The 113,441-nt window shown below is 69.5% G+C and carries 110 protein-coding genes, 2 tRNA genes and 1 pseudogene (2 of these 113 only partly in view); 32 read left to right on the top strand and 81 right to left on the bottom strand.

Annotated features, from left to right (window positions below):
- From rplB to AW274_RS13970, 21 genes are all read right to left on the bottom strand, one after another.
- Positions 1–649, bottom strand: the 5' portion of a protein-coding gene (rplB, locus tag AW274_RS14070) for a 50S ribosomal protein L2 (RefSeq protein WP_062431415.1). Its footprint begins 188 nt before the window's first position; only the first 649 of its 837 coding nucleotides appear in the window; it begins with the start codon at positions 647–649; the stop codon falls past the left edge of the window.
- Positions 650–834: 185 nt separating this feature from the next.
- Positions 835–1,137, bottom strand: a complete 303-nt coding sequence (gene rplW / locus AW274_RS14065; protein WP_062337777.1) for a 50S ribosomal protein L23 — start codon at positions 1,135–1,137, stop codon at positions 835–837.
- A complete protein-coding gene (gene rplD / locus AW274_RS14060) occupies positions 1,137–1,784 on the bottom strand; it encodes a 50S ribosomal protein L4 (protein WP_062431414.1) in 648 nt (215 codons plus the stop codon). Before rplD ends, rplW begins: the two co-directional genes overlap by 1 nt.
- A complete protein-coding gene (rplC, locus tag AW274_RS14055) occupies positions 1,781–2,434 on the bottom strand; it encodes a 50S ribosomal protein L3 (RefSeq protein ID WP_062337781.1) in 654 nt (217 codons plus the stop codon). The genes rplD and rplC overlap by 4 nt, the downstream gene beginning before the upstream one ends.
- A gap of 14 nt (positions 2,435–2,448) precedes the next feature.
- Complete coding sequence (gene rpsJ / locus AW274_RS14050; protein ID WP_012887830.1) at positions 2,449–2,757, bottom strand: 30S ribosomal protein S10; 309 nt, start codon at positions 2,755–2,757, stop codon at positions 2,449–2,451.
- A 164-nt stretch (positions 2,758–2,921) separates the two neighbouring features.
- Positions 2,922–4,115: an elongation factor Tu gene (gene tuf, locus AW274_RS14045; protein ID WP_062337783.1), complete on the bottom strand. Its 1,194-nt coding sequence runs from the start codon at positions 4,113–4,115 to the stop codon at positions 2,922–2,924.
- A 91-nt stretch (positions 4,116–4,206) separates the two neighbouring features.
- Positions 4,207–6,300: an elongation factor G gene (gene fusA / locus AW274_RS14040; protein WP_198169172.1), complete on the bottom strand. Its 2,094-nt coding sequence runs from the start codon at positions 6,298–6,300 to the stop codon at positions 4,207–4,209.
- A gap of 39 nt (positions 6,301–6,339) precedes the next feature.
- Positions 6,340–6,810 (bottom strand): 30S ribosomal protein S7, encoded by a 471-nt coding sequence (rpsG, locus tag AW274_RS14035; RefSeq protein WP_030451505.1) that lies wholly within the window; start codon positions 6,808–6,810, stop codon positions 6,340–6,342.
- Positions 6,810–7,184: a 30S ribosomal protein S12 gene (gene rpsL / locus AW274_RS14030; RefSeq protein WP_030451506.1), complete on the bottom strand. Its 375-nt coding sequence runs from the start codon at positions 7,182–7,184 to the stop codon at positions 6,810–6,812. Before rpsL ends, rpsG begins: the two co-directional genes overlap by 1 nt.
- A gap of 428 nt (positions 7,185–7,612) precedes the next feature.
- A complete protein-coding gene (locus AW274_RS14025; RefSeq protein ID WP_062431413.1) occupies positions 7,613–11,488 on the bottom strand; it encodes a DNA-directed RNA polymerase subunit beta' in 3,876 nt (1,291 codons plus the stop codon).
- A 15-nt stretch (positions 11,489–11,503) separates the two neighbouring features.
- On the bottom strand, positions 11,504–14,968 hold the full coding sequence (gene rpoB / locus AW274_RS14020; protein ID WP_062431412.1) for a DNA-directed RNA polymerase subunit beta: 3,465 nt from the start codon (positions 14,966–14,968) through the stop codon (positions 11,504–11,506).
- Positions 14,969–15,414: 446 nt separating this feature from the next.
- Positions 15,415–15,921 (bottom strand): Rv1363c family protein, encoded by a 507-nt coding sequence (locus AW274_RS14015; RefSeq protein ID WP_062431411.1) that lies wholly within the window; start codon positions 15,919–15,921, stop codon positions 15,415–15,417.
- Complete coding sequence (locus AW274_RS14010) at positions 15,921–16,430, bottom strand: Rv1363c family protein (RefSeq protein ID WP_062431410.1); 510 nt, start codon at positions 16,428–16,430, stop codon at positions 15,921–15,923. Before AW274_RS14010 ends, AW274_RS14015 begins: the two co-directional genes overlap by 1 nt.
- Positions 16,431–16,549: 119 nt before the next feature.
- On the bottom strand, positions 16,550–16,942 hold the full coding sequence (rplL, locus tag AW274_RS14005; RefSeq protein WP_062337791.1) for a 50S ribosomal protein L7/L12: 393 nt from the start codon (positions 16,940–16,942) through the stop codon (positions 16,550–16,552).
- An 82-nt stretch (positions 16,943–17,024) separates the two neighbouring features.
- Complete coding sequence (rplJ, locus tag AW274_RS14000) at positions 17,025–17,549, bottom strand: 50S ribosomal protein L10 (protein ID WP_062431409.1); 525 nt, start codon at positions 17,547–17,549, stop codon at positions 17,025–17,027.
- A gap of 239 nt (positions 17,550–17,788) precedes the next feature.
- Complete coding sequence (locus tag AW274_RS13995; RefSeq protein ID WP_062431408.1) at positions 17,789–18,610, bottom strand: SCO4651 family lipoprotein; 822 nt, start codon at positions 18,608–18,610, stop codon at positions 17,789–17,791.
- A gap of 142 nt (positions 18,611–18,752) precedes the next feature.
- Positions 18,753–19,466 carry a 50S ribosomal protein L1 gene (rplA, locus tag AW274_RS13990; protein WP_062431407.1) on the bottom strand — a complete coding sequence of 238 codons (714 nt, stop codon included), beginning with the start codon at positions 19,464–19,466 and terminating at the stop codon, positions 18,753–18,755.
- 110 nt (positions 19,467–19,576) lie between these two features.
- A complete protein-coding gene (gene rplK, locus AW274_RS13985) occupies positions 19,577–20,008 on the bottom strand; it encodes a 50S ribosomal protein L11 (RefSeq protein WP_030451515.1) in 432 nt (143 codons plus the stop codon).
- A gap of 180 nt (positions 20,009–20,188) precedes the next feature.
- Positions 20,189–20,962, bottom strand: coding sequence for a transcription termination/antitermination protein NusG (gene nusG, locus AW274_RS13980; RefSeq protein WP_062431406.1), 774 nt, complete (start codon positions 20,960–20,962; stop codon positions 20,189–20,191).
- A 44-nt stretch (positions 20,963–21,006) separates the two neighbouring features.
- A complete protein-coding gene (gene secE / locus AW274_RS13975; RefSeq protein ID WP_030451517.1) occupies positions 21,007–21,261 on the bottom strand; it encodes a preprotein translocase subunit SecE in 255 nt (84 codons plus the stop codon).
- Positions 21,262–21,333: 72 nt separating this feature from the next.
- Positions 21,334–21,406 (bottom strand) — tRNA-Trp (locus tag AW274_RS13970).
- A 182-nt stretch (positions 21,407–21,588) separates the two neighbouring features.
- Here AW274_RS13970 and AW274_RS13965 point away from each other — a divergent pair.
- Entirely contained in the window at positions 21,589–22,788 is a 1,200-nt protein-coding gene (locus tag AW274_RS13965) for a pyridoxal phosphate-dependent aminotransferase (RefSeq protein WP_062431405.1), read from the top strand.
- On the opposite strand, the gene AW274_RS13960 is transcribed toward AW274_RS13965, so the two are convergent.
- From AW274_RS13960 to AW274_RS13945, 4 genes are read right to left on the bottom strand one after another with little or no spacing between them, the layout of a single operon-like run.
- Positions 22,785–23,354, bottom strand: a complete 570-nt coding sequence (locus AW274_RS13960) for a hypothetical protein (protein ID WP_062431404.1) — start codon at positions 23,352–23,354, stop codon at positions 22,785–22,787. The two genes, AW274_RS13965 and AW274_RS13960, sit on opposite strands and share 4 nt — an antisense overlap.
- Positions 23,341–23,826, bottom strand: a complete 486-nt coding sequence (locus AW274_RS13955) for a SigE family RNA polymerase sigma factor (RefSeq protein WP_062431403.1) — start codon at positions 23,824–23,826, stop codon at positions 23,341–23,343. Before AW274_RS13955 ends, AW274_RS13960 begins: the two co-directional genes overlap by 14 nt.
- A 36-nt stretch (positions 23,827–23,862) precedes the next feature.
- The gene (locus AW274_RS13950; RefSeq protein WP_062431402.1) at positions 23,863–24,798 is read right to left on the bottom strand and encodes a PASTA domain-containing protein; all 936 of its coding nucleotides are present in this window, start codon (positions 24,796–24,798) and stop codon (positions 23,863–23,865) included.
- The gene (locus AW274_RS13945; RefSeq protein ID WP_062337810.1) at positions 24,795–25,289 is read right to left on the bottom strand and encodes a SigE family RNA polymerase sigma factor; all 495 of its coding nucleotides are present in this window, start codon (positions 25,287–25,289) and stop codon (positions 24,795–24,797) included. The genes AW274_RS13950 and AW274_RS13945 overlap by 4 nt, the downstream gene beginning before the upstream one ends.
- A gap of 73 nt (positions 25,290–25,362) precedes the next feature.
- On the opposite strand from AW274_RS13945, the gene AW274_RS13940 reads away from it, so the two are divergent.
- The gene (locus tag AW274_RS13940) at positions 25,363–26,376 is read left to right on the top strand and encodes an adenosine deaminase (RefSeq protein ID WP_062432011.1); all 1,014 of its coding nucleotides are present in this window, start codon (positions 25,363–25,365) and stop codon (positions 26,374–26,376) included.
- Here the strand turns inward: AW274_RS13940 and AW274_RS13935 are convergent.
- Genes AW274_RS13935 through AW274_RS13920 form a run of 4 tightly spaced genes read right to left on the bottom strand, consistent with a single transcriptional unit; the run spans position 26,365 to position 31,631 of the window.
- Positions 26,365–27,072: a hypothetical protein gene (locus AW274_RS13935; protein WP_062431401.1), complete on the bottom strand. Its 708-nt coding sequence runs from the start codon at positions 27,070–27,072 to the stop codon at positions 26,365–26,367. The two genes, AW274_RS13940 and AW274_RS13935, sit on opposite strands and share 12 nt — an antisense overlap.
- Positions 27,059–27,622, bottom strand: a complete 564-nt coding sequence (locus AW274_RS13930) for an RNA polymerase sigma factor (protein WP_062431400.1) — start codon at positions 27,620–27,622, stop codon at positions 27,059–27,061. The genes AW274_RS13935 and AW274_RS13930 overlap by 14 nt, the downstream gene beginning before the upstream one ends.
- Positions 27,609–29,639 (bottom strand): ATP-binding protein, encoded by a 2,031-nt coding sequence (locus AW274_RS13925; RefSeq protein WP_198169171.1) that lies wholly within the window; start codon positions 29,637–29,639, stop codon positions 27,609–27,611. Before AW274_RS13925 ends, AW274_RS13930 begins: the two co-directional genes overlap by 14 nt.
- A 24-nt stretch (positions 29,640–29,663) precedes the next feature.
- Entirely contained in the window at positions 29,664–31,631 is a 1,968-nt protein-coding gene (locus tag AW274_RS13920; RefSeq protein ID WP_062431398.1) for an ATP-binding protein, read from the bottom strand.
- A gap of 107 nt (positions 31,632–31,738) precedes the next feature.
- On the opposite strand from AW274_RS13920, the gene AW274_RS13915 reads away from it, so the two are divergent.
- From AW274_RS13915 to AW274_RS13905, 3 genes are all read left to right on the top strand, one after another.
- Entirely contained in the window at positions 31,739–32,467 is a 729-nt protein-coding gene (locus tag AW274_RS13915; protein WP_062431397.1) for a class I SAM-dependent methyltransferase, read from the top strand.
- A gap of 128 nt (positions 32,468–32,595) precedes the next feature.
- Entirely contained in the window at positions 32,596–33,282 is a 687-nt protein-coding gene (locus AW274_RS13910) for a response regulator transcription factor (protein ID WP_062431396.1), read from the top strand.
- A 31-nt stretch (positions 33,283–33,313) separates the two neighbouring features.
- Positions 33,314–34,696, top strand: coding sequence for a sensor histidine kinase (locus AW274_RS13905; protein ID WP_063813361.1), 1,383 nt, complete (start codon positions 33,314–33,316; stop codon positions 34,694–34,696).
- Here the strand turns inward: AW274_RS13905 and AW274_RS13900 are convergent.
- From AW274_RS13900 to AW274_RS13880, 5 genes are read right to left on the bottom strand one after another with little or no spacing between them, the layout of a single operon-like run.
- Positions 34,693–35,670, bottom strand: coding sequence for a DUF916 domain-containing protein (locus tag AW274_RS13900; RefSeq protein ID WP_062431394.1), 978 nt, complete (start codon positions 35,668–35,670; stop codon positions 34,693–34,695). The two genes, AW274_RS13905 and AW274_RS13900, sit on opposite strands and share 4 nt — an antisense overlap.
- A gap of 20 nt (positions 35,671–35,690) precedes the next feature.
- Positions 35,691–36,311, bottom strand: coding sequence for a hypothetical protein (locus tag AW274_RS13895; protein WP_062431393.1), 621 nt, complete (start codon positions 36,309–36,311; stop codon positions 35,691–35,693).
- 29 nt (positions 36,312–36,340) lie between these two features.
- Positions 36,341–39,379, bottom strand: a complete 3,039-nt coding sequence (locus AW274_RS13890; RefSeq protein WP_198169170.1) for a family 43 glycosylhydrolase — start codon at positions 39,377–39,379, stop codon at positions 36,341–36,343.
- 11 nt (positions 39,380–39,390) lie between these two features.
- Positions 39,391–44,124, bottom strand: coding sequence for a discoidin domain-containing protein (locus tag AW274_RS13885; RefSeq protein ID WP_198169169.1), 4,734 nt, complete (start codon positions 44,122–44,124; stop codon positions 39,391–39,393).
- The gene (locus AW274_RS13880; protein ID WP_157520152.1) at positions 44,125–45,918 is read right to left on the bottom strand and encodes a glycoside hydrolase family 127 protein; all 1,794 of its coding nucleotides are present in this window, start codon (positions 45,916–45,918) and stop codon (positions 44,125–44,127) included. It lies immediately after the preceding gene.
- A gap of 147 nt (positions 45,919–46,065) precedes the next feature.
- Between AW274_RS13880 and AW274_RS13875 the strand changes: the two genes are divergently transcribed.
- Both AW274_RS13875 and AW274_RS13870 read left to right on the top strand, forming a co-directional pair.
- Positions 46,066–47,115, top strand: coding sequence for a LacI family DNA-binding transcriptional regulator (locus AW274_RS13875; protein ID WP_062431392.1), 1,050 nt, complete (start codon positions 46,066–46,068; stop codon positions 47,113–47,115).
- On the top strand, positions 47,112–47,471 hold the full coding sequence (locus AW274_RS13870; protein ID WP_062431391.1) for a VOC family protein: 360 nt from the start codon (positions 47,112–47,114) through the stop codon (positions 47,469–47,471). The genes AW274_RS13875 and AW274_RS13870 overlap by 4 nt, the downstream gene beginning before the upstream one ends.
- Here AW274_RS13870 and AW274_RS13865 read toward each other — a convergent pair.
- The 7 genes from AW274_RS13865 to AW274_RS13830 all read right to left on the bottom strand — a co-directional run bounded on the left by AW274_RS13865 (position 47,468) and on the right by AW274_RS13830 (position 55,730).
- Positions 47,468–48,613, bottom strand: a complete 1,146-nt coding sequence (locus AW274_RS13865; protein WP_062432007.1) for an acetyl-CoA C-acetyltransferase — start codon at positions 48,611–48,613, stop codon at positions 47,468–47,470. The two genes, AW274_RS13870 and AW274_RS13865, sit on opposite strands and share 4 nt — an antisense overlap.
- Positions 48,614–48,683: 70 nt before the next feature.
- Positions 48,684–49,769, bottom strand: a complete 1,086-nt coding sequence (locus AW274_RS13860; RefSeq protein WP_062431390.1) for a prolipoprotein diacylglyceryl transferase — start codon at positions 49,767–49,769, stop codon at positions 48,684–48,686.
- Positions 49,770–49,791: 22 nt separating this feature from the next.
- Positions 49,792–50,601, bottom strand: a complete 810-nt coding sequence (locus tag AW274_RS13855; RefSeq protein ID WP_083974132.1) for a class F sortase — start codon at positions 50,599–50,601, stop codon at positions 49,792–49,794.
- Positions 50,602–50,608: 7 nt separating this feature from the next.
- On the bottom strand, positions 50,609–51,424 hold the full coding sequence (locus AW274_RS13850) for a hypothetical protein (protein ID WP_062431389.1): 816 nt from the start codon (positions 51,422–51,424) through the stop codon (positions 50,609–50,611).
- A 208-nt stretch (positions 51,425–51,632) separates the two neighbouring features.
- Positions 51,633–52,772 carry a hypothetical protein gene (locus AW274_RS13845; RefSeq protein ID WP_232320102.1) on the bottom strand — a complete coding sequence of 380 codons (1,140 nt, stop codon included), beginning with the start codon at positions 52,770–52,772 and terminating at the stop codon, positions 51,633–51,635.
- A gap of 22 nt (positions 52,773–52,794) precedes the next feature.
- The gene (locus tag AW274_RS42630; RefSeq protein WP_157520149.1) at positions 52,795–54,333 is read right to left on the bottom strand and encodes a class F sortase; all 1,539 of its coding nucleotides are present in this window, start codon (positions 54,331–54,333) and stop codon (positions 52,795–52,797) included.
- Entirely contained in the window at positions 54,333–55,730 is a 1,398-nt protein-coding gene (locus AW274_RS13830) for a hypothetical protein (protein ID WP_062431385.1), read from the bottom strand. Before AW274_RS13830 ends, AW274_RS42630 begins: the two co-directional genes overlap by 1 nt.
- 186 nt (positions 55,731–55,916) lie before the next feature.
- On the opposite strand from AW274_RS13830, the gene AW274_RS13825 reads away from it, so the two are divergent.
- Genes AW274_RS13825 through AW274_RS13815 form a run of 4 tightly spaced genes read left to right on the top strand, consistent with a single transcriptional unit; the run spans position 55,917 to position 59,021 of the window.
- The gene (locus AW274_RS13825; protein WP_062431384.1) at positions 55,917–57,062 is read left to right on the top strand and encodes an acyl-CoA dehydrogenase family protein; all 1,146 of its coding nucleotides are present in this window, start codon (positions 55,917–55,919) and stop codon (positions 57,060–57,062) included.
- Between the two features lie 39 nt (positions 57,063–57,101).
- A complete protein-coding gene (locus AW274_RS41255) occupies positions 57,102–57,266 on the top strand; it encodes a hypothetical protein (RefSeq protein WP_169806356.1) in 165 nt (54 codons plus the stop codon).
- Complete coding sequence (locus tag AW274_RS13820) at positions 57,263–58,177, top strand: hypothetical protein (protein WP_062431383.1); 915 nt, start codon at positions 57,263–57,265, stop codon at positions 58,175–58,177. Before AW274_RS41255 ends, AW274_RS13820 begins: the two co-directional genes overlap by 4 nt.
- Position 58,178: 1 nt before the next feature.
- Positions 58,179–59,021, top strand: coding sequence for a hypothetical protein (locus AW274_RS13815; protein WP_062431382.1), 843 nt, complete (start codon positions 58,179–58,181; stop codon positions 59,019–59,021).
- Here the strand turns inward: AW274_RS13815 and AW274_RS13810 are convergent.
- From AW274_RS13810 to pdxH, 5 genes are all read right to left on the bottom strand, one after another.
- Positions 58,996–59,730, bottom strand: coding sequence for an alpha/beta fold hydrolase (locus tag AW274_RS13810; RefSeq protein ID WP_062431381.1), 735 nt, complete (start codon positions 59,728–59,730; stop codon positions 58,996–58,998). The genes AW274_RS13815 and AW274_RS13810 overlap by 26 nt on opposite strands.
- A 38-nt stretch (positions 59,731–59,768) precedes the next feature.
- On the bottom strand, positions 59,769–62,042 hold the full coding sequence (locus AW274_RS13805; RefSeq protein WP_062431380.1) for an ATP-binding SpoIIE family protein phosphatase: 2,274 nt from the start codon (positions 62,040–62,042) through the stop codon (positions 59,769–59,771).
- A gap of 42 nt (positions 62,043–62,084) precedes the next feature.
- Entirely contained in the window at positions 62,085–62,783 is a 699-nt protein-coding gene (locus AW274_RS13800) for an iron-dependent transcriptional repressor DtxR (protein WP_030451552.1), read from the bottom strand.
- Between the two features lie 113 nt (positions 62,784–62,896).
- Complete coding sequence (locus tag AW274_RS13795) at positions 62,897–64,135, bottom strand: MFS transporter (protein WP_062431379.1); 1,239 nt, start codon at positions 64,133–64,135, stop codon at positions 62,897–62,899.
- 217 nt (positions 64,136–64,352) lie between these two features.
- Entirely contained in the window at positions 64,353–64,991 is a 639-nt protein-coding gene (pdxH, locus tag AW274_RS13790; RefSeq protein ID WP_062431378.1) for a pyridoxamine 5'-phosphate oxidase, read from the bottom strand.
- Between the two features lie 171 nt (positions 64,992–65,162).
- Between pdxH and AW274_RS13785 the strand changes: the two genes are divergently transcribed.
- Positions 65,163–66,266: a citrate synthase 2 gene (locus AW274_RS13785; protein ID WP_062431377.1), complete on the top strand. Its 1,104-nt coding sequence runs from the start codon at positions 65,163–65,165 to the stop codon at positions 66,264–66,266.
- A gap of 164 nt (positions 66,267–66,430) precedes the next feature.
- Positions 66,431–67,543 carry a phosphoserine transaminase gene (gene serC / locus AW274_RS13780; protein WP_062431376.1) on the top strand — a complete coding sequence of 371 codons (1,113 nt, stop codon included), beginning with the start codon at positions 66,431–66,433 and terminating at the stop codon, positions 67,541–67,543.
- Here the strand turns inward: serC and AW274_RS13775 are convergent.
- On the bottom strand, positions 67,540–68,127 hold the full coding sequence (locus AW274_RS13775; protein WP_062431375.1) for a TetR/AcrR family transcriptional regulator: 588 nt from the start codon (positions 68,125–68,127) through the stop codon (positions 67,540–67,542). The two genes, serC and AW274_RS13775, sit on opposite strands and share 4 nt — an antisense overlap.
- An 84-nt stretch (positions 68,128–68,211) precedes the next feature.
- Here AW274_RS13775 and AW274_RS13770 point away from each other — a divergent pair, with 84 nt between their 5' ends.
- A complete protein-coding gene (locus tag AW274_RS13770) occupies positions 68,212–69,057 on the top strand; it encodes an SDR family NAD(P)-dependent oxidoreductase (protein WP_062431374.1) in 846 nt (281 codons plus the stop codon).
- Here the strand turns inward: AW274_RS13770 and AW274_RS13765 are convergent.
- From AW274_RS13765 to AW274_RS13745, 5 genes are read right to left on the bottom strand one after another with little or no spacing between them, the layout of a single operon-like run.
- Positions 69,054–69,464 carry a BlaI/MecI/CopY family transcriptional regulator gene (locus AW274_RS13765; protein WP_062431373.1) on the bottom strand — a complete coding sequence of 137 codons (411 nt, stop codon included), beginning with the start codon at positions 69,462–69,464 and terminating at the stop codon, positions 69,054–69,056. The two genes, AW274_RS13770 and AW274_RS13765, sit on opposite strands and share 4 nt — an antisense overlap.
- 60 nt (positions 69,465–69,524) lie before the next feature.
- Complete coding sequence (locus tag AW274_RS13760) at positions 69,525–70,157, bottom strand: rhomboid family protein (RefSeq protein ID WP_083974130.1); 633 nt, start codon at positions 70,155–70,157, stop codon at positions 69,525–69,527.
- A gap of 55 nt (positions 70,158–70,212) precedes the next feature.
- Positions 70,213–70,977 carry a crotonase/enoyl-CoA hydratase family protein gene (locus AW274_RS13755; RefSeq protein ID WP_062431372.1) on the bottom strand — a complete coding sequence of 255 codons (765 nt, stop codon included), beginning with the start codon at positions 70,975–70,977 and terminating at the stop codon, positions 70,213–70,215.
- A gap of 11 nt (positions 70,978–70,988) precedes the next feature.
- On the bottom strand, positions 70,989–71,762 hold the full coding sequence (locus AW274_RS13750; protein ID WP_062431371.1) for an SDR family NAD(P)-dependent oxidoreductase: 774 nt from the start codon (positions 71,760–71,762) through the stop codon (positions 70,989–70,991).
- Between the two features lie 33 nt (positions 71,763–71,795).
- Entirely contained in the window at positions 71,796–72,140 is a 345-nt protein-coding gene (locus tag AW274_RS13745; protein WP_030451563.1) for an STAS domain-containing protein, read from the bottom strand.
- A gap of 76 nt (positions 72,141–72,216) precedes the next feature.
- Here AW274_RS13745 and AW274_RS13740 point away from each other — a divergent pair, with 76 nt between their 5' ends.
- Positions 72,217–73,215, top strand: a complete 999-nt coding sequence (locus AW274_RS13740; RefSeq protein WP_062431370.1) for a potassium channel family protein — start codon at positions 72,217–72,219, stop codon at positions 73,213–73,215.
- Here AW274_RS13740 and AW274_RS13735 read toward each other — a convergent pair.
- The 6 genes from AW274_RS13735 to sigJ all read right to left on the bottom strand — a co-directional run bounded on the left by AW274_RS13735 (position 73,193) and on the right by sigJ (position 78,145).
- On the bottom strand, positions 73,193–73,936 hold the full coding sequence (locus AW274_RS13735; protein ID WP_062431369.1) for an energy-coupling factor ABC transporter ATP-binding protein: 744 nt from the start codon (positions 73,934–73,936) through the stop codon (positions 73,193–73,195). The two genes, AW274_RS13740 and AW274_RS13735, sit on opposite strands and share 23 nt — an antisense overlap.
- Positions 73,933–74,670, bottom strand: a complete 738-nt coding sequence (gene cbiQ, locus AW274_RS13730; protein WP_062431368.1) for a cobalt ECF transporter T component CbiQ — start codon at positions 74,668–74,670, stop codon at positions 73,933–73,935. The genes AW274_RS13735 and cbiQ overlap by 4 nt, the downstream gene beginning before the upstream one ends.
- The gene (locus tag AW274_RS13725; RefSeq protein WP_062431367.1) at positions 74,667–75,665 is read right to left on the bottom strand and encodes an energy-coupling factor ABC transporter permease; all 999 of its coding nucleotides are present in this window, start codon (positions 75,663–75,665) and stop codon (positions 74,667–74,669) included. Before AW274_RS13725 ends, cbiQ begins: the two co-directional genes overlap by 4 nt.
- Before the next feature lie 61 nt (positions 75,666–75,726).
- Positions 75,727–76,815 (bottom strand): hypothetical protein, encoded by a 1,089-nt coding sequence (locus AW274_RS13720; protein WP_062431366.1) that lies wholly within the window; start codon positions 76,813–76,815, stop codon positions 75,727–75,729.
- 92 nt (positions 76,816–76,907) lie between these two features.
- Positions 76,908–77,345 (bottom strand): carboxymuconolactone decarboxylase family protein, encoded by a 438-nt coding sequence (locus tag AW274_RS13715; protein WP_062431365.1) that lies wholly within the window; start codon positions 77,343–77,345, stop codon positions 76,908–76,910.
- Positions 77,342–78,145 carry an RNA polymerase sigma factor SigJ gene (gene sigJ, locus AW274_RS13710; RefSeq protein WP_269750562.1) on the bottom strand — a complete coding sequence of 268 codons (804 nt, stop codon included), beginning with the start codon at positions 78,143–78,145 and terminating at the stop codon, positions 77,342–77,344. Before sigJ ends, AW274_RS13715 begins: the two co-directional genes overlap by 4 nt.
- Positions 78,146–78,192: 47 nt before the next feature.
- Here sigJ and AW274_RS13705 point away from each other — a divergent pair, with 47 nt between their 5' ends.
- A complete protein-coding gene (locus AW274_RS13705; protein WP_062431363.1) occupies positions 78,193–78,543 on the top strand; it encodes a nuclear transport factor 2 family protein in 351 nt (116 codons plus the stop codon).
- Here the strand turns inward: AW274_RS13705 and AW274_RS13700 are convergent.
- Positions 78,540–78,863, bottom strand: a complete 324-nt coding sequence (locus tag AW274_RS13700; RefSeq protein ID WP_062431362.1) for a hypothetical protein — start codon at positions 78,861–78,863, stop codon at positions 78,540–78,542. The two genes, AW274_RS13705 and AW274_RS13700, sit on opposite strands and share 4 nt — an antisense overlap.
- 222 nt (positions 78,864–79,085) lie before the next feature.
- Here AW274_RS13700 and AW274_RS13695 point away from each other — a divergent pair, with 222 nt between their 5' ends.
- Entirely contained in the window at positions 79,086–80,333 is a 1,248-nt protein-coding gene (locus AW274_RS13695; protein WP_439648768.1) for an FxsB family cyclophane-forming radical SAM/SPASM peptide maturase, read from the top strand.
- Complete coding sequence (locus AW274_RS13690; RefSeq protein WP_062431361.1) at positions 80,330–81,601, top strand: aKG-HExxH-type peptide beta-hydroxylase; 1,272 nt, start codon at positions 80,330–80,332, stop codon at positions 81,599–81,601. Before AW274_RS13695 ends, AW274_RS13690 begins: the two co-directional genes overlap by 4 nt.
- Here AW274_RS13690 and fxsT read toward each other — a convergent pair.
- Positions 81,590–84,118 carry an FxSxx-COOH system tetratricopeptide repeat protein gene (fxsT, locus tag AW274_RS13685; protein WP_062431360.1) on the bottom strand — a complete coding sequence of 843 codons (2,529 nt, stop codon included), beginning with the start codon at positions 84,116–84,118 and terminating at the stop codon, positions 81,590–81,592. The two genes, AW274_RS13690 and fxsT, sit on opposite strands and share 12 nt — an antisense overlap.
- A 448-nt stretch (positions 84,119–84,566) precedes the next feature.
- On the opposite strand from fxsT, the gene AW274_RS13680 reads away from it, so the two are divergent.
- Complete coding sequence (locus tag AW274_RS13680) at positions 84,567–85,457, top strand: SIR2 family NAD-dependent protein deacylase (protein ID WP_198169167.1); 891 nt, start codon at positions 84,567–84,569, stop codon at positions 85,455–85,457.
- Positions 85,454–87,427, top strand: coding sequence for a tetratricopeptide repeat protein (locus AW274_RS13675; RefSeq protein WP_062431358.1), 1,974 nt, complete (start codon positions 85,454–85,456; stop codon positions 87,425–87,427). The genes AW274_RS13680 and AW274_RS13675 overlap by 4 nt, the downstream gene beginning before the upstream one ends.
- Before the next feature lie 522 nt (positions 87,428–87,949).
- Here the strand turns inward: AW274_RS13675 and AW274_RS42965 are convergent.
- The 5 genes and pseudogenes from AW274_RS42965 to AW274_RS13655 form a co-directional block, all read right to left on the bottom strand.
- Positions 87,950–88,627, bottom strand: a pseudogene (locus AW274_RS42965) (MFS transporter); the annotation flags it as partial.
- 422 nt (positions 88,628–89,049) lie between these two features.
- Positions 89,050–89,122, bottom strand: a tRNA-Thr gene (locus tag AW274_RS13670).
- A gap of 27 nt (positions 89,123–89,149) precedes the next feature.
- A complete protein-coding gene (gene rlmB / locus AW274_RS13665) occupies positions 89,150–90,097 on the bottom strand; it encodes a 23S rRNA (guanosine(2251)-2'-O)-methyltransferase RlmB (protein ID WP_062431357.1) in 948 nt (315 codons plus the stop codon).
- 37 nt (positions 90,098–90,134) lie between these two features.
- Positions 90,135–91,529, bottom strand: coding sequence for a cysteine--tRNA ligase (gene cysS / locus AW274_RS13660; RefSeq protein WP_062431356.1), 1,395 nt, complete (start codon positions 91,527–91,529; stop codon positions 90,135–90,137).
- Positions 91,530–91,586: 57 nt separating this feature from the next.
- Entirely contained in the window at positions 91,587–91,982 is a 396-nt protein-coding gene (locus AW274_RS13655; RefSeq protein WP_062431355.1) for a PPOX class F420-dependent oxidoreductase, read from the bottom strand.
- A gap of 147 nt (positions 91,983–92,129) precedes the next feature.
- Here AW274_RS13655 and AW274_RS13650 point away from each other — a divergent pair, with 147 nt between their 5' ends.
- The gene (locus AW274_RS13650) at positions 92,130–93,002 is read left to right on the top strand and encodes a DUF2637 domain-containing protein (RefSeq protein ID WP_062431354.1); all 873 of its coding nucleotides are present in this window, start codon (positions 92,130–92,132) and stop codon (positions 93,000–93,002) included.
- A gap of 66 nt (positions 93,003–93,068) precedes the next feature.
- Here AW274_RS13650 and AW274_RS13645 read toward each other — a convergent pair whose 3' ends face one another.
- The 4 genes from AW274_RS13645 to AW274_RS13630 all read right to left on the bottom strand — a co-directional run bounded on the left by AW274_RS13645 (position 93,069) and on the right by AW274_RS13630 (position 95,030).
- Positions 93,069–93,338: a GlsB/YeaQ/YmgE family stress response membrane protein gene (locus AW274_RS13645; protein ID WP_062431353.1), complete on the bottom strand. Its 270-nt coding sequence runs from the start codon at positions 93,336–93,338 to the stop codon at positions 93,069–93,071.
- Between the two features lie 87 nt (positions 93,339–93,425).
- Positions 93,426–93,740 (bottom strand): GlsB/YeaQ/YmgE family stress response membrane protein, encoded by a 315-nt coding sequence (locus AW274_RS13640; RefSeq protein WP_062337923.1) that lies wholly within the window; start codon positions 93,738–93,740, stop codon positions 93,426–93,428.
- 331 nt (positions 93,741–94,071) lie between these two features.
- On the bottom strand, positions 94,072–94,530 hold the full coding sequence (gene ispF, locus AW274_RS13635; RefSeq protein WP_062431352.1) for a 2-C-methyl-D-erythritol 2,4-cyclodiphosphate synthase: 459 nt from the start codon (positions 94,528–94,530) through the stop codon (positions 94,072–94,074).
- A 17-nt stretch (positions 94,531–94,547) separates the two neighbouring features.
- Positions 94,548–95,030: a CarD family transcriptional regulator gene (locus AW274_RS13630; RefSeq protein WP_030451583.1), complete on the bottom strand. Its 483-nt coding sequence runs from the start codon at positions 95,028–95,030 to the stop codon at positions 94,548–94,550.
- Positions 95,031–95,284: 254 nt separating this feature from the next.
- On the opposite strand from AW274_RS13630, the gene AW274_RS13625 reads away from it, so the two are divergent.
- The gene (locus AW274_RS13625) at positions 95,285–95,881 is read left to right on the top strand and encodes a copper chaperone PCu(A)C domain-containing protein (protein ID WP_062431351.1); all 597 of its coding nucleotides are present in this window, start codon (positions 95,285–95,287) and stop codon (positions 95,879–95,881) included.
- Between the two features lie 220 nt (positions 95,882–96,101).
- Here AW274_RS13625 and AW274_RS13620 read toward each other — a convergent pair whose 3' ends face one another.
- Both AW274_RS13620 and AW274_RS13615 read right to left on the bottom strand, forming a co-directional pair.
- Positions 96,102–96,794 carry a response regulator gene (locus AW274_RS13620; protein WP_030451587.1) on the bottom strand — a complete coding sequence of 231 codons (693 nt, stop codon included), beginning with the start codon at positions 96,792–96,794 and terminating at the stop codon, positions 96,102–96,104.
- Entirely contained in the window at positions 96,791–97,936 is a 1,146-nt protein-coding gene (locus tag AW274_RS13615; RefSeq protein WP_062431350.1) for a sensor histidine kinase, read from the bottom strand. The genes AW274_RS13620 and AW274_RS13615 overlap by 4 nt, the downstream gene beginning before the upstream one ends.
- Before the next feature lie 154 nt (positions 97,937–98,090).
- On the opposite strand from AW274_RS13615, the gene phoU reads away from it, so the two are divergent.
- Complete coding sequence (gene phoU / locus AW274_RS13610) at positions 98,091–98,744, top strand: phosphate signaling complex protein PhoU (protein WP_062432003.1); 654 nt, start codon at positions 98,091–98,093, stop codon at positions 98,742–98,744.
- 54 nt (positions 98,745–98,798) lie between these two features.
- Here the strand turns inward: phoU and AW274_RS13605 are convergent, their stop codons facing one another.
- Genes AW274_RS13605 through mshA form a run of 3 tightly spaced genes read right to left on the bottom strand, consistent with a single transcriptional unit; the run spans position 98,799 to position 101,275 of the window.
- Positions 98,799–99,536, bottom strand: coding sequence for a phosphoglyceromutase (locus AW274_RS13605; protein ID WP_062431999.1), 738 nt, complete (start codon positions 99,534–99,536; stop codon positions 98,799–98,801).
- Between the two features lie 24 nt (positions 99,537–99,560).
- Positions 99,561–100,046 carry a YbjN domain-containing protein gene (locus AW274_RS13600; protein WP_062431349.1) on the bottom strand — a complete coding sequence of 162 codons (486 nt, stop codon included), beginning with the start codon at positions 100,044–100,046 and terminating at the stop codon, positions 99,561–99,563.
- Positions 100,043–101,275 carry a D-inositol-3-phosphate glycosyltransferase gene (mshA, locus tag AW274_RS13595; RefSeq protein ID WP_062432001.1) on the bottom strand — a complete coding sequence of 411 codons (1,233 nt, stop codon included), beginning with the start codon at positions 101,273–101,275 and terminating at the stop codon, positions 100,043–100,045. Before mshA ends, AW274_RS13600 begins: the two co-directional genes overlap by 4 nt.
- Positions 101,276–101,381: 106 nt before the next feature.
- Here mshA and AW274_RS13590 point away from each other — a divergent pair, with 106 nt between their 5' ends.
- The 7 genes from AW274_RS13590 to AW274_RS13560 all read left to right on the top strand — a co-directional run bounded on the left by AW274_RS13590 (position 101,382) and on the right by AW274_RS13560 (position 105,550).
- Positions 101,382–102,119: an SDR family NAD(P)-dependent oxidoreductase gene (locus AW274_RS13590; protein WP_062431348.1), complete on the top strand. Its 738-nt coding sequence runs from the start codon at positions 101,382–101,384 to the stop codon at positions 102,117–102,119.
- Entirely contained in the window at positions 102,116–102,898 is a 783-nt protein-coding gene (locus AW274_RS13585) for an O-methyltransferase (RefSeq protein ID WP_083974118.1), read from the top strand. Before AW274_RS13590 ends, AW274_RS13585 begins: the two co-directional genes overlap by 4 nt.
- Positions 102,899–102,954: 56 nt before the next feature.
- Positions 102,955–103,311, top strand: coding sequence for a BlaI/MecI/CopY family transcriptional regulator (locus AW274_RS13580; RefSeq protein ID WP_081898316.1), 357 nt, complete (start codon positions 102,955–102,957; stop codon positions 103,309–103,311).
- Positions 103,308–104,207 carry a M56 family metallopeptidase gene (locus AW274_RS13575; protein WP_062431347.1) on the top strand — a complete coding sequence of 300 codons (900 nt, stop codon included), beginning with the start codon at positions 103,308–103,310 and terminating at the stop codon, positions 104,205–104,207. The genes AW274_RS13580 and AW274_RS13575 overlap by 4 nt, the downstream gene beginning before the upstream one ends.
- Positions 104,208–104,267: 60 nt before the next feature.
- The gene (locus AW274_RS13570; protein ID WP_062337940.1) at positions 104,268–104,708 is read left to right on the top strand and encodes a helix-turn-helix domain-containing protein; all 441 of its coding nucleotides are present in this window, start codon (positions 104,268–104,270) and stop codon (positions 104,706–104,708) included.
- Positions 104,705–105,085, top strand: coding sequence for a hypothetical protein (locus tag AW274_RS13565; protein WP_062431346.1), 381 nt, complete (start codon positions 104,705–104,707; stop codon positions 105,083–105,085). The genes AW274_RS13570 and AW274_RS13565 overlap by 4 nt, the downstream gene beginning before the upstream one ends.
- Before the next feature lie 129 nt (positions 105,086–105,214).
- The gene (locus AW274_RS13560) at positions 105,215–105,550 is read left to right on the top strand and encodes a DUF2516 family protein (RefSeq protein ID WP_062345211.1); all 336 of its coding nucleotides are present in this window, start codon (positions 105,215–105,217) and stop codon (positions 105,548–105,550) included.
- 3 nt (positions 105,551–105,553) lie between these two features.
- Here the strand turns inward: AW274_RS13560 and AW274_RS13555 are convergent, their stop codons facing one another.
- Positions 105,554–106,525, bottom strand: coding sequence for a magnesium transporter CorA family protein (locus tag AW274_RS13555; RefSeq protein WP_157520146.1), 972 nt, complete (start codon positions 106,523–106,525; stop codon positions 105,554–105,556).
- A 38-nt stretch (positions 106,526–106,563) separates the two neighbouring features.
- Here AW274_RS13555 and AW274_RS13550 point away from each other — a divergent pair, with 38 nt between their 5' ends.
- Complete coding sequence (locus tag AW274_RS13550; RefSeq protein WP_083974114.1) at positions 106,564–108,138, top strand: DUF2207 domain-containing protein; 1,575 nt, start codon at positions 106,564–106,566, stop codon at positions 108,136–108,138.
- Here AW274_RS13550 and AW274_RS13545 read toward each other — a convergent pair.
- Positions 108,125–109,033: an asparaginase gene (locus AW274_RS13545; RefSeq protein ID WP_062431345.1), complete on the bottom strand. Its 909-nt coding sequence runs from the start codon at positions 109,031–109,033 to the stop codon at positions 108,125–108,127. The genes AW274_RS13550 and AW274_RS13545 overlap by 14 nt on opposite strands.
- A 33-nt stretch (positions 109,034–109,066) precedes the next feature.
- Here AW274_RS13545 and dtd point away from each other — a divergent pair, with 33 nt between their 5' ends.
- Positions 109,067–109,492: a D-aminoacyl-tRNA deacylase gene (gene dtd / locus AW274_RS13540; protein ID WP_062431344.1), complete on the top strand. Its 426-nt coding sequence runs from the start codon at positions 109,067–109,069 to the stop codon at positions 109,490–109,492.
- A 4-nt stretch (positions 109,493–109,496) separates the two neighbouring features.
- Here dtd and AW274_RS13535 read toward each other — a convergent pair whose 3' ends face one another.
- The 5 genes from AW274_RS13535 to AW274_RS13515 all read right to left on the bottom strand — a co-directional run.
- Positions 109,497–110,954, bottom strand: a complete 1,458-nt coding sequence (locus AW274_RS13535; RefSeq protein WP_062431343.1) for a M48 family metallopeptidase — start codon at positions 110,952–110,954, stop codon at positions 109,497–109,499.
- A 16-nt stretch (positions 110,955–110,970) separates the two neighbouring features.
- On the bottom strand, positions 110,971–111,999 hold the full coding sequence (gene ygfZ, locus AW274_RS13530) for a CAF17-like 4Fe-4S cluster assembly/insertion protein YgfZ (protein ID WP_062431342.1): 1,029 nt from the start codon (positions 111,997–111,999) through the stop codon (positions 110,971–110,973).
- A 20-nt stretch (positions 112,000–112,019) separates the two neighbouring features.
- Complete coding sequence (locus AW274_RS13525; protein ID WP_062431341.1) at positions 112,020–112,430, bottom strand: Fur family transcriptional regulator; 411 nt, start codon at positions 112,428–112,430, stop codon at positions 112,020–112,022.
- 283 nt (positions 112,431–112,713) lie between these two features.
- On the bottom strand, positions 112,714–113,004 hold the full coding sequence (locus AW274_RS13520) for a DUF2470 domain-containing protein (RefSeq protein ID WP_062431340.1): 291 nt from the start codon (positions 113,002–113,004) through the stop codon (positions 112,714–112,716).
- A gap of 11 nt (positions 113,005–113,015) precedes the next feature.
- On the bottom strand, positions 113,016–113,441 hold the 3' portion of the coding sequence (locus AW274_RS13515; protein ID WP_062431339.1) for a heme-binding beta-barrel domain-containing protein. Its footprint extends 57 nt past the window's final position; the window shows 426 of its 483 coding nt (coding positions 58–483); the start codon falls outside the window, past its right edge; it ends in the stop codon at positions 113,016–113,018.

Genomic DNA, 113,441 nt, shown 5'->3' with positions numbered 1-113,441 from the left:
TGCCCTTCCACCGCATACGGCCGGCCTTACCCCAGTTGATGTTGGCCTGCTCGGCGTTGCCGACCTGGCCGATCGACGCCCGGCAGCGGATGTCGACCTGGCGCATCTCACCGGACGGCATACGCAGCGTGGCGTACATGCCCTCCTTGGCGAGGAGCTGGATCTGCGCGCCGGCGCTGCGGCCGAGCTTGGCGCCACCACCCGGACGGAGCTCCACCGCGTGGATGAAGGTACCGGTCGGGATGTTGCGGAGCGGCAGGCAGTTGCCCGGCTTGATGTCGGCCCCGGGGCCGTTCTCGATCTTGTCGCCCTGCTTGATGCCGGTCGGCGCGAGGATGTAGCGCTTCTCGCCGTCGGCGTAGTGCAGCAGAGCGATGCGGGAGGTGCGGTTCGGGTCGTACTCGATGTGAGCGACCTTGGCCGGGATCCCGTCCTTGTCGTGGCGTCGGAAGTCGATGATCCGGTACGCCCGCTTGTGGCCGCCACCCTGGTGCCGAGCGGTGACCCGCCCGTGGACGTTACGGCCGCCCTTGCTGTGCAGGGGGGCAAGCAGCGACTTCTCGGGCGTGCTGCGCGTGATCTCGGAGAAGTCCGAGACGCTCGCGCCGCGGCGACCCGGGGTCGTCGGCTTGTATTTACGGATGCCCATCTTTTTCGTTCATCCCTGTCTAATTGCCGTGCCTTCGGCACGGCGGGTTTGGCCGCTTTCAGCGGGTGTCTTCCCTCGTCGCTTCGGGTCGCTTCGCTCCCCTGCGCTCCTCAGTCCAGACACCCGCGCGGCCAAACAACCACCTACACGTCTGGCCTACCGCCACGAAAGCGGTGAAGCCCTGATCAGCCGATTTGGCCGAAGATGTCGATGCGCTCGCCCTCCGCAAGGCTGACGATCGCGCGCTTGGTACCCGGGCGCTGGCCGTAGCCGAAGCGGGTGCGCTTGCGCTTGCCCTGGCGGTTGATGGTGTTGACGCCGGTGACCTTCACACCGAAGATCTGCTCGATGGCGATCTTCACCTGCGTCTTGTTCACACCCTGCTTGACCAGGAACGTGTACTTGTTGTGCTCGTCGATCAGGCCGTAGCTCTTCTCAGAGACGATCGGCTTGATGATGATGTCGCGCGGGTCGGTGATCTTGTCCATCAGGCGTCTTCCTTACCGCTCTCCAGGCGGGCCACGACCTGGTCGTAGGCCTCCTTGGTGAAGACGACGGCGTCGCTGCAGAGCACGTCGTACGTGTTCAGCTGGCCGGCGTCCAGGAGGTGGACCTCCGGGGCGTTGCGCAGGCTCAGCCAGGTCAGCTCGTCGTGCTCGGTGACGACCACGAGCACGCTGCGCGAGCCGGTGATCTTACGGAGCGCCTCGAGAGCGGCCTTGGTCTTCGGCGTCTCGCCGCTGACCAGGGAGCTCACGACGTGGACGAGGTTGCCGCCGGCCCGGTCGGACAGGGCCTGGCGCAGGGCCGCGGCCTTCATCTTCTTGGGCGTGCGCTGCACGTACGAACGCGGCTGCGGACCGTGGACGGTGCCACCGCCGGTGAACTGCGGCGCGCGGGTCGAACCCTGACGGGCCCGGCCGGTGCCCTTCTGGCGGTACGGCTTCTTGCCGCCGCCGGACACGTCGCCGCGGGTCTTGGTGGCGTGGGTGCCCTGGCGGCGAGCCGCCAGCTGGGCCACGACGACCTGGTGGATCAGCGGCACGTTGACCTTGGCGCCGAAGATGCTCTCGGGCAGGTCGACCGAGTCGCCGGTCTTGGCGCCGCTCGCGTCGAGGACGTCAATGGTGCTCACTTGGCAGCCCCCTTCTTGGCAGCGGTGCGGATGAGGACCAGGCTGCCGTTGGCGCCGGGGATCGCACCCTTGATCAGGATGAGGCCCTTCTCGGCGTCGACGGCGTGCACCTTCAGGCTCTGGATGGTGGTGCGGACGTTGCCCATCCGACCGGCCATGCGCAGACCCTTGAAGACGCGGCCCGGGGTGGCGCAGCCACCGATGGAGCCGGGCGAACGGTGCTTGCGCTGGGTACCGTGCGAGGCGCCCAGGCCCTTGAAGCCGTGACGCTTCATGACACCCGCGAAGCCCTTGCCCTTGCTCTTGCCCGTGACGTCCACGAACTGGCCGGCCTCGAAGGTGCCGGCGGTGACTTCCTGGCCGAGCGTGTACTCGGAGGCGTCGTCGGTGCGGACCTCGACGAAGTAGCGGCGCGGCGTGATGTCGTGCTTGCGCAGGTAGTCGCCCAGCGGCTTGTTCACCTTGCGCGGGTCGATCTGACCGAAGCCGAGCTGGATGGCCGAGTAGCCGTCGCGCTCGGGAGTGCGGACCCGGGTCACCACGCACGGACCGGCCTCCACGACGGTGACCGGAACGATCCGGTTGCCGTCGTCGAAGACCTGGGTCATGCCGAGCTTCTTGCCCAGGACGCCCTTGATCTGGTTAGCCATGTCAGTGCGTTCCCTCAGAGCTTGATCGAGATGTCGACGCCGGCAGGCAGGTCGAGCCGCATGAGCGAGTCGACGGTCTTGGGCGTCGGGTCGATGATGTCAATCAGCCGCTTGTGCGTACGCATCTCAAAGTGCTCGCGGCTGTCCTTGTACTTGTGCGGCGAACGGATCACGCAGTACACGTTCTTCTCGGTCGGCAGGGGCACCGGGCCCGCGACCTTGGCGCCCGTACGCGTCACCGTCTCGACGATCTTCTTGGCCGAGCTGTCGATGACCTCGTGGTCATAGGCCTTGAGCCGAATGCGGATCTTCTGTCCCGCCATAATGGCCTCGGTGTCCTTCGCTGTCGTCTGAACAAGTAACGTGCGGCAGGTTGCCGCTATGTGTCCGTGATCCGGCAGTCACTTCGGAGACCCGAAGCGGCTGCGGGATCACGGCAGGTGGAGCAATGTGATGGCCGGGTCCGCAGGGACCCGGCCATCGGGTACTACTTGATGATCTTGACCACGTTGCCGGCGCCGACCGTACGGCCACCCTCACGGATGGCGAACTTGAGGCCGTCCTCCATGGCGATGGGCTGGATCAGCTGGACGTTCATCTCGGTGTTGTCACCGGGCATGACCATCTCGGTGCCCTCGGGCAGGTTCACAACACCGGTCACGTCAGTCGTACGGAAGTAGAACTGCGGACGGTAGTTGTTGAAGAACGGCGTGTGGCGGCCGCCCTCGTCCTTGCTCAGGATGTAGACCTGGGCCTCGAACTCGGTGTGCGGGGTGGTCGTGCCCGGCTTGATGATGCACTGGCCGCGCTCGACGTCCTCGCGCTTGATGCCGCGCAGGAGCAGACCGACGTTGTCACCGGCCTGGCCCTCGTCAAGGAGCTTGCGGAACATCTCGACACCGGTGACGGTGGTCGTGGTGCTCTTCTCCTTGATGCCGATGATGTCGACGGTCTCGTTGACCTTGACGACGCCACGCTCGATACGACCGGTCACGACGGTGCCGCGGCCGGTGATCGAGAAGACGTCCTCGATCGGCATCAGGAACGGCTTGTCGATCGCGCGGGTGGGCTCCGGCACGTTCTCGTCGACGGCGGTCATGAGCTCGATGATCGAGTCGCCCCACTTCTCGTCGCCCTCGAGCGCCTTGAGCGCCGAGACGCGGACGACGGGCAGGTCGTCGCCGGGGAACTCCTGAGCCGAGAGGAGCTCGCGGACCTCGAGCTCGACGAGCTCCAGGATCTCCTCGTCGTCCACCATGTCGGCCTTGTTCAGGGCGACGACGATGTAGGGGACGCCGACCTGGCGGGCCAGGAGGACGTGCTCCTTCGTCTGCGGCATGGGGCCGTCAGTCGCGGCGACCACCAGGATGGCGCCGTCCATCTGCGCCGCACCGGTGATCATGTTCTTGACGTAGTCGGCGTGACCAGGGCAGTCGACGTGCGCGTAGTGGCGCTTCTCCGTCTGGTACTCGACGTGGGCGATCGAGATGGTGATCCCGCGAGCCTTCTCCTCGGGCGCCTTGTCGATCTTGTCGAACGGGGTCGCCTCGTTGATCTGCGGGAAACGGTCGTGAAGCACCTTGGTGATCGCCGCGGTCAAAGTCGTCTTGCCGTGGTCGATGTGCCCAATGGTGCCGATGTTCACGTGCGGCTTGTTCCGCTCGAACTTGGCCTTGGCCACTGCTCTGTCTCCTTAGAGATTTCTGACTTGACTACAATCGCCCGGTCCCGTCCGGCCGTCACTGACGTGGCGGCCGGACGCTGGCGAGGTGTTACTCGCCGCGGACCTTCGCGACGATCTCCTTGGCGATGCCCGGGGGCACTTCCGCGTAGGAGTCGAACTGCATGCTGTAGCTCGCGCGCCCCTGCGTCTTGCTACGGAGGTCCCCCACGTAGCCGAACATCTCGGAGAGCGGAACAAGGGCCTTGACGACACGGGCGCCGGCCCGCTCGTCCATGGCCTGGATCTGCCCGCGACGACCGTTGAGGTCGCCGATGACGTCACCCATGTAGTCCTCGGGGGTGGTGACCTCGACGGCCATCATCGGCTCGAGGAGAACGGGGTCGGCCCTGCGCGCGGCCTCCTTGAAGACCATCGAGCCGGCCATCTTGAAGGCCATTTCGGACGAGTCGACCTCGTGGTACGCACCGTCCTGAAGGGTGACCTTGACGCCCACCATGGGGTAACCGGCCAGCACGCCGAACTCGGCGGCCTGCTGGGCGCCCGCGTCGACCGAGGGGATGTACTCCCGCGGGATGCGGCCACCGGTGACCTTGTTCTCGAACTCGTAACCGTCGTTGCCCTCGCCCAGCGGCTCAAGGTCGATGAGGACCTTGGCGAACTGGCCGGAACCACCGGTCTGCTTCTTGTGCGTGTAGTCGATCTTCTCCACCTTGCGGCGGATCGTCTCGCGGTACGCGACCTGGGGACGACCGACGTTCGCCTCGACCTTGAACTCGCGGCGCATGCGGTCGACCAGGATTTCGAGGTGAAGCTCGCCCATGCCGTGGATGACGGTCTGGCCGGTCTCCTCGTCGCGGCGGACCTGGAAGGACGGGTCCTCCTCCGCCAGACGCTGGATCGCGGTGCCGAGCTTCTCCTGGTCGCCCTTGGTCTTGGGCTCGATCGCGACGCTGATGACCGGCGCCGGGAACGTCATCGACTCGAGGACGACCTGGTTCTGGATGTCGGACAGGGTGTCACCGGTGGTGGTGTCCTTGAGGCCCATCACGGCGACGATCTGACCGGCGACCGCGGACGGCCGCTCCTCACGCTTGTTGGCGTGCATCTGGTAGATCTTGCCGATCCGCTCCTTCTTCCCCTTCACCGAGTTGATCACGGTCGTGCCGGATTCAAGGGTGCCGGAGTAGAGGCGGATGTAGGTGAGCTTGCCCAGGTGGGGGTCGCTCATGATCTTGAAGGCCAGGGCGGAGAACGGCTCGGTCACGTCGGGACGACGCTCGATGACCTTCTCCTCGTCGTTGACCGCGTGGCCCTTGAAGGCCGGGATGTCGGTCGGCGCGGGGAGGTAGGCGACGATCGCGTCGAGCAGGGGCTGCACGCCCTTGTTCTTGAACGCGGTGCCGCACAGGACCGGGTTGATCGAGCTCGTCAGCGTGGCGCGGCGGATGGCCGCGACCAGCTGCTCCTCGGTGGGCTCGACGCCCTCGAGGAAGAGCTCCATCAGCTCGTCGTCGTTCTCGGCCACGGTCTCGACCAGCTTGTCGCGCCATTCACGGGCGATCTCGACGTGGTCGGCGGGGATGTCGACGGTGTCGTACATCTCGCCCTTGGCGGCCTCGGCGGACCAGATCAGGCCCTTCATCTTCACCAGGTCGATGACGCCCTTGAAGTCGGCCTCGACGCCCCAGGGAAGCTGGATGACCGCGGGGGTCGCGCCCAGCCGGCTGATCATCATGTCGACGCAGCGGTGGAACTCCGCGCCGACACGGTCCATCTTGTTGACGAAGCAGATGCGCGGGACGTCGTAGCGGTCGGCCTGACGCCACACCGTCTCCGACTGCGGCTCCACCCCGGCGACACCGTCGAACACCGCGACGGCACCGTCGAGGACGCGCAGCGAGCGCTCCACCTCGATGGTGAAGTCGACGTGGCCGGGCGTGTCGATGATGTTGATGGTGTGGCCGATCCACTCACAGGTCGTCGCGGCGGACGTGATCGTGATGCCGCGCTCCTGCTCCTGCTCCATCCAGTCCATCGTGGCAGCGCCCTCGTGGACTTCACCGATCTTGTAGTTGATACCGGTGTAGAACAGGATGCGTTCGGTCGTGGTGGTCTTGCCCGCGTCGATGTGGGCCATGATCCCGATGTTGCGGACCTTGGCCAGGTCAAGCGTGGTCGCCACTTCTCTCGCGTCCTCGTCGTCTCGTCGAAAATCCGCCGACTACCAGCGGTAGTGGGCGAAGGCCTTGTTGGACTCGGCCATCTTGTGGGTGTCCTCGCGCTTCTTCACGCTCGCCCCGAGGCCGTTGCTGGCGTCGAGGAGCTCGTTCATGAGGCGCTCGGTCATGGTCTTCTCGCGCCGTGCACGCGAGTACTGCACCAGCCAGCGGAGGGCCAGCGTGGTGCTGCGCGCGGCGCGGACCTCGACCGGGACCTGGTAGGTCGCGCCACCGACACGGCGGCTGCGGACCTCGAGGGTCGGCTTCACGTTGTCCAGGGCGCGCTTCAGCGTGACGACCGGGTCGTTGCCGGTCTTGTCCTTGCAGCCCTCGAGGGCGCCGTACACGATCGACTGGGCGATCGAGCGCTTGCCGTCGAGGAGAACCTTGTTGATCAGGGCGGTGACCAGCGGCGAGTTGTACACCGGGTCGGCCATGAGCTGGCGGCGGCCAGGAGAACCCTTGCGAGGCATTACTTCTTCTCCTTCTTGGCGCCGTAGCGGGAACGAGCCTGCTTGCGGTTGCGGACGCCCTGGGTGTCGAGCGAGCCGCGGATGATCTTGTAGCGAACGCCGGGGAGGTCCTTCACACGACCGCCACGCACGAGCACGATGCTGTGCTCCTGGAGGTTGTGGCCGACGCCCGGGATGTATGCGGTGACCTCGATGCCGTTGGTCAGGCGAACACGCGCGACCTTACGAAGCGCCGAGTTCGGCTTCTTCGGGGTGGTGGTGTAGACGCGGGTGCAGACGCCGCGCCGCTGGGGGCTGCCCTTGAGCGCAGGAGTCTTGGTCTTGGAGACCTTGTCCTGCCGGCCCTTTCGGACCAACTGCTGAATCGTGGGCACTACAACAACTCCGTTTCGTGCCTTCGCCGGTGAATCGTGAACATGCTTATTCGCAGGTACTGCCGGTGTCATGACCTGCTGGTTTTCCCTCTCCGCCGACCCACGCGGTCGGGCGTGTCGCGCACTGTTGGCGCAACACCCCGGACCTGGAAATCGGGAACCAGGGGCACACGGCGCGCTTCGCTGACAAGCTGCGCGCACGCGTGTTGGGCCCATGAACCCATGGGCACGAAAGAGAAGACTACCCAGCCGGTAGCGACACGTCAAAACGATCGCGATTACGGGTCGTCGGGATTCGTACCTTGAGTCCCGCGGCCCGCCTTCGAACGCAGGCCGTGATTGAGTCCGTGTCAACTATACCGCGCGATGAGGGGTGAAAATGCCGGAAGCCCGGCCGGGGCCGGGCTTCCGTGATGAACCTCAGATGACTAGCGGCCGTACTGACCGAAGTCGTACTCCTCCAGCGGGACGGCCTCGCCGCTGCCCGAACCGAAGGTGTAGTCGGCCGCGGAGCCGTCGTAGCCGCCGACCGTGTACATCGCGGCCTTGGCCTCCTCGGTCGGCTCGACCCGGATGTTGCGGTACTGGGGCATGCCCGTACCGGCCGGGATGAGCTTACCGATGATGACGTTCTCCTTGAGGCCGAGCAGGCTGTCGGACTTGGCGTGGATCGCCGCGTCGGTCAGGACCCGGGTGGTCTCCTGGAAGGACGCCGCCGACAACCACGACTCGGTCGCGAGCGAGGCCTTGGTGATGCCCATGAGGACCGGACGGCCGGAGGCCGGCTGGCCGCCCTCGGCGACGCACTCGCGGTTCATGCGCTCGAACCTCGGCCGCTCGACGAGCTCGCCGGGCAGCATCTCGGTGTCGCCCGACTCCAGCACGTTCACGCGCTTGAGCATCTGCCGGACGATGACCTCGATGTGCTTGTCGTGGATCGACACACCCTGCGAGCGGTAGACCTGCTGGACCTCTTCGACCAGGTGCAGCTGGACCTGGCGCGGGCCGAGGATGCGCAGCACCTCGTTGGGGTTGCGGGCACCGGCGATGAGCTGGTGGCCGACCTCGATGTGCTGGCCCTCGGTGACCTGCAGGCGCGACCGCATGGAGACCGGGTAGGCGATCTCCTCGGCACCGTCGTCGGGGGTGATGACAATCTTGCGGGTCTTGTCGGTCTCGTCGATGCGAACCCGGCCGGTGACCTCGGAGATCGGGGCCACACCCTTGGGGATGCGGGCCTCGAAGAGCTCCTGGACACGCGGCAGACCGTGGGTGATGTCGGCGCCCGCCACACCACCGGTGTGGAAGGTCCGCATCGTCAGCTGGGTGCCGGGCTCACCGATCGACTGGGCGGCGATGATGCCGACCGCCTCGCCGACGTCGACGAGCTTGCCGGTGGCCAGCGAGCGGCCGTAGCAGGTCGCGCAGACACCGATCTTGGCCTCGCACACCAGCGTGCTGCGGGTGCGGACCGTCTCGATGCCGGCCTCGACCAGCGCGGTGACGGTGATGTCGTTGATGTCGGTGCCGACCGCGGCGACGAGCTTGCCGTCGACCTCGACGTCCTCGGCGAGGATCCGGCCGTGCACGTTGGACTCGGCGTTCTCCGCCTTGACCAGGTTGCCCGACGCGTCGCGCTCACCGACGTGCAGCGGGACCGCGCGGTCGGTGCCGCAGTCGATCTCACGCACGATGACGTCCTGCGCGACGTCCACCAGACGACGGGTCAGGTAACCCGAGTCGGCGGTACGCAGCGCGGTGTCGGCCAGACCCTTCCGCTGACCGTGGGTGGAGATGAAGTACTCCAGCACCGACAGGCCCTCGCGGAAGGAGGACTTGATCGGACGCGGGATCGTCTCACCCTTGGTGTTGGACACCAGGCCGCGGATGCCGGCGATCTGACGGACCTGCATGAGGTTTCCTCGGGCGCCCGACTGGACCATCATCCAGATGGGGTTGGTCTTGCCGAAGGCGTCCTGCATGTCCTGGGTCACGTCGCTCGTGGCCTTGGTCCAGATCTCGATGAGCTCCTGACGGCGCTCCTCGTCGGTGATCAGACCGCGGTCGTACTCGCGCTGGACCTTGTCGGCCTGCTTCTCGTACGACTCCATGATCGTGCCCTTGTTCGGGGGCGCGATGACGTCGTCGATCGAGATGGTCACACCGGCGCGGGTGGCCCAGTAGAAGCCGGCGTCCTTGAGCGCGTCGAGCGCGTTGGCGACCTCGACCTTGGGGTAGGTCTCGGCCAGCTCGTTCACGATCGCGGACAGCTGCTTCTTGCCGACCTGGTAGTTCACGAACGGGTAGTTCGCGGGCAGCGTGTTGTTGAACAGGCAGCGGCCGAGCGTGGTCTCCAGCCGCAGCGGGTCGCCGACCTCCCAGCCCTCGGGCGCCTCCCAGCCGCGCGGCGGGGCGACGTCCTTGAGCCGGACCTGGATCTTGGCCTGCAGGTTGAGCTCGTGGCGGTCGAAGGCCATGAGGGCCTCGGAGACCGACGCGAACACCCGGCCCTCACCCTCGGCCTCGTCGGCCTGGGTGGTGAGGGAGTAGAGGCCGATGACCATGTCCTGGGTGGGCATCGTCACGGGCTTGCCGTCGGCGGGCTTCAGGATGTTGTTGGTCGACAACATCAGGATGCGCGCCTCGGCCTGGGCCTCGGCCGACAGGGGCAGGTGCACGGCCATCTGGTCGCCGTCGAAGTCGGCGTTGAACGCCGTGCAGACGAGCGGGTGGATCTGGATGGCCTTGCCCTCGACCAGCTGCGGCTCGAAGGCCTGGATGCCCAGGCGGTGCAGGGTCGGCGCGCGGTTCAGCAGCACCGGGTGCTCGGTGATGACCTCTTCGAGCACGTCCCACACGACCGGGCGGGCCCGCTCGACCATGCGCTTGGCGCTCTTGATGTTCTGCGCGTGGTTCAGGTCGACCAGGCGCTTCATCACGAACGGCTTGAACAGCTCCAGCGCCATCTGCTTGGGCAGACCGCACTGGTGCAGCTTCAGCTGCGGGCCGACGACGATGACCGAACGGCCGGAGTAGTCGACTCGCTTGCCCAGCAGGTTCTGCCGGAACCGGCCCTGCTTGCCCTTCAGCATGTCGCTGAGGGACTTCAGGGGACGGTTGCCGGGGCCCGTGACCGGGCGGCCGCGGCGGCCGTTGTCGAACAGCGCGTCGACGGCCTCCTGGAGCATGCGCTTCTCGTTGTTGACGATGATCTCGGGCGCGCCGAGGTCGAGAAGCCGCTTGAGGCGGTTGTTCCGGTTGATCACTCGCCGGTAGAGGTCGTTCAGGTCGGAGGTGGCGAAGCGGCCACCGTCGAGCTGGACCATCGGCCGCAGGTCCGGCGGGATCACCGGGATGCAGTCGAGCACCATGCCCGCGGGCGAGTTGCGGGTGTTCAGGAACGCCGCCACGACCTTGAGCCGCTTGAGGGCGCGGGCCTTCTTCTGCCCCTTGCCGCTGCGGATCGTCTCGCGGAGGTTTTCGGCCTCCTGGTCGAGGTCGAAGCTCTGCAGCCGCTCCTGGATCGCCTGCGCGCCCATGCCGCCGCGGAAGTAGCGGCCGAACCGGTCGCGCATCTCGCGGTAGAGCAGCTCGTCGCCCTCGAGGTCCTGGACCTTGAGGTTCTTGAAGCGGCTCCAGACCTCCTCGAGGCGGTCGAGCTCACGCTGGGCCCGGTCGCGGAGCTGACGCATCTCGCGGTCGGCGCCCTCACGGACCTTGCGGCGCTGGTCGCCCTTGGCGCCGGCGGCCTCGAGCTCGGCCAGGTCGGCTTCGAGCTTCTTCTGCCGGGCCTCGATGTCGGCGTCACGGCGCTGCTCGACGTGCTGACGCTCGACCGAGATCTTGGCCTCCAGGGAGGACAGGTCGCGGTCGCGCATCTCGGTGTCGACATGCGTGATCATGTACGCCGCGAAGTAGATGACCTTCTCCAGGTCCTTCGGGGCGAGGTCGAGCAGGTAGCCCAGACGCGAGGGCACACCCTTGAAGTACCAGATGTGGGTGACCGGGGCGGCCAGCTCGATGTGGCCCATCCGCTCACGACGCACCTTGGCACGGGTCACCTCGACGCCACAGCGCTCACAGATGATGCCCTTGAAGCGCACGCGCTTGTACTTGCCGCAGTAGCACTCCCAGTCCCGGGTCGGGCCGAAGATCTTCTCGCAGAAGAGTCCGTCCTTTTCGGGCTTGAGGGTCCGGTAGTTGATCGTCTCCGGCTTCTTGACCTCGCCGTGGGACCACTGGCGGATGTCGTCGGCGGTGGCCAGGCCGATCCGGAGCTCGTCGAAGAAGTTGACGTCCAGCATGTACTAAATTCCCCCTCAGACTTCTTCCACGCTGCTCGGCTCGCGCCGGGACAGATCGATACCGAGCTCCTCCGCCGCGCGGAAGACGTCCTCGTCGGTGTCACGCATCTCGATGGACATGCCGTCGCTGGAGAGCACCTCGACGTTCAGGCACAGCGACTGCATTTCCTTGATGAGGACCTTGAAGGACTCGGGAATGCCGGGCTCGGGGATGTTCTCGCCCTTGACGATGGCCTCGTAGACCTTCACACGGCCGAGGACGTCGTCCGACTTGATCGTGAGGAGCTCCTGCAGCGCGTAGGCGGCGCCGTAGGCCTCCAGGGCCCACACTTCCATCTCGCCGAAGCGCTGGCCGCCGAACTGCGCCTTACCGCCCAGCGGCTGCTGGGTGATCATCGAGTAAGGACCGGTCGAACGGGCGTGGATCTTGTCGTCGACCAGGTGCAGCAGCTTGAGGATGTAGATGTAGCCGACCGAGATCGGGTGCGGGAAGGGCTCGCCGGAACGGCCGTCGAAGAGACGCGCCTTGCCGTTCTCCTGGACCATCCGCGAACCGTCGCGGTTCTTCAGGGTGCTGTTGAGGAGACCGACGATCTCCTCCTCGTGGGCGCCGTCGAACACCGGGGTCGCGACCTTGGTCCAGGGCTTGATCTCGCCCATTTCCTTCTCGCGAAGCCGCTCGGCCCACGCCTCCTCGATGCCGGAGACGTCCCAGCCTCTGGCGGCGATCCACCCGAGGTGGGTCTCCAGCACCTGGCCGACGTTCATTCGGCCGGGCACGCCCAGCGGGTTGAGGACGATGTCGACCGGGGTGCCGTCTTCCAGGAACGGCATGTCCTCGACCGGAAGGATCTTGGAGATGACGCCCTTGTTGCCGTGGCGGCCGGCCAGCTTGTCGCCGTCGGTGATCTTACGCTTCTGGGCCACGTAGACGCGGACCAGCTCGTTGACGCCGGGGGGGAGCTCGTCGCCCTCCTCGCGGCTGAACACGCGGACGCCGATGACCTTGCCCGACTCGCCGTGGGGAACCTTCAGCGAGGTGTCGCGCACTTCGCGCGCCTTCTCACCGAAGATCGCGCGGAGCAGGCGCTCCTCGGGGGTCAGCTCGGTCTCACCCTTGGGGGTGACCTTTCCGACGAGGATGTCACCCGTGACCACTTCGGCGCCGATCCGGATGATGCCCCGCTCGTCGAGGTCGGCCAGGACCTCCTCGGAGACGTTCGGGATGTCCCGAGTGATCTCCTCCGGGCCGAGCTTGGTGTCGCGGGCGTCGACCTCGTGCTCCTCGATGTGGATCGAGGACAGGACGTCGTCCTGCACGAGGCGCTGCGACAGGATGATCGCGTCCTCGTAGTTGTGGCCCTCCCACGGCATGAACGCCACGAGCAGGTTCTTGCCGAGCGCCATCTCACCGGTGTCGGTGCAGGGGCCGTCGGCGATGACCTGACCCGACTCCACCCGGTCGCCCTCGGCGACGATGGGCTTCTGGTTGAAGCAGGTGCCCTGGTTGGACCGCTTGAACTTGGCGACCCGGTAGGTGGTCCGGGTGCCGTCGTCGTTCATCACGGTGACGTAGTCGGCCGAGACCTCCTCGACGACACCGGCCTTCTCGGCGCTGATGACGTCGCCGGCGTCGGTCGCCGCACGGTATTCCATGCCGGTGCCGACGAGCGGAGCCTCGCTCTTGAGCAGGGGCACCGACTGGCGCTGCATGTTCGAACCCATGAGCGCGCGGTTGGCGTCGTCGTGCTCAAGGAAGGGGATCATGGCGGTCGCGACCGACACCATCTGGCGCGGCGAGACGTCCATGTAGTCGACCTCGGACGGGTGCACGGCCTCGAACTCGCCGCCCTTGCGGCGGGCGAGCACGCGGTCTTCGGCGAAGCTGCCGTCGGTGTTCAGGCGCGTGTTGGCCTGGGCCACGACGTGGCGGTCTTCGACGTCGGCCGTCAGGTAGTCGACCTGCTCGCTGACCTTGCCGTCGACGACCTTGCGGTAGGGCGTCTCGACGAACCCGAAGGAGTTGATCCGGCCGAACGACGCGAGCGAGCCGATGAGGCCGATGTTCGGGCCTTCGGGCGTCTCGATCGGGCACATGCGGCCGTAGTGGGACGGGTGCACGTCACGGACCTCGAAGCCGGCCCGCTCACGCGACAGACCACCGGGACCGAGCGCCGACAGACGGCGCTTGTGGGTCAGGCCCGCGAGGGGGTTGGTCTGGTCCATGAACTGCGACAGCTGCGAGGTGCCGAAGAACTCCTTGATCGACGCCACGACCGGGCGGATGTTGATCAGGGTCTGCGGCGTGATCGCCTCGACGTCCTGGGTCGTCATGCGCTCGCGCACGACGCGCTCCATGCGGGCCAGGCCCAGGCGGACCTGGTTCTGGATCAGCTCGCCGACGGTGCGCAGGCGGCGGTTGCCGAAGTGGTCGATGTCGTCGATCTCGACGATGACCGAGCCGTTCTCGCCCATCGACTCCTCGCCGGCGTGGAGCCGGACGATGTACTCGATGGCGGCGACGACGTCGTCTTCGGTGAGGGTGCCCTGCGTGATCTCGGAGTCGCAGCCGAGCTTCTTATTGATCTTGTAACGGCCGACCTTCGCGAGGTCGTACCGCTTGGGGTTGAAGTAGAGGTTCTCCAGCAGCGCCTGCGCGGACTCCTTGGTCGGGGGCTCGCCCGGGCGCAGCTTGCGGTAGATGTCGAGCAGCGCGTCGTCCTGGCCGGAGGTGTGGTCCTTCTCCAGGGTGGCGCGCATCGACTCGTACTGGCCGAAGCGCTCCAGGATCTGGTCGGTCGTCCAGCCGAGCGCCTTGAGCAGGACCGTGACGGCCTGCTTGCGCTTGCGGTCGATGCGGACGCCGACGCTGTCGCGCTTGTCGATCTCGAACTCGAGCCAGGCGCCCCGCGAGGGGATGACCTTGGCGCCGTAGAGGTCCTTGTCGGACGTCTTGTCGACGGTGCGCTCGAAGTAGACACCGGGCGAACGGACGAGCTGGGACACCACGACACGCTCGGTGCCGTTGATGATGAAGGTGCCCTTCGAGGTCATGAGCGGGAAGTCGCCCATGAACACGGTCTGGCTCTTGATCTCACCGGTGGTGTTGTTGATGAACTCCGCCGTGACGAACATCGGGGCGGAGTAGGTCATGTCCTTGTCCTTGCACTCGTCGACCGAGTACTTGGGCGGCTCGAACCGGTGATCGCGGAACGAGAGGGACATGGTGCCGGAGAAGTCCTCGATGGGACTGATCTCCTCGAAGATCTCCTCGAGACCCGACTGGGCCGGCACATCGCGGCGGCCCGCCTGGCGGGCCGCCTCGACCCGGGCCTTCCACTTCTCGTTGCCGAGCAACCAGTCGAAGGACTCGGTCTGCAGAGCTAGTAGATCAGGAACTTCCAGAGGCTCCTGGATACGTGCGAACGACACGGTGCGGGGACCGGCGGGTACGGCGGAGGCGTTGCGCGAGGCTGCCAACAGATGTCCTTCCGAGGGCTCGCGGACTGACTACACGCACGCCAGACGACCAAGGAAAGCGAGGTTACTCAGAGAAACGGTCGTCAAAGGGCAGCGCAAAGGGGCAGTGTAGCCGATGGGCATACACCTGTCCACTCCGCTCTCGCTCTGCGCTCCACGTTGCTGGCAGCATCACCCGTCTGGGCTCAAACGTCAAGCCCGAGAGACGACATTTCGGCTAACCAATGGGCAGCACGCTGGGTTTTTCCCTTCCGTGAGACGAGCACCGGTTGCGCAGCCCTATCGACAACCCGCCGAGCCCAGTCGATACCCTGGACCCGAGTCCGCTAACGCTCTGTCACACGGAAGGCCCAACGATGACCGTTGATCGACCTTCCAACGCCCTGGACATTCCCTAGGCCACTCAAACCAAAACCCAAACGTGACTAACAATTGGGTCTCGCGGCTCAGCGGATGGGCGTGTTGCCGATCAACGTCGACAGTCCCGACACCCGCCAGCGACCGTCTGTAACCACCATGACCAGGCGCGCTCTGTTCTGTACGAGCCTCGCCGGCCCCCCTGTCTGGCTTGTCGAGGTGTTCAGGAAAACCAGCACTTTGACCCTTTCGGGGGTGGCCTCCTCGACCGCCACGGCGGCCACGGTCGCCTGCTGGACCTTCGACTGCCGGCGCACCTGCGGGATGAACGTGCCCGCCAGATTGGCGTAGTGCTCGGCCAGCGGGCCGGTGGCGTGGCCGCGGGCCCGTTCGAGATCGGCCTCGATGGTGCGGTGATCGTAGGAGAGCATGTCGGCGGCGTACGCCCGTGCGGCCTGCGCGGCCTCCCCGGCGGCGGCCGTGGTGTCCTGGGCCCGTTTCAGGTCCAGATACAGCCGGCCGAGCCCGCCCAGCGCGGCTACGGCCAGCACGGCGAGCAGGGTGGTCAGCCGCAGCGCCCGCTGCACGACGGCCATCACGGCACCAGCTCCGCGTCGGCGACCAGCCAGCGGCCGTTCTCCTTCGCCAGATCCATGCGCCAGCGGTAGAAGCGGTCTTCGGGCTCGTCCTTCTCGCGGCCGGTGAAGTCGACGACGACGTCGGCGACCACGAGCACCTGGGCGCGGTCGCCCTCGGGGTTCATCGACACCAGCCCGGCGCCCCGGAGCACCCCCGTCTGGAGCACCTTCTCCTTCATCACCGTCGCGCGGGCGGCGTCCTGCTCGCGTTCGTAGCGGTCCCGGGTCTCCCCCGTCGAGGTCGACAACACGCCGCGGAAGGCGGTGTCGAAGGTGCGGTGGTCGAGCGACATCAGGCTGACGGCGTGGGTGGAGGCGGCCGACACGGCGGCGGCCTCGTCGGCCTGGCGGGCCAGGGCGTCGGCTCTGAGCGTCCACACCCACCCGGCGGCGGCCCCGAGCACGAGGACGGCGGCCAGCAGGGCCAGGTTGAGGCGACGGGGTGCCTCACGGCGGATCCTGGCCACGGGGCGGATTCTATGTGCGCTTACCGGGACGGCGGCCCGATCGCGGCAAAGCGGTTGGAGAAACGCCGAAAGCGGCCCGCCCAGGCACCTGGAGCGGACCGCTTCGCGGGTTGTGCAGACTACTTGACGGTGACCTTGGCGCCGGCGCCCTCGAGGGCAGCCTTGGCCTTCTCCGCCTGCTCCTTGTTGACCTTGCCGTCGAAGACCGGCTTGGGAGCGCCGTCGACCAGGTCCTTGGCCTCCTTCAGGCCCAGGCTGGTGAGCGCGCGGATCTCCTTGATGACCTGGATCTTCTTGTCGCCGGCAGCCTCGAGGATGACGTCGAACTCGTCCTGCTCCTCGGCCTCTTCGGCCGGAGCGGCGCCGCCCGGGCCGGCGACGGCCACGGCCGCGACGGGCGCGGCGGCCTTGACGTCGAAGGTCTCCTCGAACAGCTTCACGAAGTCGGACAGCTCAAGGAGGGTCATCTCCTTGAAAGCGTCGAGCAGCTCGTCGGTGCTGAGCTTCGCCATGATGGTTCCTCCATAAGGATCGTGCTGAATAACGTGGAAAAGGGACCGCGGTTTGCGCTTCCCCCCGCTCGCGCGGACCTGCTTACTCTCCGGACTCCTCGCGCTTCGCGCGCAGAGCCTCGGCCAGACGAGCCATCTGCGTGGGCAGCGCGGCGAAGGTGGCGGCAGCCGTCGACTGCTTGGCCTTCAGAGCGCCGGCCAGCTTCGCGAGGAGAACCTCACGGGACTCGAGGTCAGCGAGCTTGGAGATCTCGGCGGGGGTCATCGACTTGCCGTCGACGACACCGCCCTTGATCACCAGAAGGGGGTTGGCCTTGGCGAACTCACGCAGACCCTTGGCGGCCTCCACCACGTCGCCCTTGACGAACGCGATCGCGGTCGGGCCGTAGAGCAGGTCGTCGAGGGCCGTGATCCCGGCGTTGTTCGCCGCGATCTTGGCCAGCGTGTTCTTCGCCACGGCGAACTTCGCATGCCCACCGAGAGAGACGCGCAGCTGCTTGAGCTGGGCGACGGTGAGCCCGCGGTATTCGGTCAGAACGGCGGCGCTGCTGCCATCGAACTCAGCCTTGAGTTCGTCGACCGCGCCGGCCTTCTCCGTCTTCGCCATGGGCCTCCTTCCAGATGTCGCCGCCGGAAGGGATGAAGGCCCCAAGAAAACGGACGAGCCCCGGGCGCAGGGCGCACGGGGCTCTCAGCAAGCTCCAGAAAGGCTTGGCAGAGGCTCTCAGTCACACCTGCGCGGGTCGCCCACAAACGTGGGACCTTCGGTCACCGGGTTAGGCACCCGGAGACAACCGGCGGTCTTTGGCAGGACCAAGAGTACGGTGTCAAGCCCGCAACACCAAATCAGCCACCCACGGGCATGTTCTTGGGCAGGTCGCCGACCTGGTCGGCGGGCGGCGCGGCGATGCTGAGCTGCTCGTTGAACGACTTGAACAGCAGGGTCGCGGAGAAGCTCGCACCCTGCTCGGCGCCGTTGATGCCGATCTTGCGGGGCAGGCCCTCACCGTCGATCCAGGCGTCGAACTTGACGTTCTTCAGCTGGGAGAGCTGGCCCTTGACTCGCTCCTGCGCCTCCTTCGGCAGCAGCAGCACGGCAGCCTCGACCGGGAAGCTGCCGGCGTAGTGGGTCGTGTCGACGCCGTTGACCGGCTCGGTGCCGACGGCCTTGACGTCCTTGGAGGCGGTCAGCAGGGTGACGCTGGTCTTCAGGTCGATCTGCTGGGCCTGGTCGAGGAACTGACCGGCGGCCTGGGCGTCGCCCAGCTGCTTCAGGTCGATCTTCACCCACGGCTTGTCGGTGCCGATCAGGGTCTTGAGCATGTCCATCTTCACGTAGGCGACCTCGTCGGCCAGCACCACGCGCAGCCCGCCGGGAACGGACTGACCGCCGAAGGACACCTCGTTGAGGGTCACGTCGGAGGCGAGGGTGGGCTTCTGCTGGAACAGCATGCTGCCCTGGACGGTGCCCTTCTGCCCCTTGGGGTCGGCGAAGTCGAGCACGATGTCGGCGCTGTAGGAGTCGATCGAGTCGGCCTTCTGGGCCGTCTGCTGAATGGCCTCGGCGGCGGAGAGCTTGACGTCCCCCAACGGCTGGGCAGTCGTGGTCCCGCAACCGGCCACCGCCAGGGCGGCGACAGCGCCGGCGGCCACTAAGAATCTGCGCATCTTGTCAATCCCTTCGTCGGCCCGAGCCTACGTTGGGCCGTTCTGGAGCGCGGTCCTGTCCTCAGGATTCGCACAGAAAAGACACAACCCCCGTCCGGTACCCGGACGGGGGTTGTTCAGGCCTGTTCGACCACGAAGGTGATCAGGCGTCGAGCTCGGCGGCCATCCCGCGCGTGACGTTGGGGTCGACCGGGATGCCGGGGCCCATCGACGTCGCGAAGGTGACCTTCTTGAGGTAGCGGCCCTTGGCGGCCGACGGCTTGAGACGCAGCACCTCGTCGAGGGCGGCGGCGTAGTTCTCGAGGAGCTGACGCTCGTCGAAGGACGCTTTGCCGATGATGAAGTGGAGGTTCGCGTGACGGTCGACGCGGAACTCGATCTTGCCGCCCTTGATGTCGGTGACGGCCTTGCCGACGGCCGGCGTGACGGTGCCGGTCTTCGGGTTGGGCATGAGGCCACGCGGACCGAGCACGCGGCCCAGGCGGCCGACCTTGCCCATGAGGTCGGGGGTGGCCACGACGGCGTCGAAGTCGAGGCGGCCCTTGGCGACCTCGTCGATCAGCTCGTCGGCGCCGACGATGTCGGCGCCCGCGGCGCGCGCCTCCTCGGCACGGTCACCGGTCGCGAAGACCAGGACCCGGGCGGTCTTACCGGTGCCGTGCGGGAGGTTGACGGTGCCGCGGACCATCTGGTCGGCCTTGCGCGGGTCGACACCCAGGCGCAGGGCGACCTCGACGGTGGCGTCGAACTTCGTGGACGCGGTCTTCTTCGCCAGGCGGACACCCTCGAGGGGGGCCAGCAGGGCGTCGCGGTCGACCTGAGCGGCCGCGTTCTTCCAGCTCTTGCTGCGCTTCACTGCTATCTCCAGAAAGGGAGTTCGTGGTGTGGGCCGCGCAGGCCCTCCCACTCGGTTTGATTTGCCGCGCCTTCGGCACGGCGGCTCGGTCGCTTCGATCCCTCGCGGGATTACTCGGCGATCGTGATGCCCATGGAGCGGGCGGTGCCGGCGATGATGCGCTCGGCCATCTCGATGTCGTTGGCGTTCAGGTCGGGCATCTTCTGCTCGGCGATGGCGCGCAGCTGCTCCTTGGAGAGCTGGCCGACCTTGGTCTTCAGCGGGTTGTTCGAGCCGCTCTTCAGACCGAGGGCCTTCTTGATCAGTTCGGGCGCCGGAGGCGTCTTGGTGACGAACTGGAAGGTGCGGTCTTCGAAGATGGTGATCTCGACGGGGATGATGTTGCCCCGCTGGGACTCCGTCGCAGCGTTGTACTGCTTGACGAACTCCATGATGTTGACGCCGTGGGGACCGAGGGCGGTACCGACCGGCGGGGCGGGGGTGGCCTGGCCAGCGGGAAGCTGGACCTTCACCAACGCCGCGATCTTCTTCTTGGGAGGCATGACTCTCTCCGGGTCCTGTTTCTTAACTTTGAGGCAGATTCATGACGCGAGCCACGGCCGGCCTTCGGCCGTCCGCGTCTCGCTTTGCGTTCCCCCGGCAGATCGGAGGGGGAACATGTCGGCGAGCCGCCCTTCGCGAAGGAGCGGCTCTAGCCGAACGTCTAATTGTAGGGGACCGCCTCAGATCTTCGAGACCTGGTTGAACGACAGCTCAACGGGGGTCTCGCGACCGAAGATCGACACCAGCACCTTGAGCTTCTGCGACTCGGGGCTGATCTCGCTCACCGAGGCCGGGAGCGTGGCGAACGGGCCGTCCATGACGGTGACCGACTCGCCGATCTCGAACTCGACGGTCGAGGCGGCCGACTTGGTGGCGGCCTTCTTGACCTCTTCGGTCGGCTCGGGAGCCAGCAGCTTGGCGACCTCGTCGAGGTTCAGGGGGCTGGGCTTGTTCGACAGGCCGACGAACCCGGTGACGCCCGGGGTGTTGCGGACCGCGGCCCACGACTCGTCGGTGAGCTCCATGCGGACCAGGACGTAGCCCGGCAGCACGCGCTCCTTGATCGGGGTCTTCTTGCCGCCCTTGAACTCGGTCACCGTGTGGGTCGGCACCTCGACCTGGAAGATGTAGTCCTCCATGTTGAGGCTGCCGGTGCGGCTCTCGATGTTCTGCTTCACGCGGTTCTCGTAGCCGGCGTAGGAGTGGATCACATACCACTCGCCGAGCTGACCGCGGAGCTGGCGCTTGAACTCCTCGACGGGGTCGACGTCGGGGAGGATGTCGCCGTCTTCGTCGACGTTCTCGTCGGCTTCGGAGTCGGCGACGTCGGAAGCCTCAGCCTCGGTGGCCTCGTCGGCTTCCGCAGCGTCGTCAGCGGCCTCGTCGACCTCTTCAACGGCCTCGTCGTCCCACTCGTCGCGGGAGTCGTCGGCCTGCTGCGGGGACTCGGACACGATGGCTATTCCTCTTTCCGTCGGGTTTTACTGTGCTGGGCGGGTCAGGAACCGAAGACCGCCAGCACACCCTGCGTCAAAAGGAAGTCTAGTGCGGACACGATTCCGACCATGATCAGGCAGAAAACGAGGACCACGATGGTGTAGTTGATCAGCTCTTTGCGCGTAGGCCAGATGACCTTGCGGAGCTCCGCTACTGCCTGCCGATAGAAAAGGGCAGGGGTGGTGCGCTTGGCCTTCTTCTCGCCACTCGGCTTTTCCGGCTGAGCCGCGGCCTCGCCGCGCGTGTCGATCGCCACAGTCCTCACCTGATCCGTCGTGTCCATCGCAACCGGCGGCTCATACGCCCTTAGTGCGCGGACCGCACTCCGCAGGGCACGAGGGACTCGAACCCCCAACCGCCGGTTTTGGAGACCGGTGCGCTACCAATTGCGCTAGTGCCCTAAGCCGTGCACCACACTACAGGAGAACGGAGGCTTCCGTTCCCGCCGTTGTGGGCCACTAGACGTGGAAGTGTACGCAGGATCGGTCACTTCGTCGAACCAGTACGGCCGCGCAGGTCAACGGTACCGTCCGCATCGTGGAAATGGCGGGGCGGCGGGATACCGGTCTGAAAACATGTGCGCATGAGCCGAATCTCCGCGCGTGTCGCCGCCATCTCCGAGTCAGCCACCCTCGCCGTCGACGCCCGGGCGAAGGCGATGAAGGCCGCCGGCCGGCCCGTGATCGGCTTCGGCGCCGGGGAGCCCGACTTCCCGACGCCCGGCTACATCGTCGAAGCGGCCGTGGCGGCCTGCGCGGAGGACCGGTTCCACAAGTACACGCCGCCGGGCGGGCTGCCGGAGCTGAAGCAGGCCATCGCGGCCAAGACGCTGCGCGACTCCGGGTTCGAGGTCGACGCGGGCCGGGTGCTGGTCACCAACGGCGGCAAGCACGCCGTCTACGCGGTCTTCGCGACCCTGCTCGACCCGGGTGACGAGGTGCTGGTCGTGGCGCCCTACTGGACCACCTACCCCGAGGCGATCAAGCTGGCCGGGGGCGTCCAGGTCGACGTGGTGACCGACGAGGGCAGCGGCTACCTGGCGTCGGTGGAGCAGCTGGAGGCGGCCCGGACCGAGCGGACCAAGGCGCTGCTGTTCGTCTCGCCGTCGAACCCGACCGGGGCGGTCTACTCCCCCGAGCAGGTCGAGGCGATCGGCCGCTGGGCGGTCGAGCACGACCTGTGGGTCGTGACCGACGAGATCTACGAGCATCTCGTGTACGGCTCCGCGACGTTCACCAGCATCGCGACCGCCGTCCCCGAGCTGGCCGACAAGGTCGTGGTGCTCAACGGCGTGGCCAAGACGTACGCGATGACCGGCTGGCGGGTCGGCTGGCTGATCGGGCCCTCCGACGTGGTGAAGGCGGCCACCAACCTGCAGTCCCACTCGACGTCGAACGTGTCGAACGTGGCCCAGGCGGCGGCGCTGGCGGCGGTGTCGGGCGACCTGTCGGCGGTGGCCGAGATGCGGACCGCCTTCGACCGGCGGCGGCAGACGATGGTCCGGATGCTGAACGAGATCCCGGGCGTGGTCTGCCCCGAGCCGTTCGGGGCCTTCTACGTCTACCCGTCGGTCAAGGAGCTGATCGGCAAGGAGATCCGGGGCCGCCGGGCGGCGTCGTCGGTCGAGCTGGCCGAGCTGGTGCTGGAGGAGGCCGAGGTCGCGGTGGTGCCGGGCGAGGCGTTCGGCACGCCGGGGTACTTCCGGCTCTCCTACGCCCTGGGCGACGACGACCTCGCCGAAGGGGTCACCCGCCTGGGCAAGCTCTTCGGCGAGGCCCGCTAGTAGTCGAGCCCGGCGACGACGGCCTCCAGGCTGACCTCGCCCATGGTCATGACCGTGATGGCGAGGTCGGGCGCGGGCGCCCAGTAGAAGAACTCGCCGTGCGGGCTCCTCATGCGGGTGCCCGGGTGGCCGGCGACCACCGCGTCGAGTTCGTCCTCGCCGCTGTAGACGCGCCAGGCCTCGGTGGTCGCGATGGGCCCCCGGGCGACGCTCACGTTGACGCTTCGTTCCAGACGGCTCTCTCCCGCGAGGTGGATCCACCGCGCGGTCGTGATCGTGACCTCGCCCTCGGCCTGCCGGAGGTCGGGCTGCCTGACCAGGCCGGCCGGGAGATGACCGAGCTCCACGCCGTCGATCATCCGGTCCGGCCGGGCGGCCGGCGTACCGAGCAGGTTGGGGACGAGCCACCAGCCGGCGGCGGCCAGCACCGCGGCCAGGAGCGCGGCGAGGCGGGTTCGCCACCTGCCGCGGCGGGCCCGGCGTTCGACGCGTTCGGCCAGGTCGGGGGCGATCGTCAGGGCGGCCGTCTCGGCGGTCATGGCCGCCTTGAGGTCATGTTCCAGCACTGCTCACCTCCTCCCCCAGCAGGGTGCGGAGGCGGGCCATGGCCTTGGCCGCCTGGCTCTTCACCGTGCCGGTGGAACAGCCGAGGATCTCGGCGGTCTGGGCTTCGGTCAGGTCCTCCCAGTAGCGCAGCACGATGACCGCGCGCTGGCGGGGCGGGAGGGCTCGCAGGCCGTCCATGAGCACCTGGCGCAGCACCACGTCGTCGGCGGGGGCCGGGCGGTCGGGCGGCGATCCCGTGGGGATGATCCGCAGGATCGCCCGGCGTCTGGCCCGGCTGATGACGGTGTTGACGATGATGCGCCGCACGTAGGGCTCCGGATCGCGATCGTCGATCCGGGACCAGTTGCGGCAGGCCTTCTCCAGAGCGGCCTGCAGCACGTCTTCGGCTTCGTGGACGGACCCGCAGGTGAGGTACGCCGTCCGCAGCAGGGCGGTGCCCCGGGCGGCGACGAAGTCCGCGAATCCCGTCATGTCCTCACATACGCCTGACCGGGCGGGGAGGTTGTCCTACTTCTCGACGCGGATGTGCTCGATCACCTTGGCGATCTCGGCCAGGGCCGTCTTCTCGCCGAGCGAGGCGCTGTAGTCGGGGCTGAACAGGACCTGGACCACCTGGTCGCCGGGCAGGTCGCGGCTGGCGGTCAGGGTCGAGCCGGCGCCGAAGTCGAGCTTCTCGCCGCCTTCGCCGTAGTTGGAGATCCAGGTGCCGGGGGCGACCTGCTCGCCGTCGCGGCGCAGCAGGTTCCGGTCGACGCCGACGATCACCTGGATGGAGTACATGCCCTCCTCCAGGCCCGCGGTGACGTAGGGCACGGTGGCGGACTTCGGGCCGAAGCCGCCCACGTAGGAGTCGCCGCCCCACTTCACGCCGTCGGGGAGGTAGCCGACGTGGATGCCCATCCAGGTCAGGCCGTCGCCGAGGTCGCCCAGGTTCGCGATCTCCGGCTTGCCGCCCTCGTCCTCCGGGGCGGTCGGGGAGACGGTCGGCGCGGGCTCCCACGGGACCTTGATCTGGACGAGCGCCTTCGGGTCGGCGACGGCGCCCGCGGCCGGCTCGGTCATGATCACCTTCTCGCCCGCGACCACGCCGGCCTGGTCGGCGCCCTCTCCCGGCGTCATGAGCACCGGGGTCAGGCCGGCCTGCTCCAGCAGCAGGTAGGCCTGCTTGGCGTTCATGCCGACCACGTCGGGCACGACGATGCCGGGCACCGCGATGGCGGGCGCCGAGGCGCCGGCCGCCGGTCCGGCCTGCGGGGTGGTGTTGGTCAGCACGACGGGCACGGTGACCGCGACCGCCGCGGTGACCAGGACGGCTCCGGTCGTACGGAACCGGACGAGCGAACGGCGCCGGCGGCGCCGGACGGCGCTGCCCATCGACGGTGGCGCGTAGACCTCGCCCACCTTGGCGCGCATCGCCTCTTTCAGTGCTTCCTCGACGTTCATGCGGGCACTCCTTCAACCATCGCTTCACGAATCCTGGCGAGCCCCCGCGCCGCCTGGCTCTTCACCGTGCCGACCGAACACCCCAGCAGGACGGCCGTCTCGGCCTCCGACTGGTCCTCCCAGTAGCGCAGCACCAGGACGGCCCGCATGCGGGCCGGCAGTTTGCGCAGCTCGGTCAGCATCGCTTCGCGAAGACCGAGGTCGGGACCCTCGACGGGGGTGTCGGGCGGCGCGGCGAACGTGATCTCCTGGATCACGCGCCGGCGACGCGAGCGGGTGATGGCGCTGTTGACCACCACTTTCCTGGCGTAGGCCTCCGGGTTGTCGGCCCGGATGCGGGACCAGTGGCGGTAGACCTTTTCCAGCGCGCCCTGAACCAGATCCTCGGCGTCGTGGGCGCTGGCGCCGCAGACGAGGATCGCGGTGCGGAGCAGCGCCGTGCTGCGCGCGGCCACGAACTCGTCGAAGGCCGCTTCGTCTTCATCGGTCATGGGCTCCCCTTTCGCTCGTCCACAACGCGCGAAGCGGGTGAAGGGTTGAGTGCCGTTGCGGCAGGATATGGAGATGCGGCGGCCACTCGACAGACTCCCCAAGGCACATCTCCACCTGCACTTCACCGGCTCGATGCGCCATTCAACCCTCATCGAGCTCGCGCGCGAGCAGGGGGTCCACCTGCCCGACGCGCTGGTGCAGGACTGGCCGCCGCAGCTGCACGCCACCGACGAACGCGGCTGGTTCCGGTTCCAGCGGCTCTACGACATCGCCCGGTCGGTGCTCCGGCGGCCCTCCGACGTCTACCGGCTGGTCCGCGAGGCGGCCGAGGACGAGGCCCGTGAGGGCTCGCGGTGGCTGGAGATCCAGGTCGACCCGTCGGGCTACGCCTCGAGGTTCGGCGGCCTGACCGAGACGCTGGAGCTGGCGCTCGACGCGGCCCGGCTGGCGTCGGTGGCGACCGGGGTCGGGGTCGCGGTGATCGTGGCGGCCAACCGCACCCGCCATCCGCTCGACGCCCGCACCCTCGCCCGGCTGGCGGCGCAGTACGCCGACAAGGGCGTGGTCGGGTTCGGGTTGTCCAACGACGAGCGGCGCGGCCGGGCCCGCGACTTCGACGCGGCGTTCCGGATCGCGAAGCGGGCCGGGCTGCTGGCGGTGCCCCACGGCGGCGAGCTGCTGGGCGCGGCCTCGGTCGCCGAGTGCGTCGACGACCTGGGGGCCGACCGCGTCGGTCACGGTGTACGGGCGGCGGAGAGCCCCCGGCTGATGGAGCGGCTGGCCGACCGGCAGATCACCTGCGAGGTCTGCCCGTTGTCGAACGTGGGCCTGGGGGTGGCGCGGGGTCCCGAAGACGTACCGCTCAGAAGGCTCTTCGAGGCCGGGGTGCCGATCGCGCTGGGCGCCGACGACCCGCTGCTGTTCGGCGCGCGGCTGCTGCCGCAGTACGAACTGGCCAGAGACGTCTACGGCTTCTCCGACGCCGAGCTGGCCGAGCTGGCCCGCCAGTCGATCAGGTCGTCGACGGCCCCCGAGCCGGTCCGCAAGGAGATCATCGCCGACATCGACGCGTGGCTAGCGAGCTGAGTTCGCGATCTTCTTGGCCTGCTCCAGGTCGGGCACGCCTTCGAGCCTCAGGCCGACGCGGCCGAGTTGCCAGATCAGGGTCGGGCCGGCGAGCCGGAGCGAGACCGGGGTCCCGCCCGCGCTGGGCAGGTACTCGATGCCGTGCTGCTGCGGGATCCAGACGCCCGACGTCGTGCCCAGCCAGGTCTGCTGCGGGAACGGTTCGCCGAGCTCCTTGTGCCAGACCTCGCGCAGGCTGCCGTCGTACTGGTCGAGGCGGATCCCGTCCCAGTACATGCTGACGACCTGACCTCCGTCGGCCACCGTGACCTGGTCGGGTTCGCCGAGCGCGGCCGGGACGACCAGCGGGAACGCCACCGCCTCGCGGGCCTCGGCCAGCGCGGCGCTCGTCTCGGCGGGCAGCGGGGAGGGGGACCCCGAGGGCAGCGGCGCCGAGCCGCCGACCTCGATCTCGACCCCGGCGAAGCGCAGCACCTCGGCGACCGCCGCGCGGCCCTGCGGGGTGGCGGCGATCAGCACGACCAGGAAGGCGGCCACCAGGGCGGCCAGCCGCTTCGTGGTGAAGCGGCGCTGCGGCGCGGGCTCCCGCAGGGCGGTCAGCACCCGGTCGGCCATCGCCGGGGGTGGCGGCGGCACGTGCAGGGACTCGCCCAGGGCGCGCAGTTCGGCCTCGAAGGGGTCGTCAGAGGAGTTCACGGTCCACCTCCTCCCTCAGGCGTCGCAGGCCCCGGTGGGTGCGGCTCTTCACCGACCCGATCGGGCAGTCGAGGACCTCGGCCGTCTCGGCTTCGGACAACTGCAGGAAATACCGGCAGACCACCGCTTCGCGTTCCCGATCAGGCAGGGCCCGGACCGCCGCGAGCAGCCGGGCCGACCGGTCGCCGGCCACCGCCGTGTCCTGCGGATCTTCGGGGCCGCCGCCGTCGCGCACCGCTTCGAGCCGGACCGACAGGTCGGCCCGGCGGCCGCGCGACCGGGTCGTGTTGTGGGTCTCGTTGGCCACGATGCGCAGCAACCAGGGCCGGAAGGCCGAGTCGCGCCGGAACGACCTCAGATGACGATAGGCCTTGACGAACGCCTCCTGGACCACGTCCTCGGCCTCGTCGCCCGCGCCGAGCAGGAACGCCGTGCGGTGGGCGATCGCGGTGTAGCGGGTGACCAGCGCCTCGTAGGCGGTCAGGTCACCGGCGAGCGAACGGCCGACCGCTTCGTCGTCGGTCAGAGGGGGCGGGTCATCGGCATTCATCGGCGGGATGATTCCACCGCATCGCTCCGGAATTGGGAAGACCGCCCAGGGCGTATCCGACGCCGCCGTCGAGGGACATCCGGCGGCCTTCGGCGTACGCCTCCAGGTAGGCGTGTTCGCCGAGGACGCGGCGGGTGCGCCGGTCGGTGCGGCCGCGCGACTCAACGAAGCCGGGCGGGGCGAAGCGGCTCGGCCCGAACTCGTCCCACAACCGCTCCCCCACGCCGAGCAGGCGGGCCGCGCGCACGGCGTCGCCCATCGCGACGGCGCAGGCGGCCAGGCGTTCGACGGCCATCGCGCTGCCCATCACGTCGCCCAGGCGCCAGATGGTGCGCAGGGAGGTGCGGGCGTAGCGGTCGGCGGTGACGGCGTCGCCCCGGCCGAGTTCGGCGGCGGCCCTGATCTGGTCGCCCATCGAGCGCGACCACTCCTCGCCGAGCGCCTCGCACGCCGCCCGCTGGCCCTCCAGGACGATCACCGCCTCGTCGGGGTCGCCCCGCCCGATCAGGGCCAGCGCGAGCAGCGACAGGGCCGACAGGCGGGCGACGTAACGGCCGCCGACGCGGTCGAGGTGGTCGATGGCCTCCTCGGCGAGCAGGCGTACGGCGTCGAAGTCGCCCTGGAACAGGGCCAGGCTCGCGGCGCCGGTGCAGGCGTGGCCGATGGCGGCCGGGTCTTCCTGGGCCAGCGCGGCCTCACGGGCCTGGGTGAGGCGGATGGCCATCTGGTCATGGTCGCCCTGGGCGAAGGCGACGTAGGCGGCGGCCCACAGGGCGCGGGTGCGCTGGGGGCTGTCGGCGGTGTTACGTTCCAACGCGCGGTCGAGGTAGTGGCGGCCTTCGCGGGCGTGGCCGAGGCAGTACCAGACGAACCACAGGCGGCCCACCAGGTCGAGGCCGATCGGGCTGGCGATGCTCCGGTCGAGGGCCAGGCGCAGGTTCGGCATCTCGCCGCGCGCCCAGTCTGACCACGTGGCCTGGTTGGGGCCGCACCAGTCGGCCTCGGCGCGGCGGGCCAGCGCGACGTAGTGGTCGCGGTGGCGGAGCATCAGGTGCTCCTCCTCGCCGAGTTCGCGCAGCCACTCGCGGCCGTAGACGCGGACGGTCTCGAGCATGTGGAACCGGTCGCCGACGACGCAGACGACCGACTTGTCGGCCAGCTTCGCCAGCGTGCCGGGCACGTTGGGCAGCCGGTCGTCGCCGCAGACGTACTGGGCCGCCTCGGCCTCGAACGACCCGGCGAACACCGAGAGCCGGGCCCACAACAACCGCTCGTCGGGGGTGCACAGTTCGTGGCTCCAGCCGACCGACGTCCGCAGCGCGGCGTGCCGGCCGGTGCGGCCCCGGTGGCCCGACAGCAGCGCGAACCGGTCGTCGAGCCGGTCGGCCAGCTCTTTGGGGGTCATCGAGCGCAACCGCCGGGCGGCCAGTTCGATGGCCAGCGGCAGGCCCTCCATCCGGTGGCAGAGGTCGGCGACCTCCTCGGTGGAGGTGAAGCCGGGCACGACGGCGGCGGCGCGTTCGGCGAACAGGCGCAGGGCGTCGGTCTCGACGAGCGGGCGGACCCGGAAGACGCGTTCGGCCGGATGGCCGAGCGGCTGGCGGCTGGTGACCAGGAAACGCACGCCGGGCGCCTTCGCGAGCACCTGGCCGACCAGGGCGCGGGCGGGCCCGACGAGGTGTTCGACCGTGTCGAGCACGATCAGCAGACGGCTGTCGGCGAGGTGCGCGGCCAGCACCTCGCCCTGGGGCCGGACCGACTGTTCCGGGAGGCCGAGCGCAGCGGAGACCGCGTGGGCGAGCAGATCGCCGTTGCGCTCGGCGGCCAATTCGGCCACCCGGACCGGCTCCAGGTGAACCCCGGCGTGCTGGGCCGCCGCACGGAACGCCAGACGCGTCTTCCCCACGCCGCCCGGACCGGCGAGCGTCACCACGGACGACTCGGTGATCAGTCGGCCGACCTCGGACAACTCCGCGTCTCGCCCGACGAAGGTACTGGTTTCCGCCGGAAGGTTCACGGCCGTCAGGGTTTCACGGCGCAATCACGTTTGCGGGGCAGCGGTGGATAATTCTCTACCTCGGGTGGAAATTTCTAACGCCCGGTCGAGTCCCATCCTCCGGCCGCGGGCCAACGCCGTCTGATACGCCTCTTCGCCCAGTTCGAGGGCCGCCCGTCTGGCGCACTCGTCGTGGGCGGCGGTGAAGTGGCGGGAGCCGTACAGAGGAGAACCGACCGACTCCCAGACGACCGCCGCCGCCCCTTGCAGGAGCGCGCCACCGGCGGCGTCGCCGGTGCCCACGAGCACCAGCGCGAGCAGTTCGACGTCGAGCACCGTGCCGATCAGATCGTTGAAGATCCTGCTGTACGTCAGCGACTCGCGCGCCAGCCGCTCGGCCCCGGCGTGGTCGCCCGAGCCCCACGCGAGATAGGCCTCGACGTAGCAGACGTAGGCGAGCACCCACCGCTCGCCGTGGTCTTCGCAGAGCCGCCGCACGTCGCGGCAGATCACCCCGGCCGGTTCGAGCCGCCCGGTGAACGCCTGGGCCATCGCCAGCTCGATCTTGCCCATCAGCACGTGGGTGTCGAGCAGCCCCATGTCCTCGTATTCGGCCAGGGCGTGCAGCAGCAGCGGGATCGCCCGGTCGAGCTCGTCGGCCAGCATCGCCAGCGCGCCCAGCCGCTGCACCGCGCGGGCGCGCGACCGGTCGTCGCCGCGCTCGCGGCACTCGGCCAGCAGGGTGGTGGCCCTCGCGGTGTCGCCCATCATGATCGCGACGTAGCCGGCCACCCACAACGCCTTGGCCCGCTCGGGCGTGGGCGAGGGGTCGGAGTCGAGGACCTGCTCCAGCCAGTGGCGGCCCTCGCCGAGATGCCCGCAGCACACCCAGTAGAACCACAGGGTGGCCGCCAGGTCGAGGCCGTCGCGCTCCTCCCCGGGGGTCGAGACGCAGAACTCCAGCGCGGCCCGGAAGTTGCCGTGCTCGGCATTCGTGCGGGCGTAGATCTTCTGCTGCCCCGGCCCGAACCACTGCGACTCGCCGCGCCGCGCCAGCCGCAGGTAGTGGTTCTTGTGCTTGCGGCGCAACCGGTCGGTCTCCTCGGGGCCGAGCCGGTGCAGCCACTCCCCGCCGTAGTCGCGCACGGTGTCGAGCAGCCGGTACTGCCCGCCCGCGCGGGCCACGATCGACCGGTCGACCAGACTGCTGATGAGACCGAGCAGGGCATGGGCGGGAAGGGTGCGGTCGGCGCACACCTCCTCGGCCGCGGCCAGCCCGAACGACCCCGCGAACACCGAAAGACGCGCCCACAACAGCCGCTCGGCCGGCGAGCACAACTCGTGGCTCAGCCCGATCGCGGCGCGCAACCCGTCGAGCAGCCGGAACCGGTCGTCGAGCCGCCGCACCAGCTCCTCGACCGGGAACTCCGCCAGCCGCACGGCGGCCAGCTCGATCGCCAGCGGAATGCCGTCGAGCCGGTCGCACAGCCCCGCGTCGTCGCCGACCACCCGCCCGGCCCGGTCGGACAGCAGTTCCAGCGCCTCTGCACGGCTCATCGGCGCGACCGCGAACAGATGTTCTCCGGCCACGTCGAGCGGCTGCCTGCTGGTGACCAGCACCCGCAACCCCGGAGCGCCGCGCAGCAGCGATTCGGCCAGCTTGGCGCAGGCGTCGACGAGCCGGTCGGCCCCGTCGAGCACCAGCAGCGCCCGCCGGTCGGCCAGATGGGCGGTCAGCACCTCGTCGGCCGGCCGGGTGGTGCGGTCGGTCAACCGCACCGCGTCGGCGACGGCATGGCTGAGCAGGTCGGACTCGCCGACTTTGGCGAGGTCGGCGACGAACACTCCGTCGGGGAAACCGGCCTGCGCCACGGCCGCGACCCGGCCCGCCAGCCGGGACTTGCCGACGCCGCCCACACCGGTGAGCGTCACCAGGCGGGAGACCTCGAGCAGGCGCGCGATCTCGGTGATCTCCGGCTCCCGGCCGATGAAACTGGTCACCTCGGCACGCATTAACGAATCGTAACTCTGTAGTGGGAGATGCCGCAGAAGAGAATCGGCGTCTTTCTCCTGGGCACTAGACTCTTTCGAACCGCCATCAGCCCGTTGAATGAGGAGCCATGTCTGGGTACGACCGTGTAGTACAGCCCGCGGCCGGAGACGAAGCCCTGGAGAACCATCTGGGCGGCGACGAGGCGCGCAACTACCGGCAATACGAGTTCGACATGGTTGCCCCGCACGTCGGCCGGTCGATGCTGGAGATCGGCTCCGGTCTCGGTCACTTCGCCGAGCAGTTCCTGCCGCGGCTCGACCGTCTGGTGACGAGCGACTTCGACCCCTACTGCGTCGAGCAGCTGGAGAAGCGGTTCGCCGACAATCCCGACGTGGGGGTGCTGCAGTTCGGGCTGCCGACCGACATCCCGCTTGAGGACAAGGTCGACACGGTCGTGCTGATGAACGTGCTGGAGCACATCGAGGAGGACGTCGAGGCGCTGCGGTCGCTGGCGCGCGTCACCCAGCCCGGCGGGAAGATCATCATCTGGGTGCCCGGTTACATGCAGCTCTACGGCGACTTCGACAAGAAGGTCGGCCACGTCACCCGCTACACCCCGAAGACGCTCGGCGCCGCGGTGAAGGCGGCGGGGCTCGGCGTCCACACGCTGAAGCCGATCAACTTCCTGGGCGGCATCGCCTGGTGGGCGGCGGTTCGCCGCGGCGGCGTCGGCTATCCCGACCCGCGCCTGGTCAAGATCTACGACCGGACGGTCGTGCCGGCGACCCGGTTCATCGAGCGGTTCGTCACGCCGCCGTTCGGCCAGACCGTCTTCTGCGTGGCCACGGTCCAATAACTCAGGGTTTTCCCACCCTTCTCCTCCGGGCGCCACAGGCGTGGAGGAGAAGGTGTGGCGCATGAGACGCCACGATGTGACCGATATGGGGCTTTTAGTGGGAGAAAAGCACCATACTTGAGCTCGCCATGAGTGAGACCAGGATCCTCGTCGTCGAAGACGACCCGAACATCCGCGACATCATCGAGGTGGCCCTCCGCTTCCACGGGTTCACCGTCAAAGCCGTGGCCAACGGGCGCGACGCGTTGCGCGAGTTCGCCGACCGCCGGCCCGACCTCATCGTGCTCGACGTGATGCTCCCCGACATCGACGGGTTCGAGATCTGCCGCCGGGTCAGGGCCGAGGGCGCGACCACGCCCGTCATCTTCCTGACCGCGCGCGACACCGTCTCCGACACCGTGCGCGGGCTCACCATGGGCGGCGACGACTACGTCACCAAGCCGTTCTCGGTGGAGGCGCTGATCGCGCGGGTCCGGGCGGTGCTGCGCCGGACGTCCGTGCCGGACGTCGCGGAGCGTCCCAGCCGTGACGTGCTGCGGGTGGCCGACCTCGAACTCGACGAGGCCCGGTGGGAGGTGCGCCGCGGCGGGGTCAGGGTGGAGTTGTCGCCGACCGAGTTCCGGCTGCTCGCCTTCCTGATGGAACATCCCGGGCTGGTGCTGACCAAACGGCAGCTGCTCGACCAGGTCTGGGGGTACGGCGGTTCGTCGCAGGTGCTGGAGACGTACATCTCCTATCTGCGGCGGAAGCTGGACCCGCTCGGACCACCTCTGATCCACACGCAACGTGGCGTGGGATACGCTCTGCGGCCCTGACAGATCGGGGCCAGACGAAATGGCGTTGACGATGTCGCTCCGCTCCCGGCTGCTGGCCGGGCTGCTCGTGGTGAGCACGATCCTGCTGGTCGTGTTGTCGGTCACGAGCGCGGTGGTGCTCGAACAGCACCTCACCAGCCGGCTGGAGAGCCAGCTGCTGGCCGCCACCGCCACCGCCACCCGGCGGGTCGACGCCGTGGAGTCGGTCACCCAGGCGCTGGCCGGGTCGCCGTTCGCGGTCGCGCAGGTCAACCTGGAGACGAGCAAGCCCGCGCTGGTCAACGGCGACTTCCCGCAGTCGGCGAAGGTGCCGGGCATGCTCGCCGACCTGGGCGCCGACCGGCTCGGCGGGCACGCCGCCGCCGGGCGCACCTTCCAGCTGGGCGACGACCTGCTCGCGAGTGCGGCCAAGGACCGTACCGGAACCAGCATCGTGGTCGTGGCGGTGCCGCTCGACGCCGTCGGCGACCCGGTGCGCCATCTGCTGCTGGCCGAGCTCGTCACCGGCGGGCTGCTGATCGCGCTGCTGGCGCTGGGCGGGCGGCTGCTGATCGTGTCGGGCCTGTCGCCGCTCGACCGCATGTCGCGCACGGCCCTGCGCATCGCCCAGGGCGGCGACCTGTCGGCCCGGATGCCCGAGGGCGCGACCGAGGTCGGCCGGCTCGGCAGCGCCATCAACCTGATGCTCGACCGCATCTCCGGGGCGTTCCGCGACCGCTGGACCAGCGAGGAGCGGGTGCGCCGGTTCGCCGCCGACGCCTCCCACGAGCTGCGCACCCCGCTGTCGACGGTGCGCGGTTACGCCGAGCTCTACCGCGCGGGCGCGATCCCGCCCGAGGAGCTCCCCAAGATCATGGGCCGCATCGAGGACGAGGCCACCCGCATGGGCAACCTGGTCACCGAGATGCTGGAGCTGGCCCGCCTCGACAAGGGCGCGACCCTCAGCCTGGCCGCCACCGACCTGGCGGAGGTGGTCAGGGAGGCCGCCGCCGACGCGGGCGCGCTGAACCCCGGCTCCCCCATCGTCGTCAACGCCCCCGACTCGCTGGTCGCGGTGGTCGACGAGGCCAGGATCCGGCAGATCATGGTGAACCTGCTGGCCAACGTACGGGCGCACACCCCCGAAGGCACCCCCGTGCTGATCCACCTGGCGCAGGACGACGCCCGGGTGCTCCTGGAGATCACCGACCAGGGCCCGGGGATGCAGCCGGAGCAGGTCGCCCGCGCGTTCGACCGGTTCACCCAGGGCTCCTCGGAACGCGCCACCGGCGGCGCGGGCCTGGGCCTGGCCATCGTGAAGGCCATCACCGACGCGCACGGCGGGCGCTGCTGGATCACCTCGGCCCCCGGGAACGGCACGACCGTGCACGTGGCGCTGCCCACCGCCCGCGCGGTCGTGCTGAGCGAGGTCTAGCCCCGGGCTTCGGCGCGGCCCTCCTCGCGGGCGCGGGCCAGCAGGTCGTAGAGGCGGCGCCGGCGCCGCCGGGTGACCGCCCGGGAGGCGAAGAAGAGGGCCACGACCAGGGCGATCAGGGCCAGCTGCGGCCATGGGACCGTCCAGACCGTCACGTCGGCGCTCATCGGCACGCCGCCCTCGACCGACGGGGTCACGGTGACGTTCGCCGACATCGGGCCCAGGGCCCAGACGCCGCCGATCCTCGTCTCCACGGTGCGGCTGTCGCCGGGGAAGATCTCCGCGACGTCGGCCCGGCCGTCGCGTCCGGCCAGCCCGGTCAGGTCGCTGACCGCCACCGCGCCCGCGCCGCCGGCCGCGACGTTGCCCGTGTTGGTCGCGGTGTACCGCACGGTGACGGTGCCGGAGGAGAACGGGTTCCAGGGCTGGTCGTAGCGGGCCGACAGGCCGGTGACGCCCACTTCGGCCTTGATCGTGCCGGTGGCGCGCATCATGAGGCGGAAGCCCACCCGGCTCTCCACGGCGACCGTGCCGCTGGCGCTGGTGACGGTGGCGGCGATGCCGGCCGGGTGGTCGCCGGGGGCGGCGTCCTGCGGCACGGTGACGGTGAACGGCACGACCGCGGTCGCCTTGGCGCCGACCCTGACCTCGTCCTGGACGTCGATCCAGGTGCCGCCGTCGGTGGACTTCTGGTCGGACCTGAGCATGTTGAAGCGGCCCTTGTCGGTCAGGTAGCCGTCGGCCGCCTTGAGGGCGAAGACCGCTTCGCCGTCGCTGAAGTTGCGCACGGCCAGGTGCTCGGTCACGGTCTGGCCGGGGTCGAGGGAGAGCTCGATCCAGCGCCGTCCGTCGGGGCCGGCGGCGGAGGCGGGCTGGACCGACCAGGTCAGCGTGGCCGGTTCGGCGTGCACGACGCCGGGCGTGAGCACGAGGGTGAAGAGCACCGCCATGAAGACGGTGAGGAATCGGTTCATGGCGGGCTCCTCTTTGGGGGTTACTCGAACAGGGACAGGGTCAGGGTGGAGCTGTAGGAACCGGCGGCCACGTCGGCCGGGGTCTTCAGGAACAGGTCGGCGTTGACGGTGTAGGAGCCCTCGGTGACCTCGCCGGAGTCGAAGGTCGAGACGAGCAGTTCCTGGTCGACCAGGCCGACGTTGTTGCCCGGCTGGGTCGGCTCGTCGAGCACGGTCACGACCTCCTCGCCCTCGGCGACCAGGCCGGTGTCGCCGCCGTCGATGAGGTTCGGCTTCCAGCCCAGGTGACCGGCCCCGATGGCCGCCTGGCCGGCGTCGCCGGTGAAGTCGGACGCGTTGCCGAGCACGGCCCACGCCGCGCCTTCGGGGATCTCGTCGCCGGTACGGGTGTCGGTGACGGTCACCGCCGGGAGGGTGCCGGTGAACCGGCGCTCCTCCAGGGTCGAGCCCTCCTCGGCGAGGGCGACCGAGTTGGCGGCGATGGACATGGCCAGGACGCCCGGCTCCTCGATCGGGGCGATCTCGACGGTGACCGCGACGTCGGTGCTGTCACCGGGGTCGGCCGCGGCCGCGCCCGGGAAGGCGACGGCGGCGGTCATGGCGACGGCGGCCGCGAGCAGCCATTTGTGCTGGTATTTCATGTGTCGCTCCACTGGGGGGTGTTGATCTTTCAGGTGCAGGAGAGAGCGGAGTGGTCCTTCGCGTGCGCGGAGGTCGTCTCCCCGTCGGTGGCGGTGACGGTGACCGAGCCGGCCGGGATCGAGACCGCTCGGGTGGCGAACGACTGGTAGGCGTTCGCGCCCGGCGCGACGCCGGTGAAGGTCTTCGTGCCGTGGGCGGTCTCGACGGTGAGGTCCACCGCCGCGTCGTGGTCGTTGCGCGCCTGCACGGCGACGTACGCCTTGCCGGCCAGGCAGCGCGGGGTGACCGTGACGGTGACGGGGAGTTCGGCGGGGGCCGGTTCCTGGGCGAAGACGCGCCACTCCGTGATCGCGACCGCGGAGTGGGTGACGCCGTTGCCGTTCGCCCTGATGGTGGCCCGCACGCGGGAGGTGGTGACGGGGGTGAAGTCGACGGAGTTGAACGCGGTCGTGCTGGTGCCGTAGCCCGACGGGCCGGGCACGTCCTTCCACTCACCGTCCCAGTACTGGAGCACCCACCCGTCGGGCTGGGCGACCCCGTCTCCGGTGCCCTGGTTGGAGTCGCGCCAGAACTTGAGCTCCGACCGCACGATCCTGACCGGGCGGGACCATTCGTACTGCGTCCACTGGGTGGCCGGACGGGTGCCCGACCAGGTGCCCCAGATCTGCGCCTGGCTCGGGCTGGCCGGGTCGGCGTTGTCGTTGAGGGCGGTCAGGGAGTTCCAGCCCGCCGTGTACGAGGCGGTCGGCGTCGCGATCGGCGCGATGTTGCCGTTGAGCGGTGCGGACAGGTCGGCCGGGATGACGACGGTCTTGGCCGTCTCGACGTTGCCCGCCCGGTCGGTCGACCGGTAGGACACCGTGTGCTTGTTCGTGTCGGGCGGCGTGACGACCCCGCCGGCGAGCGGGGTCCAGGGGCCGGCGCCGACGGCGTACTCGATGGCCGCGACGCCCGAGGTGAGGTCGCTGGCCAGGACCTTGACCGTCCGGTTGGCGTTCAACGTCCCCACCGAGACCGGCGCGACGGAGTCGATCTTCACCGTCAGTGAGGCCGGGTCGGAGACGTTGCCCGCGCGGTCGGTGGCCGTGGCCGTGACGGTGTGCGAGCCCTCGCCGGTCACGGTGGCGTCGGCCACGCGGGTGTCGCCGGTCACGACCGGGGCCGCGTCGTCGACCCTGGTCTCGATGGTCATCCGGCCGCCGGTGTCGTCGACGCCGTCGGCCCTGACCCTGACCGCCGACCGCCACCAGCCGCCGGTCCCGGCGCTGCCGCTCGGGGTGAGCGTCAGCGTGGGCTTGGTCACGTCGCCTTCCGCGCCTTCCGGCGACAGGACGGTGACCTGAGCGGTGACCCGTCCGGCCGCGTAGCCGAGCACGGTCCCACCGACCGGGAACGTGCCGGGCGCGGCGACCTGACCGGCGGTCACGGCGTCCCAGAAGACCGGGACGCGCAACGTCTCGCCGCCGAAGACGACCGGGACGGTGGCGGGCAGCTCGCGCTCGCCGACCTCGACCCTGATGGCGGGCGGGGTCACGTCGGCGGGCTGGGCGGCCAGGATCTTCCACTCCTCCACCGCGACGGCCGAGTAGGTGCTGCCGTTCGTGGAGGCGGTGAAGGTGGCCCGCACCTGGGTGGTGGTGACGGGGTCGAAGTCGGTGTTCTGGAAACCCTGCGTGCCGGTGGGGTAGCCGCTCGCCCCGGGCACGTCGGCCCACTGGCCGGTGGCCAGGTTCCAATACTGGATCTTCCAACCGGCGGGGGCCGCGACGCCCACGCCGCTGCCCTGCGCCGAGTCGTTCCAGAAGTCGATCTGGGAGCCGGAGATCCGCATCGGCTGGTCCCAGGTGTACTGGGCCCACTGCTGCGGCGGGTTGCTGCCGGTCCAGGTGCCCCACATGTCCGGCGGCAGCGGGTTGGGCCGCACGATCTCGTCGTTGAGCGACTTGATCCAGTACTGGGTGGGGACGGGCTCGTTGGAGACCGCGGCCTTCGCCTCCTGCGCGATGTTCGCGCGCGGGGTGAGGTCGCGGCCCTTGACCGGGGTCGGCGTGACGAGCTTCATGCGCGGCGGGTTCTGGCTGTCGTCCCACTCGACCGGGTCGATGGCGACCGACCGGCGGAAGTGGTTGCCGCCGGCGGCGTCGGCCGTGTGGTAGGCGATGTACCACCTGCCGTCGAACTCCAGGATGCCCGGGTGGCTGGTGGTCGAGGAGACCGGCCGGAGCATGGTGCCCCGGTAGGTCCAGGGGCCCTCGGGGGTGGTGGCGGTCGCGTAGGCGATGCAGGCGTGGTAGTTCGCCGGGGTGCACTGCGAGGCCGGGCCGGCGTTGTTGCCGGCGTACGCCAGGTAGTAGGTGCTCCCCCGCTTGAAGGCCCAGGCGGCCTCGAAGAACCCGGTCAGGCCGGTGACGGTGCGCTGGGTGGTGACGGGGGTCTTCATGTCGGCGGCGAGTTCCAGCATGCGCAGGTTGCCGAACGAGCCCCACCACAGGAAGACCCGCCCGCCGTCGACCAGGATCGTCGGGTCGATGTTGTGGATGGTGTTGGCCGTGGGCACCCGCTGGGAGACCAGCGGCCCGCCCGCGTGGTCGGTCCACGGGCCGGTCGGCGAGTCGGACACCGCGACCCCGATGGCGAACTTGTCGGAGGCGGGGCTGTCGCGCTCGTTGATCGGGACGTACCAGTAGAAACGGCCGTCCACGCCCTCGACGACCTGGCCCGCGTAGGCGCGGCCCGGGGTCGCCCAGGCGAAGACCGCCTCCGGGCGCATGAGCGAGGGGTGGTGGGTCCACTGGCCCGACTCGACGTCGGTCGTGGTGAACGCGCCCCACTCATTCATGATGAAGTCGTTGGTCGTGGGTCCGGCCTGGTCGTGGCCGGTGTAGATGAACAACCGGTCGTCGACGACGAGGGGCGCGGGGTCGGCGGAGTAGTAGCTGCCGTCCTTCAGGATCGGGTTGACGGTGCTGGTGAAGGTGTAGGAGTCGGCATGGGCCGGGGCGGGGAGCCCGGCCAGGCAGGCGGCCGCGAGTGACACGGCGGCCGCCGCCCGGATGGCGATCTTCACAGGGGACGTCCTCATCCGCAGTCGCGCGCGGTGTAGGGCACCGTCGCCGTCTCGGTGACCGGCTGGCCGTCGACGGTTCCGGTGACCTTGACGGTCGCCGTGCCGGCCGGGATCGACGTGGCGCGGCTGTTGAACGACTGGTAGGCGTTCTTGCCCGGCGCGACGCCGGTCACGGTCTTCGATCCGTAGGGCGTGCCCAGCTCGACGGTGAGCGGCCCGGCGGAGTCGTTGCGCACGCTGAGCGACAGGTAGGCGTTGCCGCCCGTGCACTGCGTCTTGGGCGTGGCGGTGGTCGCCAACCTCGGCCCGCCCTCGCCGACGACGAGCTTCAGGGTGGTCTGCGTGGTGCCCGCCTGGTTGACGTAGGACGGCAGGACCAGGTCGCCGATGATCGTGTACGTCCCGTCGGTGTTCACCACCGCGGGGTCGTAGCGCCAGTTCACGCCGATGGCCTGGTTGTCGCGGGAGCCGTCGTTGTAGGACACCGCGACCTTGGTGGGCAGCACCGGCTGCTCGCCGACGTCGACGTGCCGCTCGAACGTCTCGGCGCCCTGGATCGAGATGCCGCCCTCCGACATCTCCGGCCGCACGTAGACGCGGGCTTCGGCGATCAGTCCGTAGGCGTCGTTGGTGCCGTAGACGACGAACGGGTCGACGTTGGCCTCGGCGACCATGTCGGCGGTGACGGGCTGCCAGGTGAACGCCACTTCGGCGGGGCCGCCGCTCGTGTACGTCGCGTCCAGCGTCGCGGGCAGGGTCGGGACCAGGCCGACGCCGGTCCGGATCAGCACCGGGGAGGCCACCGAGCCGATGGTCTCGCCGTTGGCGCGCCAGCGCAGCACGCCGGTGCCCGCGCCGCCGGTCATCAGGCCCCAGATCCTGATGCGGATCCGGCTCGTGCTGACCGGGGTGAAGTCGAACCGGTTGTAGGCGTTGGTGGCCAGACCGGCCGCGTACGACGAGCCTCCGGTGAGGGTGACCGGCGTCCACGTCGTGCCGTCGCTGCTGGTCTCGATGGCGTAGGTGGTGGCCGTCGGGCGGCGGGTGCCGCCGTTGTCGTCGTACCAGTAGATGTCCGTGGAGGAGAGCCGGACCGGCGCCGACCAGGTGTACTGGAGGTACGCCTCGGTGGCGGTGCTGGTGCCGCTGCGCGGCTGGCCCCAGGTGCCCCAGCCGTTGCCGGAGCCGGGGTTGGAGCTGCTCGGCGTGGTGGCCTCGTTGACGCGGGCCTGGTTCTCCCACGACGCCGACCCGCTGGAGGTGATCGTGGCCGTCGAGCCGAACTCGGCGCTGACCGCCTTCTTGGCGAGGGTCACGGCGACGGTCGCGGTCGTGCGCTCCTCGCCGTCGTCGGCGAAGAACCGCAGCACGTAGTCGCCCTCGACGGTGCCGGTTACCCGGGTGGTCAGCGCGTGGGGGTCGGTGAAGATGACGCCCGCGCCCTCGGGCGCCGAGACGGTCTCCCAGCCGTACGTGAGCTCCTCGTCGTAGGGCACGCCGTCGTCGGCGGCGGTGCCGACGACGCGGGTCGACAGGTTGCCGTCCTGCGAGGCGTCGCGGGAGGCGGTGACCGAGGGGGCCTGGTTGGCGACGTCCGGAACCTCACGGCCGGAGTCGAAGACCTGGATCTCGGCGATGGCGGTGAAGTAGGACGGGCTGTTGGTGAAGGCGACGCGCACCTTTTCGGTGGTCACCGCGTCGAACAGCGCCTCGTTGAACTTCGCGGTCGGCACGGCCGGGTTCTTGAACTGCCCCGGCACCTCCTTCCAGCCGCCGTTCCCGTCGGGCACCTGGACCCACCAGCGGGCGGGCTCGTGGTAGCCGCCGGCCTGGCGGTCGCTGACGAAGAACACCTTGACGTTGTCGAACGACTTCGCCGCGCCCAGGTCCAGCTCGACGAACCCGTTCTTGACGGTGGTGCCGTGGTTGCCCCAGTAGGGCTCGTTGGCGGTCACGCCGTCGGTGACGGCCGCCAGCGCGACGGGGCGCTCCAGCTCCTTGATCGCGCCGGGGGTGTAGTTCATCAGGGTGCTGCTGTACCCGGGCGTGTGGAACTGCCGCCACGGCGCGGGCCGCGCGCCCTGCTGGGTGTACGACGAGGTCAGCGTCGCCCCCTTCGCCAGGTTCGGCGCGTCCTCGGTGAGGTCGACGCCGGCCGTCTTGAGGTAGGAGACGACACGCTCGTCCTCGATGGGGGTGTCCACCGCGCTCGGGAAGTCGTCGCCCTCGGCGGCCGTGAACGTCACGGTGACGCCCGCCGCCGGGGTGACGGTGTTGGCCTCGGGGTCGTAGACGACCTTGCCCAGCTTGTCGGTGGCGAACTTGCGCTCGCCGTTGAGGAACAGGCTGTAGCCCGCGCCCAGGCCGTACACGCTGCCGTCGGGGTCCCAGACGAGGGTGACGTCCTGGCCGTGGTAGCGCAGGTTGTTGACCATGAAGTGGCCGTAGCCGAGGTCGATCGGCCAGAGCTCGATCTTGTCGTCGGTGCGCGGCTGGATGCCGCCCATGTCCTCGACGAAGATGTAGTTCATGTTCCCGAGCATCACGTGGTTCGGGTTGTTCCTGTTGTACGTCCGGGTCGCCGGGTTCCAGTTCGAGTAGTACTCCGACTGGTTGGGCGCGCGCAGGTCACCGCCCGGGTAGATGCTCCACGCCATCCAGTCGAGCAGCCGCTTGGCGTAGGCGGGGGTGATGTACTTGCCCGCCGGGTCGTAGTGCCGCAGGGCCGAGCGCACCGCGCGGTACTGCACGGTGAAGTTGATGTTGGAGAAGTTGTTCGAGCCGCCGATCCCGTAGGCCGTCTTGTCGTACTGGTTGGCCGTGTAGAACGGGAAGATCGGGAAGTTGTCGCCGTAGGTCAGGAAGCGGTAGCCGTCGACGTACTTCGCGGCCTGGTCGAACGGGATCAGGTTCTCGGAGTAGACGTCGTAGAGGTTCGACTCCTTCGACGGGATCAGCCCGCGCGCGGCGACCGGCAGCGGGTTGGCGGTGCCGTTGGAGCTGGGCCCGCTGGTCGCCCCGTGGGAGGTGGCGGCCAGGAACATCCGCATGTCCGGGCTCCACAACCGGCTCAGGATCGCGTCGCGGATCCCGTCGGCGCTGGTGGCCATCTCGTCGACCTTGGCCTGGTCGGCCCCGGAGATCGCGTAGAGCTGCCGGGCGGCGTCGAAGGCGCCCCACACGTACGCCGACTCCGGCCGCTCGATGGTGCGCGCGCCCGGCGTGCCGCTGCCGACCTTGGGGAAGCCGAAGGTGATGGCGTCGGAGTCGTTGCCGGGCATGTAGTTGGTGTCGTAGGCGATCAGCTTGTCGCCGTTGCCGTCGTAGTGCTCCAGCTGGCCCTCGCCGTCGCCCTCGAAGTAGTGGGCGAACTTGCGGGCGATCTCCGCCCCGCCGCCGTGCACCCCGTAGGCCTCCAGCCCGGCGGTGCCGATGTACTGCGAGTAGTGGTTGTTCCAGCTCGTGTGACCCGGGCTGTCCAGGAACGCCGAGGAGCCCGACAACTCGCCGATGTTGAGGATCTGGCCGTACGGCAGGTAGGGCGTGCGCAGCCACTTGGTGTCCTGCAGGTGCATGGGCTGCGTCAGGGCCACGGCGTTCTGGTAGAGGTTCACCCCCTCGATCGTCGTGGGGTACTGGTAGACGTAGCCGGTCGCGTTGGCGTCCAGCGAGTTGTAGCGCTCGCCCCACCAGCGGTAGACGATGGCCTTCTCCAGCGCCGGGTCGGGCACGTCGATGTAGGGCACGTCCTCGGCCCACCGGCGGTTGAAGGCGGTGACGCCGTCCTTGACCGCCTCGGCCGGGCTCTTGCCCGCGTACGCCCGGTACTCCGTGGTCGCCTGCGGCAGCGAGTCCTGCGTGACCGCGCCGACGACGGACAACGAGACCGAGCCGCCCGCCGGGACGGTGACCTCGCGGTCGAGGTTGGCGCCCGTCCGGGTGAACCCGGCGCCGGTCAGGTTGACCCTGATCTGGTTCCACGGCGAGTCGATCGTGCCGTTGTTCGACCCGCTCATGATGGTCCGGGTGCCGGTCAGCTCGGCGTCGCCGTCGCCCGCCTGGGTGGCGAGCGGCGAGGCGGCGCGGACCGTGAAGGTGGCCGCCGACGCGCCGGGGTTGTCGAAGGTGATCGCGGTGACGGCGACGTTCTCGTAGGTGATGAACTTGGTGAGGTCGGCGGTGACGCCGGTCGTGCCGACGGTGTAGCGGCTCCTGGCGTGGGAGGGCGCGTTGAACCGGTTGGCGTTCACCTCGGTCACGGTCTGGCCGGGCACGGTGACCGTGTAGAAGTTGCCGAGGCTGTTCGGGCCGCCGACGAACGCGCTGCCGGCGAAGCCCATGGTGGTGAAGTTGGCGTTGCTCGCGCCGCGCATGTAGAGCGAGCGTCCCCGGGTCATCAGCACGGCCGACCCGATCGTGCCCCGCACGCCCAGGACCCGGTCGAGGTAGTAGTCGGTCCCGCCCGCGGCGAGGTCCTTGTCGAAGATCGACCGGTGCATGCTCGACGCGGTGAACGGAACGCCGGGCTTGAGCTGGTCGGCGACGTCGCCCACGTTGCCGTAGACCGGGTCGCCGATCTCCATCACGTGGTTCTGGCCGTTGGTGTAGACCCCGACGTCGCCCTCGTTCCCGGGGAGGATCGGCGAGGCGGCGTGGGCGGCGGGCGGCAGGCCGACCAGGCCCGCCACAGTGAGCGCAGCCAGGGCGAGCCACGTCGGCGCCCTGCCTGTGCGTCTGGTGCTCATTTAGACTTCCTCCAGGTACCGGGATCGGGCGGTGTCGACGGGAAGCCAGACCCGCATCGTCGCGGGCCCGTGCTCGCCCCAGCGGTGGTAGGCCACCAGCCGCAGGGTGATCGGCTCCTCGTCCGGGGTTTCCATCTCGGCCGTGTACGGCCAGCCGGTCGGCGCCCCTGAGATGAGCGCCGCTTTGACGTCCAGTTCCACGGCGCCGTCGACCACGTGCTCCACGGCCGCGTCGGGCCTGACCACGACCCGGGCCAGCGGAGGGTCGTCACCCGCCGATTCGGCGCAGTAGACCAGCGGGCCGCGCTCGACGGCGACGCTGCCCCTGAGCGCGTCGATCCGGGCGTCCGGCACGGTCCATCGCGAGACGACGGGCAGGTCGAGGGTGATCACGTCGCCCGGCCGCCACCCGCCGTCGACCTCGGCGACGGCGTAGCCGGGCGCGACCACCCGCCGCGTCTCGCCGTAGGAGAGGGTCGCGCCCACGGCCCACGAGGGCACCCGCAGCGCGATCGGCCCGGTCCCCCTCTCCGCCACCGTGACGGCGACCCGCCCCGACCACGGGTAGCCGGTCTCCACCTTCAGCACGAGCCCGGCGTGCCGGATCTCGGCGGGCGTGTGGTGGTGGATCCGCACGCCCGCCCCGTCGGCCGCCGCGAGGTAGGCGGGCAACGCGGCGAACGTCCGGGCGAGGTTGCCCGGACAGCAGGCCGCCGCCGACCACGGCGCGCGTTCGGCCGGCGTGCGGGCCTGGAGGGGGTTGGCGGCGAAGAACGACTCGCCGTCGGGCGCCGGTGAGGTGGCCAGCACGTTGTAGAGCGTGCGTTCGGCCAGGTCGGCGTGGCGGACGTCGCCGGTGGCCAGCAGCAGCCGGTGGGCCAGCATGAACGACGCGATTCCGGCGCAGGTCTCCGCGTGGGCCCGGTCGGGCGGCAGCTCGAAGTCCTCCCCGAACGACTCGCCGAAGTGGCGCGAGCCCATCCCGCCGGTCAGGTGGGTGCGGCGGGCGACCGTCGCCGCCCACTGCGCCTCGACGGCCTCCAGCAGGCCGGCGTCGCCCGTCTCGACCGCGACGTCGACGACCCCGCAGGCCAGGTAGAGCGCCCGCACGGCGTGGCCGCGGAACACCGATGCCCGCCGGACCGGGACGTCGTCCTGGAAGTGGCCGCGCCCGAACTCGACGTCGCCCAGCGCGGGCAGCCCCCGGCGCTCGACGAACCGGCGGGCCATCTCCAGGTAACGCTCCACGCCGGTCGCCCGGTAGAGCTCGACCAGGGCCGTCTCGACCACGGGGTGCCCGCAGGTCTCGGCGGTGTCCATGAACCGGTCGCACACGTGGTCGGCGGCCCGGCGGGCGACCTGGGTGAGTTCGTCCTCGCCGTGCGTGCGCAGGCGGGCGATCCCGGCCTGGATGAGGTGGCCGTGGCAGTAGAGCTCGCAGCCCCACTCGAAGTCGGTGTAGCGGGCGTGCTTCCACCGGGTGTTGAGGTAGCCGTCGGCCTCCTGGGCGCGGGCCACGACTCCCGCCAGTTCCGGCAGCGCCGGGTGGTCGGCCCAGGCCAGGCCCTCCAGCAGCTTGTAGACCTCGGCGTCGCTGGACTCCCGGCCCCTTCGGGGTAACTCGCCCCTGAAGTTGGCGATCCAGCCTTCCCGCTCCATCCGCTCCCGGCAGTGGGCCAGGGTGACTTCGCGGTTCAGCCCGATCCGGTCGCCCCAGAAACCGGGCGCGGGACGCACGGCGTCCAGGCCGAGAGGGGTCGAGACGCCGGAGGAGGGCAGCACCGGACCGATCACGCAGAGCTCCTTCCGCTGCCCCCCGAGACAACGACCGAAATAACCTAAAAGGTTTTCGTAACGTAGAAGAAACCTGCATCACTGTCAACGGTCGTCCGGGTATGATGCCGTTTGACCAGCGGATGCCAGACGAAAGGGTTTTCGTTAGTGACGACGAGACGTGCGACCATAACCGACGTGGCCGCCCTGGCGGGCGTCTCCGTCGCCACGGCGTCCAAGGCGCTCAACGGCCGCGACGACGTCAGGGCCACCACCAGGCAACTGGTTCTCGACGCCGCGGCGCAGCTCAGCTTCCAACCCAATCTGCTGGCCCAGGGCCTGCTCAGCGGGCAGACGCGCACCGTCGGGCTGCTCACGAGCGACATGGTCGGCCGGTTCGGCATCCCGGTCCTGCTGGGTGCGGAAAACGCTTTCGGAGCTGGGGAGATGGCGGTGCTCCTCTGCGACGCCCGGGGCGACGCCATCCGGGAGCAGCACTACCTGCGCACCCTGCTGTCCCGCCGCGTCGACGGCCTCATCGTCGTCGGCGAGAGCACCAACCCCCGGCCGTCCATCACCAAAGACGTGCCGGTTCCGGTCGTGTACGCCTACGCGCCCTCAGCCGATCCGGCCGACGTGTCGTTCGTGCCCGACGACGGAGGCGGCGCGCGGCTGGCCGTCCGCCACCTGATCGCGACCGGGCGCACCCGCATCGCCCACATCACCGGGCCCACCACCTACAAGGCGGCCGCCGACCGGGCGGAGGGCGTACAGGAGACCTTGGAGGAGGCCGGCCTGGCACAGGCCGGCGAGACCTTCTACGGCGCGTGGTCCCAGCGCTGGGGCCGCCTCGCTGCCGACATGCTGCTGCTGAACGACCCCGGGATCGACGCGGTGTTCTGCGGCAACGACCAGATCGCGGCCGGCTTCATCGAGGCCGCCAGGGAACGCGGCCGGCGGGTGCCCGACGACATCGCGGTCGTCGGCTACGACAATTGGGAGGTGCTGTCGGAGGAGACCCGGCCCACTCTCACCACGATCGACCCCGACCTGGAACGCCTCGGCCACACCGCCGCCCAGCACCTGTTCGCCGCCATCGACGGCAAGGCCACGCCGGGCGTGCACAGCATGCCCACGCGGCTGGTCATCCGCGATTCGACCGCGCCCGGCATTCCTGACACTCCCTGGCAGGTATCGCGAGGAGGATCACCGCCATGACCACGATCGCGAAACTGATCGCAGTGAACATCGACTGCGCCGAACCGAAGACCCTCGCCGAGTTCTACGCCGCCGTCCTCGGCTTCGAGGTCCAGCACAACCAGGACGAGTACAGCGCCATCGGCGACGGCACCACGACCCTCTACTTCCAGCGGGTGCCCGAGCGCACCCCGGCCCCGTGGCCCGGGCCGGGCAAGCAGTTCCACTTCGACGTCCGGGTGCCCGACGTCGCCAAGGCGGTCGAGGAGTATCTCGCGCTCGGCGCCACCAAGCCCGACTTCCAGCCGGGCGGCGACCACTGGACCGTGATCGCCGACCCGGAAGGGCACCTGATCGACGTCTGCCCCGAGGGCTAGAGCCGCTCGATGATGGTCACGTTGGCCTGACCGCCGCCCTCGCACATCGTCTGCAGGCCGTAGCGGCCGCCGGTGCGCTCCAGCTCGTGCAGCAGCTTGTTCATCAGGATCGCGCCGGTGCCGCCCAGCGGGTGGCCCAGCGCGATCGCGCCGCCGTTCGGGTTGGTCTTGTCGGGGTCGGCGTCGAGCTCCTTCATCCACGCCATCGGGACCGGCGCGAACGCCTCGTTGATCTCGACCACGTCGATGTCGCCGATGCTCAGCCCAGCCCGCTTCAGCGCCTTCTTCGTCGCCGGGATCGGCGCGGTCAGCATGTAGACCGGGTCGTCGCCGGTGAGCGCCAGGGTGACGATCCGGGCCCTGGGGGTCAGGTTGTGGTCGCGTACGGCCTGTTCCGAGGCCACCAGGATCGCGCCGGCGCCGTCGGAGATCTGCGAGGAGGTCGCGGCCGTGATCCGGCCGCCCTCCCGCAGCAGCTTCAGCGAGGCCATCTTCTCCAGCGTCGTGTCGGGGCGCGGGCCCTCGTCGTCCTCGACGCCGTTGACCGGGACGATCTGGTCGCGGAAGTAGCCGTTGGCGACGGCCTTGGCGGCGCGCTGGTGGCTCTCGTAGGCGTAGCGGTCCATGTCCTCGCGGGACAGGCCCCACTTCTCGGCCATCAGCTCGGCGCCCCGGAACTGGGAGATCTCCTGCATGCCGTAGCGCTCGACCCACTTCTCGCCGAACGGGAACGGCATGCCCTTCTCCAGGGCGGCCGTGATGCTGGAGCCCATCGGGACGATCGACATCGACTCGACCCCGGCCGCCACCACCAGGTCCTGCGTGCCCGACATGACACCCTGGGCGGCGAAGTGGATCGACTGCTGCGACGACCCGCACTGCCGGTCGATCGTGACGCCGGCCACGGTCTCGGGCAGGCCCGCGCTCAGCCACGCGTTCCGCGCGATGTCCATGGACTGCGGCCCGAACTGCATGACGCAGCCCATGATCACGTCGTCGACGGCGGACGGGTCGATCCCCGTCCGGTCGACGAGCTCCTTCAGCGGATACGCGGCCAGATCGACGGGATGGACGGCCGACAGCCCGCCCTTCTTCCTGCCGACGGGAGTGCGAACCGCACCGACGATGTACGCCTCTGCCACGATGGCCTCCACCTGTTCACGAAACCGAGCAACATTCGGTCGTTACTTCGGAGGCTACAACAGTCGCCCCCTAGACGCTCCTGGGCGGCAGCAGATCGGCCGGTTCGAAGACCTGGAATCCCCAGTGGTCGACCACGGGACCGTCAAGGGCCGTCCCGAGGGCCAGGGCGACGTTGCCGGGCTCGAGCATCCTGGCGTCCCCGTCGAGCTCGTCGGCGGCGCTGACGGCGATCCTGACGACCTCGGTGGCGTAGGGCATCAGGCCCGCGACGGCGGCGGGGAACCGGTGCACGGGCGTCACGGCGACCCGGAACCCGGCGGCCTCGTAGACGCCGTCGGAGGACCAACGCGACCTACGGGCGGGAGCGGCCTCGACGACCTCATCGGATTCATCGGCGGCGGTCACGGCTTCGCCCTTGGCGGCGTCGCTTTCGGCGGCTTCGCCGGATTTGTCTCCGGCTTCGGCGGCGTCATCCGATTCGCCGGCGGCGGCCGCGTCTTCGTCCTTAGCGGCGTCGCTCTCGGCAGGGTCGCTTTCGGCGGCATCGCTCTCGGCGGTGTCGTCGGCGGCCTGGGCCGATTCGTCCGCTGCTTCCGGGGCTTCGGCAGGGGTGGCACCTGCCGCGTGGCCGTCATCGGCTCCGGTCTCGGCGGCCTCCGGAGAGGCGTCCGCGTCTGCGGCGGTCGCGGGGGCCTCTTCGGCGTCGTCGTCGGTGCCGAGGATCTTCTCCAGGGCCGGGGTCAGTTCCGACTCCTCGACGGCCGGGAGGTAGACCGCGTACTCCAGCTCGACGTCCTCGGCCGGGTCGTCGGCCGAGCCCTCGCACAGACAGTAGCCGCCCAGGCGGTAGGCCAGGCCCGCCGCCAGCAGCTTGTCGTAGTAGTCGACCGGCAGCGGGCGCTCGGCCACCACGCGGTGGGCCCAGAGCTTCTCCTCGCCGTCGAGGCCGAGCTTCTTCTGCAGGTCGGGAGTCAGCTCGACGCCGTCGTGGATGCGGGTCGCGGCGGCCAGCACGTCGGCGCCGTCGAGTTCCGCCTGGGGGTCGGCCAGCCGGACGATCTCGAGGATCGCCTCGGGCTTGATCTTGGCCGGCACCACGACCGTGGGGCCGGTGCGCAGACGGCCGGGCAGCAGCAGATTGGAGAGAAGACCCATGTGCCCCTCACTTACGTAGAAGTCAGGACGAGGCTAGGCCGGTCCCTGTCATCGTCGCGTAAACGATGACATTGTCCACGTAGTGACGGGTGGTGCGGTTGAATGTTCCGGCACATGTGATCAATCTGAGCTCGGCCATGTCGCTGTCGCCGTAGACCCGGTCGGTCGGGAACGTCGTCTTGTCGGCCTGCTCGATGCCGCCGACCGTGTAGATCGCGACGGTGCCGTCCTGCCTGACCACTTCGATCGTGTCGCCGTACTTCAGCTCGTCGAGCCGGTTGAACACCGCCGGGGCGGTCGCGGTGTCGCGGTGACCCACCAGCGTGGCCGGACCGGCCGAACCCGGGGTCGGCCCCTTCCGGTACCAGCCGACGAGGTTGGTGTTGGCCAGCGGCGGCGGCTCGATCGCGCCGGTCTTGTCGAGGCCCACCGAACGGATCGGCGCGTCGATGTTCAGCCGCTTGACGATCAGGCGCTTGGGCGACGACGGCTGGCTCATGGGGGCGACCGGCGTCAACGGCGGCAGCGGCGCCGGCGCCTCCGCCACGGCCTGCGGCAGCTCGGGACCACCGCCGCGGCCCACCTCGGCGACCATGCCCTCGGGGATCTTGAGGTTGACCCGGTTGGCCTCGCCGTACTCCTCCGGGTTGCCCAGGATGAACACCAGGCCGAGCCCGACCGTCAGGAGACCGGCCACCGCGGCGATGATCAGCACCAACCGGACGAGCTGAGTGCCGTTCTGCCCCTCAGGTTCCTGCTGCGGCGCCGGAACCTGCTGGTAGTAGACGTAGCCCTGCGGCTGATTCGGATCCTGCGGGTAATAGCCGGTCACCGGCGCCTCATCCCTGCTGCGGCCGTCGCCGGGAGCGCAGCATCAGTCCGCCGATGCCGGCCGCCAGCACGATCGCCGAACCGGTCAGCACGAACACCCGGCCGTCGGGGCCGAGCATGCCGCCGCCACCGGTGGCCACGCCGCCGTCGGGCGTCTCGACCTGGTCGTCGGGCGCGGGGGCCGTGGCGGTCTCGGTCACCGTCCGGGTGGCCCGGGGGGTCGGAGTGGTCGACGGGGTGGGCGTCGGCGTGGTCGACGGGGTGGGCGTCGGACTCGGAGTGGTGCTCGCGGTCGTCACGCTCAGGGTCGCGCTGGCCGGGGTCGGGGTGACGGCCCCGCCCGCCGCAGGCAGGCTGCAGACGTACTTGCCGAGCTCGGTCGTGCCGCCGGTGCCCATCAGGCGGATGGTGAAGTTCTTCGCCGTGAGGGTGAGCTGCGTCGTACCGGTCGAGGGGGTGATGGAGGCCGTGACGGTCGGCAGCGGCGGAAGCGTCGCGCCCTGGGTGATCTCCGCCGTCGGGATCAGCGTCGCCGTCGGGGCCACCGTCGTGGCGACCGCGGCCGCGCCGCCGTTGCCCTTGACCTCGATCTCGGTGATCACCTGGATCTGCACCGTCGTCGGGATCGCCACCGGCGCCGCCGGGCGGTCGTCGCCGCTCAACGCCACGCTCGCGGGGAACGGGGTTCCGACGGTCGCGGCCGTGGCGGCGGTCAGATTGACGACCACGTCATAGTCGACGCCGGTTCCGATCGCGGCGCCGTTGAGCGAGGCGGCGCAGCTGTAGGTCACCGTCTTCGTGTCGGCGGTGGCGCTGCTGAGCATGGGACCGAGACCAAGAAGAAGACCAGCACTGACCACACCGGCGGCGGCGGCCTTGGTAGCGATGCGTCGCCGTGCCTTGCACTTCAGCACTGACTCTCTCCGTTTCAGATTCGATGACCGTTTCATGGCGGATGGGGAGATCCTAGGGACAAAGCCTGGGAGAAGGCAGAGATAACCCCAACTCTGACGACAATCAGTCAAGATTTCGTCAAGAAACCACACGTCTCCTGAGCATCAGCCCTCCCACCATCGCGGCCAGCGTGACGGTGCCTCCGGCCAGCACGAGCACCCGTCCGTCGGGCCCCAGAGAGCCTCCTCCACCGGTCGCGACGCCCCCGTCGGGGGTCTCCACCTGAGCCGTGACGGTGGCCGTCGCGGTGCGGGTCGAGCGGTCGACCGGCGTGGGCGCGGTCACCGTGGCGGTCGCGGTCACCGTGCCCCTGGGGGTCGGCGTGCCGCTGCCGGTCGGCGTGGGGGTCGGGGTCGGCGTGGAGCTGGGGGTCGTGGACGACGTCGGGGTCGGCGACGCGACCACAGTGATCTTCAGCGCGACCGGGGTGGCGCTGTCGGGCAGGCTGCAGTTGTAGAGCACGGTGTCAGAGGAGGCCCCCGAGGGCCTGACCCGCACCGTGAACTCCCGGGCGGACACCTCGAACACGCCGGTCGCCTTGGGGGTGACGATGCCCACGAGCGGCGGGATCGGCCACACGGTGGCGCCCTGCGTGACCGCCGTGTTCACGATCACCGTGGCGTTGGCGGTCGCACCGGCGTACACCGGGTCGTCGCCGGGGTCGTCGGGGTCGAGGGGGTCCTGGCTGGGCGTCGTACTGGGCGTCGTGCTGGGGGTCGTGCTGGGGGTGGTGCTGGGAGTCCGGCTCGGCGTCGCACTGGGGGTCTGGCTGGGGGTCTGGCTCGGGGTCTGGCTGGCCGACCCGCTGGGCGTCGTGCTCGGGGTCTGGCTGGGGGTGGGAGTGGGGGTCGGGGTGGGGGTCGTACCGTCGATGGCCGGGCCGGTGGCCCGCAGCACGCCGAAAGCGGCGACCTGGTCGCCCACGGCCAGCGGGGTCGGCAGGCTCAGCACCGGCCCGCCACTGGCCGTCGGCGTCGCCGGGAGCAGGCTCCACGTCACCGACACGGGCCCACTGGGGGTCGGCTGATCGGGCGCCCCCATGAGCACCCGCACCTGGTAGGGCGTCGACGACGTCTCGGCGCCCCGGTGACAGCCGTAGGTCGTCGTGCCGTCGCTGTTGCCGGCCAGCGCGGGGAGGCCGAGTAACAGCAGGGCGGCGGCGGCCCCGGCGCCCGCTCCGCGCACGGCGAAACGGGCGCGAGTCTTCAGCATCCTCATCGCTTGCCCCCGGATACGCCGTCTACCCGCGGACCTCGGTCAGGGTCGCGTAGACGACGATGTTGTCGGTGTAGTGATGGGTCTTCGCATTGTAGGCACCACCACACGTGATCAACCGAAGGCTCGAAGTGATGGTGTTCCCGTAGACGCGCTTGGTCGGGAAGGCCTTCTTGCTGACCTGCTCGACGCCGTCGACCGTGAAGACCGCCAGCTTACCGTCGGCGCGCAGAATGCTGATCTTGTTGCCGCGCTTGATGTCCCGCAGGCGGCTGAACACCGCCGCGCCCGAGCGGGTGTTGACGTGGCCGAGGATGACGGCCGGACCCTGGTCGCCGGGCGCGGGCCCGAACTTGTACCAGGCGGTCTCCTTGGGCCTGGCCATCGACGGGGTCGCGATCTCGCCCTTCTTGGTCACGCCCACGGTGCCGATCTTGGCCCGGTTCACGCCGACGGCCGGAATGCTGATCTTCAGCGGCTTCGACGTCTTGGGCGCGGTCACCTTCGGCTCCGGGCTCGCCTTCTCGGCGGGCTTCGGCACCTCGACGTTGAGACCCGCCCCGTTCGCCTGCGCCACGACCTGCGGCGACAGGGTCAGCGGAGCGACCGGCTGGGTGGCCGGCTGCGGCGGCGGCGCGGTCGGGTCGGCCGCGGTCAGCGGCACTCCGGGGCCGCCGGGGCCCACGGTCGGCGGGATGACGTAGGAGTTGCCGGCGGCCTGGATGTTGACCTCGTCGGGCGGCTCCTCGATCGGACCGGTCGGCGAGAGCACCATCAGCAGCCCGGCCATGATCGCCGCGATGCCGCTGGCGGAACCGCCGACCAGCAGCGCCGTGAGGGTGCGCTTGGACATGCCGCCGGGCGGCGGCGCCTGTGCGGGGACCTGGATGACGGGCACGAGCTGACCGGAGGGCGTACCGGAAACCGGAACCGCACCAACAGGAACCCCCGCACCCGGAACACCGGCACCAGGAACCTGGGCACCCGGAACACCGGCACCAGGAACCTGGGCACCCGGAACACCCGCACCCGGGACCTGAGCGCCGGGAGCGCCCGCCGCACCGGCCTGCGCCCCGGGCACCGCGCCCGGAACAGCGGCGCCGGGGACACCCGCACCAGGAACAGCAGCGCCGGGAACACCGGCACCCGGGACACCCGCACCGGGAACGGCAGCTCCCGGGACACCCGCGACCGGAATGCCCGCGCCGGGCACCTGAGCGCCCGGCACCTGGTTCACCGGCACCATCACGACGGGCACCATGCCCGGCGGCACCGAGCCGCTCGGGACCATGACCACACCACCGGGCGCGACCGCGCCGGGCACGTCACCGGCGGAAGCCGCCGGGATCGCCGTGGTGTCCGTCGAGTCGGCTTCCTCGTCGGCCTTGGGGTTGATGGGGCTGGCCGGCTTGTCGCCGCTGTCGCCCTTCACCAGCTTGTGCCCGGTCGCCTTCAGCAGCCGGTCGTAGGGGTGCTGAACAATCGCGCCGGGAGAGGCCGCCTTCGGCTGCTCCTCCTCCGGCTCGGGGTCGGGGGTCGGGTAGGGATTGCGCTTGTCCGTCATCACCGCTCCCCGGCGTGGGCCGCGCGCCTGCGCAGCAGCTTGAATCCGCTCAGCATGCCGCCCATCAGCAGCAACGCACCGGCCACCAGCACCGCGGCGCCGGGGTTCGACCGTTCGGGCGCCTCACCGGTCTGCGCGCCGCCCAGCGGCGTGATCGCGACCTGCGCCACGGTCGGGGTCGAGGTCAGCGTCACGGTCGTGGTCGCCGTGGGGGTCGGGGTGCCCTGCACGACCACCGACACCAGCGGCGTGAAGTTCTCCTGCGGCGCCGGCGGCCGGCTCTGGTTGCCGGTGGGGGTCGGCGAGCCGCTCGGCGGGGTCGAGGGGGTCGTCGTCGGGGTGACCGACGGCGTGACCGACGGGTTCCCGGAGGGCGTCTGCGACGGGTTGCCGGAGGGGTCGGGCGAGGGGGACTCGTTGCCGCCGCCGCCCGCGGTCACCGTGAGCGGGATCAGCGGGAACTTCGGCTCGGGGCTGCAGACCGTGCGGTAGGGCGAGGCGTTCAGGTTGTCGGCCGTGTTGGCGTACACCTTCCAGGCGTCCACGCGGGCGAACTTGTCCTGGGTCTGGTTCTTCACGGTCACGGTGTACTTGCCGTAGGGCAGGTCGGTGGCCGCGGGGAACCTCTCCAGCACCCGGCGCTCGCCGGCCACCTGCCAGTAGGCGTTGTAGCGCTCGGAGGCCTCGTCGGGCGGGTTGCCCTGGTCGGTGACGAGCGTGAACTCGCTCATGTCGTTCTTCTTGTCGCCGAAGAGGTCGACGCCGGTGCCGACGAAGGTGAAGGTCGCCTCGTCGCCCTCGTTCTTGGCCTCGCGGAGGTCCTGCCCGTAGTGGGTCTTGCCGTGGTAGGCGAGCGGGTCGTTGACCAGGTTCCAGCCAGGGCCATACCAGTGCGAGAAGTCGCCGACAGGGGTGAAGTCGTTGTTCCAGGTCGACTCGACGTCGGCGAGGTCGAGGATGATCGGGCCGACCTCGATCGACCCGGCGCCCGCCTTCTCGGCGGTCGCCAGACCAGGCGAGACCAGGCCGAGCGACAGCGGCTTGCCGGTGCGCAGGTCGTCGGCCTCGACCAGGCGGGTGCCGGTCGAGTCGATCGCGCCCTGGCCGGTCCACACGCCGTGAGCCTTCACGCGGGCGGTGACCGCGAGATGGCCGCCCTTGTCGTGGTTGGGGTTCAGCGGGTCGGGGACCTTCACGCTGCGCTGCGCGTCACCGAGCTGCCAGTTGATGACCAGCTGCTGCCCGACCGTCAGTTCCTTGGACGAAAGGGAGATCGACGCCGCGATCGTCTGACCGTCGGCCAGCGGGCCGACGCACTTGAAGTAGTAGGGACCTTCTGCCGAACCCTGGCTGGTGCCGGGGAAGACGATCAGTGCGCCAGCAGTGGCAATACCCACCGCTCCCAGGGCGGCCCACCGCCGACGCGTTCGTTCCCACCGCATTGCCCACACTCCGATATCGCGGCATACCAAACCGAAGGTAGATCTTATGGGGTTAAGGAAGAGGATTGGTGGGAACGTGGCGCACTTGTGATGCGCTCCCCAGCATGTTCCGAGGGGTAACAGAATCGTATTCTGCTTGTCATGGAGCGAACCCTCTTCGAGGAGGAGCACGAGCTCTTCCGTGAGACCGTGCGCGATTTCATGAGTCGCGAAGTCATCCCGAACCACCCGCAGTGGGAGAAGGACGGCATCGTCCCCCGCGAGATCTGGAAGAAAGCCGGCGACCTGGGCATGTTCGCCATGTCCGTCCCCGAGGAACACGGCGGCATCGGGATCACCGACTTCCGGTTCAACGTCGTGGTCATCGAGGAGATCATCCGCGCGGGCGCCAGCGGCCTGGGCTTCGGCCTGCACAACGACGTCATGGCCCCCTACTTCGTCGACCTGACCGACGACGAGCAGAAGGACCGGTGGTTGCCCGGCTTCGTGAGCGGCGAGCTGATCACCGCCATCGCGATGACCGAGCCGGGGGCCGGCAGCGACCTCCAGGGCATCCGGACCACCGCCGAGAAGGACGGCGACGACTACGTCCTGAACGGCCAGAAGACCTTCATCACCAACGGCATCAACTCCGACCTGGTGGTCGTGGTGGCCAAGACCGACCCGGCGGCGGGGGCGCGCGGCACCACGCTGTTCGTGGTCGAGCGCGGCATGCCCGGCTTCGAGCGGGGCCGCAACCTCGACAAGGTCGGCCTCAAGGCGCAGGACACCGCCGAGTTGTTCTTCGAGAACGTCCGCGTCCCGGCGGCCAACCGTCTCGGGCCCGCCGACGGCCAGGGCTTCTTCCAGCTGATGTCCAACCTGCCGCAGGAGCGCCTGTCGATCGCGGTGGTCGCGGTCGCCGCCGCCGAGGCCGTGCTGGCCACGACGATCGACTACTGCCGCGACCGCAAGGCGTTCGGCCGGAACCTGGGCAGCTTCCAGAACACCCGGTTCGTGCTGGCCGAGCTGACCACCGAAGTGGAGATCGCCCGCCTCTACGTCGACACCTGCGTCACCGCGCTCAACGCCGGCACCCTGACCCCGGTCGACGCCGCCAAGGCCAAGTGGTGGACGACCGAGCTGCAGAACAAGGTCATCGACCGCTGCCTGCAACTGCACGGCGGCTACGGCTACATGACCGAGTACCCGGTCGCCAAGGCGTGGCTCGACGCCCGCGTCCAGACCATCTACGGCGGCACCACCGAGATCATGAAGGAGATCATCGGCAGATCATTCGGGTTCTGAACCGATCCAAAAGCGGCGGTAAAGCTTCATACTGGCCCCATGGAAATCACCGGGCTGATCCTGCTGGTCTTCCTGGCGTTCCTGGCGGCCTGGCTGCTGAACAAGGTGCGCCGGTTCTTCCGGCTGGGCGCCGTCGCCTACGGCGGCGTAATGATCGTCTTCATCATCGCCATGCTCTTGATCTGGGGTCAGACCATCCGATGAAACCCGCGTTCGACCCGGCGCTGCCCCCTGCCGAGCGGGCGCTGATGGCTTCGGCCCCCGAGTTCCTCCACCCGGTCCCCGGCCGCCCCCGTTGGGGCGGCCGGATCGGCGCCGATGTCTGGAAAGCCCTGCTCTCGGCCGCGCTCTGGGGTTTCCTGCCCGTCGTGATCGGCCGCCTCCACGGCCGGTGGTGGTTCCCGCTCGGCGCGACTCTCCAGGTCGTCCAGCTGATGATCTGGTTCTTCTACGGCTTCGCCCCCGCCTTCACCATGAGCCTCGCGGTCGAGGCGGTGGCATTCCTCGTCCTGCTGGCCCTGTCGGGCGAATCGCCCGTCGCCAAGCTGGCCCGCAAGCACCAGGGCCGCTACATCGCCGACCTGCACCTGCGCGACGCCGAGTTGCTGGAGCGCACCCAGAAGGCGGTCGCCGCCGTGCTCGAATCGAGCGTCAACAAGGCCGGCCTGCTCGACGACATCGCCAACACCGTCACCCTCCCCCGCCAGGAGTGGGAGATCGCCGAGACCCTCGCCGAGATGACCCGGCTGCGCCGCGAACAGCGCGCGGCCCGCAAGGGCAAGGTCACCGACCGCATCCAGGATCTGCTCGACGCCCACCAGAGCGCCATGAAGCTGGCCACCGACTCGCTGACCGAACGGGTCGAGGCGCTGGAGGACTACGCCCTGCGGGTGATGGCCGCCGACGACGCCTACCAGGAGTGGCAGACCCTGCAGGACCTGGCCGACGACGGCGACGCCTACACCGAACTGCTGGCCCGGACCGTCCGCGACCGCCTGGCCACCGAGGAGATCGACGCGTTGACCGAGAAGGCCGCCCGGGTCGAGGCCGCGCTGCGCCAGAGCGTGCGCGACGCCCGCAAGGCGGGCCTGGTCCTGCTTCCGAAGGCGGGCTGACATGCCTCAGGTCTCCCCCAGGGCCCGCCGCCTCTACGTCCGGATCCCGGTGTGGGCCAACCTGCTCGGCGGCGCCCTCCTGGTCACCCAGGTGATCACCGGCATCTCCCTGGCCGCGAACTCGGGCGCCCCGGCCGCGCTGCCCGTCAGCGACCCGCCCCCGCCGCCGACCCCGGTCGCCATGGTCACCCCCACGCCGGAGGAGACCGCCACCGCCACCCCGACCCCGGAGCCGACCCCCTCGCCGTCGCCGTCCCTGGCGGTCGACCGCATCCCCGAAGGCACCGTCGTCCGGCTCAAGAAGTACTCCGGCACCCCTTCGCAGGTGATCGGCGAGGTCCGCGACCGCAAGGCCCGCGTCCGCTACGCCGAGCTCGGCAAACCCTGGAAACCGGCCAAGGGCCAGCCCGAGGGCCTGTTCTCCGACGGCCGCTACTCCACCCGCCAGAGCTTCGTCACCGAGGAGTTCGGCCCCGACCTCGACAGCGAGTGGTTCGCCGACATCGACGCCCAGCGCCTGTGGAGCGACGTCGACGGAGGCGACAGCCCGTACGACGCGGCCGTCGCGATGCTCGACTACAAACAGGAGAACAACTTCCCGCGCGGCACCGAGGGCAAGGATGTCGCCTCACAGCGGATCCCCCGTGGCTGGCTGGTGGCCCGCGAGATGCGCATGCCGCCCAGCGAGCTGGGGCGCAAGGCCGAGCTGGAACTGGCCGTCGCCGTCGCGGTGGAGACGGGCGCCGACCGCCCGTCGGTCATCTGGATCACCATCCCGGAGACCCACAAACGCCTGTGGCCCGACATCAACACGATCGTCAGTTCGCTGCGCGTGCTCCCATGAGCAGCACCTGCGCCACCAGCTCGGGATCGTCGGTCATCGGGACGTGCCCGCAACCGGGCAGCAGGTGCACCCGCCGCTGCGCCCACCGCCCCGCCCTGACCGCCTGCCGTTTGGGCAACATCCGGTCTTTCTCGCCCCAGGCGATCGTGACCGGCACCTTCGGCGGCGCGGGCGGCGGCATCCAGTAGAACGCGTCGAGCGTCTCGTAGAAGCCGGGGGCCTCCTTGAGCGCCAGCATTCCGGCGTGCAGCACCTCGTCGGACACCCGCTCGGGATGGGCGACGACCAGCCCCAGGCCCCGGCGGTTGACCGGGCCCGCCCGCATCGCCTTCAGCACCGTACGGAGCCAGAGCAGTTCGGTACGTGACCAGAATCCGGCCGGGGAGATCGCGGTGGCGGTCCGGCAGACCCCGCGCGAGGCCATGTCGAGGGCGAGGTAGCCGCCGAGGGAGTTGCCCGCGACGTGGGGGTCTTCGATGCCGAGGTCGTGCCAGAAGGTCTCGACGGCGTAGGCCAGCGACTCGGCGGTGGAGAGGGTGCCCGGCGGCAGGGGCGGGGAGGCGCCGAACCCGGGCAGGTCGACGGCGATCACGTCATGGTGGCGAGCGAGCAGGCCGATGACCGGTTGCCAGGCTTGCCAGTGGTGCCCGATCCCGTGCATCAGCACCAGGGGCGGGCCGGCTCCCGTGCGGCGGTAGACCAGCTCCATGGCTTCGAGTCAAACACCGAAACCATGGGAAAGCCAGCTCAGCGACCGCCGACCGGAATCTCGAACCAGACGGCCTTCCCGTCGGGGGTGGGCCGGGAACCCCAGCGCCGGGCCAGCTGGTCGACCAGGTAAAGCCCTCGCCCGCCTTCGTCGTTCTCCCCGGCGCTGCGAATGCGGGGCAGCCGGAGGTCCTGGTCGAAGACCTCGACCCAGATCGACTCGCCGCCGCGCCGGAGCCGGAGCGTGAACTTCTTCTCGGGGTCGGCGGCGGCGTTGAGGGCGGCGATGCCCTCGCGGCCGAGGTCGAGATCGAGGTCGACCTCGAGATCGGGGAAGTCCCACGACTCGTCGAACGGCAGCGGCGGCCCGTCGAGCACCAGCTCGCGGCGCGGCGCGCTGGCCGAGGCGGCGTGCAGCACGACGTTGGTGACCACCTCGGAGACGAGCAGGCAGGCCAGCTCGCCCTTCTCCTCGGGGATGTTCCAGCGTTCGAAGGCGTTGCGGGCCATGCGCCGCGCCTCGCCGACCATGATCGGCTGGGCGGGGTAGTCGGACTCCTCGAACTCCAGCTCGCCGCCGCCCGACCGGACGACCAGGATCGCCATGTCGTCGTCGATCTCACCGGGCACCGCGCTGGTCGCGACGTCGGCGATGCGCTCGACCGGCTCGTCGGTGATCTTGGAGATCTCGTCGCAGAGCACCCGCACGGCCTCTTCGAGGTCGCGCGAGGGGGTGCCCGACTCGCGGTGGGGACGCCGGTCGACCAGGCCGTCGGTGTAGAGCAGCAGGGTGGCGCCCGGGGGCAGCACCCGCGTCTCCTCCTTGTAGACCAGGTCGGCGTGGACGCCGGTCGCCCGGACGCCCAGCGGCTTGCCGACGTCGCCGATGTCGAGCTCGGTGACGGAGCCGTCGACGATCAGCAGGGGCGGCGAGTGCCCGGCGTTGGCGAACGACAACTCGCGCGACCAGGCGTCGTAGACCATGTACTGGCAGGTGACGATCGGCGGGCTGGTGACGTCGGCGCCGTAGTCGTCTTCCTCGGGAGAGGCCAGTATGCGGGTCCACTCGTCGAGGCGGGCCAGGATGTCGGCCGGGGGCTTGTCGTCCTGCGCGAAGGCCCGCAGGGCGGCGCGGAGCTGGCCCATCACGGCGGCGGCCTTGGCGCCGCGGCCCTCGACGTCGCCGATCACGATGCCGACGCGACCGGCCGAGAGCGGGATCACGTCGTACCAGTCGCCGCCGACCTGGGTCTGGATGCCCTGGCCGTGGCTCGACAGCGGGGCGGCCGGGAGGTAGCGGACCGCGATCTCGAGGCCGTCGAGCTTGGGCAGCTCGCGCGGCAGCAGGTGCTTCTGGAACGACTCGGCGGTGTGGCGCTCCTCCTCGAACAGGAGGGCGTTGTCGACGGCGATGGCGACCCGGGTGGCGATGGCCCCGACGAAGTCGCGGTCGAAGGCGTCGTAGTGGGGCGAGCGCCGGTCGGTCAGGTTGGACATCGACAGGTACATCAGCCCGAGGGACTCGCCGCGGGCGCACAGCGGCGCCACGATCGCCGAGGTGACCCCGACCTCGCCGTCGACCCGGGCCGCGCCCTCGCTGATCGAGGGGTAGCTGACCTGGGAGAAGTCTTCGACCAGGATGGTCTCCTGGCGGCGCATCGCGCTGTCGGCGTAGTGGCCGATGGGATAGCGGACCTCGGCGCCGACGGGCCTCCAGGAGTCGGCCGGGGGCTGCCAGCCGCCGACGTGGGTGGAGACCTTGCGGACCAGCCGCTCGCCCTCCATCAGGTCGATGAAGCAGTGGTCGGCGAACTGCGGCACGAGCATCTCGGCGACCCGGTTCAGGGTCTCCTCGACGTAGAGGGAGCCGGCCAGCCGCTCGCCGATGCGCTCGAGAAGGCCGAAGCGGTCTTTCTCCCGCTCGTTGCTCTTCATCGCCTCGCGGGCGGTGATCACGATGCCGGTGACCGAGCCCGAGGTGTGCCGCATGGGCACCGCCTGGGCCCGCACGTAGATCAGCGTGCCGTCGTGGCGGACGACGTCGAAGGTGCCCTCCCACACGTTGCCCTTGAGCACGTGCTTCGCGAGCTCGACGCCCAGCGGGTGATCACGCTCCATGATGCTGATGGAGATCGTGTCATCACGCCCGTGGGCGTAGCCCGGCCGGCCGAACAGCTGCTCGGCGAAGGGATTCCAGTAAAGGACGTTGCTGAACCTGTCGGTGACGACGACGGCCAACTCCGCCTGGTCGAGCACCGCGCCCGCGGAGAGGTGGTCGGTCGTGTCCTGCGACAGGTCCCCCCAACGCTTCATCCGACGACCACTCCTAGGAGAACAGAGCTGGACCCGTGGGGATCAGCGCTTGGAGACGAAAACGTGTGCTGCGACATCGCGCGGGAGCTCCGCGAGGTTGTTGTCAGCCTGTTCGTCACCAGTCACCCGCACACCGTCGTCGCTCGCCGCGAGCGTCACCTCGCGTCCGGGTTGTATCCCAACTTGCTTGAGTTTAAGCATCACAGCGGGATCGCTTTGCACTTGTTCGCTAATTCGGCGCACGACAACGGGTATATCTCTGGGCCCCGCGACGTCGGCCATAGGCGAGACCTGCTCAATTTCCGTCAAACCGGACGCGCCCAGTTCTTCGAGCCCCGGGATGGGGTTCCCATGAGGGCAGACGGTCGGGTTGCCGAGCAGCGCCACCAGGCGAACCTCGACCTGTTCCGACATGACGTGTTCCCAGCGGCACGCCTCGACGTGGACGTCTTCCCACGGCATGCCGATCACCTGGATCAGCAGGCATTCGGCGAGACGGTGCTTGCGCATGACGCGGATCGCCTGCTTGCGCCCCGCCTCGCTCAGGGTCAGGTGGCGGTCGCCCTCCACCTTGACGAGCCCGTCGCGCTCCATGCGGGCGACGGTCTGGCTCACGGTGGGACCGCTCTGCTGCAGCCTCTCGGCGATCCGGGCGCGCAGCGGGACGATCCCTTCCTCTTCGAGCTCGAAGATCGTGCGGAGATACATCTCCGTGGTGTCGATCAGGCCGTGTGCGGTCAACGGTAATCCTCCCGGTCCTGTTCGATGCTACGACCCGCAAGCGCGTTCCCGCCGACCTTACTGGTCCAGAACAGCACCTTGGGCAACAGCCGGGAGACCGAAAAGCTTCCACGCTAGGAACCGGCCCGGTAATGGCGGAACGACTTCACCGACAGCCCCACGGCGAACACGCTCACCGCGCACAGCAGACCGCCGCCGACCCAGGCCGGGACCAGCCCGAACGCCGAGGCGGTGGCCCCCGCCCTCAGGTCGCCCAGGCGCGGCCCGCCGGCCACCACGACGAAGAAGACGCCCTGGAGCCGTCCGCGCATCTCGTCCGGCGCGTACGTCTGCAGGATGGTCTGCCGCCAGACCGCCGAGACCAGGTCGGCGAAGCCGCCCACCGCCAGCAGGGCGACGCAGAGCCACAGGGGCTCGGCCAGGCCCGCCAGAGCCACGCTGAGGCCCCACAGGGCGATCACTATGGTCAGGGCCACCCCCTGGCGGCGTACGCGCCCCACCCAGCCGGAGAAGACGCCGCCGACGACCGAGCCGAGGGCGATCGAGGCCGACAGCGCGCCGAAGGCGAACTCCGAGCCGTCGAAGCGCTCGGCGGCCATCTGGGGGAACAGCGCCCTCGGGAGGGCGAAGGCCATCGCCACGATGTCGACGGCGAAGCTCATCAGCACGATCGGGCTGGTCATGATGTAGCGCAGTCCTTCGACCACGGCCCTGGGTCCGGGCGCGGTCACCTCGCCGAGGGGTTCCAGGGCGGGGAGCCGGTAGGAGGCGTACAGGGTGGCGGTGAAAAGGACCGCGTCGATGGCGTAGGCGGCCGAGAAGTCGGTGGTAGCCAGGATCACGCCGCCGAGGAGCGGGCCGAGCACCGAGCCGAGGCTGGAGAACAGGAAGCTGAGCGTGTTGGCGGCCGGCACCAGGTCGGTCGGCACCAGCCGGGGCACGATGGCCTGCCGGGTGGGCGAGCTGACCGCGAAGCCGCTCGACTGCACGAACACCGCCGCCATGATCACCCACACGCTCTTGGCGGTGAGCGCGTTGATCAGCAGCGCGATCGTGGCCACCCAGGTGAACAGGGAGCTGATCAGCAGCAGCTTGCGCCGGTCCATCGCGTCGGCGACCGCGCCGCCCCACAGGCCGAAGACGACCAGCGGGACCAGGGCGACCGGCCCCATCATGCCGACCCAGAACGACGACTTGGTGATCGAGTAGATCTCGGCCGCGACGGCGACCCCGGTGAGCTGGAACCCGATGAACCCGACGGCCTGACCGGCGAGGAGCCTGCGGTACGCGGGGATGGCCACCGGCCGGGTGTCCGCGAAGTGCCGTTCGAGTGCCGCCCTCACCTTGCTCACGGGGGGACACCATACTCATGGGAGAAATATCACCTATTTCCGGGTTCGTCCTGGTGACAGGCCCGCCCACGAGGGCGGGCCGATCCTCCCGCCCGCCACCGACGATTTCCCCGCCGCCGGTCACGCCTGTGGACAACCGACGATCGCGCCGCGTCACCCACACCCTGTGGACAACCGGCTAGGCGACCCGCGCGGGTAGAGCCTGTGGACGACCGGCTCAGGGCGCCAGGCGCTCCACCGTCCACCCGTCGCCGGCCCGGCGGTAACGGAGCCGGTCGTGCATGCGGTCGCCCCCGCCCTGCCAGAACTCGATCTCGCTCGGCATCACGACGTAGCCGCCCCAGAAATCGGGCACCGGAGGATCTTCGGGCCATCTCTCCGCGAGTTCGTTGTAACGGTTCTCCAGGTCCTCCCGGCTGCGGACGACCGCCGACTGCCGGGAGGCCCACGCGCCGATGCGGGAGCCGTAGGGGCGCGACTGGAAATAGGCCGCCGTGTCTTCGCGGGACAGCCGCCGGACGCGGCCCTCGACGCGAACCTGGCGGCTCATGGCATGCCACGGGAAGACGAGGGCAGCACGGGGGTTCTCGGCCAGGTCGCGTCCCTTGCGGGACTCGTAGTTGGTGAAGAACGTGAAACCTTGCTCGTCGGCGCCTTTCAGCAGAACTGTCCGGGCCGAGGGTCTTCCCCCGGCCGACGCCGTCGCGAGCACCATGGCATTGGGTTCCGGAACTTCGGCGCTCACCGCGTCGTCGAACCAGACGGCGAACTGCGTCATCGGATCGTCGGCCACGTCGAGCAGAGGGTCGCCCTGGTAGTTGCGCCGGAGACCGGCGAGGTGCGATGCGCTGTCCACGGAACGGTATTCTTGCGCGCTTGACAGACGTCGGACACACCAGCCCTAACCAGGGACGACGGCGTTTGGGAGGGACCGGAGGCGACCCGCCACAACCCTGGGGGTTAAATTGACCCGCCGGTATCTCGACATCAAGGCTTTGGACTTCACAAGAGAGGGAGGCGGCCGGGAATGTCCGACTTCAAACCCGGGCTCGAAGGCGTCGTAGCTTTCGAGACGGAGATCGCGGAACCGGACAAAGAAGGGGGCGCCCTGCGGTATCGGGGCGTCGACATCGAAGAACTCGTGGGCCGCGTCCCCTTTGGGAACGTGTGGGGCCTGCTGGTCGACAACGAGTTTTTGCCGGGGCTGCCCCCGGCTGAGCCGTACCCCGTTCCAGTCCACAGCGGTGACATCCGGGTCGACGTCCAGAGCGCGCTGGCCATGCTGGCCCCGGCTCTCGGCTTCCGCCCGCTGCTCGACATCTCCGACACGCAGGCCCGCGACGACCTCGCGCGCGCGTCGGTGACCGCACTGTCGTTCGTGGCCCAGTCGGCCCGCGGCCTCGGCAAGCCGATGGTGCCGCAGTCGAGGGTCGACCAGGCCGAGAGCATCGTCGAGCGGTTCATGGTCCGCTGGCGCGGTGAGCCCGATCCGAAGCACGTGAAGGCCATCGACGCCTACTGGGTCTCGGCCGCCGAGCACGGCATGAACGCCTCGACGTTCACCGCCCGCGTCATCGCCTCCACGGGCGCCGACGTGGCCGCTTCGTTGTCGGGCGCCGTCGGCGCCATGTCGGGCCCGCTCCACGGCGGCGCCCCGGCCCGTGTGCTGCACATGATCGAAGGCGTGGAGAAGCTCGGCGACGCACGCAAGTGGGTGCAGAACGAGCTCGACTCGGGTCAGCGCCTGATGGGCTTCGGCCACCGTGTCTACCGGGCGGAAGACCCGCGCGCGCGGGTGCTCCGCCGGACCGCCAAGGAGCTGGGCGCGCCCCGCTACGAGGTCGCGGCCGCACTTGAGACGGCCGCGCTCGAGGAGCTGCACGCCCGCAAGCCCGACCGGGTGCTCGCCACCAACGTCGAATACTGGGCCGCGGTGATCCTCGACTTCGCCGAGGTGCCCGCGTCGATGTTCACCTCGATGTTCACCTGCGCCCGCACCGCCGGGTGGGCGGCGCACATCCTGGAGCAGAAGCGCACGGGCAGGCTCGTCCGCCCCAGCGCGACCTACACCGGACCGGCGTCCCGCTCGATCAACGAGGTGCCGGGCGCCTCCGAGATCACCCCGGTCTGACCCTTCTTTTCGTGAGGCTCGCGTCCCGTCCGGGACGCGGGCCTTTTCGTTTCTTTGCCACCGGCCCGCTCCCCCGGCGGGACAGGGTGTTTCGCGTCTCATTTCCCATCTCAAAGGCTGGACCGGCGCGTACACCGTTTCGTGACCTCACTAATGTGGGACCCGTGGCTGACATCGTGATCCCCAATGACATCAAGCCCGCCGACGGCCGCTTCGGCTGCGGGCCCTCCAAGGTCCGCACCGAGCAGCTGGCCGCCCTGGCGGCCTCCGGAGCGAGCCTCATGGGCACCTCCCACCGGCAGAAGCCGGTCAAGAACCTCGTCGGCCGGGTCCGCGCGGGCCTGTCCGACCTGTTCTCGCTGCCGGAGGGCTACCAGGTCGTCCTGGGCAACGGCGGCACCACCGCGTTCTGGGACATCGCGTCCTTCGGCCTGATCCGCGAGAAGTCGCAGCACCTGCACTTCGGTGAGTTCTCCTCGAAGTTCGGCGCCGTCGTCAAGAAGGCCCCGTGGCTGGCCGACCCGTCGGTGATCAAGTCCGACCCGGGCACCCACCCGCTGCCGGTCGCGGAAGAGGGCGTCGACGTCTACGCGCTCACCCACAACGAGACCTCGACCGGCGTCGCGATGCCGATCCAGCGGGTGGGCTCCGACGGCCAGCTCGTGCTGGTCGACGCGACCTCGGGCGCCGGCGGCCTGCCGGTCGACGTGTCGCAGACCGACGTCTACTACTTCGCGCCGCAGAAGAGCTTCGCCTCCGACGGCGGCCTGTGGATCGGCCTGTTCTCCCCGGCCGCGCTGGCCCGGGTCGAGGAGATCGCCGCGACCGACCGCTTCGTGCCGGAGTTCTTCAGCCTTCCGGTGGCGATCGACAACTCGTCCAAGGACCAGACGTACAACACCCCCGCGGTGGCGACCCTGTTCCTGCTGGCCGACCAGCTCGACTGGATGAACGGCAACGGCGGCCTGGCCTTCACGACCGGGCGCACCGCCGACTCGGCCGCGCGGCTCTACCAGTGGGCCGAGAAGACGTCCTACACCAGCCCGTTCGTGGCCGACCCGGCGCAGCGCTCCAGCGTCGTCGGCACGATCGACTTCGACGACTCCGTCGACGCCGCCAAGGTCGCCGCGACCCTGCGCGCCAACGGCATCGTCGACACCGAGCCCTACCGCAAGCTCGGCCGCAACCAGCTGCGCATCGCGATGTTCCCGGCGATCGACCCGGCCGACGTCGAGGCCCTGACGGTCTGCGTCGACTACGTCGTCGAGCGTCTCTAGTTCGAAACCGAAGGCCGCGAGGACAACCTCGCGGCCTTCGTCATTCCGTCGACCGCCGCCACCATCGTCGCCCGGTGGCGCTCCCGTCTCCCCTCGTCGGCGGGGCCGCCGAGGGTGCGGATCGCGGGCGGGGTGAGGCTCCACGCCTGCGCGGCGGCCAGCGCGATCATCATGACGTCCATGCCGAGCTCCGCGCCGACCCCGAGAGCGGCCGCGAGCTCCCCCGCCTTCCCGAGGTGGGCGGCCAGTTCGGCCTCGGACGCGTCGGGCTTCTCCAGGGTCTTCCACTGGGTCAGCCGCAGCAGGCCCGGGTCTTCGGCGAACCGGTCGAACAGCCGGCCGGCGTAGCCCGGCAGGTCGCCGGGGGTGAACGGGACCAGGTCGGCCAGCACGCGGTAGCGGGCGTCGAGGACGGCGTCGAAGAGCGCGTCCTTCGAGCCGAAGTAGGCGTAGATGGCCTGCTTGTTGGCCGAGGCGGCCGACGCGATGCGCTCCACCCGGGCCCCGGCGAGGCCGCGTTCGACGAACTCGCCGTAGGCGGCGTCGAGCAGGCGGGCACGGGTCGCGGCGGAGTCGTAGACCATCACGCCCCCGATTGTAATCCAACCGGTTGGTTGAGATATAAATAAACCATCCGGTTGGATTTATTGCTCAGAAGGAGAACCTCCATGACGTCTGCCATCGTGACCGGCGGGGCCTCCGGCATCGGCTACGAGACCGCGCGTGGCCTGGCCGCCGCCGGGATCGACGTGACCCTCGCCGTCCGCGACCTCGAAAGCGGGCGGCGGGCGGCCGCCGAGATCGGCGGCGGGGTCGGGGTGGCCCGGCTCGACCTGGCCGACCTCGCCACCGTCCGCGCGTTCGCCGCAGCGTGGGACCGGCCGCTCGACATCCTGGTCAACAACGCCGGGATCATGGCCCTGCCGGAGCTGACGCGCACCGGCGACGGGTGGGAGCTGCAGTTCGCCACCAACCACGTCGGCCACGCCGCGCTGGCCCTCGGCCTGCACGACGCCCTGGCCGCCGCCGGTAGCGCGCGGGTCGTCGTGGTCGCCTCGGCCGCCCACCTGATGTCGCCCGTCCACTTCGACGACCTGCACTTCGAACGGCGGCCCTACGACCCCTGGCAGGCCTACGCCCAGTCGAAGACGGCCAACATCCTGTTCGCGGTGGGGGCGGCCGAGCGGTGGAAGGGCGACGGGATCACGGTCAACGCGGTGCACCCCGGCGGCATCATGACCAACCTCCAGCGCCACCTCGACGAGGCCGCGCTCGCATTCGTCGGGGCCAAGGACGAGCACGGCGCCACGCTCGCGGTGCCGCCGGGCTGGAAGACGCCGGAGCAGGGCGCCTCGACGTCTCTGCTGGTCGCGACCGGCCCCGTCGGCGTGACGGGGCGCTACTTCGCCGACGACCGGGAGGTGCCGGTCGGGCCCGAGCTGGCGGCGTACGCCGTCGACCCCGTGCTGGCCGACCGGCTCTGGGAGGAGACCGGCCGGCTGCTGGCGGGCTAGTCGAGGGAGGGCGGCGGGACCCAGCCGGGCGGTTGCTCCGCCGGGGACCGGCCGGCGCGGCGGGCCAGTTCGTCGAGCAGGCGCAGGGCGTCGTCGAGGTCGACGCTCTGGGCGAACCGCGACAGCACCGGAGAGCGGTCAGGACTCTCCGCGAGGGCCGTCAGCATCAGCTCGGTCAGGTGTTCCTCGCGCGACTTCGTGGCGCCGTAGCGGAACGCCTTGCGTTCGGCGGTGCGGAACAGCAGCCGTTTTCGCACCAGCCGTTCGGCGACCGTCTGGATGGTCGTGTACGCCCACGGTTTCTCGGCCCGCTGGTTCAGCAGCGCCTGTATTTCGCGGATGAGCAGCGACTCCTTGGCGTCCCACAGAACGTCCATGATCGCGCGCTCCAGGGGCCCCAGGTTCACGAAATCGATTCTGTCAGGCTCTTCGCAGGTCGCGCCATGCGAACAGTGATCCGATCGTGCTCATTCGATGCTCGCGGTCGAGACTCGGGTAACGGGCGGCTTCCTGCGGCGCAGCACCCACGCCGCCACCACGCCGCCGATCAAGCCGAACAGGTGGCCCTGCCACGAGATGCCCGTCTCGCCCGGCAGGGCGCCCAGCAGGATCGACCAGTAGAGCGCGGCGACGATCACCCCGAGCACGATGTCGAGCAGCCGGAAGTCGAACAGGCCGCGCGCCACGACGTAGCCGAAGTAGCCGAAGACCAGCCCGCTGGCGCCCAGCGTGTTGGACCCGGCCGCGCTCACCACCCAGACCCCGAGGCCGCTGGTCACGATGATGATCAGGCTGGCGCCCAGGAAACGGCCGAAGCCGCGTACGGCCGCCAGGGAGCCGAGGATCAGCAGCGGCACCGAGTTGGCCATCAGGTGGGGGAATCCGACGTGCAGGAACGGCGCGGTGAAGATGTGGGCCAGGCCCTCGGGCTCATGAGCCTCGATGCCGTAGTCGTCGAGCCAGCCGTCGCCGACGTAGTCGACGACCTCCAGCGCCCACATGAGCCCCACCACGAGCACCATCAGCAACACGGCGCCGAAGACCCCGGCCAGCAGGCCATGCACCTTCTGGGCGGTCGTGGGGGGAGTCTCGTCGCTCATGCCATAACGGTACGCAGTTCTCGTCATGAACGCGGAGTTCCCCCCAAGCGATCGATCATTCACCCCGCCATACCGGCGCCCTCTTCTCGGCGAAGGCGGCGGCGCCCTCCATGGCGTCCTTCGAGCCGAAGATCGGGTTCATGATCTCCGACTGCCTGGCGAACATCTCGTCGAGCGGCCAGTCGACCGACTCGACGACGATCCTCTTGGTGCCCGCGAGCGACAGCGGCGCGTTCTGGGCGATCTTCCCGGCCAGTTCCTTGGCCGCGGCGACCGCCTCGCCCTCGGCGACGACCCGGTTGACCAGGCCCAGCTCGTAGAGGCGCTGCGCCGGGTAGAAGTCGCCGGTCAGGGCGATCTCCATGGCCACGTGGTAGGGGATGCGGCGGGGCAGCCGCATCACGCCGCCCGCGCCGGCGATCAGGCCGCGCTTGGGCTCGGGCAGCCCGAACTTGGCCGACTCGGCGGCCACGATCAGGTCGCACGACAGGGCCAGCTCGAACCCGCCCGCCAGGGCGTAGCCCTCGACGGCCGCGATCAGCGGCTTCTTCGGCGGCGACTCGGCCAGGCCGCCGAACCCCCGGTCGGGCACGAACGGCATGTCGCCGGTCAGGAAGCCCTTCAGGTCCATTCCGGCGCAGAACGTGCCGCCCGCGCCGGCCAGGACCAGGACCGACACGTCGGGGCGGGCGTCGAGCTCGTCGACGGCGGCCGCGATGCCCTGGGCGACCGCGCCGTTGACCGCGTTCTTGGCCTTCGGCCGGTTGATCGTCAGGACGGCCACGTTGCCGTCGACCTCGACCAGTACTTCATCGGACATGGCGAGTCTCCTTACTTGGGCTGGAAGCGGATGCCGCCGTCGAAGCGGATGACCTCGCCGTTCATGTAGTCGTTCTCGATCAGCGAGCGGACCAGGTGGGCGAACTCGGCGGCGGTGCCCATGCGCTTCGGGAACGGCACCGGCGCGGCCAGGTGGGCCTTGAACGCCTCGGACTCGGGCCCGGAGCCGTAGATCGGGGTGTCGATGATGCCGGGGCAGATCGTCAGCACCCGCACCCCGATCGCGGCCAGGTCGCGGGCCGCCGGGAGGGTCATGCCGATGATGCCGCCCTTGGACGCCGAGTAGGCCACCTGGCCGGTCTGCCCTTCGATGCCCGCCACCGACGCGGTGTTGATCACCACGCCGCGCGCGTTGTCGGCGTCGGCCGGCTCGGTCTTCGCCATCGCCGCCGCGCCGATGCGCATGAGGTTGAAGGTCCCGATCAGGTTGACGTCGATCACCTTCTTGTACGACGCCAGGTCGTGCGGCGAGCCGTCACGGTTGACCGTGCGGGAGGCCCAGCCGATGCCGGCGCTGTTGACCACCGCCCGCAGCGGCTTGCCCACCGCGACGGCCGCGTCGACGGCGGCCTGCACGGAAGCCTCGTCGGCGACGTCGGTGCGGACGAACAGCCCGCCCAGCTCGTCGGCCAGGGCCTTGCCGCGCTCCTCGTTGAGGTCGGCGATGACGACGGTCGCGCCGATTCCGGCCAGCTCGCGGGCGGTGCCCTCACCGAGCCCGCTCGCCCCGCCGGAGATGATCGCTACACAGTTCCTCAGGTCCATACGCGGACCATAACCAAAGAACCGAATGAAGTTCTACTCGGGGTGGCCCAAAATCGCGGTGTCGACGTCGGGATAGACCTTGATCCGCCGGTCGAGCCCGGTCGTACGGAGAATTCGCGCCACGGGCGCCTGCGGCGCGGCGAGGGTCACGCCGCCGCCCTCGCTGGTCGCCAGCCGCCACGCCTCGATGAGCACGCTGAGGCCGCTGGAGTCCATGAACGACAACGACGTCAGGTCGAGCACCAGCACGGCGCCGTCCTGTTTGATCGCGTCGCGCACCTCGTCGCGCAGGAAGGGGGCGGTGAACAGGTCGAGTTCCCCCTCGACGGCCACCACCACGGCACCGGAGAGTGATCTCCGGGCAAGCCGCAGTTTCATTGTCGAACCTCCTCCGCGAGGCCCACTTTACTGGTGCATCACCGTGAGTGAGGTGCTTGAACCGTAAGATCGCCTTGTGACGGATGCCGGGATTCGGCTGCCCCAGGAACAGGTCAGCCCGCTGAGGGCGGTCCTGCGCCGGCTCTGGTACGCCCTCGGGGCCCTCGGCGCCGTGTTTCTGCTGGTCGCGTCCGACCTCGACGGATACAAGGACAGCTACGACGGCAAGGTGTCGCTGCTCGACGCGCTCTACTACGCCACCGTCACCGTCTCGACGACCGGCTACGGCGACATCACCCCGACCTCCGATCTGGCGCGGTTGATCAACATCGTGCTGGTGACCCCGCTCCGGATCGTGTTCCTGGTCATCCTCGTCGGCACCACCCTCGAAGTGCTCACCCGGCGGACCAGGGAAGATTTCCTCACCAACCGCTGGAGGTCCAAGTTGACCGGGCACACCGTCGTGGTCGGCTACGGCACCAAGGGCCGGGCCGCCGTGCGCACCCTCCTCGACAACGACCGCAGCCGCGACTCGATCGTGGTGATCGACCCCAACGGCGGCGTCGTCCACGAGGCCAACGAAGACGGCTTCGTGGGCGTGGTCGGCGACGGCACCCGCAGCAGCGTGCTCAGGAGGGCCCGGATCGAGACCGCCAAGGAGGTGATCATCTCGACCCAGCGCGACGACACGACCGCCCTGGTCGTGCTGACCGCCCGCAGCCTCAACCCGAAGGCCACGATCGTGGCGGCGGTCAGGGAGTCGGAGAACGACCCGCTCGTGCGCAGCAGCGGCGCCGACGTCGTGATCACCTCGTCGGAGGCGGCCGGGCGCATGCTCGGCGTGGCCACCCAGAGCCCCGCCGTCAGCACGATCATCGACGACTTCCTCATGTACGGCACCGGCCTCGACCTCTACGAGCGCCCGGTCAGGCCGGGCGAGGTCGGCGGCACCTGCGACCAGGCCGAGGGCATGGTCGTGGCGGTCGTGCGCGACGGCAGGGTCATCCCCTACGCGAAGGTGCCCTCACTGCAGGCCACCGACCGGCTCGTCGTCATCCACGTGCCGGAGGACTAGGCACGGCGAAGCCGTAGGGCAGCTCCAGGCGGTGCTCGGCGAGCAGGTCGCCGTCGGCCAGGATCTCGCGGGTCGGCCCGTCGGCCGCGATCACCCCGCCCGACAGGATCACCGAGCGGTCGCAGAGCTCCAGGGCGTAGGGCAGGTCGTGGGTGACCATCAGGACGGTCACGTCGAGCCCGCGCAGGATCTCGGCGAGCTCCCGGCGGCTGGCCGGGTCGAGGTTGGACGAGGGCTCGTCCAAGACCAGGATCTCGGGGTCCATGGCCAGCACGGTCGCCACCGCGACCCGGCGGCGCTGGCCGAACGACAGGTGGTGGGGCGGCCGGTCGATCACCTCGGCCATGCCGACCTTCTCCAGCGCCGTGACGACCGCCTGGTCGAGCTCGGCGCCGCGCAGGCCCATGTTGGCCGGGCCGAAGGCGACGTCCTCGCGCACGGTGGGCATGAAGAGCTGGTCGTCGGGGTCCTGGAAGACCAGGCCGACCCGCCTGCGCACCTCTTTGAGGTTCTCCTTGCGGACCGGCAGCCCGGCCACGCTCACCTCGCCGTGCCCGGCGGTCAGGATGCCGTTGAGGTGCATGACCAGCGTGGTCTTGCCGGCGCCGTTGGGCCCCAGCAGGGCCACCCGCTCGCCCTTGGCGATCGAGAGGGTGACCCCGAAGAGGGCCTGCGTGCCGTCGGGGTAGGCGAAGGCCAGGTCGCGGACGTCGAGGGTCATGACACGAACAGTACGGCCGAGGCCACCACGGGCAAGACGGCGGCCATGGCCCACTGCGCCTTCGGCGCCCGGCCGTCGGCCAGCGCGGGCATGACGCCCGTGTACCCCCTGCTGAGCATGGCCAGGTGCACCCGCTCGCCGCGTTCGTACGACCGGATGAACATCGCCCCCGCCGACTTGGCCAGCACGGGGGCCTGCCGGAAGTCCCGGGCGGCGAAGCCCCGGGACTCGCGGGCGACCCGCATGCGGCGCATCTCGTCGAGGATGACCTCCAGGTAGCGCAGCATGAACGTGGCGATCTGGATGAGCAGCTGGGGCACCCGCAGGCGCTGTGCGCCCAGGAGCAGGGCGCGCGGCTCGGTGGTGGCGGCCAGCACGATCGAGGCCGCCACCCCCAGGGTGGCCTTGGCCAGGATGTTCCAGCTCGCCCAGAGCCCGGCGACGCTGAGCGGCACGCCCAGCACCTCGACCCGCTCCCCCATCCCGATGAACGGGATGGCCACGGCGAACAGCACGAACGGGAGCTCGACCGCCAGGCGCTTCAGCACGTATCCCGGGGGGATCCTGGCGAGGAGGACGACGACCGCGAGGCTCAGGGCGTACAGGAGAAACGCCAGGAACCTTTCTCGCGGCGTCGCCACCACCACCACGGCGAAGAGCACGACGGCGAGCAGCTTGCACTGCGGCGCCAGCCGGTGGATCGGTGAGTCGCCCGGCCGGTAGAGCCCTTTCACGCCGCGTTCTTCTGGCGGACCGCCCAGAGGATGGCCCCGCCGACCAGCAGCGTGATCGCCACGCCGATGATCCCGGCGACACCGACCGGGATGCCGCCGACGTCGCCGTAGTCGGCCAGGAAGAAGCCGCCGAACGAGTGGTCGGTGGCCGCGCCGAGGAAGCCCTCGTCCTCGGCGACCCGCTCCAGGCCGTCGGGCGAGGAGGAGGCGAAGAAGCTGACGACGCCCGCGAGCAGCAGGGCCACGATGCCGCCGCCGATGAGGAACGGGCGGACCGGCTTGGGCGTGGTCTCGGGCCGGGCCGGCTCGACGACCTGCTCGCCCGCGGCGGTCTTCAGCACGAGGGGCTTGGTGAGGAAACGGGCGCCGTACACGAGGTCGGGACGGACCGCCAGGACGCTGCTGACGGTGACCGCGGTGATCAGCCCCTCGCCGATGCCCACGAGCACGTGGACGCCGCCCATGGCGGCGAACACGGCGCCGGCCTCGATCGGCGCGGTGCCGCCGATGGTGAAGAGCACCGCGAAGGTCAGCGCGGCGATCGGCACCGAGATCAGCGCCGCCACGAACGACCCGGCGATGACCGCGGCCCGGTTCCTGGCCACCCGGGTGACCAGCTGGAAGATGCCCCAGCCGACCGCCGAGGGGATGATCGCCATCAGCACGATGTTGATCCCGAGCGCGGTCAGCCCGCCGTCGGCGAAGAAGAAGCCCTGGACGAGGAGCACGACCGACACGCAGAGGACCGCTGTGTAGGGCCCGACGAGTATCGCCGCGAGCGCGCCGCCGAGGAGGTGCCCGGACGTGCCCGCCGCGATGGGGAAGTTGAGCATCTGGACGGCGAAGATGAACGCCGCGACCAGGCCCGCCATCGGTGCGGTCCGGTCGTCGAGCTCGGTCTTGGCCCGCCGCAGGGCCACGGCGACTCCGGCCACCGCCACGACACCGGCGCCGATGGCGACGGGGGCGGTGAAGAAGCCATCTGGAACGTGCACGTCGTTCCTCCACTTTTGTACGAATTTTCCACAACGGTAGAGCAGTTGCGAAACATTCGCATTAAGAGGAAGTGTGGATCAGGCGACGCTCTTTCCGCAGGCTGAGGGTGCCCGTCTGGGTCAGGTAGGGCAGCGCCACGAGGTCGTCGGTGAACCGGGCCGGCAGCGCGATGTCGCGGTCGCCTTCGAGCCGCGCCTGCCGCACGATGCCGTCGCATTCGGCGGTGACGTAGACGTCCCAGACGTCCTGCGGGTCGCCGTCCTTCAGCAGCAGCCCTATCTCGGCTTCGGGGAAGCCTTCGAGGGCCGCGGTGAACTCGATGCGCAGCCGGTCGCCCTCCCAGGCGACGTTCGTGAGCGCCCGGTGCAGCGGCGCCTCGGAGATGCGCGCCAGCCGTTCGAGCCGGGGATGGTCCTGCAACGAGGCCAGCCGCGCCCGGTCGGCGGCGTCGAGCTGGGCCCGCACCCCCGGGGTGACCCAGGCGGCGCACCGGTGCGCGACCGACCGGACGATCGCGTCGCGCGCCTCGGCGTCGGCCCCGAGGAAGGGCTCGGCCAGGTCGGGCAGCACGTCGCGGGCGATGTGCCGGGCGATCAGATGGTCGCGCAGCACCCCGCTGGGCAGATGGCTCTGCACCCGGCGCACCAGCCGGTCGGGGTGGTGCCGCCGCTTCTGCTGCCGCCCCCGCACGGTCGCGATCCGCTCGGCGTGACAGTAGGCGTGCACGACGAAGTCGGCCGCGTCGGTGAACGGAATGCGGTCGCGGAACCCGGTCCGGAACAGCTTGGCCAGCGACAGGTCGTCGTAGATGTCGCCGAGCAGCGCGTCGTCGCTGGCCTCGGGCGCGAGGGCGACCAGGTCGGCGCCGGTCCGGTCGGCCGTCTCGATCATGAGGTCGAGCGGCGGCGGCGGATGGTCGCCGGCGAAATAGGTGTAGCGCCCCCGCGTGAGGGCGGTCTCGGGACGGTCGACGATGTGGACGTCGCGGTGGAGGCTCGCGTAGAGCCGGGCGAGCCGCGAGTCGGCCACGAGGATCTCTTTGGAGGCCCGCAGAGCCAGCGCGTGCGTCAGCCACCTGTCCAGGTGCACGGACCCGGCGGCCGAGACGACGACGCTGACGTCAAATGGGTGGTGACGTTGCGCGTTCATCGCTGGACATTATGTGAGCGCGGCACGGTTTCCCGGGCGAGGACGTGGGGATATGGCCCGAGGTCTAGTCCCGGGCCACACCACGTGGGTGATCAGGCCCCTGGTTCCTTGTGGGTGGTGACCGCGACGCGGTTCCAGGCGTTGATGGTGGCGATGGCCACCACGAGCGCCGCGAGCTGCGCGTCGTCGAAGTACTTCGCCGCCTCCCCCCACGCCTCGTCGCTGACGCCGGTGGAGTCGGCGAGCCGGGTCGCCTCCTCGGTCAGCGCCAGGGCCGCCCGCTCGGCCGGGGTGAACGACGGCGTCTCCCGCCAGGCCGCCACGCCCCAGATGCGTTCGTCGGGCTCCCCGGACTTCTTCATGTCGGAGCTGTGCATGTGCACGCAGTAGGCGCACCCGTTGATCTGACTGGCCCGCAGCTTGACCAGCTCCAGCACCTGCGACGGCAGAGCGCTGGAGTGCAGGTAGCGCTCCACGCCCAGCATCGCCTTGTACGCCTCGGGCGCAACAGCGCCGATGTCCATCCTCATTGCAGACTCCTCAGCTTCTCTGGATTGCGGACGACGTCGACCGCGACGATTCGTCCGTTCTGGACCGCCAGCCCGTAGACGGCCGGCGGATCGTCCCGGACCAGCCCCGGCGACCCGTTGACCACGGCCGGCCGGAATTCGCCGTCCTTGACGATGGCGACCAGGAACCGCGCGACCTTGCCGGCCCCCCGAATGGGCCGCAGCGCGGCCTTGACCAGCCCTCCCCCGTCACTGCGCAGGACCACATCGGGATCGAGCACCGCGAGCAGCCCCTCGATATCCCTCCCCGCGCACGCCGCCGCGAACGCGTCGACCACCCGCTTGTGGTCGTCGACGTCGACGTCGAACCGGGGGGCCTTGTCCTGGACGTGCCTGCGAGCCCTGGCGGCGAGCTGACGGCAGGCGGCGGTCGTCCGGCCCACCGCCTTCGCCACCTCGTCGAAGGGCACGCCGAAGACGTCGTGGAGGACGAAAGCCGTGCGCTCGGCCGGGCTGAGGCTTTCGAGGACCACGAACATGGCCATGCTGAGCGACTCGTCGAGCGTGACCCGGTCGGCGGGGTCGGCGTCGACCACCGGCTCGGGGAGCCAGGGGCCCACGTACTCCTCCCTGCGCTTCCTGGCCGATTTCAGGACGTCCAGGGCCAGCCTGGAGACGGTGACGACCAGCCAGGCCTCTACGTCGTCCGGCGGCTCCGCCTGGTTCAGGCGCAGCCAGGCCTCCTGGACGACGTCCTCGGACTCTTGGAGATCGCCGAGGAGGCCGTAGGCCAAGCGGACAAGTCTTGGCCGGATTGCCACATACGGTTCCACGCTAAGTAGGACGAGGCAGGGCACAGGGATGTGACATGGACTTCATCGAACTCAGCGAACGGGCGTGGCGGGCCAACCGCGAGGGAGACGCCGCCTTCTACGACGGGTACCTGACCGACGAGCCGGTGGCGATCTCGCCCTGGGGGGTGGAGACGGACCGGGAGACGATTCTGCGGACCTTCGCGGAGAACGAGAACCCGTACACGCGGACGGAGCAGTCTGGGCACCGGGTGGTGCAGCTGAGTCCTACCTCCGTCGTGCACACGGCGCGGGTGGAAATCGACTCGGCGCGGGGGACGATGGTCGTCTACGCGACCACGACCATGGTTCTCGACGCTTCCGGGGACTGGCGGGCCGCGGTGTTTCAGATCACGCCCGTGGCTTAGCGGACGGCCTGGCAGCTGAGGCCGTCACCGGCGATCCTGGTCGCGCTTGCGATGACGTCCGTCGTGAGGTGCTTGCAGGCTAGGTAGGGGTCGCCGGTTCCCCGGAAGATCAGGCCGGAGCCTTGGGGGGTGTAGCACCTGAGGCCGCTCGCTTCGTAGAGGCCAAGCCAGGCTTGCGGGTGGATCTTGGCGGTGCAGTATTCGCCGATGCTGAGGGGGCCGAAGTTGAGGTTGACGATGACGGCCTGAGCTGGGGTTGTGAGGACGGTCGTCGCGGTGAGGGCGGCGGCGGCCACGAAGGTCAGGGCGCGGCGGAGCATGGGACCTCCTGGGGATGAGGGTCGTCATGCGGAGTATTTATTAGGAAACTTTCCTATGCAAGATGTCTTTGACGTGCGCAAACGTAGATTTATTTGCGGATGGTCATCACTCAGTGATCTGATCGGCCGAAACGGCGGTCCCGGTGCCCGGGCCGTCACGTAGCGAAGCGAATATTGACTATCAGTTCAAAATAGGGCGAAATAGGGTTGGCGCGAAGAAGGGTGTGCCGGTTGGCGAACAACCACGAACTCACGACCCCGCTGCCCGAAAACGTATTTCCGGCAAACCTCGACGTCGCGGAATTGCTGGCCACGGGATGGCGGCCGTCCCCCTTTCGGCAGTTCATCCTGAAGGTGCACAGCCGATGCGATCTCGCCTGCCCGGGCTGCTACGTGTATGAAATGGCCGACCAGGGCTGGCGCGGTCAGCCACGCCAAATGCCGCCCGACGTCGTGAAGCACACGGCATTCCGCATAGCGGAACACGCCCGCACCCACCGGCTGGCCGATGTCGACGTCATCCTGCACGGAGGGGAACCGCTTCTCGCCGGGCCGGAATCCCTCTCGCATATCGTGCGGACCATCCGCGGGGAATGCTCGGAGGTCGGCACCCGCGTACGGGTGAGCATGCAGACCAACGGGGTCCGCCTGAACGAGGCCTACCTGAGGCTCTTCGATGAACTGGACATACGCATCGGAGTCAGCCTCGACGGCACGGCGGCGGCACACGACAGAACCCGGCTGTTCGCGAACGGGAGAGGCAGCCACCGCCAGGTGAGCCGGGCGCTGCGGCTGCTGACCGACGGCCCGTTCCACCATTTGTTCGCCGGCATCCTGTGCACGATCGACCTGAGAAACAACCCCTTGGAGACCTATCGCGCATTGCTGGAATTCGACCCGCCGAGCGTCGATTTCCTGCTGCCCCACGGCAACTGGGCGGCGCCGCCCCCGGAACGCGAGCCCCTTTCTCCGCTGACGCCTTATGCCGACTGGCTCATCGAGATATTCGACGAGTGGCGGGGAGCGGCGACGTTCCGTACCGAGATCAGGCTGTTCCACGAGATTCTCCGGCTGCTTTCCGGCTTCCCGTCCCGGACCGAGGCTGTCGGGTTGTCGCCTTCATTGATGATGGTCGTGGAGACGAACGGCGACATCGAACAGTCCGACATCCTGAAATCGGCGTATGAGGGCGCTTCGGCGACCGGCCTGCACGTGCGGGACCACCCGTTCGACGCGGCCCTCGGCTTCCCCGCGATCGTCGCACGGCAACTCGGCGCCGCCGCGCTCGGACCGGAGTGCACCGCCTGCGACCTGATGGAGGTGTGCGGCGGCGGACTGTACGCCCATCGTTTCCGCCCGGGCGCCGGCTTCCGCGCTCCTTCGGTCTACTGTCCCGACCTCTACCGGCTGATCTCGTACATCAGCGATCGGCACGCCCGTGACACCGCCCGATTGAAGGGACGTGTATGAATACGGTCTCTGACAAGACCTTCCGCGCGCTGGCCGAGGAACCCGCCAACGCGGAAGCGGCTGAAGAGCTCAACGGCATACAGGTCCGCCGCCGCATCGGGCTGCTCCGGGGAGTCGCCGAGGAGGCCCGGTTGTCGAGTCACGCCGACGCCGCCCTGGCCGGCGCGGCCTACACCACCCTGCTCCAGTTGGAGGCCGACGCCCCCGCCGCGGTGGGCCGGATCCTGCAGCACCCCGCCGTCGGCGCCTGGGGCTGGCGGACGTTCCGCTCCCTGCGGACACGAGGCCCGGAACGACCCGGCCGGCTGGCGGCCGTCGCCCTGGCGGCGGCCGTCTTCTCCGGCGCGTCGTGCCGGTTGACGGTGCTCCTCGACGACGACGGCGGGCTCATGCTGCCGGGTCTCGGCCGGCTGACGCCCTCGGGGACGTCAGGGGACGTCGAAGTGGCCGACGGCGTCATCCACGCCGGCGACTGGAGCGCCGCCGCCGACCCGGCCGCCGACGCTCCCGGCTGGCAGGTCCTGCACCGGATCCGCATCGACGACGGCTTCTCCGTCACCCTCGACGACCTCGACCCCTACCGCTGGCCGGAGCCGGGCCGCGTGACGCCCCGGCTCGCCCCCGAGGACCTGCCCGCCTGGCGGTCGCTGCTCCCCGAAGCCTGGCACGTCCTGCGCGAGAACCATCCGGGCGTCGCCGAGGAGGTCGTGGCGATCGTGCGGGCCCTCACCCCGATCGCGGCCCCGCCGGAGGGCGTCAGCAGTTCCTCGGCCAGGGAGACCTTCGGCACCATCGCCATGTCGGCCCCGAAGGGCTCCCCCGCCTGGCTCGCCGAGACCTTCGCCCACGAGATCCAGCACGCCAAGCTCGACGCGCTCATGCACCTGGTGCCCCTGGTGCGCTACGAACGCACCGACACCTTCTACGCCCCCTGGCGGCCCGACCCCCGTCCCGCCCACGGCCTTCTCCAAGGCGCCTACGCCTACCTGGGGGTCACCGAGTTCTGGCAGCGCCAGCATCCGTACGAAGGCGTCCGCGGCCGCATCGAACTCGCGCGGTGGCGGGAGGGCGTGCGGCTCGTCCTCGACACACTGGAGAACGAGCGGCTCCTCACCTCCGCCGGGATCACCTTCGTCGAGGGGATGCGCGTCCGCCTCGGCTCGGTGCTGGCCGAGACGCTCGACGAAGAGGCGCTGACCGCCGGCAAGGAGGCGGCAGACGGGCACCGGGCCTCCTGGGAGGCCCGGTACGGGTCGTCAGATCGGTAGCGGGTCGAAGTCGCAGTCGATCCGGACGCCCGACGCGGCGGTCACCGCGTCGGGCTGGCCGAGGTCGAGCCGCTCCAGGTAGAGGCCGGCCGCCTCGGCCTTGAGTTCGTCCGCGTCGGGCGCGCCGACGGCCGCCCGGTCGAGAGCCAGGTTGGCGGTGCAGGCCAGGGCCAGGAAGTGGTCGTGGCCGAACAGGCGCCTGAGGTGGTCGAGCGTGACCTCACCCTGCTCCCGCGCCTCCTCGATCCGGCCCAGGGCGGCCAGATCGCTGGCCAGGTTCACCGCGCACGAGAGCACGTAGTGGTGGTCGGGGCCGAGCCGCTTGGTCAGCTTCTCGCGGGCGGTCTCGTTGAGGAGGCGCGCCTCTTCGGGCTTGCCGAGGAGGCGGTGCAGGATCGCCAGGTTGGTGGTGCAGGCGAGCGTGAACGGATGGTCGTCGCCGTAGACCGACGGATAGGTGACGGTCATCTCCTGGGCCAGTTCGTACGCCTCGGCGAGGTCGCCGCGTACGCGCAGGGCGTTGGAGACGTTCACGGCGGCCGCGATCGTGTCGGGGTGGCGGGGGCCGAAGAGCCGGGCCAGCCGGGTGTGGGTGTCTCGGGCGTTGTCGATGGCCTCGTTGAGGGCGCCCGCGCGCCGTTGGGCGATCGACAGGTCTTTGGCGGTGATCAGGGTGGCCCAGTGGTCGCGGCCGAGCTTCTGGACCCCGAACGCCAGGGCGGCCTCCCCCGTGTCGCAGGCCTCCTCGAAGCCGTTGGTGAGCCGCACGGCCCGGGCCATGCTGTTGCGCGAGAGCAACACGATCTCGGCGCTGGCCGGGTTGATCGCCTCACTCTGAGCCAGGTAGACCTCGGTATGGAGCTGCCTGGCCTGGTCGTATCTGCTGTTGAGGCCGTAGTCGAGGGCGAGGCTGTTCTTGGCCCGGAGGGTGAGCACGTGGTCTTCGCCGAGCAGGCGCTCGTGCAGTTCGACCGAATCCTCGTCGAGCTCGAGTGCGGCCCGGAAGTCACCGCGGGCGCGCATGCTGCCCCCGAGGCCGTTGGTGGCGATCAGGGTCTCGGGGTGCTCCGCGCCGAACTCGGCGATCACCTCGTCGAGAGTGGCGCGGTCGAGGTCGTAGACCTTGCTGTACTCGCCCATGCGCCGCAGGATGTTGGCCTGGTGGCGGCGGGCCCGCAGGACGTCGGGGTGGTTCTCGCGGGATTTGCCCCAGTCGGTGATGAAGGTGTCGACCAGCTCCAGCGCCGACGGGTAGTTACCGGAGGAGTAGAGGTAACGGACCACGTTGAGGGCGAACTCCCGGACTTCGGGCTCCGAGGACCCCAGCAGTTGTGAAGGGCCGACGTGGGGCACCAGATCGGCGAAGTCTCCCCATTTGGAGTTGTCGTCGGGCGCCTGCGGCGCGCTTCCCGCGAGCAGGCGGTGGACCTCTTCACGATGCCGCTTCTGCCGCTCGTCGTCGAGGTCGGCCCGAAGCAGAGCCTGAATCAGCCGGTGGACCTGGATCGTCCGGTTGTCGGGGTCGCTCCGGATCAGCGCGTAGCGGCTGAGCTCCTTCACCGACTTGTCGAACATGATCGGGTCGGCCAGCAGTTTCTCCAGGCTCGGGGCCTTGGCCTTGTTACCGCGCCGGAACACGTCGAGGGGGATGGGGTCGGGCCCGAAGAAGGCGCAGCATCGCAACAGGTTGAGCGCGATCTGGAGGCGTTCTTCCAGCAGCGCCATCGACACCCGCCAGGCCGCCGTCATCGTCAGCGGGTAGTCCTTGGCCCGGTCGGTGTCGAGCAGTCGCGCCGTCTGCTTGTCGAGGAGCTCGATGTAGTCGTCGACCGTCATGGTGCTGCGCCGCTGCAACGCGCCGACCTGCTCGAGCGCCAGCGGCAGATCGCCCAGCTTGTCGGCCAGCCGAAACGCCTCGTCCTCCTTGATGCGTGACCCCAGCCTCTTCGTCAGGAACTCGATGCTCTCCTCCCGGGAGAACACGTCGACCTGCAGGGACCGGAACTGGTCGTCCCAGTTCGGGTCGCGCGAGGTGATGATCACATGGCCGGGCCCACGGGGGATGAACTTCTCGATCCGCGCGTCTTCCGCGTTGTCGAAGATCAGCAGCCAGTTGTTGTACGGAGTGCCGTTCTCCAGCGCCTCACGCACGGCGTCGGCCGCCTCCTCCACGCCCACGACCGATGCGGGGGTGAGCCCCAGATGAGGAGCCATCGCCGCCAGGGCGGAGGAGACCAGGTAGTACTGGTCGGCCGGGATCCACCAGATCAGGTCGTAGTGCTGGCGGTAGCGGTAGGCGTACTCGATGGCCAGGTGAGTCTTGCCGACACCGCCGTACCCCTGCAGCGCCTGGGGCAGTGGGATGACGGCGGTCACCGACCGAGTGCCCTCGCGTAGCTGGCGCAGCAGGCTCTCCCGGCCGGTGAAGTTCCGGTTCTGGGGTGGGACCCGCTCGAAGATCTCCGGTTGCTTGTCCCCGATTGAATGCGTCGCTAGCGAGGAGGATTCGGCGACCATCAGACCTCCGCTGCTTCCATGAAAAGATTACTTGCTTCGCGCCAGAGCCTGTTCAAAACTCATCTATACAGCAAGTTCGTCAATGGTGCCCGGGCCGCGAAAGGCGGCCAACCGTAATTCCCATTTCGGCTGCCGCTGAAGGCGAGGACTTAATGATCGATGCTGCGCGTGGTACTGCGGCGAACGGGGAACCACTCCTGAACGCCGCCGGCGAAGTGCCTTACGCAACCCTCCGCGGGCTGCTGGAACACTTCGTCGAAGCCCCTGCCACGACGAGTTCGGGGTTCCAGAACTTCATCTGACGCAACGGCGGGAGGGTCGTGTACCGATGATGATCCGCGCCCTCCCGGCCACCTGCCCGCAGGGCCGAAAAAATCCCACCGGTCATCTCACGGCGACTGGCTCTACAGTCAGGAACGAACATCGGGCCGATGAGGTGGAGCAATGCATGGGCGAAATGCGCGACGAGGATTGGGAACGGCTCATCTACCAATTGAGGGCCGGCCACTGCACCCCTTTCGTGGGCGCGGGCGCCTCAGCGAGCGTTCTCCCATCGGGCGCCGAGCTCAGTGAGAGGCTCGCGGCCATGTGCGGCTACCCGGGTCCGAACGGATCCGAGCTGCTGCGGGTGGCCCAGTACGCGGGCGTGAAATACGGCGATCTCCACTACGTCAAGAACCGGGTCAGAGACGTGCTGACCGAAGACGCCAGGACACCCGACTTCACCAACCCGAACGAGCCCCACGCCCTGCTGGCCGACTTCCCGCTGCCGGTCTACCTGACCACCAACTACGACGACTTCATCGTCCAGGCCCTGGCGACCCGCACGAAGTCGGCCATCGCGACCATCTGCCCGTGGACCGAAACCATCGCCCCCGACCCGCTGTTCGCGGAGACCCCCGGCTTCAACCCCAGCCCGGCGACCCCGCTCGTCTACCACCTGCACGGCGCGATGCGCGATCCGGCCAGCTTCGTGCTGGCCGAAGACGACTACATGGTCTTCCTGCGCAACTTCATCATCGAGCGCACCAACGGCACGACCCGGATGTTCCCTCCGTCGATCCTCGCGGCGCTGACCACCCGTCCGCTGCTGTTCGTCGGATACAGCCTGCAGGACTCGACGTTCCGGATGTTGTTCCAGGAGCTCGGCCGGTCGATCCCGGCGATCAGCAGGCGCCGCCACGTGAGCATCCAGCTCGCCCCCACCTCGGGCTCCACCATCGAGGACATAAAGGGCCTGCTGAACTGGTACTACGCCGAGTGGCAGATCTCGGTCTACTGGGGCGGCATCGACGAGTTCTGCAAGGAGTTACGCGAGCGGATGGGAGCCATGCCGTGACCGGCCGAGATCAGCCGACCCTCGAACCCTACGTCGGCCTGCGTGCCTTCCGCCGCCAGGACAGCGGCAAGTTCTTCGGCCGGGCACGCGAGGCGCACGAGGTCTGCGATCTCTGGCGATCCAACCAGATCACGGTGTTGTCGGGCCCGTCGGGCGCGGGCAAGACCTCGCTGCTCAACGCGGGCGTCATGCCCCTGCTCGATCCGTCGCAGAACGACATCCTGCCGGTGGGCCGGGTCTCGGTCACCTCCACGTTTCCCCGGGCGGCGCTGCCCGAACACAATCCCCACGTCTACGCGCTGCTGTCGTCGTGGTCTCCCGGAGAACGTCCCTCTCGGCTGGCCAGCCTCACTCTCGAACGGTTCTTCAGACGCCGCCCGCCCAGGCAGGACCGCTACGGCGACCCGGTGCTCCGCCTGGCCTCGATCGACCAGGCCGAGGAGCTGTTCCTGGGAAACCACCGGCGGACGCCCTATCACGAGTGGTTCCTCGACCAGCTCGTCACGGCTCTCAGCACGGATCCCGACCTGCGCGTGCTGATCTCGATCAGGAACGACCAGGCCGGCGCGATCCTCCGCGACGAACGTCTCCTCGACGTCATGACCAAAGGCCGTTTCACCCTCGGGGCCCTGGAGCCACCGGCCGCGACCCAGGCGATCGTGGGGCCGCTCACCGGCACCCCCTACTCCTTTGACGACGCCGCCGCCCAGCGGCTGATCGACGACCTGAGCGGAGACGGCACCGCCCCGGAGTCGAAGGCCATCGAACCCGTCCAGCTCCAGGTCGTCTGCACGGTCCTGTGGGATTCGCTGCCTCCGGACGTCACCCACATCACCACCGACCATGTCATCCGGTACGCCAACGTGCGCAAATCGCTGGAGAAGTTCGTCGACCAGACGATCGCCGAGGTCGCCCGCGACCACCTCGACGGCGACACCGCACGCCTGCGCGCCTGGCTGCGCGACAACTTCATCGCCGACTCGGCCAAGACGCCGGTCTACCGGGGCGAGACCATGACGGCCGGAATCCCGAACGACGTGGTCGCCGCCCTGGTCGACCACCACATCCTCACCCCGCGCCCGGGCGTCACGGGAGACGACGCCCAGTGGTACGAGCTGTCACACGAGAGCCTCGTCCGCCTGATCCGTGCGGAGGCCGGCGACGTGGTGGTCGACAGCCGAACCGCCCAGCAGCTCCTCCACACCGCCCAGCACGCCCTCCGAGAGGGCGACTTCGCCCGCGCCCGCCGCGACGCCAGAGACGCGTTCGACCGGACCGACTCCTCCCGGCTCAAGGCCGAGATCGAGTCGTTCCTAGGAGACGTCGCCTTCCAGGACGCCCGGTACGCGACGGCCATCGACCATTACCGCGAGGCAGCCGCCCTCTTCGACGTCCACGGGCGCACGGAGAGCGTGGGCCGCCTTCTGGCGGCAAGCGGCCGGGCCCGTCGCGCGCTCGGCGAGACGCGACGCGCCATTCAGGACATCAAGTCCGCGATTCAACGGGTCCCGGACGATCAGGGCATCCGCATCGAGCTCGCGTGGACCTACTGGCACGGGCGCCACGACGACAACGCGCTCAAGACGCTCGACCGTGTGCTCGACGACGACCCCACCTCGTGGCCCGCCCTGCGCGCCCGCGCCGAGATCCTGCTTCATCTTCACCGTGTCGACGAGGCGCTGCTCGACTTCTCCCGTCTCGGCCCGATACGTGAGCCATGGGTCCGCGCCGCCTACGCGTACGCGCTGGCGCTGCGCGGGGACATCGACGAAGCGCGGAATGAGATCACGATCGTACGCGCGACCACGATGGAACACGGTCCAGCCCTCCTTTACGCGGCTCTGGTCGAGCAACAGGCCGGAAATGCCGCAGAAGCGGCCGACCTCGCCGCAGCCGCGATGGCGGCGAAGGCACCACCACTCCCGGTACATCTCCACCGCCTGGCTGAGCGGTGGGCCGATGGCCAGTGAGGCCATCCGCAGGCCCACCGCGCCGACCACCGCCTCGAATCTCGGCGCGTCGAAAACGCCGTAGACGCCGTACGTCGCGTACCGGCGCACGATCGTGATCGTCCACGACACGATTCGCCACACCAGCAACAGGCCCGCCACGAAGGCGAAGCCCCAGGCCAACATGAAAGCAGCCTGATCGACGTCGTATACGGTGACCAGCGCGCCGCCCAACGGGGCCGCGACCGTCACCGCGGTGTGGCTGAGAAGGCGCGAGACACTCGCCACCCGTGCGCGTTTTCGACGCCTGACGTAGACCCCCTCATAGCTGCGCATGGCGATGTTGGTGGCGGTACCCCATCCGGTCAGCAGCAGGCCCAGCGAGAACGACACCGGGCTGGGATGCAGGGCGATGGCCAGCATGGCGACGGCCGCGACGCCGAGCTGAACATAGAGCACCCAGTTCTCGGGACGGATGGTCCTGGCCAGGAGCGTGCCCAGGGTCCCGCCGATGCTCCCGAACATGAGGTAGAACCCGATGTCGGCGGCGCCGAGTTCCGTCGCGTACCCGGCGATGAAGACGACGATCAAGGCATTGATCATCAGATTCGTCGTGCTCGTCAGGATGACGGCGACCATCAGGAACCGATGCCGGGCCAGCTCTCGCAGCCCCTCTCCCATGGACGCCCACAACGGCTCCCGCCGCCCCCGCACTTCGGTCCGCCGCACCCGCGCCGAAGGAACCGTCACCGCAGAGACGAGAAGAAAGAACGGCGCGACGAGGAAGGGCACGGCGTGCTGCAGGCCGTAGAGGAACCCGGCCAGCGGCCGAGCGATCAAGGAACCCACCTGGGTGCTGCGCTCGCTGGAGGCGAGGAACCGGGTCAGCCGCTCACTGCGGACCATCGGAATCAGGGCCGCTTCGGCGAGAGAATAGGCGATCCACATCGCGCCCTCGACGAAGGCGGCGACCAGGATCACCGGAAGGGACAGGAAGTCGAAGACCAGTAGAACGCCGACAAGGAGCAACATAAGTCCACGAACAACTTCGACCACTCTCATAAGTCGAGAAGGGTCGATTCTGTCTATGATCGCACCGAAAGGCAGATAAAACAGGAATCCAGGCAGCGCGAGCATGAAACTTGCCCAACCAACCGCCATTGGGGAGCCAGAGTGATCCAGCGCAAGGAGTGGATACGTCAGAGACAACGTTCGAGCCACGACCGTTGTGCTGGTGAGACCTACCCAGAAACCCAACAGCGACTGCCGCCGATCCACCCGCGGACCACCTTTCAGCTTTCGGCCCGCGGCAGGCCCATCTTCGTCGCAACGCTCTGATCACCAGCGACGCGAGGCAGAGACCCGGGCACCGCGGGGCTTCTCTGCCTAAAATTTCTTACTTTAGCGTCATATTTCTAACGCTTAAAGCACGATGCCAAATAGATTGTCAGGCACAGGAAAATCGACCCCAAAACGGAGATTCGGCCTGCTTACGGACCGTCTCGTATGGGAGGATTACCCATATTTATCACCCCCCAATTGGAACGTTCCATCGAAACTTGGCAAAAATGCGACACAAGCTTCTTGCGGGAGGAAGCCATAACTAAATATCGGCCTCTCGCGATGAGAGGCCGAACCATCAGAGCCGCCTTGGGGAATCGAACCCCAGACCTTCTGTTTACAAGACAGATGCTCTGCCGATTGAGCTAAGGCGGCCGGAACCATGGCTAGTCTAGTACACACCTACCCCCGACGCAGGCGACTCACCTCGTAAAGAGCGATGCCGGCCGCGACCCCCGCGTTGAGCGACTCGGCCGCAGCCGCCATCGGGATACGAACCACCTGGTCACAGCTCTCCCGCACCAACCGGGACAGCCCCTTACCCTCAGACCCCACGACAACGACGAGAGGCTCAGCAGCCAGCGTCATGTCCCCGATGTCCGTCCGAGACTCCCCGTCAAGCCCAACGACGAAGAGCCCTTCCTCCCGATACCCCTGAAGCGCCTGCGTAAGGTTCGCCCCCCGAGCCACAGGAAGCGAAGCAAGCGTCCCCGCAGAAGTCTTCCAAGCCCCCGCCGTAACCCCCGCAGACCGCCGCCCAGGCACCAGCAACCCATGCGCCCCAAACGCAGCAGCCGACCGAGCGATAGCCCCAAGGTTCCGAGGGTCCGTAACCCCGTCGAGCGCCACGATCAACGGCACCTCGGCCGCATCGGAAGCGAACCGCACCAGATCGATCGGATGCGCATACTCGTAAGCCGGAATCTGAAGCGCGACCCCCTGGTGCACCCCGCCCTCGGTCAACCGGTCAAGCTTCCCCCGGTCGACCTCCAGCAGCGCGATCCCCTTGTCGGCCGCGATCTTGATCGACTCCCGGACCCGGTCGTCGTTCTCGATCCGCGCCGCGACATAGAGGGCAGAGGCAGGCACCCCGGCCCGCAGCGCCTCCACGACGGGGTTACGCCCGCCGATGTACTCAGGCGCGTCCTCGGACTTCCGGGCCCGCACCGGAGCCTTCCGAGGCGAAGCGCCACCGCGCTCCTCGCGGGCGACCCGCTCGGCGCGGGCCTTGTCCTTGTACCAGTGACGGTCCTCAGCGGGCGGCGTAGGCCCCTTGCCCGCCAGAGAACGCCGAACCTTGCCCCCGGTGCCCCGAGTGGCGCCCTGCCGTTTACGTCCCGCTGCTGCCATAACTAAAAAGCCTATCCGTGATTTCGAGCGCCCCAGATCAGCGGGCGAGCTCCCAGCGGGGCCCCTGCGGCGTGTCCTCGACGACGACCCCGGCCGCCGCGAGGGATTCGCGGATGGCGTCGGCCGCCGCGTAGTCCTTCCGGGCCCGGGCGGCCTGACGCTGCTCCAACGCCACGGCCACGAGGGCGTCGACGACCTCGTGGAGGCCCGACTCACCGGAGGAGCGCCACTGCGGAGACCGGGGGTCGAGCCCCAGGACCCCGAGCATGGTCTGCGTCTCGGCCAGGAGCCTGGCCACGGCCTCCTTGTTGCCCTGGGACAGGGCCACGTTCCCCTCGCGGACCACCTCGTGGACGACGGCCAGCGCCTGGGACACGTTCAGGTCGTCGTTGAGGGCGTCCACGAAAGCCTGCGGCAGCGGCGCGGTGGCGTCGACGTCGTGGATGACCTCGGCCGCCCGGGAGACGAAGCCCTCCAGCCGCCGGTAGCCCGCGGCCGACTCCTGCAGCGCCTCTTCGGAGTAGTCGATCGCCGAGCCGTAGTGGGCCGAGACCAGGTAATAACGCAGCTCGACGGCCCGGACCTTGGTCAGCATCTCAGGGATCAGCAGCGAGTTCCCGAGGGACTTGCTCATCTTGGTGCCGCCGAGCTGCAGCATGCCGTTGTGCAGCCAGAAGCGGGCGAAGCCGTCGCCGGCGGCCTGCGACTGGGCGATCTCGTTCTCGTGGTGGGGGAAGATCAGGTCGACGCCGCCGCCGTGGATGTCGAAGGTGCCGCCGAGGTATTTGGTCGCCATCGCCGAGCATTCGAGGTGCCAGCCGGGGCGGCCGCGGCCCCACGGGGTGGGCCAGGTCGGCTCGCCCTCCTTGGCGCCCTTCCACAACGCGAAGTCGCGCGGGTCGCGCTTGAGCGAGTCGGTGTCGGTGTCACCGGCGGCCCGCATGTTCTCGAGCTTCTGGTTCGACAGTTTCCCGTAGCGGTCGGCGTAGGAGACCACGTCGAAGTAGACGTCGCCGGCCGAGGCGTAGGCGTGGCCCTTGTCGATCAGGCGGTGCATCAGCTCGATCATCTCGGGCACGTGGCCCATCGCCCTCGGCTCGACCGTGGGGGGCAGGCAGCCGAGCTGGTCGTACGCCCACGTGAAGGCCCGCTGGTTGCGCTCGGCGACCACGAACCAGGGCACGCCCTCGGCCGCCGCGACGCGGATGATCTTGTCGTCGAGGTCGGTCACGTTGCGGCAGAACGTGACGTCGTAACCAGAATGGGTCAGCCAGCGGCGCAGCACGTCGAAGTTGACGCCGGAACGGATGTGACCGATGTGAGGCGGAGCCTGGACGGTCGCACCACACAGGTACATCGTGACCCGGCCGGGCTCAACCGGGGCGAATTCACGGACCGTTCGGGTGCTGGTGTCATAGAGTCTCAGGCTCACAAAGGCAAGGCTAACGCCTTCCCGGCCAGCACAGGCCGAGATGAGAAACCGTGAGCGTCAGCCTCGGAGATACACCTTCTCCGGGGCGATCCGTACGATCACCCGCTCGTTGTCGGGGCTGCCCTCGACGAAAGGTTTCCCGGCGTATTTGTGCGAAAGCTCTTGGATGAGGTCGCCGTGGGGGTCGTCGAACAGCGTGACCGAGCCTCTGACCTCGGCGTACACGTAGGGGTCGGCCGGGTCGACGATCAGAATGGAGACGCGCGGGTCGCGTTCCATGTTGCGGTGCTTTCTGCGTCCCTTGACCGTCGAGAAGAGAATCGCGTCGCCGTCCGTGCGCACCCACACCACGGAGGCCTGCGGGCTTCCGTCGGGGTTGACGCTGGAGACGGTGGCGAAATTCGCCCCGTCGAACAAGGAACGAACGCCGTCAGGCAAGGTCTGCTCTCCCATAGGAGCGATCATGCCATTTCGTACGTGTCATAAAACGGCCGGGGGCACCCGAGTCGCTAGGCTCGACACGCCATGGACGCGAATCCCCCCGCGACGGCAGGCCCGGCCTCCCGTCCGTCTTCCTCCGGATCCCGCCTGCTGAGCCGCGTGGCCGTGATCGTCGCGAGCCTCGCAGTGGCGGTGCTCGCCGGGGCCGCCTGCGTGCTCTCCTTCGACGACCTGCGGGCCCTCGCGCTCCAGGGCCGGGCCGACCCCGAGTTCGCCTACCTCTACCCGGCCGGTTTCGACGCCCTGCTGGTGGTGGCCCTGCTGGCGGTGCCGGTGGTGCGCCCCGGGCGGCTGGTCATCCGTCTCCAGGCGGCCCTGATCCTGATCCTGCTGCTGATCGCGGCCGCCGCGGCCGACGTCACGGTGGCCTCGGGGGTGCTCATCGCGGTCCAGCCGGCCTCGATCGTGGTGGCCCTGGTGCCCTGGGTCATGCTGGTCGTCGGCCTGTGGTTGTTACTTCTGATCGTCCGGTACGCCCAGACGAAGAACGCCGACCTCGACGACGACCCCGGCGACGACGTGGTGCCGTTCGTCCGCACCGCCCACGTGACCGCGCCCCCCGACTACACGCCGCCGACCCCGGTGAGCCCGGTGACCGAAACGGTCGCGCCGCCGGAGCTGGCGCCCCCGCTCACCCCCTCGCCGCCACCTCGGCCCGCCCGCTGGGGCGACCTGATCAGGCCCAACGTCGGCGACGTGCTCGTCCACCCGCTGCCCGAGCCCGACGACGAGACCGACAAGAAGTACGGCGAGGCCGCCGCCCAGGCCGCCGAGAAGCTGAGCCGGCGCGACGAGTCCGAAGTCGACACCCAGCCGATGCGCAACCTCTCGGTCGACCCCGATCCGGAACACGGCCCGGAGGCCGCCGACCCGGGGGAGACCGCCGCCCGGCGCGAGCCCCTCGACGACGAGGTCTCCGCCCCTCCCTCGGGGCACCTGCGCAGCACCCCGACCCCGCCGAGCGACTCCTGAACCGTCCCGGAAAAGGCGGTGCCCGACGGCCGGATCGGCCGTCGGGCATCAACCTCTATGTGTGGGTCAGACCCTGGTGCGACCTCGGAGAGCGGCGACGGCGCCGACTCCGATGACGGCCAGGACGACCTGCATGACCAGTTCGATCCAGTCGATCCCGTCGGTCGTCGCCACACCCAGGGACTGGGCGATCGCCGTGCCGATGAGGGCGGCGACGATACCGACGACGATGGTGAGGATCCAACCGATCGGCTGACGGCCGGGCAGAATCAGACGGCCCAGCGCACCGATGACGGCGCCGATGACGATTGCGCCGAGAATGCTCGCGATGGTCATTATTCGACCTCCCCTTGAGGGTGACACCTTCACGCTCAAGCGGTCGAATACCCTCTATCGGCAAAATATGCCTTGCGCCGGAATTTTTTAGATCCCGCTGTGGCCCGGACGCCCGGTCGCCCCGCCGTGTCCACGTCCGCGACCTGTGGTGATGCCCCGGCCGGCGACGAAGCCGACGCCGATCACGGCCAGCACGAGCTGGAGGATGTGCTCCCACCAGTCGAAGCCGCGCGTGTTGGCGAACCCGAACAGCGCCGCGATGAGCGACCCGATGAGGGCGGCGACGATACCGACCAGGATCGTCATGCCGATGCTGATGTTCTGCCGCCCCGGCAGGATCAGGCGCGCCAGCGCCCCAATCACCACACCGATGATGATGGCGCCAAGGATCGAAGCGATCATGACATTCCCCCCGACGAGGTGACATCTGCACCTCTAGGGGATGAAGTACCCAAAAAGGGACGGCGATCCACGCACCGCGCCTGGTTACGGGATCGCCGCCCCAACCGCATATGAGACGCCGCATCCCTGACCGGGGTTGCCATCCACTTTGGACCGCACCAAACCGTTATCCGAGGTGGGGACCCCTGAGCCGGGTGTGACGACTGAGTTCGAAAAGCCCGCTCCGTTACGGCTCCGCCCACCCCGGCACCGCCCGCCGCCCCTGGTGCAGCCCCGTCACCGGCGCTCCTCGGCCGCTCATGGACAGCGCCGCAACGACGGGCAGCGATACCTAAAGAGCGACGATCAACGCGTTGGCGATAGCGGCGATGCCCTCGCCACGCCCCGTGAGCCCCAGCCCGTCGGTCGTGGTCGCGCTGACGCTCACGTCAGCCCCCACCGCCGCGCCCAGGGCCTTCTCGGCCTCACCGCGACGCGGCGACAACTTGGGCCGGTTCCCGATGATCTGCACCGCCACGTTGCCGATCTCGAAGCCGGCCTCGCGCACCAGCCGCGCCGTCTCGGTGAGCAACGTCACCCCCGACGCCCCCGACCAGCGGGGATCGGAGGTGCCGAAGACCTTGCCCAGGTCGCCGAGCCCGGCGGCCGACAACAACGCGTCGCAACACGCATGGGCCGCCGCGTCGCCGTCGGAGTGGCCGGCCAGGCCGGTCTCCCCGGGCCAGAACAGCCCCGCCAGGTGGAGTTCACGCCCAGAAGCGAAAGGGTGGACGTCGACACCGACGCCCACCCTGGGAAGTTTCGCGCTCAGGAGTTCAGCACCTCGTCGAGCAAGGCTTCCGCTTTGTCTTCGTTGGTCTTCTCAGCCAGGGCGAGTTCGCTGACCAGAATCTGCCGAGCCTTCGCGAGCATCCGCTTCTCACCTGCGGAGAGTCCACGCTCGCGGTCGCGGCGCCAGAGGTCCCGAACCACTTCGGCCACCTTGTTGACGTCACCCGACGCGAGCTTCTCAAGGTTCGCCTTGTAACGGCGCGACCAGTTGGTGGGCTCTTCGGTGTGAGGCATGCGCAGGACGTCGAAGACCCTCTCGAGGCCCTCCTGACCGACCACATCGCGCACGCCGACGAGCTCCGCGTTCTCCGCAGGCACCTGGACGGTGAGGTCGCCCTTGTCGACCTTCAGTACCAGGTAGGTCTTTTCCTCACCCTTAATCGTCCGAGTGGTGATGGCTTCGATCCGAGCAGCCCCGTGATGGGGGTAGACGACCGTGTCGCCGACCTGGAAAGTCATGTGACAAGTACCCCTTCCGCTGTACTCCAGGGTACCACGCGCCAACACTCTCCCGGAACAGTGAAATCACCATAACTGCAGGTCAAAGCCTCATTTTGGGACTTGACAAGAGCTCTACTGTGTGAATCGGGCCGTCCGGCAGGCGGGATGACCTGCGTCTCGAGTGTTCCCGGGGCGGTTATCGGACGGGCATGCCACGCCGATATGGTGATCCCCGCATACGATCGCGCGCGTTACCAAGGAGATTCTCGACCGTGACCACGACCAGCCGCAGGGTGATCGCCATCGCCGCGTTTCTGGCCGCCGCCCCCGCGCTGGCCGCGTGCGGCGCCGGAGTCGACGCGAACACCAACAAGCCCTACGCGCCGACCGAGTCCCAGGTTCTCATCCGCGACGGCCAGTACGGCGTGAACGGCATGAAGGTGAGCCAGGCCTATCTGCTCGGCCCCGACCCGGGCGGCCAGATCCCGGCCGGCGGCGCCGTGCCCCTCTACCTGTCGCTCACCAACGACGGCCCGGCCCCCGACGTCCTGACCGGCGTCACGCCCGACCCCAACGCCGCCACGGCGGCCCAGGGCGGCGGCGTGCAGCTCCCCGTGGGCACCCTCGTCCACACCGGCACCGGGGCGAACCCGCAGATCCAGGTCCAGGGCGTCAAGGCGGCCCTGCGCGGCGGCGAGAGCATCCCGCTGACCCTGAAGTTCCAGAACGCGGGCGAGGTGACCATGACCGTCCCGGTCATCACCCGCAACCGCGAGTACGCGACCCTTCCCCCGGTCCCGGGCGCGATCCCGGCGCCGCCGAAGCCGTCTCCCACGGCCACCGCGGCGGGCGAGTCCTCCGGCCACTGATCCACCCCGTCACCGACCGGCCGGCACCTGCGGCCGGTCGGTTTCGTGTTCCCTGGCCCGTTTCGGCGCTCGCCCGAGCGGCCGGTGAGCGCCGGTCGGGCGGGCGGAACCGGGGGCGGCGGGCGGGGTCAGGGCAGGCGGAGCCGTAACGGAGCGGAGTTCGGGAAAAGCACAGCCGACCCGCGCGGAGTTCGCACGGGCCGGCGGGGCCGGGCGGTACCTAGTCTTCGATCACCGGGTCGAACTTGTAGCCCAGTCCGCGGACCGTCAGGATGCAGCGCGGGTTGGCCGGGTCGGACTCGACCTTGGCCCGGAGGCGTTTCACGTGGACGTCGAGGGTCTTGGTGTCACCCACGTAGTCGGCGCCCCAGACGCGGTCGATGAGCTGGCCGCGGGTCAGGACCCGGCCGGCGTTGCGGAGCAGGACCTCCAGGAGCTCGAACTCCTTCAGCGGGAGCTGCACCTGGCGGCCGCGGACGGCGACGATGTGGCGGTCGACATCCATGCGGACCGGGCCGGCGGCCAGGACGGCCGACTCGACCTCTTCGACGTCGCCCTGGCGGCGCAGCACCGCGCGGATGCGGGCGACCAGCTCGCGGGAGCTGAAAGGCTTGGTGACGTAGTCGTCGGCGCCGAGTTCCAGGCCGACGACCTTGTCGATCTCGCTGTCCTTGGCGGTGAGCATGATCACGGGGACCTTGGACCGCTGCCGGAGGGAACGGCAGACCTCGGTGCCCGGCAGGCCCGGGAGCATCAGGTCGAGCAGCACGAGGTCGGCGCCGTTGCGGTCGAAGGTCTCCAGCGCCTCGGGGCCGGTGGCCGCGACCGCGACCTCGAAGCCCTCTTTGCGCAGCATGTAGGAAAGGGCGTCGGAGAACGACTCCTCGTCTTCCACGACGAGTACCCGGGTCATGTGGCCGCCTCCAGGGGAGTTGACGTTGTGCGGGGTGTGGCGACCGCGACCCCGCCGAACGCGGGGAGGCGGAGAGTGAAGGTCGAGCCGGAGCCTTCCTTGCTCCAGACCGACACCTCGCCGCCGTGGGCGACGGCGACGTGTTTGACGATGGCCAGGCCGAGGCCCGTGCCGCCGGTCGAGCGCGACCGGGCCGCGTCGACCCGGAAGAAGCGTTCGAAGATGCGTTCCTGGGCGCTCTCGGGGATGCCGATGCCCTGGTCGCTGACGCTGATCTCGACCGAGTCGCCGGCCGGGCGGGCGCTGACCACGACGCGGGTGTGCTCGGGGCTGTAGGCGACCGCGTTGTCGATCAGGTTGCGCAGGGCGGTGACGAGAAGTTCGTCGTCGCCCCAGATGTTGAGGCCGCCGGTGCCGCCCGCGACCAGGGTGATGTCCTTCGACGCGGCCTTGGTGCTGCACCGGTCGATGGCCTCGTGGACGGCGTCGTCGACCTGGACCGGCTCGGGGGTCGGGATCTCCTCCGCGCCCTGGATGCGGGACAGGGTGATCAGGTCCTGGATGAGGTAGGTGAGCCGGGCCGCCTCGTGCTGCATGCGGCCGGCGAAGCGGGTGACCGCCTCGGGGTCGTCGGCGGCGTCCTGGATCGTCTCGGCCAGCAGGCTGAGCGCGCCGACCGGGGTCTTGAGCTCGTGGCTGACGTTGGCGACGAAGTCGCGGCGGACCGCCTCGACGCGCAGCCGGTCGGTCTGGTCCTCGGCCAGCACCAGCACCTGGCCGGTGGAGCCCAGCGGGGCGACCCGGACCGCGAACGAGGTCGACTCCTGGCCGAACTTCCGGCCCGACGTCTCGATCTCGCCCTCGCGGATCTCGCCGTCGCGGCGGACCTTGCGGGCCAGCGCGAGCAGCTCGGGCGAGATGAGGGTGTCGCCGCGGACCAGGCCGTAGGCGCGGGCCGCCGAACTGGCCCGCAGGACGCGGTCCTCCCGGTCGAGCACGACCGCCGACGACGGCAGCACCGCCAGCAGCGAGGCCACGCCCGGAGACAAGGAGTCCTCAGGCGGGGTGTCGGGCACCGACGACGGTTCGGACTGCCGCCGGATCGCCAGCATGACGAGGGTGCCCACCAGGAACCCACCCATCGCGGCAAGACTCGCCAGCAACTCATTCACGCTTCGATGCTAGGTGGGAATACGCCTGTTCCCGACGGCCGGATGCCGACTGACCATGGCCTTTCCGAAAGAGTTCACCTGCCGGTCGGAGATCGTTCACGAAGCGCCGATTACCGTGACGGGCATGCGCGACGCCTATCATGACGAGCTGGACAACCTCACCCTGAAGCTGGTCGAGATGACCCGCCTGGTTCGCTCGGCCATGTCCCGGGCCACCACGGCCCTGCTTGACGCCGATCTTCACCTCTCCGAGAGTGTGATCTCTCAGGACGAGGAGGTCAACCGGCTGTACGCCGAGGTGGAGACCTCCATTTACGAGCTGATGGCCACCCAGCAGCCCGTCGCGGTCGACCTCCGTACGGTCATCACCGCGCTGCGCATGGCGGCCGACCTTGAGCGGATGGGCGACCTGGCCGAGCACATCGCCAAGATCGCCCGGATGCGCCACCCCGAGTCGGCCATCCCGGCCGAGCTCCGCGACACCATCGTCGAGATGGACCAGATCGCCGAGCGCCTGATCACCAAGACCGGCACCTGCATCGCGACCCGCGACGTCGAGCTCTCCAAGGAGCTCGAGGCCGACGACGACGCGATGGACCTGCTGCACCGCCGCCTGTTCCGCGTCCTGCTGTCGCCGAACTGGAGCCACGGCATCGAGGCCGCGATCGACATCACCCTGGCGGGCCGCTACTACGAGCGCTACGCCGACCACGCGGTCCGCGTCGCCCGCGACGTGGTCTACCTCGTCACGGGCTCCCGCGACGGCGAAGAGCAGTAGCCCAAATACGAAATCCCCGGCCCTCGGGGGGCCGGGGATTTCCCATGTCCAGAACTACTTGCCCTGGTTGGCCACGGCTTCGATGGCCGCTGCTGCTGCTTCGGGGTCGAGGTAGCCCGAGCTGATGGGCTTGTAGTCGGCGTCGAGTTCGTAGCGCAGGGGGATGCCGGTGGGGATGTTGAGGCCGGCGATGTCGGCGTCGCTGATGCCGTCGAGGTGCTTGACCAGGGCGCGCAGGGAGTTGCCGTGGGCCGCGACCAGGACGGTCTTGCCGGCCGCGAGCTGCGGGACGATCGAGTCGTACCAGTAGGGCAGCATGCGGTCGACGACGTCTTTGAGGCACTCGGTCTTGGGGCGGAGTTCCTTGGGGAGGCCGGCGTAGCGGGCGTCGGCGAACTGGGAGAACTCGTCGTCGTCGGCGATGGGGGGCGGCGGGGTGTCGTAGGAGCGCCGCCAGAGCATGAACTGCTCGTCGCCGAACTCGGCGCGGGTCTGCGCCTTGTCCTTGCCCTGCAGGGCGCCGTAGTGGCGCTCGTTGAGCCGCCACGACCGCTCGACCGGGAGCCAGAGCAGGTCGGCCGCCTCCAGCGCGAGCTGGGCGGTGCGGATCGCGCGGGTCAGCAGGGACGTGTGCACCACGTCGGGGCGTACGCCCGCCTCGAGCAGCAGCCGGCCGCCGCGCGCGGCCTCCTCCTCACCGGCAGCCGAGAGGTTGACGTCGACCCAGCCCGTGAACAGGCCCTTGACGTTCCATTCGCTCTCGCCGTGCCGGAGCAGTACCAAAGTCGCCATGACCGGCATCTTAGTGGTGGACGGTTAACGCTCCGGGTCGGCGAAACGGGCGAAAGCCTGCAAATTGGCAGTCGACTCCCCGCGTTCGAGCCGCCACTCCCACTCGCGCCGTATCGAGGTCGCGAAGCCGATCTCCAGGGCCGGGTCGAACAGCTCGTCGGCGTAGGTGAGCACGCAGCCGAGCAGCCGGTCGACCTCGGCCTCGGTGACGCCCTCGTGGGGGATGCGGCCGACGAGGTGGACGTCGCCCCGGTGGTCGAGGGCGAAGTGCACGCCGTACATCGACCCGTTCTTGGACAACAACCAGCGGTAGAACTCCTGGTGGTTCTCGTCGGGGCCGCGGCAGAAGAACGCCTCGATGTTGAGGGCCTGCTCGTCGACGACCAGCCAGGTCATCGTCTGGAGTTTGTGGGTGCCGGGGAGTTTGACCAGGTAGGAGCCCGTGCGCGGGCTCTCGTAGGTCAGTTCCATCGACTTGAGGGCCGATTCGATGACGGCGGCGACGCTCATCGGGCGGCCGCTACGGGCTGGAGCTGGCTCATGGCTCCGGTATACACCTCCACCAGCCGCCCGGCCGTGGCCTGCCAGCCGAAGGCGGCGGCGTGGCGGATCGCGCCCTCGGCGAGGAAGTCGCGCCAGGCGGGCCGGTCGAGCAGCCCGGCCAGGGCGCTCGCCCACGCGGCGGGGTCGTGACCGTCGATCAGCAGGCCGGAGACGCCGTCCTTGACGGCGGTGCGCAGCCCGCCCACCGACGCGGCGACGACCGGGGTGCCGCACGCCTGCGACTCCAGGGCGACCAGGCCGAACGACTCGTTGTGCGAGGGCACGACCGTGACGTCGGCGGCCCGGTACCAGTCGGCCAGCTCGTGCTGGGGGCTCGGCGGCGCGATGTGGACCAGGTCGGCGATGCCGAGCTCGCCCGCGAGGTCAGTGAGGAGGGACGGCCGGGCCAGCCCGTTGCCGCTCGGCCCGCCCACGCAGGCCACCACCAGGCGCTCCCTTAACGCCGGGTCGTCGGCGACCATCTTCGCGGCCGCCCGGAGCAGCACGTCGGGGGCCTTCAGCGGCTGGATGCGGCCGACGAACAGCAGCACGTGGGCGTCCTGCGGCAGGCCCAGCCGGTGGCGGGCGGCGCCCTTGGAGGCGGGCTGGAACACCTGGAGGTTGACCCCCGGGTTCACCACGCTCACGCGGGCGGGCGGGGCGGCGTACAGGGAGATGAGCTCTTCGGCCTCGGCGGCGGTGTTGGCGACCAGGCGGTCGGCCGTGTCGACGACCTGTTCCTCGCCGAAGACGCGGTCGGGGGGTTCGGGGCAGTCGCCCTCGGCCAGCAGCAGGTTCTTGACCTTGGCCATGGTGTGCATGGTGTGCACCAGCGGCACGCCCCAGCGCTCCTTGGCCAGCCGGCCGACCTGGCCCGACAACCAGTAGTGGGAGTGGATGACGTCGTAGCGCCCGGGTTCGTAGACCGCCTCGGTGCGCAGCACGCCCGACAGGAACGAGCACATCTGGCCGGGCAGGTCGGAGCGGTAGAGCTCCTCGTAGGGGCCGGCGGTGACGTGGCGTACCGAGACACCCGGCGCGAGTTGCACGATCGGGGGCAGGTCGCGCGACGTCTGCCTGGTGAAGATCTCGACCTCGACCCCGAGGTCGGCCAGCCGCTTGGCCGTCTCCACGATGTAGACGTTCATCCCGCCCGCGTCGCCGGTTCCCGGCTGGTCGAGCGGTGACGTGTGCATGCTGATCGTCGCGACCCGGTTCACCCGTCGCACCCGCAACCACCTCCAAACAACGACTAACCATGACACTCAGCCCAAGATTCCCGGTCTCACTAGGATTGCGACCATGACGAAAACAGCCGTGGTCACGGGGGCCAGCAGCGGAATCGGTGCCGCGACGGCCCGCAGGCTGGCGAAAGAGGGGTTCCAGGTTGTGGCGGCCGCCCGCCGCCGCGACCGGCTCGACGAACTGGCCGCCGAGCACCCGGGAATCGTCCCGATGACCCTCGACGTCACCTCCCAGGAGTCGGTCGACGCCTTCAACGCGGCCGTGCCGACGGTCGACGTGCTGGTCAACAACGCGGGCGGCGCGGTCGGCCTCGAACCGGTCGCCTACGGCCTGCTCGACGACTGGCGCGAGATGTACGAGGTCAACGTCCTGGGCACCCTCCGGATGACCCAGGCGCTGCTGCCGAAACTGGTCTCCAGCGGCGACGGCGTGCTGGTCATGCTGACCTCGGTGGCCGGCCTGGTCTCCTACGAGGGCGGCGGCGGCTACTGCGCGGCCAAGCACGGCCAGACCTCCATGACCGAGACGCTGCGCCTCGAACTCGTGGGCGAGCCGGTCAGGATCGTCGAGGTCGCGCCCGGCATGGTGGAGACCGAGGAGTTCTCGCTCAACCGTTTCCGCGGCGACGCCGACCGGGCCAGGAAGGTGTACGAAGGCGTGCCCGACCCGCTGACCGCCGACGACGTGGCCGACGTGATCGCGTTCGCGGTGACCCGTCCGGCCCACGTCAACATCGACCGCCTCGTGATCCGGCCCCGCGCCCAGGCCGCCCAGCACAAGGTGCACCGCGTGTGAGACCCGTCGGGGCGATCACCCGGGGCACCACCGGCCACAACCGGCTCCGGCGGGCCGACCGGTGGCTGGCCGCCGTCCACGAAGGGCTGCTGCGGTCGGCCGCCGACCCGCTGGTCGTCGACCTCGGGTACGGCGCCTCCCCCGTCACCACGCTGGAGTTGTTCGCCCGGCTCCGGGTGGTCCGGCGCGACCTGGAGGTGGTCGGGATCGAGATCGACCCCGAGCGGGTCGCGGCGGCGTCGGCGTACACGAGACCGGGGCTGGAGTTCCGGCGGGGCGGCTTCGAGATCCCCGGGCGGCCGCCGCTGGTGATCCGGGCCTTCAACGTGCTGCGGCAGTATCCCGAGGCCGACGCCTGGCGGCACTGGGAGCTGATGGCCTCCCGGCTGCAACCAGGCGGGGTGATCGTCGAGGGCACCTGCTCGGAGATCGGCCACCGGGCCGTCTGGGCGGGCCTCGACCGCAGCGGCCCCCGCACGCTGACCTTCGCGGCCCGGTTCGGCGGCGTCGAGCGCCCCTCCGACCTGGCCGAACGGCTGCCGAAAACGCTGATCCACCGGAACGTGCCCGGCGAGCGGGTGCACACGTTCCTGACCGATTGGGACCGCGCCTGGGCGATGTCCGCCCCTTTCGGGGCGTACGGGACGCGGCAGCGCTGGATCAGGTCGGCGCTTCTCCTGGCGGACACCTGGCCCCTCTACACCTCCGCCCCCTACGGAGGGACGGCCCGATGGAGGCTCGGCGAGCTGTCCCTGCCCTGGTCGGCGCTTGTAAGCTGAGGTGTACCCCACCCTCCTCTACGAGACGTAGTACTACGCCGGGTAGGCTGAATGTCGTGAAGGGTCTTGGCGAGCTTGAGCGCAGCATCATGGACGTTCTGTGGGCGGAGGGCGGTCCGTTGACCGCCCGCGAGGTGGGGCGGCTGATCGCCGATCGCGATCTGGCGCCGACGACCGTCATGACCGTGCTCGACCGGCTCACCCGGAAGGGCTTCCTGACGCGGGTCCGCGACGGCCGTGCGTGGCGCTACGAACCGGCCGCGAGCCGTGACGCCTACATCGCCGAGCTGATGCTGGAGGCCCTCGACATGACGGGAGACCGGTCCGCCGCGCTGACGAGGTTCGCGCAGGCCGTGTCCGGCACCGAGGCCGACGTGCTCCGAAAAGCTCTCACGGAGCTGGAGGAGGAGTGATCGCGGCCGTCGCGCTCGCCGCGCTCGCCGCCGTCTGCGCGGTGTCCGCGTGGCGGATGACGTCCGTCCGCTGGACCTGGCGTGCTCCCCGCGCCGCGATCGCCCTGTGGCAGGCCCTCGGCCTCACGTGGGGGCTGGCCTCCGTCGGCGCGCTGCTGGCGTACGCCCTCGAACCGTGGGGGCGCGGGGTGATCCACGGGCTGGTCTACCTGGTCACCCACTGGCGTGAGCCTTCGGGGCTCCAGCGGGTGGGCGCGCTGGCCGCCGGGCTGGCGCTGCTGACCGTGCTGATGGCCGTGGTCGTGGTGGCCATGGCGCAGACCCTCCAGGCCCGCCGCCGCCACCGCCTGCTGCTGTCGCTGGTGGCCCGCGACGAGCCCGCCGTTCCGGGTGTACGCGTGGTCGACCACCCCGGGGCCGCGGCCTACTGCGTGCCGGGGCTGAAATCGCAGGTCGTGATCAGCGAGGGCACTCTCAGCCTGCTGTCGCGCGACGAACTGGCCGCCGTGCTCGCCCACGAAGACGCCCACGCGCGCGAGCGCCACGACCTGGTGCTGCTGCCGTTCGCGGCGCTGCGCTGGGTGCTGCCGTGGTCGAAGGTGGTGCGCGACGCGCACGCGTCGGTCGCGCTGCTGGTCGAGATGGCCGCCGACGACCACGCCCGGCTGCGGGTGCCGCCGAAGCGGCTGGCCACGGCGCTGCTGCGGTTCGGCACCGCCGGCGCGTTCGCCACGCCCCACGGCGCGCTCGGCATGGGCGCCGAGAACGTGATGGCGCGGGTGAACCGGCTGGTCAAGCCCGGTCCGGCCATGCGGCGGCGGTACCGCTACGGCATCGTCGCCGGGGCTGCCCTGCTAACGACCTCTGCGCCCCTTTTGTGGTTCTTGCCCCAGTGAGTTAGCTATCGTTAACCAGTGCGTTTGCAAATGCATACACGCTCTGGTTAGCTGGGAGCCATGGAACTCCCGAAGGTCGGCTCGATCGGTGAATACATCCGCGAGCAGCGCACGCAGGCGAAGATCTCGCTGCGTCAGCTCGCGGCCCAGGCCGGGGTGTCCTTTCCTTACCTCAGCCAGGTCGAGCGGGGAGTGCGCAAGCCGAGTGCCGAGATCCTCAACCAGATCGCCAAAGGGCTGCGGATCTCGTCCCAGGCGCTCTATGTGCAGGCCGGTCTGATCGACGAGCGCGAGCCCGACAGCGACGTTCTGGCCGCCATCAGGGCCGACGTCACGATCACCGGACGGCAGCGCCAGGTTCTGGTCGACATATACGAGTCGTTCCGCAAGGAGAACAAGGCCGCGGAGAACGAAGGGGCCCAGCCGACGCAACCGGCCGAGCCCCTGGATGCGGCTTCACTTAACGGTCACGCCACGTCAGAAGGGTACAACCTGCCATGACCCTCGCCACCGAGGTCAAGAAGATCACTGAGTCCAAGCCGTTCTACGCGCTGACCGGCGCCGGCGACTACGCGGTGGAGAAGCTGCGCGAGCTCCCCGACCGGTTCGTCCAGCTGCAGGCCCGCCGCGAAGAGGCGTTCGCCTACGCCGGCCGCGTGCAGGGCAAGGCCGAAGACTACGCCAGCACCGTCGCCGACCGCCTGAACGCCCTCTACGAGGAGATGGCCACCCGTGGCCGCAAGGTCGTCAGCCAGGCCAGCGGCGAGGCCGCCCTTGAGCTGACCGAGGTCTCCGAGGCCGCCGAGCCCGCCGTCGCGGTCAAGGCGACCACCCCGAAGCGCCCGGCCGCCCGCCGGACCACCGCCTCCAAGGCGTAACGATCGAGCCGGTCCGCGGCCCCGGTGGGACGTCACCCACCGGGGCCGCGCCGTTCTCGCCCTGCACACCATCGAAACCAGACACTAGGCTGGTGGACATTCCGACCTTGACCCCGCGGGAGTGAAGCGATGCTCTACGGCGTACTGGACCTCATCTTCCTGGGCCTCGCCATCGCGGCGTTCGGGATGTCGGTGTGGGCCCTGATCCACGCGATCCGCACCCCCGCCCGCGCCTTCCAGGCCGCCGGCAAGCTCAACAAGAACCTCTGGATGCTCTTCACCGGCCTGGCCACGGTCTTCACGCTCGCCTCGGCCGCCGGTTACATGGGCGGCGGGCTGAACATGCTGAACATCTTCACCATCGCCTCGGTGATCGCGTCGGGCATCTACCTGGCCGACGTGAAGCCGGCCGTCAGCGAGTACAAGGGCGGCGGCGGCAACCAGGGCCCCTACGGCCCCTGGTAAGCGCTATAGCCAGTCGCGCTTCTTGAACTGCGTGTAGAGGATGACGGCGGCGACCGCCCACAACCCCGTCGACGTCCAGAACCCCCACGGCTGGCCGGAGCCCGGATAGGGCACGTTCTGGCCGTAGAAGCCGGTGATCATGGTGGGCACGGCGATGATCGCGGCCCAGCTGGTCACCCGCTTCATGATCAGGTTCATCTTGTTGTTGGCCATCGTCATGTGGGCCTCGCGGATGTTGCCCACCAGGTCGCGCAGGGAGTCGGTCCATTCGGCGGCGCGTACGGCGTGGTCGTAGACGTCCTGGAAGTAGGGCGCCAGGGAGCTGTCGCGGATGACGTCGTGGCGGCGGAACAGCGTGTTGACCACCTCGCGCATCGGGGCGACCACCCGCCGCAGGTTGACCAGGCTCTTGCGCAGCTCGAAGGTCCGGCGCTGCTCGTCGGGGCCCGGCAGGGTCTCGTTGAAGAGACCCTCCTCCAGCTGCTCGATCTGGTCGTCCATGGCCTCGACGACCTCGAAGTGGGTGTCGACGACGTAGTCGAGCAGGCCGTGGAGCAGGAACGCCACCCCGTGCTCGGCGAGCACGCCGCCCGAGTCCCATCTGCGCTGCACCTGGTCGATCGAGAACGACTCGCTGGTGCGCACGGTGACCAGGGCCCGCTCGGTGACGAACGCCGACGCCTCGAACGACTCCAGGCGGCCGGTGTCGCCGTCGAAACGGGTGGCGTAGACGTTCAGGAACATGTGGGTGTCGTAGACGTCGAGCTTGGGGCGCTGGCTGGCGTTCAGGGCGTCTTCGATGGCCAGCGGGTGGAGGCCCAGCTCCTCGCTGATCGCGTCGAGGTCGGCGCGGGTCGGGGTGCACAGGTCGAACCAGACCACCGCGTCGGGCTCCCCCAGGTGGTCGGAGACGTCGGCGATGGGGAAGCCCTCCATTTCGAGCTTCCCCTTGCGGTAGAGCCTGGTGCGTGCCACCGGCTCAGCGTACTCCGATGGCACTATCGTGACGGGTCATGACATCTCTGGCACGCCCGTTAGGGCTGGCCCTCGTGTTGCTCGTCCTGTTCGCCGCGCCGGCCCACGCCGCCGGGACGAGCGAGGTGACCATGCAGCTGCGTCCCGACGGGGTGCTGCACGTGGTCGAGAGGGCCGACGGGCCGCTGAGCCGTACCGTGACCACCCGGACCCGTCACGACGACGGCTCCGACCGGATCTACCGCATCACCAACGTCAAGGGCGCGACCCTCGACGGCGACACGCTGACCGTCCCGGCCGCCGGCACCGTCGAGTACGACGTCACCGGCGCGGTCACCCCGATGCCCGACGGCACCGAGGAGCTGCGCTGGTTCCCGGCCGGCGGGCCGCTCGACGCCGTGACGGTGTCGGTGCGCGGCCCCGGGCAGATCCAGAGCCTCGCCTGCTTCGCCGGACCGGCCGTCTCGGCGCTCGGCTGCACCGCCGCGAGCATGGACGAGTCGGCCGAGAACGCCGCCTTCGAGCAGACCGGCCTGGCCGAGGGCGAGCAGCTCACGGTCGTGGTCGCCTACCCCGCCGGGTCGACCGGCGCCCAGCCGATCCTGGAGCGCCGCTTCGACCTGGCCGCCGCCTTCACCGTCGACGTGTGGACCGGCGGTTCGCTGGCCGTCCTGCTGGTGCTGCTGCTCGGCGGCCTCTACGGCCTCTACCGCTCGCGCGGCCGCGACGCCCGGGTGGTCGCGTCGGAGGCGGATCTGTACGCCCCCCTCGAAGACGGCCGCTTCGCCCCGCCCGACGGGGTGCGGCCCGGCCAGATCGGCACCCTGATCGACGAACAGGCCGACGTGATCGACGTGACGGCGACCATCGTCGATCTGGCGGTACGCGGCTACCTGCGCATCGACGAGCAACCGCGCGGCGCGTACGACGCCCCCGACTGGCTCCTGGTGAAGCTGCCCAAGGCCCCCGTGCAGGCCCTGCTCCCCTACGAACGCGCCCTGTACGACGCCATGTTCGACCTTCGCGACGACATCCTGCTGTCGCAGCTCCACGGCGGCTTCTCGGCCGGCCTGGCTCGGGTGCGCGACGCGCTCTACCGCGACGTCGTCAAGCAGGGCTGGTTCGCCCGGCGGCCCGACTCGGTGCGGTCGCGGTGGACCGTCCTGGGCGTGCTGCTGACCGTGCTTGGCCTGGCCGGGACGGTCGTGCTGGCCTGGCAGACCACCTTCGGCCTGGTCGGCCTGGCGGTGATCATCGCGGGGGCGGCCCTGACGGTCGGCGGGCAGTACATGCCGGCCAAGACCGCCAAGGGCGCCGCGGCGCTCGCCCACACGCTGGGCTTCCGCCAGTTCCTCATCTCGGGCGACGTCAACGGCGTGCCGGAGTCGCAGCGCATCGAGCTGTTCTCGCGCTACCTGCCGTACGCCGTGATCTTCGACAGTGTCGACCGGTGGGCCCGGACGGTGTCGACGATCACGACCGACGGCGACAACCTGTACTGGTACCACGGGCCGGCCGAGTGGGACCTGTCGAAGTTCGCCGACTCGATGCGCACGTTCGTGATGACCACGTCGGGCGCGATCTCGGCGGCCCGCCAGTTCAGGTCGTTCTGACCCGCAGCTCGCCCACGGGCCGGCCGCCGCCCGTGATCGGCGGCACCAGGTCGCCGGGCACGTCCTCGCCCAGGGCCTTGAGGGCGTAGGCGGTGACCGCGACCCGGGCCCGCTGGCCGCCGTCGACGATCTTGACGGCGGCGGCCCGGCCGTCGGCCAGCGCGAACGCGTCGAACGCCTCGGCGCCCGCCTTCAGCATCAGCCCCGGCACGGCCCGCATCAGCAGCGCCTCGGGCCGGGTCGTGCCGCTGGTGTGTTCGGGGTGGGCGCGCATGGCGTCGGCGATCCGGCGCTCCTTGGAGCCCTCGGGGGCGGTGACGATCCGCCGAAAAGCGCGGACGACCCCGACCATCGAGACATAGAACAGCGGCGCGCCGCACCCGTCGACGCCCGTGGCGGCGATGCGCTCGGAGGTGAGCTCCTCGACGGTGGTGCGGATCGACTTCTGCAGCGGGTGGGTGGGGTCGAGGTAGCCGTCGGTCGGCCAGTCGTTGACCGCGCAGGTCGCCAGCATCGCCGAGTGCTTGCCGGAGCAGTTCATGTAGACGCGGCCGAAGTCGAGGGACGACCGGTCGTCGGGGTAGTCCTCGGGGCACCGCAGGGCGCTCTCGTCGACCCCCGCCTCCCGGAGGATGCGGCGCGCGCCCTCGACGTGGATCGGCTCCCCCGCGTGGCTGCCGCAGGCCAGCGCCAGCAGCTCGCCGTCGAGGTCGAGCCCGGCGTGCAGCATGCCGGCCGCTTGCAGCGGCTTCATCGACGATCGGGGCGAGGCGGGAGCCTGTACGTCGCCATGGACCAGGACGGGGGAACCCTCGGCGTCGACGGCGACGACCCGGGCGCGGTGGACCGACTCCACGAACCCGGAGCGAACCACCTCGACCAGCAATTCGGACATGCCGTCGACTGTAGGGCATGGCAGAATCCCGCCATGCGCGCGGTGGTCCAACGAGTGAGCCAGGCCTCGGTGACGGTCGACGGGACCGTCGTCGGGGCGATCGACGAGCCCGGCCTGATGGTCCTGGTGGGGGTGACCCACACCGACGGCCCGGCCGAGGCCGCGAAACTGGCCGCGAAACTGTGGGGCCTGCGCATCCTCGACGGCGAGAAGTCGTGCTCCGACGTCGGGGCGCCGCTCTTGGTGATCAGCCAGTTCACCCTCTACGCCGACACCAAGAAGGGCCGCCGCCCCACGTGGCAGGCCGCGGCCCCGGGCCCGGTGGCCGAGCCGCTGGTGATCGCGGTGCAGGAGGAACTGCGCAGGCTGGGCGCGCGGGTGGAGACCGGCCGCTTCGGCGCCGACATGAAGGTCGCCCTGATCAACGACGGCCCGATCACCCTGGTCATCGACGTCTGACCCGTCAGGCCCGCCAGATCCCGATGCCGAGCTCGGCCAGTTCGGCGGTGGCCCCACGCGGGTCGGTGATCGCGCGTTCGGCCGCCTTGGTCAGGTCGAGGGGGCTGCCGTCGGAGGCGACCAGTTCGGCCGGTTCGCTCCACGAATGCCGGAAGGTGGCCCGGCCCGCTCGCACGGCGGCCAGGTTCATCAGCACCTCCAGCGGGGTCAGGAACAGCTCCGGCAGGTCCTCGGGGGCGGCGTCCGGGAACAGCGGCCGGGCGACCTCGTCGAGGCCGCCGTCCTCCAGCATCCGCAGCACCTGGGGCAGCGCCGGCCCGGTGAGCCCGATGGTGTGGAGAATGCCGTCGGCCTCGCGCTGGAGCTGCGCGGTGGTGGCCGCGTGGGTGAACTCGGGCCAGGCGAGCACCGTGTCGTCTTCCATCTCCCGTCCGAGGGCGTGCAACGCCGCCCGGGTGACCTCCAGGTCGGCGGCGCGCAAGGCCGCCTGGGCGGCGGCCAGGTCGTGGATCAGCGACGTGGCGGGCCGTCCGTCAGACACGGCGAGGGACTCGGGGAAACGCGCGGCGCGGGTGGCCGACGACGGAAACGGGTCCCACCGTGACGGGTTGGCCGGGAGCGGCTTGGCCCGCAGGGCGTCGAGCTCGTCCTTGCGCGCGGCCACGAATTCGGCGAAGCCGCCGTACACGTCATCGGGCAGGTGCCCCGCCTCAGAGCCCGGCAGCAGGTGGAAGTCGCAGAAGAAGTCCCATGCGGCGGTGACCGCCCAGATCTCGTGCATCGCGCCGACCGCAGCGGCCCGCCCGGCCACCCGCACGCCGACCGCGTCGGCGCGGAACTCCTGACGGCGGCAGACCCCGCGATCGATCAGCACACACAGCCATCTGTACGCGCGGAACGCCCACGCGGCCGGGTTGGTCGGGCGCAGGGCCTCTGCGGTGGTGACGATGGCCGTGTTGGACCGGATGGCGAACCCGACCCACCGGGTGTGCCCGGCCGCGAAGTGCGCCATGTAATGAGCCAGCCCGTACCGGGCCTGGCCGACCGTCATCGTCTGGAGCAGCGGCAGGCCGACGTACAGGACGCGGCGGCCCCGCAGGAAGGCATGGGTGTACCGGAGATCGATCTCCGACATGAGCCGGACCTCGTGGGGAGGACGGGTGCCGGCCTCCTCGGCCACCTCCCGCACCAGCTGCCACAACCCCGGAGCCTGATCGGCGTCGAGGGCCGGGCCGGTCGACCGCTCGTCGCGCTGCCGCAGCGCCCGCCACGACCCGCGCCCCAGCGCGTAGACCAGGCAGCCGGCCCAGCCGAACATGACCAGGACGAGCATCACGAAGCCGACAGGTGAGACCCTCCCCGGAGGTATCGCCCGTAACAGCACCACGAACCCGGTGAGCTGCGCGGCAGCCACGCCCACCAGGCCGCACAACATCACCATCGACACCAGCGCGCGTCCCACGCGAGCAGGCTAGTGCCTACATCAGATTGGGGCGTTTCCGGTCACGGGCCATCATCGCGGCCTGCTTGCGCAGTTCGGGGTCGACCTGGACGTTGCGGCCGGCGTCCTGCGGGACGATCACCTCCTGCGTGGCCGCCACGTGGCCGGCCACCAGGTCGATGTCGACCGGGACGGTGCGCTTGACCACCGCGAGGGCGATCGGGCCGAGCTCGTGGTGGCGGGCCGAGGAGCCCACGAAGCCGATCTGGCCCGGCGTCGCCGAACCCTCGACGGCCGCCTCGGGGTCGGCCTCCACCGGCGTGCTCACGCCGAGCGTCACCGGGGTGCCGTGGGGCGGCAGCTCGTCGACGCTGCCGTCGAGGTGCAGGAAGACCAGCCGCCGGGGCGGGTGGCCCAGGTTGTGGACGCGGGCGACCGTCTCCTGGCCCCGGTAGCAGCCCTTCTTCATGTGGACGGCCGTGTCGATCAGCCCCAGCTCGTGGGGGATCGTCTTGTGGTCGGTGTCGAAGCCGTAGCGCGGGATGTGCGCCTCGATGCGCAGCGCCTCATAGGCCCACAACCCGGCCAGCGGGGCCTGCTGGGCCAGCTCGGAGCGGGGGATCAGCCGGTCGTCGCCGGGGACGCCCGAGACCACCGCCCAGTCGGCCGACACGTCGGCGATCTCGACGCGGAGCATGAAGCGCATCTTCTCGAGCCAGGTCACCAGCCCCTCGGAGGTGCCCGGCTCGACGTGGATCCAGGTGGTCTCGCCGTCGTCGCGCAGGTGGAGGTGGTGTTCGAGCCGCCCCTGCGGGTCGAGGAACAGCGTCTGCGTCCACACCCCCGGGGCCAGGTCGTCGAGTTTCTGGGAGCTCAGGCTGTTGAGCCAGCTCAACCGGTCGGGCCCGGAGACGGTGATCACGGGACGGTTGCTCCGGTCGACCACGGCCCGGCCGGCCGCCAGGGCGCGCTGTTCGGCGTAGGGGTCGCCGTAGTGGGCCGCGACGGTGTCGTCGGGCGACGCGCCGGGAACGGCTCCGGGCACGTCGAGCAAAGGGCTGCGCATACCCCTCAGGCTATGCCCGCTCAGCGGCAGTCGCGGCACCGCCCGAAGATGGTCAGATGGTGGACGTCGGTCTGGAAGCCGAGGTCGTGGTCGAGCCGGGCCACCATGTCGCCGACCAGCTCGGGAGGCGCCTCGATGATCTGCCCGCACCCCCGGCAGACCAGGTGGACGTGGTCGGCGTCGGCGGCCAGATGGTAGGTCGGGGCGCCGTGGCCGAGGTGGGTGTGGGTCACCAGGCCGAGCTCTTCGAGCAGTTCGAGTGTGCGGTAGACGGTCGAGATGTTCACCCCGCGCGCGGTCTGCTGGACCTTGGCGCAGATCTCCTCGGGAGTGGCGTGGGTGAGCTCGCTGACCGCCTCGAGGACGAGCTGGCGCTGCGGAGTGACCCGGTAGCCGCGGGCCCGGAGCTCGTCGTGCCAGGTGTCGGTCATGAGGAAATCCTACGGCCCGATATTGACTTGCTCACCCCCGAGAACAGCGCCTAGCGTACGAAGCACGCAGAAAGGAGGTGGTCCGAATAATGATTAGTCATGATTGGGCTAGCGAGGTGGCTGTCCGCTAGGACAACCCGATCCGGACCGGCTCCGGGTCGGCGCGTCAGAGCGCAGATCCAGGCAGACACCGGAACCCCGGGCAGTCGGCGGGTGCAGGGCGCGAGCCCTCCCCATTGGTCCAGCCGACCCGCTCAACCGAGCGGAACGCGCCCGGGGTTTCTCAATGCCCGCGTGCTTCCACACCCAGGATCTCGCACGCCTGCCGGTAGAGCACGACGACCTCTTTGCGCACCTGCGCGCGCTCCACGATGGGCGCGGGCCACTTGACCGTCACCGGCTCGCCGTCGGCCTCGAAATGGATCGCCTCGGTGTCGACGCCGGTCGTGCGGGCCGACGTGGCGCCGGGCTTGCCGCCGAGGGCCCGCACGATCAGCAGCGCGTCGGCCGCGTGGTCGTCGTTCATGTGCTTCTTGATCGCTTCGACCGCTTCCGGGGTCAGCGGGGTGCTCATGGCGCCCGATCCTAGTCGGCGACCTTCTTGAGCTCGGCCGAGGCGTGGTCCTGCAGCGGGAGGCCGACGGCGGCCATCTCGTAGGCGTACATGAGATTGCCGTTGACCAGCCCGTAGAGGCGCTTGCCGGCCGAGTAGTCCTTCGAGGTGACGGTGCGCGCCACGACGTCGGTGATCAGCTCGATCTTGTGGAAGACGACCTCGCCCACGTAGATCTCGATGATGCCGGTCGGGTGGGCCAGCATGACCTCGATCTGGCGTTCCGGCTGGACGCGCCAGAAACCGGTCTCGCTGGCGAGGGGGCGCACCTTCTCGCCCTGCTTGTCGAGCAGCCAGGTGCGGCTGCGGTAGCTGAGGAACGGCTTGCCGTTGTGCTCGAAGATGATCTCCTGGCCGAAGTTGGCGCTCTCCATCGTCGGATAGCCGATGACCCCGGC

The organism is Herbidospora daliensis (assembly GCF_001570585.1).
Taxonomy (GTDB): domain Bacteria; phylum Actinomycetota; class Actinomycetes; order Streptosporangiales; family Streptosporangiaceae; genus Herbidospora; species Herbidospora daliensis.
Note: the sequence above shows the minus strand (reverse complement) of the source record. Positions and strands in the feature narration are given on the sequence as shown.

Coding starts and splice junctions, on each gene's coding strand:
- rplW (WP_062337777.1), bottom strand. CDS start 1,137: ATGGACAAGATCACCGACCCGCGCGACATCATCATCAAGCCGATCGTC.
- rplC (WP_062337781.1), bottom strand. CDS start 2,434: ATGGCTAACCAGATCAAGGGCGTCCTGGGCAAGAAGCTCGGCATGACC.
- rpsJ (WP_012887830.1), bottom strand. CDS start 2,757: ATGGCGGGACAGAAGATCCGCATTCGGCTCAAGGCCTATGACCACGAG.
- rpsG (WP_030451505.1), bottom strand. CDS start 6,810: ATGCCTCGCAAGGGTTCTCCTGGCCGCCGCCAGCTCATGGCCGACCCG.
- AW274_RS14025 (WP_062431413.1), bottom strand. CDS start 11,488: ATGCTGGACGTCAACTTCTTCGACGAGCTCCGGATCGGCCTGGCCACC.
- AW274_RS14015 (WP_062431411.1), bottom strand. CDS start 15,921: ATGGCCGTCGTGCAGCGGGCGCTGCGGCTGACCACCCTGCTCGCCGTG.
- rplL (WP_062337791.1), bottom strand. CDS start 16,942: ATGGCGAAGCTCAGCACCGACGAGCTGCTCGACGCTTTCAAGGAGATG.
- rplJ (WP_062431409.1), bottom strand. CDS start 17,549: ATGGCGAAGACGGAGAAGGCCGGCGCGGTCGACGAACTCAAGGCTGAG.
- AW274_RS13995 (WP_062431408.1), bottom strand. CDS start 18,610: ATGCGCAGATTCTTAGTGGCCGCCGGCGCTGTCGCCGCCCTGGCGGTG.
- rplK (WP_030451515.1), bottom strand. CDS start 20,008: ATGCCTCCCAAGAAGAAGATCGCGGCGTTGGTGAAGGTCCAGCTTCCC.
- AW274_RS13965 (WP_062431405.1), top strand. CDS start 21,589: ATGAGCCGAATCTCCGCGCGTGTCGCCGCCATCTCCGAGTCAGCCACC.
- AW274_RS13955 (WP_062431403.1), bottom strand. CDS start 23,826: ATGACGGGATTCGCGGACTTCGTCGCCGCCCGGGGCACCGCCCTGCTG.
- AW274_RS13950 (WP_062431402.1), bottom strand. CDS start 24,798: ATGAACGTCGAGGAAGCACTGAAAGAGGCGATGCGCGCCAAGGTGGGC.
- AW274_RS13945 (WP_062337810.1), bottom strand. CDS start 25,289: ATGACCGATGAAGACGAAGCGGCCTTCGACGAGTTCGTGGCCGCGCGC.
- AW274_RS13940 (WP_062432011.1), top strand. CDS start 25,363: ATGCGGCGGCCACTCGACAGACTCCCCAAGGCACATCTCCACCTGCAC.
- AW274_RS13930 (WP_062431400.1), bottom strand. CDS start 27,622: ATGAATGCCGATGACCCGCCCCCTCTGACCGACGACGAAGCGGTCGGC.
- AW274_RS13920 (WP_062431398.1), bottom strand. CDS start 31,631: ATGCGTGCCGAGGTGACCAGTTTCATCGGCCGGGAGCCGGAGATCACC.
- AW274_RS13915 (WP_062431397.1), top strand. CDS start 31,739: ATGTCTGGGTACGACCGTGTAGTACAGCCCGCGGCCGGAGACGAAGCC.
- AW274_RS13910 (WP_062431396.1), top strand. CDS start 32,596: ATGAGTGAGACCAGGATCCTCGTCGTCGAAGACGACCCGAACATCCGC.
- AW274_RS13905 (WP_063813361.1), top strand. CDS start 33,314: ATGTCGCTCCGCTCCCGGCTGCTGGCCGGGCTGCTCGTGGTGAGCACG.
- AW274_RS13900 (WP_062431394.1), bottom strand. CDS start 35,670: ATGAACCGATTCCTCACCGTCTTCATGGCGGTGCTCTTCACCCTCGTG.
- AW274_RS13895 (WP_062431393.1), bottom strand. CDS start 36,311: ATGAAATACCAGCACAAATGGCTGCTCGCGGCCGCCGTCGCCATGACC.
- AW274_RS13885 (WP_198169169.1), bottom strand. CDS start 44,124: ATGAGCACCAGACGCACAGGCAGGGCGCCGACGTGGCTCGCCCTGGCT.
- AW274_RS13870 (WP_062431391.1), top strand. CDS start 47,112: ATGACCACGATCGCGAAACTGATCGCAGTGAACATCGACTGCGCCGAA.
- AW274_RS13860 (WP_062431390.1), bottom strand. CDS start 49,769: ATGGGTCTTCTCTCCAATCTGCTGCTGCCCGGCCGTCTGCGCACCGGC.
- AW274_RS13850 (WP_062431389.1), bottom strand. CDS start 51,424: ATGCTCAGCAGCGCCACCGCCGACACGAAGACGGTGACCTACAGCTGC.
- AW274_RS13845 (WP_232320102.1), bottom strand. CDS start 52,772: ATGAGGATGCTGAAGACTCGCGCCCGTTTCGCCGTGCGCGGAGCGGGC.
- AW274_RS42630 (WP_157520149.1), bottom strand. CDS start 54,333: ATGACGGACAAGCGCAATCCCTACCCGACCCCCGACCCCGAGCCGGAG.
- AW274_RS13825 (WP_062431384.1), top strand. CDS start 55,917: ATGGAGCGAACCCTCTTCGAGGAGGAGCACGAGCTCTTCCGTGAGACC.
- AW274_RS41255 (WP_169806356.1), top strand. CDS start 57,102: ATGGAAATCACCGGGCTGATCCTGCTGGTCTTCCTGGCGTTCCTGGCG.
- AW274_RS13820 (WP_062431383.1), top strand. CDS start 57,263: ATGAAACCCGCGTTCGACCCGGCGCTGCCCCCTGCCGAGCGGGCGCTG.
- AW274_RS13815 (WP_062431382.1), top strand. CDS start 58,179: ATGCCTCAGGTCTCCCCCAGGGCCCGCCGCCTCTACGTCCGGATCCCG.
- AW274_RS13810 (WP_062431381.1), bottom strand. CDS start 59,730: ATGGAGCTGGTCTACCGCCGCACGGGAGCCGGCCCGCCCCTGGTGCTG.
- AW274_RS13805 (WP_062431380.1), bottom strand. CDS start 62,042: ATGAAGCGTTGGGGGGACCTGTCGCAGGACACGACCGACCACCTCTCC.
- AW274_RS13785 (WP_062431377.1), top strand. CDS start 65,163: ATGTCCGACTTCAAACCCGGGCTCGAAGGCGTCGTAGCTTTCGAGACG.
- AW274_RS13775 (WP_062431375.1), bottom strand. CDS start 68,127: ATGGTCTACGACTCCGCCGCGACCCGTGCCCGCCTGCTCGACGCCGCC.
- AW274_RS13770 (WP_062431374.1), top strand. CDS start 68,212: ATGACGTCTGCCATCGTGACCGGCGGGGCCTCCGGCATCGGCTACGAG.
- AW274_RS13760 (WP_083974130.1), bottom strand. CDS start 70,157: ATGAGCGACGAGACTCCCCCCACGACCGCCCAGAAGGTGCATGGCCTG.
- AW274_RS13755 (WP_062431372.1), bottom strand. CDS start 70,977: ATGTCCGATGAAGTACTGGTCGAGGTCGACGGCAACGTGGCCGTCCTG.
- AW274_RS13750 (WP_062431371.1), bottom strand. CDS start 71,762: ATGGACCTGAGGAACTGTGTAGCGATCATCTCCGGCGGGGCGAGCGGG.
- AW274_RS13745 (WP_030451563.1), bottom strand. CDS start 72,140: ATGAAACTGCGGCTTGCCCGGAGATCACTCTCCGGTGCCGTGGTGGTG.
- AW274_RS13735 (WP_062431369.1), bottom strand. CDS start 73,936: ATGACCCTCGACGTCCGCGACCTGGCCTTCGCCTACCCCGACGGCACG.
- AW274_RS13720 (WP_062431366.1), bottom strand. CDS start 76,815: ATGAACGCGCAACGTCACCACCCATTTGACGTCAGCGTCGTCGTCTCG.
- AW274_RS13715 (WP_062431365.1), bottom strand. CDS start 77,345: ATGAGGATGGACATCGGCGCTGTTGCGCCCGAGGCGTACAAGGCGATG.
- AW274_RS13705 (WP_062431363.1), top strand. CDS start 78,193: ATGGACTTCATCGAACTCAGCGAACGGGCGTGGCGGGCCAACCGCGAG.
- AW274_RS13700 (WP_062431362.1), bottom strand. CDS start 78,863: ATGCTCCGCCGCGCCCTGACCTTCGTGGCCGCCGCCGCCCTCACCGCG.
- AW274_RS13690 (WP_062431361.1), top strand. CDS start 80,330: ATGAATACGGTCTCTGACAAGACCTTCCGCGCGCTGGCCGAGGAACCC.
- fxsT (WP_062431360.1), bottom strand. CDS start 84,118: ATGGTCGCCGAATCCTCCTCGCTAGCGACGCATTCAATCGGGGACAAG.
- AW274_RS13680 (WP_198169167.1), top strand. CDS start 84,567: ATGGGCGAAATGCGCGACGAGGATTGGGAACGGCTCATCTACCAATTG.
- rlmB (WP_062431357.1), bottom strand. CDS start 90,097: ATGGCAGCAGCGGGACGTAAACGGCAGGGCGCCACTCGGGGCACCGGG.
- AW274_RS13655 (WP_062431355.1), bottom strand. CDS start 91,982: ATGGGAGAGCAGACCTTGCCTGACGGCGTTCGTTCCTTGTTCGACGGG.
- AW274_RS13645 (WP_062431353.1), bottom strand. CDS start 93,338: ATGACCATCGCGAGCATTCTCGGCGCAATCGTCATCGGCGCCGTCATC.
- AW274_RS13640 (WP_062337923.1), bottom strand. CDS start 93,740: ATGATCGCTTCGATCCTTGGCGCCATCATCATCGGTGTGGTGATTGGG.
- AW274_RS13630 (WP_030451583.1), bottom strand. CDS start 95,030: ATGACTTTCCAGGTCGGCGACACGGTCGTCTACCCCCATCACGGGGCT.
- AW274_RS13620 (WP_030451587.1), bottom strand. CDS start 96,794: ATGACCCGGGTACTCGTCGTGGAAGACGAGGAGTCGTTCTCCGACGCC.
- AW274_RS13615 (WP_062431350.1), bottom strand. CDS start 97,936: ATGGGTGGGTTCCTGGTGGGCACCCTCGTCATGCTGGCGATCCGGCGG.
- phoU (WP_062432003.1), top strand. CDS start 98,091: ATGCGCGACGCCTATCATGACGAGCTGGACAACCTCACCCTGAAGCTG.
- AW274_RS13605 (WP_062431999.1), bottom strand. CDS start 99,536: ATGGCGACTTTGGTACTGCTCCGGCACGGCGAGAGCGAATGGAACGTC.
- AW274_RS13600 (WP_062431349.1), bottom strand. CDS start 100,046: ATGAGCGTCGCCGCCGTCATCGAATCGGCCCTCAAGTCGATGGAACTG.
- mshA (WP_062432001.1), bottom strand. CDS start 101,275: ATGCACACGTCACCGCTCGACCAGCCGGGAACCGGCGACGCGGGCGGG.
- AW274_RS13590 (WP_062431348.1), top strand. CDS start 101,382: ATGACGAAAACAGCCGTGGTCACGGGGGCCAGCAGCGGAATCGGTGCC.
- AW274_RS13570 (WP_062337940.1), top strand. CDS start 104,268: ATGGAACTCCCGAAGGTCGGCTCGATCGGTGAATACATCCGCGAGCAG.
- AW274_RS13565 (WP_062431346.1), top strand. CDS start 104,705: ATGACCCTCGCCACCGAGGTCAAGAAGATCACTGAGTCCAAGCCGTTC.
- AW274_RS13560 (WP_062345211.1), top strand. CDS start 105,215: ATGCTCTACGGCGTACTGGACCTCATCTTCCTGGGCCTCGCCATCGCG.
- AW274_RS13550 (WP_083974114.1), top strand. CDS start 106,564: ATGACATCTCTGGCACGCCCGTTAGGGCTGGCCCTCGTGTTGCTCGTC.
- AW274_RS13545 (WP_062431345.1), bottom strand. CDS start 109,033: ATGTCCGAATTGCTGGTCGAGGTGGTTCGCTCCGGGTTCGTGGAGTCG.
- dtd (WP_062431344.1), top strand. CDS start 109,067: ATGCGCGCGGTGGTCCAACGAGTGAGCCAGGCCTCGGTGACGGTCGAC.
- ygfZ (WP_062431342.1), bottom strand. CDS start 111,999: ATGCGCAGCCCTTTGCTCGACGTGCCCGGAGCCGTTCCCGGCGCGTCG.
- AW274_RS13525 (WP_062431341.1), bottom strand. CDS start 112,430: ATGACCGACACCTGGCACGACGAGCTCCGGGCCCGCGGCTACCGGGTC.
- AW274_RS13520 (WP_062431340.1), bottom strand. CDS start 113,004: ATGAGCACCCCGCTGACCCCGGAAGCGGTCGAAGCGATCAAGAAGCAC.